Genomic DNA, 92,912 nt, shown 5'->3' with positions numbered 1-92,912 from the left:
GGCTTTCCTTCTGGGACTACCTCGGCGCCCGCCTCGAAATCACCAACGCCCCTCACGTCCCATACCTGCCCAACATCGTCAGCAGCCGCTCCGCAGCCTGACCGCCGCGACTTTTGCCCCTCTTACGGTTCGGCGATTCTATGAATCGCTCAAACGCTCTAACGAGGCAGGACGGTTGACCCCATCAGCGCCTCGTCGATCGAGCGCGCCGCTTGACGCCCCTCGCGGATCGCCCACACCACCAGCGACTGGCCGCGGCGAACGTCACCCGCCGCGTAGAGCCTGTCGACGCTGGTCTTGTAGTCGCGGTCGTTGGCCTCGACGTTCTTCGAGCGGCGGCTGTCGGTGACCACCTTTATCTCGCCGTCGAGCTCCTTCATCATGCTGTCACCCGCCGGACCGGCAAAGCCGATGGCGATGAAGGCGAGATCGGCGCGGATGACGAACTCTGTGCCGGCGATCGGCTTGCGCTTCTCGTCGACCTCGCAGCAGCGGACGCCGGTCAGTTGGCCGTCCTCGCCGATGAACTCAAGCGTCGCCACCTGGAACTCGCGTTCCGCGCCTTCGGCCTGCGAGGACGAGGTGCGCATCTTCGTCGCCCAGTACGGCCAGACGGCAAGCTTGTCTTCCTTCTCCGGCGGCTGCGGGCGGATGTCGAGCTGCGTCACACGCACCGCGCCCTGCCGGAAGGCGGTGCCGATGCAGTCGGAGGCGGTGTCGCCGCCGCCGACCACGACTACATGCTGGCCGCTGGCGATGATCGGATGCGAAGGCCAGGCCACCGATTGGATCGGCTCGCCGCCGACGCGGCGGTTCTGCTGCACCAGATAGGGCATGGCGTCGTAGACGCCACCGAGATCGTCGCCCGGAATGTTGGCCGGACGCGGCGTTTCGGAGCCGCCGCAATAGAGCACCGCGTCGTGTTCGGCGAGCAGTTCCGCAACCTTCTTGTCGACGCCGACATTGACGCCGCAATGGAAGGTCACGCCCTCGCCCTGCATCTGCTCGATACGGCGATCGATGTAATGCTTCTCGATCTTGAAATCGGGAATGCCGTAGCGCATCAGTCCGCCCGGCCGGCTCTCGCGCTCGTAGACATGCACGTCATGGCCGGCACGGCCGAGCTGCTGGGCGGCCGCCATGCCGGCCGGCCCGGAGCCGATTACGGCGACCCGCTTGCCGGTCTTCCTCTCCGGCGGATAGGGCCGGATATGGCCGGTCTCGTAGGCCTTGTCGGCGATCGCCTGCTCGACCGTCTTGATGGCGACCGGAATGTCCTCGAGGTTCAGCGTGCAGGCTTCCTCGCAAGGCGCCGGGCAGATGCGGCCGGTGAACTCGGGGAAATTGTTGGTCGAGTGCAGGTTGCGGATCGCGCTGTCCCAGTCGCCATTGTAGACGAGGTCGTTCCAGTCCGGGATCTGGTTGTGGATTGGGCAGCCGGTCGGCCCATGGCAGAACGGGATGCCGCAATCCATGCAGCGCGCGGCCTGTTTCTCGACTTCCTTGTCCGACATCGGCAGCGTGAACTCGCGGAAATGCCGGATGCGGTCGGAGGCCGGCTGGTACTTGTGCACCTGCCGGTCGATTTCGAGAAACCCTGTTACCTTGCCCATAGTCCAGTCCCTGCTGTCCGAAGGCGCGCTTTTGTCGGCGCACCCGTTAACCCCATAAGGCCGCCATGGCAACCGCAGTCCGGGGTCAGGATTGTTGGTGAGGATGGCGGCCGGAGACCATCTCCCCGGCCGTGCCCGAAGCCTATTCCGCCGCCACGCTCATGCGCATGCGTTCCATCTCGATCAGCGCGCGGCGATACTCGACCGGCATGATTTTCCGGAATTTCGGCCGGAAGCTCTGCCAGTTGTCGAGGATCTCGCGGCCGCGCACCGAACCCGTGTAATGGACGTGGTTCGAGATCAGCTGGTAGAGCCGCTCCTCATCGTGGCTGGTCATGTCGCCGGAGACGTCGACGCGGCCCTTGTGGTCGAGGTCGCCGCCGTGATGAAGCAGCTTCTCCATCAGGTCGTCCTCTTCCGGAACCGGCTCCAGCTCGACCATCGCCATGTTGCAGCGCTCGGCGAAATCGCCCTTCTCGTCCAGCACATAGGCGACGCCGCCCGACATGCCGGCGGCGAAGTTGCGCCCCGTTTTGCCGATGACGACAACGATGCCGCCGGTCATGTATTCGCAGCCATGATCGCCGACGCCTTCGACGACCGCCGCCACGCCGGAATTGCGCACGGCAAAACGCTCGCCGGCGACGCCGGCGAAATAGGCCTCGCCCTCGGTCGCGCCGTAGAGCACCGTGTTGCCGACGATGATCGAGTCGGCAGCGACGATCTTGGCCTCTTCCGGCGGGCGGATGACGATGCGGCCCCCCGACAGACCCTTGCCGACATAGTCGTTGCCGGCACCGACCAGGTCGAACGAGATGCCGCGCGCCAGGAACGCGCCGAACGACTGGCCGGCCGTGCCGGTGAGCTTGACGCTGATCGTGTCCTCGCGCAGCCCCTTGTGCTTGAAGCGCTTGGCCACTTCGCCCGACAGCATCGCGCCGGCCGAGCGATCGACATTGCGGATCGGTAGCTCGATGGTGACCGGCTGCTTGGCTTCGAGCGCCGGCTTCGCCAGCTCGATCAGCTTGCGGTCGAGCACGTCGTCGATCGGATGCTTCTGCCGTTCGGTCCAGTGCAGCGCCTCGTGCGGCGCATCCGGCTTGAAGAACATCTTCGAGAAGTCGAGCCCGCGCGCCTTCCAGTGCTGGATGACGTCGCGCTTTTCCAGCAGGTCAGTATCGCCGATGATCTGATCGAGATGGGTGAAGCCCATCTCGGCGAGCAGCGCGCGCACCTCTTCCGCCACGTAGAAGAAGAAGTTGATGACGTGCTCGGGCGTGCCCTTGAAGCGTTTGCGCAGCACCGGGTCCTGCGTCGCCACGCCGACCGGACAGGTGTTCAGGTGGCACTTGCGCATCATGATGCAGCCGGCCGCGATCAGCGGCGCGGTCGAGAAGCCGAACTCGTCGGCGCCGAGCAGCGCGCCGATGATGACGTCGCGCCCGGTGCGCAGGCCGCCGTCGACCTGCAGCGCAACGCGAGAGCGCAGGCCGTTGAGAACCAGCGTCTGGTGCGTTTCGGCCAAGCCCATTTCCCATGGGCTGCCGGCATGCTTGAGCGAGGTCAGCGGCGAGGCGCCGGTGCCGCCGTCATAGCCGGAGATGGTGATGTGGTCGGCGCGCGCCTTGGCGACGCCCGCCGCGACCGTGCCGACACCGACCTCCGACACCAGCTTAACCGAAACGTCGGCCGCCGGATTGACGTTCTTCAGGTCGTAGATCAGCTGCGCCAGATCCTCGATCGAATAGATGTCGTGATGCGGCGGCGGCGAGATCAGGCCGACGCCAGGGGTCGAGTGCCTGACCTTGGCGATGGTGGCATCGACCTTGTGTCCGGGCAGCTGGCCGCCTTCGCCGGGCTTGGCGCCTTGCGCCACCTTTATCTGCATGACGTCGGAATTGACCAGATATTCCGCCGTGACGCCGAACCGCCCGGAAGCGACCTGCTTGATCGCCGAGCGTTCCGGATTCTTGCCGCCGCCGGGCAGCGGCAGATAGCGGTCGGCCTCTTCGCCGCCCTCACCGGTGTTCGACTTGCCGCCGATCGCGTTCATGGCGCGCGCCAGCGTGGTGTGCGCTTCCCTGGAGATCGAGCCGAACGACATCGCTCCGGTCGAGAAGCGCTTGACGATCTCGGCCGCCGGCATGACGTCGTCGAGCGCGACCTTCTTGCGGCCGGTCTCCTCCGCCAGCTTGATCTTGAACAGGCCGCGGATGGTCTGGGCGCGCGCGGTCGCGCTGTCGATCTGCGCCGAATACTCCTTGAACGTGTCCCAGGAGCCCTGGCGCACGGCATGCTGCAAGGTGGCGACCGCGTCGGGCGACCACATATGCGCCTCGCCGCGCATGCGGAACATGTATTCGCCGCCGACCTCGAGGTTGTTGCGCAGCACCGGGTCGTTGCCGAAGGCGTCGGTGTGGCGGCTGAGCGTCTCGGTAGCGACCTCGTCCAGGCCGACGCCTTCGATTAGCGTCGCGGTGCCGGTGAAGTACTTCTCGACGAAGTCTGACTTCAGCCCGATGGCGTCGAAAATCTGCGCGCCGCAGTAGGACTGATAGGTCGAGATGCCCATCTTGGACATCACCTTGAGAATGCCCTTGCCGATCGACTTGATGTAGCGGGAGACGACTTCGTATGCGTCGACCTCTTCCGGCAGCTCGCCGCGCTTGTGCATGTCGAGCAGCGTGTCGAAGGCAAGATACGGATTGATCGCCTCGGCGCCATAGCCGGCGAGGCAGCAGAAATGGTGCACCTCGCGCGGCTCGCCGGATTCCACGACCAGCCCGACCGCGGTGCGCAGCCCCTTGCGGATCAAGTGATGGTGCACCGCCGCGGTGGCGAGAAGCACGGGAATGGCGATCCGGTCCGGCCCGACCTGGCGGTCGGAAAGGATGATGATGTTGTAGCCGCCGGCGACCGCCGCCTCGGCCCGCTCGCACAGCCGGTCGATGGCGCCCTGCATGCCGGCAGCGCCCTCGTTGGAGCCATAGGTGATGTCGATCGTCTTGGTGTCGAAACGATCCTCCGTATGGCCGATGGAGCGGATCTTCTCGAGATCGCCATTGGTCAGGATCGGCTGGCGCACCTCGAGCCGCTTGCGGCGCGACGTGCCGACCAGGTCGAAGATGTTCGGCCGCGGCCCGATGAAGGACACCAGGCTCATCACCAGTTCCTCGCGGATCGGATCGATCGGCGGGTTGGTGACTTGGGCGAAGTTCTGCTTGAAATAGGTGTAGAGCAGCTTCGACTTGTCCGACATCGCCGAGATCGGCGTGTCTGTACCCATCGAGCCGACCGCTTCCTGGCCGGTGGTGGCCATCGGCGCCATCAGGAGCTTGGTGTCTTCCTGCGTGTAGCCGAAGGCCTGCTGGCGGTCGAGCAGGCTGACATCCTTGCGCAGCGCGCGCGGTTCGACCGGCTTCAGATCTTCCAGGATAAGCTGCGTGTTGGCGAGCCAGGTCTTGTAGGGGTGCCTGGTCGCGATCTCCGACTTGATTTCCTCGTCGGAGATGATGCGGCCCTTGGCAAGGTCGATCAAAAGCATGCGGCCGGGCTGCAGCCGCCACTTCTGCACGATCTTTTCCTCCGGCACCTGCAGCACGCCGGCCTCGGAGGCCATGATCACGCGGTCGTCGTCGGTGACGATGTAGCGCGCTGGGCGCAGGCCGTTGCGGTCGAGCGTCGCGCCGATCTGGCGTCCATCGGTGAAGACGACCGCCGCGGGTCCATCCCACGGCTCCATCAGCGCGGCGTGGTACTCGTAGAAAGCCTTGCGGTCCTGATCCATGAGCTTGTTGCCGGCCCAGGCTTCCGGGATCAGCATCATCATGGCGTGGCTCAGGCTGTAGCCGCCCTGGAACAGGAACTCGAGCGCATTGTCGAAGCACGCGGTGTCGGACTGGCCTTCATAGGAGATCGGCCACAGCTTCGAGATGTTGTTGCCGAACAGTTCGGAATCGACCGAGGCCTGGCGCGCCGCCATCCAGTTGTTGTTGCCGCGCACGGTGTTGATCTCGCCGTTATGCGCGACCATGCGGTAGGGATGGGCCAGCTTCCACGACGGGAAGGTGTTGGTCGAAAAGCGCTGGTGGACCAGGATCAGCGCGGTCTCGAAGCGCGGGTCTGACAGGTCCCTGTAGTAGGCGCCCACCTGATAGGCGAGGAACATGCCCTTGTAGACGATGGTGCGCGCCGACAGCGACACGCAATAGGCGCCGATGTCCTTGTTGTCGTTCTCGGCGTAGATGCGGCCCGAGATCACCTTGCGCAGCAGGTAGAGCCTGGCCTCATACTCCTCGTCATCGGTGATATCGGGCGTGCGGCCGATGAACACCTGGCGGTGGAATGGCTCGGAGGCGACGATGTCGGGCGCCTTCGACAGCGACGAATTGTCGACCGGCACATCGCGGAAGCCGATGAGCGGCAGCCCTTCCGATTGCGCCGATTCGGCGATGATGTCCTCGATATGGGCGCGAAGCGCTGCGTCCTGCGGCATGAACCAGTGGCCGACGCCGTACTGGCCGGCGGGCGGCAGTTCGACGCCCTTGGCCGCCATCTCCTCGCGGAAGAAGCGATCCGGAATCTGCGCCAGCACACCGGCGCCGTCGCCGACCAGCGGGTCGGCGCCGACGGCGCCGCGATGGGTGAGGTTTTCCAGCATCGCCAGGCCGTCCTCGACGATCTGGTGCGACTTCACGCCCTTCATGTTGGCGATGAAGCCGACGCCGCAGGCGTCATGCTCGTTGCGCGGATCGTAGAGCCCTTGGGCGGTCGGACCGGTGGCGGTGCGGGCCAACGTTTTGACGGCTGCCGCTTTCGTCTGCGCGGCCTGGCCGTTGATCGCAGATGGCGTCAGTTCCGTCATCGTCCTGTCCTCCGTTCCGCGCCCTGTCGCTGCTTTGGCTTGGGGCGCTGGTTTGCCTTGGGAAGCACAACGCTTCCCCTTGATCCTTGCTGCACGTCTCGCGAAATTCTTGCCGAACCATGCGGCCATACGCCCGGTTCGCATCCGGTATCGTACAGGCCAGAGCGGAGCCGTCTACCCGCCGCTCGCGACAATGGCCGGAATGGCAGCGATGATACGCCAGTCCAGCCTGTTTTGTGCGACAAAATAAGACAGCACTACTGTCCTAAATTTTATATGACAGAATTCAGGAGCTGGCACAAGACCGATTCACAAAAATCTTGGCCACCCCGCGACACAAAATTTCGTGACGAGATCGAGAAACGTAAGCTTCGGTCGCAGCCAGATATGGCCGCCGACTGGCTTCACCGCTTTGCCAAGGATTGGCCCTTGCGCTTCGGGCGCCGAAGCAGTCAAGTCGCGCCCGCTTTCGGCAATCACCATACGGACCTCTCGATGTTCTTTGCATCCGACAACTGGGCGGGCGTCCATCCCGACATATCGACCAACCTGTCCCGGCACGCGACCGGCATCGCGACCGCCTATGGCGACGGCGACCTGGACCGGGCTGTATACCGCCGCTTCAGCGAGATCTTCGAACGGGACGTTCAAGTCTTCTTCGTCGCGACCGGCACGGCAGCCAACGCGCTCTCGATGGCGGCGCTGAACCGCATCGGGGGCATCGCGCTTTGCCATTCAGAAGCGCATATGAATGTCGATGAATTCGGCGCGGCGGGTTTCTACACCGGCGGCGCGCGCATGGCGCCTGTTCGTGGCCCCCTGGGGCGCATCAACCCGCATGCCCTGGACAAGGCCATCAAACGCTTTTCGCAGGACCTCGCGCCTGCCGGCCAGCCGATGGCCGTGACGATCACGCAGGCAACCGAGGTTGGCACGGTCTACACCGTCGACGACGTCAAGGCGATTGCAGAGGTCAGCCGCGGGCACAAACTGCCGCTGCATATGGACGGCGCGCGCTTCGCCAATGCGATCGCGGCAACTGGCGTCACTCCTGCTGAAATGACCTGGAAGAGCGGCGTCGACCTCATCTCCTTCGGCGCCACCAAGAACGGCTGCTGGATGGCCGACGCGGTAGTGGTCCTGAACCCCGATGTCGGCGGCGACCTGCGCCTGCTTCGCCAGCGCGCCGCGCAGACTTTTTCCAAGGCGCGCTTCATCTCGGCCCAGTTCGAAGCCTATCTCAACGATGACCTGTGGCTGAGGATGGCGCACCATGCCAATGCGATGGCCGCACATCTGGCCGAGACGATCGAGGACGCGCCGGCGGGTAGGCTCGCCTGGCTGCCGCAGGCCAACGAAGTGTTCGCTATCCTTGACCGCGCCGTCGCCGAAAGGCTGCAGGCCGCCGGCGCCAAATTCTATGAATGGGGCGTCCCGCAGGGCTTTGACGGCCACCTCGGCGACAATGAAGCGATTTACCGTTTCGTCGCCAGCTTCGCGACCACGACCGAGGAGATCGATCGCCTCGGCGCCCTGCTCGCCGGACGCTGACAAAAAAGCGGCGCCTCTCGGCGCCGCTTTCGTCTCGGGAGGGAGACGTATCGATTGGAGCCCGCGGGTTACGCGGCAGCCTTGGCCTCGATCTGCCTGGCCTTGTCCGAAGACGAGGTGATCGCGATCTTGCGCGGCTTGAGCTCCTCGGGAATGTTGCGCTTGAGGTCGACGAAGAGCAGGCCGTTCTTCAGCGTGGCGCCCTCGACCTCGACATGGTCGGCGAGCTGGAAGCGGCGCTCAAAAGCTCGCGAGGCAATGCCGCGATAGAGCAGCTCGGAACCCTCGCCATTGCCATCTTCCTTGCGCTCACCCTTGACGGTCAGCACATTGCGGTGCGCCTCGATCGAGATCTCGTCTTCCGAGAAGCCGGCAACCGCCATCGAGATGCGGTAGGCGTTCTCGCCGGTGCGCTCGATATTGTAGGGCGGATAGGTCTGCGCGCTCTCGGGCTGGCCGAGCGTATCGAGCATGGTGAACAGCCGGTCGAAGCCGACGGTCGAACGATAAAGCGGGGAAAAATCAACGTGACGCATGGTGTGTTCTCCTATTGAGCAACATGATTTGCGTATGGCCCGGGTGCGAAACCCTCGAAAGGCGTCCCGGATAGGCCAGCGGCCCCGACATCGGCGGCCGCAACTTCCATTTGGGAAGCGCAACAGGCCATTTCAAGAACTTCCCACCATCAAGTTCGCTTCCCGATGAACGCCAGATGAACCGGAGCTTCGGCATCCGTTCAGCCTGGCCCCGCTAGGCTGCAGCCAAGAATACGGACATGCGGCGCCGATCGGTGCGCCGCGACGAGGCCGAACCGGGTGCAACGTCCCTTCCTCCCGGGTCGACAGAGGCCGGAAGCACGCCGCAGGCGCTTCCGGCCTTCCCCGTTTCAGGAGACCGCGCAATTTCCGGAATGCCTTTGCTTTTGCCAAATGGCCGTCTATCACCTTGGCAACGCCTGGCCCGTTCGGGCAAAAGAACACTCAGCGAAGCGCCGGATGACGGACCTTTTCCACTACACCGAAGGCAATCCGTGGCCTGAGCATGCCGCCGGCGGCTTTTTCACCACCAGCGACGGCAAGAAGATCCGCTACGGCGTCTTCGCCGCGGTCTCCCGCCCGCTGCAGGGTACGGTGGTGCTGCTCACCGGCCGTAACGAGTGCATCGAGAAATATTTCGAGACCATCCGCAATCTCGCCGACCGCGGCTTCGGCGTCGCCACCTTCGACTGGCGCGGCCAGGGCGATTCCAGCCGCCTGCTGCGCAACAGGCAGCGCGGCTATGTCCGCAGCTTCCGCGACTATACCCGCGACCTTGAGCAGTTTTTCGAGGAGATCGTGCTGCCGGATTGCCGCGGCCCCTACTACATCCTCGCCCATTCGACCGGGGCGGTGATCGCACTGCTTTCCTCGCCATCGATGGTCAACCGGGTGCGGCGTATGGTCCTGATAGCGCCCTTCCTGGCCGTGCCCGACCTGCCGGTTTCGATAACCACGGTCCGGCGCGTCTGCGCGGTGTTCTGCGCCTTGGGACTCGGCCGCCTCTATGCGGCCCTGGGGCCGCGGCCGAAATTGCCGACGCCCTTCGAGGCCAACAAGGTGACCTCGGATCCGGAGCGCTACCGGCGCAACACGGACATCTATAAGGCCTGGCCGCAGCTCGCGCTCGGCGGCCCGACCATCCGCTGGCTGAAAGCAGCCGCCGAGGCCTCCGAGGCGGTCAGCGATCCCGACTTCATGGCTGGGATCAAGGTGCCGATGCTGATTGTCGCCGCCGGCGCCGACCAGGTCGTCTCGACCAAGCAGGTGGAGGCTTACGCCAGGCGGCTGCGCGTCGGATCGCTGCTGATGATCGACGGCGCGCATCACGAGATCCTGCAGGAGAAGGACCTCTACCGCGAGCAGTTCCTCGCGGCCTTCGATGCTTTTGTTCCGGGAACCGACGACACTCCCTGATCACGACACCCCCTGACCACAACGACTGTCAGGGCGCTGCGGATCAGCCGCGCAGCGCCGCCATCGCCGCGGCGTGCAGTTCCGGTGTCGCCGCCGCCAGTATGTCGCCGCCCTTTTCCGCCGGACCGCCCTCGAAGGTGGTGACGACACCGCCCGCCTTCTCGATGATCGGAATCAGCGCCACGATGTCGTAGGGCTTCAAGCCGGGATCGGCGACGATGTCGACGCTTCCCGCGGCGACCATCGCGAAGGCGTAGCAGTCGGTGCCGTAGCGGGCGAGCTGTACCTGTTTCTCAAACGCGTCGTAGCGGTTGCGCGCCTCGCCCTTGAACAGCGCCGGCGTGGTGGTGAACAACGTCGCCTGCGAAAGCTCCGTCGTCTTGCGGGTCGTGAGTTTGCGCGGGCCGCCCGGACCTTCGTAATGCGATCCGGAGGCATTGGCGTAGAACAGCTCGCCGGTGAAGGGTTGCGACATCAGGCCGGCGACGGCGTCGCCGTCGACCGTCAGCCCGACCAGCGTTCCCCAGACCGGCAGGCCGGAAATGAAGGCGCGTGTGCCGTCGATCGGGTCGATGACCCAGACATGCCGGCTCGAAATATTCTCGCTGCCATGCTCTTCGCCCAGAATGCCGTGACCGGGGTATTCCGCCGAAATGAGCGCCCGGATCGCCCGCTCGGCCTCACGGTCGGCCTCCGTCACCGGATCGAAGCTTTCCGCCTGCTTGTTGGCCACCGCGCCCTGGCTGCGGAAGCGCGGCAAGGTCTCTGCGGCGGCGGCACGCGCGATGCGCCGCATGAAATCGATGCTGATATCCAAACTCATTCTCCCCATTGCGGCGGCCATCGGCAGCCGCTGTTTTCCGCCGGAACAGAGGCGTGAAGCAGGGTCAGACGCCCCGTTCCTGTTGCCTCAAAGTCACACCGCAGGCTTCGAAACGGAATTTCCACATCATATTGAATTAAAAATCCCCGAAGTCGATTGACATTTGTGCATCGCACAATAGTTTTGTTCTCGGACAGCTTATCCTGTCCATGCCCTCCTTGGGCGTTTCCTCCCTAGACTTCGACCGTGTCGTGAAAGCGATGCGGTCTTTTTTTGGGCCGCGAACCGCAGCGTGGCCGTCATTCCGCGGCGAGCGGCAGATCGACGAAATGATGGTCGGGCATGGACATCAGATCGGCCGAAAACCGCGTCAGGTCATCGGCCAGCGCGTCGAAGCCGGCCGACTTCTGGAACGTCCGTTCGTTCATGTAGAGCCCGCGATTGACCTCGATCTGCAGCGCATGGAGATGGCGCGCCGGCCGCCCGTAATGCTCAGTGATGAAGCCGCCAGCATATGGCTTGTTGTGCGCGACCGCGTAGCCCATGCCCGTTAGCAGGCCGATCGCCGTCTCGGTGAGAGCGGCGGTCGCGGAAATGCCGAAGCGGTCGCCGATGATGAAATCCGGCCGCGTGCCGTTGTCGCCGATACGGATGCTGGCCGGCATCGAATGGCAGTCGATCAGCACGGCATAGCCGAACCTGGCATGGGTCCTGGTCAAGAGCCGCTTCAGCGTCTCGTGATACGGTTTGTAGACGGCTTCTATGCGTCCCACGGCCTCGGAGAGCGGCAGTCGTCCAGGATAGATGTCGAGCCCCTCTCCCACCAGTTTCGGCACGGTCCCAAGCCCGCCCGCGACGCGGGCAGAACGGATGTTGCAGAAGGACGGCACCGGCTCCGCGAACATGCGCGGATCGAGCTCCCACGGCTCGCGGTTGACGTCGAGATAGGCGCGCGGAAAATTCGCCGCCAGCATCGGCGCGCCGAGCGCGACGGCACCGCCAAAAAGCTCGTCGACATAGCAATCCTCGGACCGGCGTATGGCGTTGCGGTCGAGCCGCGCCATGGCCAGGAAGCGCTCGGGATAGTAGCGGCCGCTATGCGGCGAATTGAACAGGAAAGGGACGCGTTGCTCGGCGCCCGATCGGATTTCGAAGGGTGGTACGACCGAAAAATCCTCGGCTGCCGTCTTCAATTTGAACGAACCAGGAAACAGCACTGCATCATGATGCAAAACTGCCATCTTGCGCCCGGCATGTCCAGCATTTCAGCCCCCGTGAAACGGCTGCGCGAAGTGGCAGCCACCAGACCAACGTTCACTTGATGTTTACCGTCTCTTCCTCATATACAGGATGGTTAACGGCTTTGCCCGGCGGCAGGCTTGGGGCGGGTGATTCGGACGGGACAAGATGGCACGCATTCTGCTGGCGGAAGACGACGACGATATGCGCCGGTTCCTCGTCAAGGCGCTGGAACGGGCCGGCTACCAGGTAAGCGATTTCGACAACGGCGCCAGCGCCTATGAGCGGCTGCGCGAGGAGCCTTTCTCGCTGCTTCTGACCGACATCGTCATGCCCGAGATGGACGGCATCGAGCTTGCCCGCCGCGCCACCGAAATTGATCCGGACCTAAAGGTGATGTTCATCACCGGCTTCGCCGCCGTCGCGCTCAATCCCGATTCCAAGGCGCCCAAGGACGCCAAGGTGCTGTCGAAACCGTTCCATCTGCGCGACCTCGTCAACGAGGTCGAGAAGATGCTGCAGGCAGCCTGAGCGGTCTTTCATCCAGGCATCGGCGCATGTCGTCGGTGCGGCAAAACGGAGCTTTCTTTTCTTGTTCCTGCTATTGACGCGTCGGACCAAAAATGGTGTATGCGCGGCTTCGGATGGGCGTGTAGCTCAGCGGGAGAGCACTGCATTGACATTGCAGGGGTCACAAGTTCAATCCTTGTCACGCCCACCATCCTTTCAAATCTAAGGCGATACGGCAGTGGGCACTCGGGCTTCGCTGCCGCGAATCCCCCTACTGCCCCACTCCCTTATTGAATCATTGCGGCGTCGGATCGGGCGAATGACCAGGATTGCCGCCGCCCTTGCCTTGATGGCAGGGCGCACCCGTACCGCAGCACTTGCAGTGATAGGTGACGTTAGGCTTGAGATTGTCGCAATCCCTCGTGGTTGCGGTCTTGCAGCCGGCCAGGGCCGAAACCGCCATTGCCGCGACAAGGACATATCTTGAAATACTGAGCATGAGGCGTTCTCCTTGAACCTCGTTTCTTGACGCAGCGCTTGGTCGCGCCTCGCGCGGAATGGTTCAAAGGGAACGAGAGATTTTTTGCCGGCCGCTCAAGCACCGGCTGCAGGAGTCGCAAGGCGTGTCCAGTCAGACACCTGCGACCGCGCAGAGGGCTTTCATCCTGGCGACGGCGAGTTCGGGGTGGGCCAGCAATCCTGCCTGATCGGCGAGGCGAAATACGTCGGCGTAATGGCAGATGCCGCGCGCCGACTGCATGCCGCCGACCATGGCGAAATGATCCTGGTGGCCGTTCAGCCAGGCCATGAAGACGATGCCGGCCTTGTAATATTCGGTCGGGGCCTCGAAGATCTTGCGCGACAGCGGCACGGTCGGCGTCATCAGCGCGTCATAGCCGGCCCGGTCGCCCACGCCGAGCCTGGCCAGCGCGGCGTTCGCCACCGGCGCGATGGCGTCGAAGATGCCGAGCAGCGCGTGCGAATGCCGCCTGCCGTCGCCGGCGATCAGTTCGGGATAGTTGAAGTCGTCGCCGGTGAACATGATGACGCCCTCGGGTAGGCGGTCGCGCAGCGTGACCTCCTTGCCGGCGTCCAGCAGCGATATCTTTATCCCTTCGACCTTGCTGGCGTGGCGTTCGATGATCGCGACGACCGTGTCGAGCGCCGGCTCGAAATCCCGGCTGCCCCAATAGCCCTTGAGCGCCGGGTCGAACATGTCGCCCAGCCAGTGCAGGATCACCTTGCCGGAGGCCTGCGACAGGATGCGGTCGTAGACGCGGGCATAGTCGTCCGGCCCTTTGGCCACCGCCGCCAGCGCACGGCTCGCCATCATGATCGCCTTGCCGCCCTCGCCTTCGATGAAGGCGAACTGCTCCTCATAGGCATAGATCACGTCGTCCACCGTCCTTGCCGCCGCCGGCGCCAAATGGTCGGTGCCGGCGCCCGAAGCGAGATCGGCACCGTTCACTGTCCGCGCCTCGGCGATCGAGCGGCGGATCAGGTCCCTGGCGCTTGCCCAGTCGAAACCCATGCCGCGTTGCGAGGTGTCCATCGCTTCGGCGATGCGGAAGCCGAGCCGCCACAGATGATGGCGAAACGCCATGGTCTTGTCCCAGTCGACCGCAGCCTGAGACCAGGGATCGGTCATGGCGAAGGGGTTGGCGACGACATGGGCGGCGGCATAGGCGACGCGCGGAAAATCCGCGCCGATGACAGGCTGCACCGGTTGGCCGACCAGCCGATAGCCGACACGCTCGCCATTCTCCGCAGGCAGGATGATGTCCATGGAGCTCTCCTTTTGCGGCAGCCTATAAATGGAACGTTCCAATAAATCAAGGACCTTTATGATTCCGGCACCTGAAGCGATTCAATACCGCACCGCAGCGACAAACCCCTTACAATTTGAGGATCAGCGATCAATTTTTCCTATTCCACGAGAATCCTGGTTGACTCCTGTTTGATGCAATGTTTAGAACGTTCCAATAGATTTGAGCGCCGGACGCGGAGGAAAGCACGGATATGGCCAGCCGGGCCAAGGCAACGATCCTGGACATTGCCCGCGAGGCCGGCGTGTCCAAATCAACGGTATCGCTCGTGCTGCAAGGCAGCGGGCTGATCCGGCCCGAGACCGCGGTCAAGGTGCGCAAGGCGATCGAGGATGTCGGCTATGTCTACAACCGTGGCGCCGCCAACCTGCGCAAGGCGCATTCCAACGTCATCGGCATGGTGATCAACGATCTCACCAATCCCTTCTTCGCGGAACTCGCGGTCGGCATGGAGCGTGTCTTCCAGGCCGCCGGCATCGTCCCCTTCATCGCCAACACGGCAGAAAATCCGGTCCGCCAGGAGGAGGTGCTGAAGTCGCTGATGGAGCAGGGCGTCGCCGGCCTGATCGTCTCGCCGGCGCGCGGCACCACGCCCGGCGCCTTCCGGCGCATCGAAGCAGCGGGCGTGCCGGTGGTCTTCGCCATGCGCCGGCTGCCCGAGAGCCGGATCCCGGCGATCGCCCCCGACAACCATCGTGGCGCGTACCTCGCCACCCAGCATCTGATCGCCAAGGGGCATCGCCGGCTGGCCTTCTTCGGCGGCTCGTCCGACCTGGTGGTCTATCACGACAGGCTGGGCGGCTTCCTTGAAGCCTGCGAAAGCCTTGGCATAGCTGCCGCATACCGGACCATCGTCGAGGGCGAGACCAGTCGCAAGGGCGGTATGGCATGCCTGGAGACGGCCCTCGCCGCCCCCGAACCGCCGACGGCAGCCCTTTGCTTCAACGATGCCGTCGCCTTCGGCGTCATGCTGGCATTGCGCAAGCGCGGTCTCGAGGCGGGATCGGATTTCGCGGTGGTCGGCTTCGACGATGTGGTCGAGGCCGAGCACTACATCCCTGCACTGACCAGCGTCGCCGTCGACACCGCGGGCCTCGGCGAACGCGCCGCCCACGTGATGCTGAAGATGATCCAGTCGCGAACCACGCGCGCCGAGGACCATGTCGGCGCGGTCAGCCTCGTGGTCAGGGAAAGCTGCGGCCCGGATCGCAACAGGCACGGCGCCGGAATGGGAGACGCGGCATGAGCGTGAGATGGGGCCTGATCGGCGCGAGCACGATCGCCAAGCAGTTCATGACCAACGCCATCCGCGCTCAAGGCGACGGCGAGGTCGCCGCCGTGATGAGCTCCAGCGCGGAACGCGCCGAAGCCTATGCCCGGGAAAACGGCATTCCGGCCGGCGTCTCGACGCTCGACGCGCTGCTTAGCGATGACATTGACGCGGTCTACATCTCGACCACCAATGAATTGCACCTCGAACAGGGGCTCGCCGCGATCAAGGCTGGCAAGCATGTGCTGTGCGAGAAGCCGCTGGCGCTGACCAGTGCCGATGCCCGCAAGATGGTTGCGGCGGCCGGCGACGCCGGCATCGTGTTCGGCACCAACCACCATCTGCGCAATGCCGGCGCGCACCGGGCGATGCGGGAGGCGATCGCCGCCGGCCGCATCGGCAAGCCGGTCGCGGCGCGCGTGTTCCATTCCGTCTACCTGCCGGAGAACCTGCAGGGCTGGCGCATCACCAGGCCCGAAGCCGGCGGCGGCGTGGTGCTCGACATCACCGTGCATGACGCCGACACGCTGCGCTTCGTGCTCGGCGACGATCCGGTCGAGATCTCCGCCTTCACGCAGTCGGCCGGTATGGCCGGCGGCGGGCTGGAGGACGGCGCCATGTGCATCTGGCGCTTCAAGTCGGGTGCCATCGCGCAATCGCACGAAGGCTTCACCACCAAATTCGCCGGCACCGGCTTCGAGGTGCATGGAACGGAAGGCTCGCTCATCGCTACCAATGTGATGACGCAGAAGCCGGTCGGGTCCGTGCTGCTGCGCACCGCCGCGGGTGAAGAAGAACTGAGCTTCGACCGAGAGGATCTCTACACCCGCTCGCTGCGCCAGTTCCATGCAGCGATTCGCGGCGAAGGCCGGCCTTCCGCCACCGGCGAGGACGGCATCTGGTCGCTGGCATCTGCCGAGGCCGCGCTGCAATCGTCGAAGACCGGCAGGGCCGTGACCATCGATCCACAACTCGGGAGCCTCGCGTGAGCAAGCTCGTCTCGGCGGCCCATGCCGCCAGCCTGATCAGGGACGGCGTGGTCGTCTCGGTGTCGTCGTCGAGCGGCCTCGGCTGCCCCGACGCCGTGCTTGCCGCGATCGGCGAGCGCTTCGACGCGGAGGGCCATCCGAAGGCGATCACCACGCTGCACCCGATCGCGGCCGGCGACATGTACGGCATCAAGGGCATCGACCATCTGGCGAAGCCGGGCCTGCTGAAGCGCACGCTCTGCGGCTCCTACCCCTCCGGCCCCTCCTCCGCCGAGCCGCCGCAGATCTGGAAGATGATCGGCGACAATTCGGTCGCTGCCTATAACGTGCCCTCCGGCATCCTGTTCGACATGCATCGCGAGGCTGCCGCCAAGCGGCCGGGCGTGCTGACCAAGGTCGGCCTCGACACTTTCGCCGACCCGCGCCACCAGGGCTGCGCCATGAACGCCGCCGCCAGCGAGCCGATCGTTTCGGTTGAGCAGTTCGACGGTGAGGAGTGGCTCTATTTCCGCGCCATCGTGCCCAACATCTCGATCATCCGCGCGACTTCCTCCGACGAGCGCGGCAACCTCACCTACGAGCATGAGGGCGCCTATCTCGGCGGCCTGGAACAGGCCTTGGCTGCCCGCAACAATGGCGGCATCGTTATCGCGCAGGTGAAGCGCGTCGTCGAGAACGGCACGCTGAAGCCGCACGATGTGCGCGTGCCCGGGGTGCTGGTCGACCATATCGTGGTGGCGCCCGACCAGTTGCAGACGACACAGACGCCTTACGACCCGGCGATCTCCGGCGAGATCTTCCGGCCGCTGTCCACCTTCCGCACGCCGGAGATGAACATCCAGAAGGTGATCGCCCGCCGCGTCGCCATGGAATTGCGCGACGGCATGGCCGTCAACATCGGCTTCGGCATCTCGGCCAACGTGCCGCGCATCCTTCTCGAGGAAGGCCAACACGGCAAGGTCACCTGGGTGATCGAGCAGGGCGCGGTCGGCGGTGTGCCGCTGCTCGACTTCAAGTTCGGCTGCGCCTCCAACGCCGAGGCGATCATGCCCTCGCCGCATCAGTTCATCTATTTCCAGGCCGGCGGCTTCGACGCCTCGCTGCTTTCCTTCCTGCAGATCGACCGCCACGGCTCGGTCAACGTCTCGAAGCTTTCGGCGCGGCCGCATGTCACCGCCGGCGCCGGCGGCTTCGTCGACATCACCGCGCGGGCGAAGAAGATCGTCTTCTCCGGCTTCTTCAACGCCGGCGCCAAGCTCTCGCTGGCCGAAGGCGGCATCCGCATCGACCAGGAAGGCAAGGTGAAAAAGGTTGTCGAGGAGGTCGAGCACATCTCCTTCTCGGGCAAGCGCGCCGTCGCGCAGGGCCAGGACATCACCTATGTCACCGAGCGCTGCGTGATGAAGCTGACGCCCGACGGCCTGATGGTCACGGAGTTGGCACCCGGCATCGATCTAGACCGCGACGTGCTGGCGCAGGCCGAGATCCCGCTCGCCGTCGCCAACGACATCAAGGTGACACCGGACGCGCTCTACCACGACAGGCCGATCGGCCTGTCGCTCAACGGCGGCGCCTCACTTGGAGGCGCGCATGGCTGAGCGTCTCGTCACTTTCGAAAAGGACGGCGCGATCGGCGTCGTCACCCTGCGGCGGCCGGAAAAATTCAACGCGCTCGACATCCCGATGCTGCGCGCGCTCGAAGCGGCGCTTGACGAGGCGGAACTGGCCGAGGGCGTTCGCGTCGTGCTCATCCGCGGCGAAGGCAAGGGCTTCTGCGCCGGCGGCGACGTCGAGGCCTGGGCCCAATTGAGCGCCGCCGATTTCCAGGTGCAATGGGTCCGCTACGGCCACCGCGTCTTCGATCGGCTGGCGCGGCTTCGGCAGCCGACCATCGCCGTGCTCTCCGGCCATGCGCTGGGCGGCGGACTGGAACTGGCCGCGGCCTGCGATTTCCGCGTCGCCGAAACCCAGATCAAGCTCGGCTTTCCAGAGACGTCGATCGGTGTCGTGCCCGGCTGGTCCGGCACACAGCGCGCCGTGCGCCGTTTCGGCGCGCAGGCGGTGCGCCGCATGGCCATCGGTGGCGAGGTTTTGCTGGCAGACGACGCGCTTGCTCTCGGCGTGGTCGACCGCGTCGTCGAGACCGGCAAGGCATACGATGAAGCAAGGGCCTGGGGCGAAAAGATCGCCGAGCGGGGCCCGCTCGCGACTGAAACCGCCAAGCTGATGATCGGCATTGCCGAAGGCGAGGAAGACGCCGCCGCGACCGACGCGCTCGCCAGCGGCTTCATTGCGTTGACCGGCGACCTCAAGGCCGGCGTCGACGCCTTCAAGGCCAAGCGGAAGCCGGCCTTTTCGAGATCCTAGAGAAAGCACGATGAACGCACCCCTCAACATTGCCATGCCGGTCGAGGCGTCCCAGGCTCCGAAGAGCTACAAGCTTCTGATCGACGGCAAGCATGTCGATGCCCGCGACGGCCGCACCATCGAGCGCAGCAGCCCCGGTCACGGTTTTGCCGTTTCGCGCTACGCCCAGGCAGGCGCCGCTGAAGTGGAAGCCGCGGTGCAGGCCGCGCACAAGGCCTTCGAGACCGGTCCCTGGCCGCGGATGAAGGCGTCCGAGCGCGCCGCGGTGCTGCTCAAGGCGGCCGACCTGATCGAAACCCGGCTGGAGGAGATCGCCCGGCTCGACGCGCTGGAATCCGGCAAGCCCATCGCCCAGGCGCGCGGCGAGATCGGCGGCGCCGTCGACATCTGGCGCTATGCCGCCTCGCTTGCCCGCACGCTCTGCGGCGAGAGCTACGCCAATCTCGGCGATGCCATGCTTGGCGCAGTGCTGCGCGAGCCGATCGGCGTCGTCTCGATCATCACGCCGTGGAACTTTCCGTTCCTGATCATCAGCCAGAAACTGCCCTTCGCGCTCGCCGCCGGCTGCACGGCGGTGGTCAAGCCGAGCGAGATGACCTCGGCCTCGACCTTCGTGCTCGGCGACATCCTGCTCGAGGCAGGATTGCCGGCCGGCGTCGTCAACATCCTCGCCGGTCTTGGCGCCGATGTCGGCGCGCCGATGGTCAGCCATCCGCTCGTCGAGATGGTGTCCTTCACCGGCTCGACTCGCGTCGGCAAGATGACCATGGCCGCCGCCTCGAATTCCTTGAAGAAGGTCTCGATGGAGCTCGGCGGCAAGAACGGCCAGATCGTCTTCCCCGACGCCGACCTCGAAGCGGCGGCCGATGCCGCGGTGTTCGGCGGCTTCTTTAACGCCGGCGAATGCTGCAACGCCGGCAGCCGTCTGATCGTGCACGAGGCGATCGCCGACGACTTTCTCGGCACGGTCAAGGCGCTGGCCGAGAAGGTCAGGGTTGGCGACCCGCTCGACGACCGCACCAAGGTCGGGGCCATGATCTCGGCCGATCACATGGCAAAGGTAGCCAGCTATGTGACTGCCGCGAAAACCGACGGCGGCAGCGTCTACAGCGGCGGCGGGCAGTTGGCCTCCAACGCCGGCCAGTATCTCGATCCGACCATCGTCCGCAACGTCACCGAGAACATGGCCATTGCCCGCGAGGAAGTGTTCGGGCCGGTGCTGTCCGTGCTCACTTTTGAATCGATTGAAAAGGCATTGCACATCGCCAACGACACGCCCTATGGTCTGTCTGCGGGTGTGTGGAGCGCCAGCATCGACACATGCATGTCGGTGGCGCGTGGTGTGCGTTCGGGGACGGTTTGGGTGAACACGTTCATGGAAGGTTATCCCGAACTGCCTTTCGGCGGCTACAAGCAGTCCGGTCTCGGACGCGAACTCGGCAAACGCGCCGTTGAGGATTATACCGAGGAAAAGACTATCCAGTTTCATCGCGGCCAGCGCACCGGATGGTGGGTCGGCTGAGTTGGGAGACGCCGGCGGACATCCGCCGGTGACGTGAATGCAACAAGGGAGGTAGTACATGTTGCGCAAACTGCTTATCGGAACGGCTCTTGCGACGAGCTTTGCGTTCTCAGCGCATGCCGCGGACGTCAAGGAAGTGCAGATGCTGCATTGGTGGACGTCGGGCGGCGAGGCGGCCGCTCTGAACGTGCTGAAGCAGGATCTGGCCAAGGAAGGCTATGCCTGGAAGGATGTGCCGGTGGCCGGCGGCGGCGGCGATGCCGCGATGACCGCGCTGAAGGCGATGGTCGCGGCCGGCAACTATCCGACCGCCTCGCAGATGCTCGGCTACACCGTGCTCGACTATGCCGCCGCCGGCGTCATGGGCGACCTGACCGAAACCGCCAAGAAGGAAGGCTGGGACAAGTCGGTTCCGGCCGCCCTGCAAAAATTCTCCGTCTATGACGGCAAATGGGTCGCGGCTCCGGTCAACGTCCACTCCGTCAACTGGCTGTGGATCAACAAGGCGGTGATGGACAAGATCGGCGGCACCGAGCCGAAGACCTTCGACGAGTTCATCGCCCTGCTCGACAAGGCCAAGGCCGCTGGCGTCATCCCGCTCGCCCTCGGCGGCCAGAACTGGCAGGAAGCCACCATGTTCGACTCCGTCGTGCTGTCGACCGGCGGACCTGAGTTCTACAAGAAGGCGATGAACGACCTCGATGATGAGTCGCTCAAGTCCGACACGATGAAGAAGTCGTTCGACAACCTCGCCAAGCTCGTCACCTATGTCGACCCGAACTTCTCGGGCCGCGACTGGAATCTCGCCACCGCCATGGTCATCAAGGGCGATGCGCTGGTTCAGGTCATGGGCGACTGGGCCAAGGGCGAATTCCACGCCGCCAACAAGACCCCGGGCACCGACTTCCTGTGCTATCGCTTCCCGGGCACCGACGGCACCGTGGTCTACAACTCCGACATGTTCGGCATGTTCAACGTTCCGGACGATCGCAAGGCCGCCCAGGTTGCACTTGCCACCGCCACGCTTTCGAAGAGCTTCCAGTCGGCCTTCAACGTCGTCAAGGGCTCGGTTCCGGCCCGCACCGACGTGCCGGACACCGACTTCGACGCCTGCGGTAAGAAGGGCATCGCCGACCTGAAGAAAGCCAATGAAGGCGGCACGCTGTTCGGCTCGCTGGCCCAGGGCTATGGCGCGCCTCCGGCTGTCGCCAACGCCTACAAGGACGTCATCTCGAAATTCGTCCACGGTCAGATCAAGACCTCGGACGAAGCCGTGACCGAGCTGGTCAAGGCAATCGACGACGCCAAGTAAGGCGTTTTGCCGTAAACTCGAGTCTCCCCCGCTTCGGCGGGGGAGGTCTCCTGTAGAGACGATATCCGGGATTTGCCTGGCGTGTCCGCGCGCCGGCCGATTCCGCTAACCGGTACTGGATGAGCCGATGAGCACAGTTGCCGAAACCACCGCCAAGCTGACACCGGAGCACGACACCCGTCCTGGCGCGTCCGTCCGCTCGCGATTGCAGGATCTGCTGCCGAAGATCGTTCTAGCGCCGAGTTTCGCGGCGACGATCGTCTTCGTCTACGGCTTCATCCTGTGGACGATCTATCTGTCGTTCACCAACTCCAAGACCTTCCCGTCCTACGACATTACCGGCGCCCGCGCCTATCAGCGGCTGTGGCGCTGGACCTTCGAGAGCGATCCGCCGTCGAGCTGGTACACCTCGATCACCAACATGGGAATTTTCGGCTTCCTCTATATCCTGATCTGCCTGGCGCTCGGCCTGTTCCTGGCCATCCTGCTCGACCAGAAGATCCGCGGCGAAGGCATGTTGCGGCCGATCTACCTTTATCCGATGGCACTGTCCTTCATCGTCACCGGCGTCGCCTGGAAGTGGTTCCTCGACCCCGGCCTCGGCCTCGAGCAGACGCTGCATCAATGGGGCTGGACGAGCTTCCATTTCGACTGGATCAAGAACAAGGATTTCGTCATCTACACGGTGGTGATCGCCGGCGTCTGGCAGGCTTCCGGCTTCATCATGGCGATGTTCCTGGCCGGGTTGCGCGGCATCGACGGCGAGATCATGAAGGCGGCGCAGATCGACGGCGCCACCACCTTCCAGCTCTATCGCCGCATCGTCATTCCGCTGTTGAGGCCGGTGTTCCTGTCGGCCTTCATCGTGCTCGCCCACCTGGCCATCAAGTCCTATGACCTGGTGGTAGCGCTGACCAGCGGCGGGCCGGGCGGCTCTGCCTGGCTGCCGTCGAACTTCATGTACGAGTTCACCTTCAAGCGCAACGAGATGGCGGTCGGCTCGGCCAGCGCGGTGATCATGCTGATGACGCTGACCGCGATCATCGTGCCTTACCTCTATTCCGAGCTCAGGGAGAAGCCGCGATGAGCGCGATCACCTCACCTGCCCGCCAGGCCTCGAGCGGCATCAGCGCGAGGACGATCAACCGCATCGTCATCTACGGGCTGCTTGCGCTGTTCGCGCTGTTCTATCTGATGCCGCTCTTCGTCATGCTGGTCACTTCGTTCAAGACCATGGACGAGATCCAGAACGGCAACATGCTATCGCTGCCGCAGTCGCCGACCATCGCGCCATGGTTCAAGGCCTGGGGCGAAACCTGCGTCGGCCTCACCTGCGCCGGCATCAAGGGCTACTTCTGGAACTCCATCAAGATGGTGGTTCCGGCGGTGCTGATCTCGACGCTGCTCGGAGCGCTGAACGGCTACGTGCTGACCAAATGGCGCTTCCGCGGCCACACGCTGGTCTTCGCGATGATGCTGTTTGCCTGCTTCATCCCGTTCCAGTCGGTGCTGTTGCCGATGGCGACAATCCTCGGCAGCATCGGCCGCTTCGGCGCCACCCTGCAGAACGCGACCGGGTTCAACTTCGGCCTCGGCAACTCGACGGTGAACCTCGTCTTCGTCCACGTGGTCTATGGCCTCGGCTTCACCACGCTGTTCTTCCGCAACTATTACGAGGCCTTCCCGACCGAGCTGATCAAGGCGGCGCAGGTCGACGGCGCATCCTTCTTCCAGATTTTCCGCCGCATCATGCTGCCGAATTCGATGCCGATCTTCGTCGTCACCGTCATCTACCAGTTCACCAACATCTGGAACGACTTCCTGTTCGCTTCCGCCTACGCCGGCACCGGCGACGTGATGCCGATGACGGTCGCGCTGAACAATGTCGTCAACACCTCGACCGGCGTCGTCGAATACAACGTCAACATGGCCGCGGCGATGATTGCCGCGCTCCCCACCCTGATCGTCTACGTCGTCGCCGGCCGCTATTTCGTGCGCGGGCTGATGGCTGGCGCGGTCAAGGGCTGACCCTATTTTCTGAAGGAACGACCATGGCTTTTCTGGAAATTGATGGGCTGAAGAAGCGCTTCGGGAATGTCGAGATCCTGAAGGGCATCAACGTCGAGCTCGAAAAGGGCGGCTTCCTCGTGCTGGTCGGTCCGTCCGGCTGCGGCAAGTCCACGCTGCTCAACACCATCGCCGGGCTGGAGACCATCACCGATGGCGAGATCCGCGTCGACGGCCGCGCGATCAACGATCTGCATCCGTCGAAGCGCGACATCGCCATGGTCTTCCAGAGCTACGCGCTCTACCCGAACATGACGGTGGCCGGAAACATCGCCTTTGGCATGGAGATGCGCGGCGTGCCGGCGGCCGAGCGGCAGGCTGCCATCGACAAGGTGGCCAAGATCCTGCAGATCGGCCACCTCCTGCAGCGCAAGCCCAGCCAGCTCTCCGGCGGCCAGCGCCAGCGTGTCGCCATGGGCCGCGCGCTGGTGCGCGACCCGAAACTGTTCCTGTTCGACGAGCCGCTTTCCAACCTCGACGCCAAATTGCGCGTCGACATGCGCATCGAGATCAAGCGCCTGCATGCCACGACGGGCACGACGATCGTCTATGTCACCCACGACCAGATCGAGGCGATGACGCTGGCGACCAAGATCGCCGTGATGCGCGATGGCGAGGTGCAGCAGTTCGGCACGCCTGCCGAAGTCTACAACAACCCGACCAACGTCTTCGTCGCCGACTTCATGGGCTCGCCCGCGATGAACCTGATCCCGGCCAAGATCGGCGCCAATGGCAGCGGGCTGTCCGTCGTTCTCGATCGCGAAGCGCGCCAGCCGATCACGCTGTCGCTGCCCGGCGCGCCGGCCGGCCTTGCGGCGTTCAAGGACAAGCAGGTCATCTTCGGCGTCCGCCCGGAGGCGCTGACCGATCCGGAAGGCGCGGAGCGCAACGGATCCGAGATCGCCACAGCCGACTGCCACATCGAGGTGGTCGAGCCGGCGGGATCGGACACCTTCGCCGTCACCAATCTCGGTGGCAAGGGTGTGGTGGCGCGGCTGCGCGCCGATGCCAGGATCCAGCCCGGCACCAGCACGCCGCTGGCCTTCAATTTGAGCAAGGCAGTGTTTTTCGACCCGGCGACCGAGAAGCGCATTCTCTGACGGCCATGAACCCGGATATCGTCATCATCGGCTCCGGCATCGGCGGCGCTACGATCGCCTCCGGCTTGGCCGGCAGCGACGCCTCGATCCTGATCCTGGAGCGCGGCGAGGCCTTGCCGGCAACGCCGCATGCGCGCTCGACGCGATCCATCTTCGTCGACGAGCATTACCGGCCGAAGGAGATGTGGCGCGAGGCCGGCGGCCCGGCGTTCAATCCCGGCAACTACTACTATGTCGGCGGCAACTCGAAATTCTTCGGCGCGGTGCTGATCCGCTATCGCAAGGAGGATTTCTCCGAGCTCGAGCATTTCGGCGGCGTCTCGCCGGCCTGGCCGTTCTCCTATGACGACTTCGAGCCCTGGTACTCGAAGGCCGAGCAGCTTTTTCGCGTGCGCGGCAGCCTCGGCGAAGACCCTACCGAGCCGTACCACTCGATCCCTTACGCGTTCAAGCCGGTGCCCGACGAACCTTCGATCGCGCGCGCCCGCGCCGAGTTGAAGGGCCTCGGCCTGCATCCCGCCTCGCTGCCGCTCGGCGTCGACATCGAAGCCTGGCTGAAGGACGGCGAGACGGGCTGGGACGCATTCCCGAATACCGGCCAGGGTAAGGTCGATGCCCAGACCGGGCCGCTGGCGGCCGCGCTCGCTGACAAGAACATCAAGCTCGAAACCGGCGCCCATGTCGACTGGCTCGAGGCCTCGCCGGACGGCAAGTCGATCGCCGCCGTCCATTACACGCGGAACGGCGTGCAGAAGACGCTGTCGCCGAAGCTGGTCATCCTCTCGGCCGGCGCGGTCAACTCGGCCGTCATCCTGCTGCGCTCGCCTTCCGCCAGCAACGGCAAGAAGGGGGGCAAGGGCCTCGCCAACAGCTCCGACCAGGTCGGCCGCAATTTCATGAACCACAATTCGAGCGCAATGCTCGCGATCGACCCGCGCCGCCGCAATGATGCCATCTACCAGAAGACGCTGATGCTCAACGACTACTATCTGTCGGACGGCAAGGGCGGCAAGCCGCTCGGCAACGTGCAGCTGCTCGGCAAGATCGACGGCAACATGCTCAAGGCCAATGTGAAGCTGGCGCCGAAATTCGCGCTCGACTTCATGGCCGGCCACGCCGTCGACTGGTATCTGATGTGCGAGGACCTGCCCGATCCCGAAAGCCGCATCATGGTCGACGGCAAGGAGATCGTCATGCAGTGGCGGCGCTCCAACATGCAGTCGCTGGAAGGCCTGACCAAGGTGATGCGCGAGAACTTCCGCGCCTGCGGCTATCCGATCGTGCTGTCGCGTCCCTTCGACAAGCGCACGCCCTCGCACCAGTGCGGCACCGTGAGGATGGGCAACGATCCCGCAACATCACCGCTCGATCCTTACTGCCGCGCCTATGACCACCAGAACCTGTTCGTTGTCGATGCCGGCTTCCTGCCGACGTCGGCCGCCGTCAACCCGGCGCTGTCGATCGCGGCCCAGGCGCTGCGTGTCGCCGACCACATCCGCAAGACGGAGCTCGCCACATGACCCGCCCGGCGGCCATCATCACCGGCGGCGCGCGCGGCATCGGGCTTGCCTGCGCCGAGGCGCTGGCCGATGCCGGTTTCGACATCCTCGTGGCCGACCTCGCGGAGAAGCCCGCCACTGGGCTTGCCAAGAACATTGCGGCACGCGCCGCGAAATTCGCCTACGCCCGCTGCGATATCGCGGATCTCATCGGCCATGCGGCCCTCGTCGAGGCAGCAATGAACGCCTTCGGCCGCATCGATTGTCTGGTCAACAACGCCGGCGTCGGCGCCGTGGAACGTGGTGACCTTCTGGAGCTGAAACCGGAGAACTTCGATCGCGCGCTGAATATCAATCTGCGCGGCACCGTGTTCCTCAGCCAGGCGGTCGCAAAAGCCATGCTTTCGGCGCTTGCCGCTTCTGCTCGATCGATCATCACCATCACATCGGTCAGCGCGACGATGGCCTCGCCGGAACGCGCCGACTACTGCGTCTCCAAGGCCGGCCTTTCGATGTGGGTGAAGAACCTGGCGTTGCGCCTGGCTGCCGAAAACATCGGCGTGTTCGAGGTGCGGCCAGGCATCATCCGCACCGACATGACCGCGAGCGTTTCCGCCAAATACGACGCGCTGATCGATGGCGGCCTGGTGCCGGCAAAACGCTGGGGCGAGGCAGTCGATATCGGCGCGGTGGTTGCGGCGCTGGCCTCCGGCAAATTCGGCTTCTCGACCGGATCGGTCATCGATGTCGACGGCGCGCTGTCCGTCCCTCGCTTGTGAGTGGGTTGAAACATGGCTGACTACATCATCGTTGGCGCCGGTCCGGCCGGCTGCGTTCTCGCCAACCGGCTGAGCGAAGATCCATCGAACGCGGTGCTGTTGCTGGAAGCTGGCGGCAAGGATTGGCATCCGCTGATCCACATGCCGGCGGGCTTCGCCAAGATGACCAAGGGCATCGCTTCCTGGGGCTGGTCGACCGTGCCGCAGCAGAACATGAAGGATCGCGTCTTCTGGTACACGCAGGCCAAGGTCGTCGGCGGCGGCTCATCGATCAACGCGCAGATCTATACGCGCGGCAATGCCCGCGACTATGACGCCTGGGAGAAGGAAGAGGGTCTCCCCGGCTGGGGCTATCGCGACGTGCTGCCCTATTTCAAGCGCGCCGAGAACAACCAGCGCTTCGCCAACGATTTCCACGGCGACCAGGGCCCGCTCGGCGTCTCCAATCCGATCTCGCCGCTGCCGATCTGCGAGGCCTATTTCCGCGCCGGCCAGGAGATGGGCATCCCCTTCAATCCGGATTTCAACGGCGCTGCCCAAGAGGGCGTCGGCTATTACCAGCTCACCCAGAAGGATGCGCGGCGCTCGTCCGCGTCCGTCGCCTATCTGAAGCCGATCCGCGCCCGCAGGAACCTGACGGTCAGGACCGATGTGCTGGTTACGCGCGTCGTCGTCGAGAAAGGCCGCGCCGTCGGCGTCGAGATCGTCGACAGGCCGGGCGGCGAAAAGTCGATCCTGCGCTCGAACCGCGAGGTGATCGTCTCCTCCGGCGCCATCGGCTCGCCGAAGCTTCTGCTGCAGTCGGGCATCGGCCCGGCCGACCACCTGAAGTCTGTCGGCGTGACACCGGTCCACGACCTTCCCGGTGTCGGTTCCAATATGCAGGACCATCTGGACCTGTTCGTCATCGCCGAATGCACCGGCGACCACACCTACGACAACTACGCCAAGCTGCACCGCACGATGTGGGCCGGCCTGCAGTATCTGCTCTTGAAGAAGGGCCCGGTGGCTTCCAGCCTGTTCGAGACAGGCGGCTTCTGGTACGCAGACCCGACGGCAGCCTCGCCCGACATCCAGTTCCACCTCGGCCTCGGCTCGGGCATCGAGGCCGGCGTCGAGAAGCTGAAGAACCCGGGCGTGACGCTGAACTCCGCCTTCCTGCGCCCACGCTCGCGCGGCACGGTGCGGCTGAAGAGCGCCGATCCGGCCGACCATCCGCTGATCGATCCGAACTACTGGTCCGACCCCTATGACCGCGACATGTCGATCAAGGGCTTGCGCCTGGCGCGCGAGATCATGCGGCAGAAGGCGCTGCAGCCCTATGTGCTGCGCGAGGTGCTGCCCGGTCCTGGCCTGCAAAGCGACGACGACCTCTTCGACTACGCTTGCAGAACCTCCAAGACAGACCACCATCCGGTCGGCACCTGCCGCATGGGCCATGACGCAATGGCGGTGGTGACGCCGGATCTGAGGCTGCGCGGCATCGAGGGCCTGCGCGTCTGCGATGCCTCCGTGATGCCGCGCGTCCCCTCCTCCAACACCAACGCGCCGACCATCATGGTGGGTGAAAAGGGCGCCGACCTGATCCTCGGCCGCGAGCCGCTGCCGCCGGCCGTGTTCAAGGGCAACCAGGCGGCCTGAGGAACGAACAATGATCCGGCACTGCGTCTTCGTCCGGTTTCGCGACGATGTCTCCATCTCCGAGCGCTCGGCGATCCACGCCGATCTCGAAGCATTGCGCTCACTCATCGATGGCATGGGCAAGGTCTATTTCAGCGCCAATGTCAGCCCGGAACCTTTCGCGCGCGGCTTCGGCCACGGCTTCATCATTGATTTCCGCGACGCCGCCGCACGTGACGCCTATCTCGTGCACGAGGCGCATCAGCGCGCCGGCGCCCGGCTGGTCGCAGCGCTCGAAGGCGGCACAGACGGGCTGATGGTGGTCGATCTGGAGATTCTCGGCTGACCGGCCGGGAATCTACCCCAGACGCAATGCGATGACTCCGGCGACGATACCGAGCGCGGAAGCGGCGCGCCAGGCCGTCATCTTTTCGCCCAACGCCAGCACCGAGATCAGCATGGCAAACAGGATCGAGGTCTCGCGCAGCGACGCCACCGAGGCGATCGGCGCCTTGGTCATCGCCCACATCACGATCCAGTAGGCGGCGCCGCTGAGCACGCCGGTGAAGAGCCCTGCCTTCCAGTCGCGCGCCAGGATAGGGAGCGACCGCGGCCCGCGGAAAGCGACGCACAGCACCAGCGCTGAGAGCGCGTCGCAGACGAACACCCAGGCCGAATAGCTTTGCGCGGTTGTCGAAAGCCGCGCGCCGGTGCCATCGGAGAGCGTGTAGCTGGCGATGAAGATCGACGTGCCGAGCGCGAAGCCGACGGCCCGCAGATTGAGCCTTTCCAGATGCGCGCCGCCGCGGAACGACATTACCAGCGTGCCGGCCGACAGCAGCACGATGCCGAAGATGGCGAGCGGCGCCGGAACCTCTCCGAGCAGAACGATGCCGCCGAGCGCCGAGAGCAGCGGCGCCGTGCCGCGCGCCAGCGGATAGGTCTGCGCGAAATCGCCGGCCTTGTAGGCGCCGATCAGGAACGTTCGGTAGCCCATGTGAAAGAAGACCGACGCGAGGATGAAGGGCCACACTTCCGCTTTCGGCACCTCGACGAAAGGAAGCGCGAAGAGCGCCGCAAATCCCGTGCCGAGCGTCATCAGCGTGATCGACAGGAAGCGGTCGAGATGCACCTTGACCAGCGCGTTCCAGATCGCATGCATGGCGGCCGCCGACAGCACCGCGAGGACCACGAAAAGCGTCATGCCCGCCTCACCCGCTCGCAATCCCCGAGGCGATGCCCGGTGTTTCCAGATCGATATCGACCCTAAGTGGGAAATGGTCGGAAGCCATCTCGCCGATGTCGGCTGTTATCGAACGCACGCGCCCGGCCAGCATGCCCCCGACGAAGCAATGGTCGAGCCGGCGTTTCGCCAGCCTGCCGTCGATGATTTTTTCATGCGTGTGGAAATCCGGCCCAGGCTCCCTGGCGACGGCTGCGGCATCGACGAAGCCGTCGATATAGGCGGCGGCGCGATGGTAGGGCGTGTTGCCGACGATGCGCCGGTATTCGGCGCTGTCCGGCTCCATGTTGAAATCGCCGAGCCAGATCGCAGCCAACGGGCTTTCCGGCTCCGGCTGGCCGTTGCTCCAGTTGCGCTGCGGCTCGTCGTCGGCGCCGCTCCACGGGCCGCCGTCGGAGGGCGCGCGGCGATGCTCGGCAAGCAGATAGTCGATCTGCTCCAGCCGCTCCTCAGCCGCGATATGGGCAAGGTGCAGCGAGAACACCCGCACCGGTCCCGCCGGCGTGCGGATCATGCACTCGAGCGCCGCATTGCGGGTGTTGAGCGGCCTGAGCGTGCGACGCAGCGGCAGCGTGTGCAGCCGCGACCAGACGATCGGCAGCTTCGACAGCAGCATCGTGCCGAACTGCCGGCGCCGGTTCACGACGCGGCCGTCGCGCCTTTCGCTGGCGTCCATGTCGAAAGCCGGGCCGTAGACCCAATAATAGTCCGGCAGCAGCCGCGAAAGGATTTCCGGCTGGTCGTCGCCGTTGCTGCGTTGCCAGTGCCGTTCGACCTCCTGCAGGGCGATGATGTCGGCGCCGTCGACGAGGCGTGCAGCGCGCGTCAGATCATAGCGGCCGTCGCTGCCGAACCCGTACTGGATGTTGTAGCTGACCAGCTTCATTGGTTAACCGGCTCAATTCCGGTGACCGCAGTAGCGCCTCACCGATAGCGTTGCAATGGACCGTGGCGGCACGCGGAATGGTCCAGCCGATGACCGCCGGGCCGGCACATCTCTAATAAGTGGTGAGCGGCTGGAACCGTCCGGCCGGCGACGCCGCCAATTCCGCCCAGTCGATCTCTTCTTCCAGCCGGTGATAGGCCTCGTCGCCGATCGTGCCGTTGCGGCGCAGCTCCTCGAGCGTGTCGCGCTGGCGATTGATGGCATAGAGGCGCAGCCGGTCGTATTCGGTCGCCGCCTGCGCGTCCTCCGGGTTTTCCGCGACCAGGCGCTGCGCCTCGTACTGCTCGCGCACGACTGCCGCCGCGGCCGACGTCTTGCGGCTCAACACATCGAGGGCGGCTTGCATGATGGCGACACGCGCCTGCGCCACCTCGCGATCTATCGACGTATCCCGCTCGAAGTTGAGCCGGCGCAGCAGAGGCTTCAGGCTCATGCCCTGCAGCACCAGCGTTCCAAGCACGACCGCGAAGGCGGCAAGCACGATCGGGTCGCGGCCGGGGAAGTTGGCCGGCAAGGCAATGGCCACCACCAGCGTCACCAGCCCGCGCATGCCGCACCAGCCGACGAGCAAGGCGCCGCGAAATGTTGGCCCTTCGCGCCTTTGGTCCTCGGTATCGAAGCGGGCAAACCATCGCATGACCGCGACATAAGCCAGTACCCACACCAGGCGCGCCGCGATGACCACGGCCAGCACCGTTGCGGCGAAGAGGAATGCGTCGCCTTGCCCGTCGCCGGAGAGCCGGCCGACGATCGACCGCGCCTGCAGGCCCATCAGCACGAAAGCCAGCACGTTGAGCACGAACACCGCCGACTCCCACACCGAGTAGGTGCTGACGCGGCGTCTCGCCGACATGCGGCGTGGGCCCTTGCGCGCGATGGTAATGGCATAGACGACGATGGTGATGATGGCCGAAAGGCCGATCTTGTCGGCGATGATCCAGACGGCGAAGGTTCCGGCAAACTGCACCACCGTATTGCTTGCCGCGTCCTCGATGCGGGTGAGCGTCAGCAGCGAGATGCGGCCGAACAGATAGCCGGCGGCAACACTGCCGACCGTGGACAGCAGGATGACCGGCACGGCGTCGCTCAACATGACCGAGCCGATCGCGGCCGAAACCGATATCCGGTAGATCAGCAGCGCCGTGGCGTCGTTGAGCAGGCTCTCGCCCTGCAGGATGGCGGTGAGGCGGTGCGGCACCTTGAACTGACCGAGCACGGCGCTTGCCGCGACCGCATCCGGCGGGGCGACGATGGCGCCGAGCGCTATGGCAGCGGCAATCGGCAGCCCAGCCATCTTCCAGCCGACGAAGGCAACGACCACGGTGGTGAAGACGACGGCGCCGAGCGCCAAGAGCACGAGCGACAGCCTGTAGCGCTTTAGGTCGCGCAGCGAGGTGTCATAGGCGGCATCGAGAAGCACCGGCGCAATGAACAGCGCCAGCGCCAGTTCCGGATCGATCTCGATGGTCGGAGCGCCGGGGACGAACGCGATCCCTGCCCCCGCAAGCGCGAGCAACGACGGATACGGGACCTCCAGCCACCGTGACACCGCCGTCAGTGCGACGGCGGTGAGAAGAAGGATCAGGGTGAGCTCGAAAAGCGCCATGGCTCATCGTAGCGGCGAAGCACGAAGGTTGGCAGTACCCCCGAGCCAGGATGCTGTTGATTATCCAACAGGCTTGGTTTGCCGGACAGCGGCGTCCGCCTTGACCTTATCGAAGGTGCGACGGCCAGGGGCCGTCAGTGCAGCACCAGCATATCGCCCGACGAGAAGGAAATATCTGCCTTCTCGCCGACGGCGGGCGGCGGGGTCGCGGAATTGTTGAAGGTATCGAGCGAAACCGTGTTGCCGCCGATGCCGACGCGCACGCGGATGACAGAGCCGAGGAAATGCACTTCCGCGATCTCGCCCGACAGGCTGGTGTCATGACCGGGCTGCCGTCCGAGCGAGATTGCCTCGGGCCTGAGCGCCAGTGACAGCGTGTCGCCGGACTTCGAGCCGTTGAGCTTGCCTTTGAGCGCGACCTCCTGGCTGTTCACACGCACCTTGCCGGCACCGGCGTCGGTGACCGTGCCTTCCAGCACGTTGAGCGTGCCGACGAAATTGGCGACGAACTTGGTCGCCGGCCGGTTGTAGATCTCGAACGGCGTGCCGACCTGCTCGGCCTTGCCGCCATACATCACAGCGATGCGGTCGGAGATCGACAGCGCCTCTTCCTGGTCATGCGTGACGAAGATGGTGGTGATGCCGAGCTTCTTCTGGATCGAGCGGATTTCCTCGCGCAGCGACACGCGCACCTTGGCGTCCAGCGCCGACAGCGGCTCGTCGAGTAACAGCAGCTTCGGCTTCGGCGCTATCGCGCGCGCCAGCGCGATGCGCTGCTGCTGGCCGCCGGAGAGCTGGTAGGGGTAGCGGTCGCCCATCTGCGGCAGCTTGATGATATCGAGCATCTCTGCGACCCGCCTGTCGGCGTCCGCCTTCGGCATGCCCGCCACCTTGAGACCGAAGGCGATGTTCTGCGCCACCGTCAGATTCGGAAACAGCGCATAGGCCTGGAACACCATGCCGACATTGCGCTGGTTGGGCTTCAGCCGAGTGATGTCCTTGCCCGCCACCACGATCTTCCCGGCCGAAGGCTCCTCGAAGCCGGCGACCATGCGCAGCACCGTCGTCTTGCCGCAACCCGATGGCCCGAGGAAGGAGACGAACTCGCCGGGTTCCACGTCGAGATTGAAATCCTGCACCACTGTCGCGGCACCGAAGGATTTTTGCACGTGTTGGATGGAGAGGAACGGCTCGGCCATGGCTTTTTGCTTTCAGTTCGGTCGGTTCGCCGATTTCGGCGCAAAACGGGACAGGATTTGGATCAGCGACATGCAGCCCCAAGTAATGGCGAAGGCGATGATGGCAAGCGCCGCCGGCTCATAGGCGCGGTTGGCGCCGATATTCTGCAGATAGGGGCCAAAGGCCGGTCGGTTGAGCAGGCTCGCCATGGTGAATTCGCCGATGACGATGGCGAAGGTCAGGAAGGCGCCGGAGAGCACGGCGATCAGCACGTTTGGCAGGATCACCCGGGTAATGATCGTCGACCAGCCCGCCCCGAGGATCTGCGCAGCCTCCGTCAGCGTTCTCACGTCTATGGTGCGAAGGCCGGTATCGACCGCCCTGTACATATAGGGCAGCGACAGCGTCGCATAGCCGATGACCAGGAGTGCGTTGGTGGCCGTATCGTTTGCCAGGAACGGCAGCGGTGAATTCGAGCCATACATCCTGATATAGCCGAAGACGATGACGATGGCTGGGATAACCAGCGGCAACAGCGTGATGAACTCGACGACTGGCCTGATCTGCGGCAACCGAAGCCGTATCCAATAGGCAGCGGGCACCACGACCAGCACACCGAGGATGATGGTGAAGATGGCAGCGACCACCGAATACATGAAGGTCGCCTGGAAGCGGGCGTCGCCCAGCACGATCTGGTAGGCGTCAAAGGAATAGGCCCCGCGACGCATGCGCATGGAGAATTCGACGGTCGCAATCAGCGGGATGAAGAAATAGGCTGCACCGAGAATGAAGACGACCCAGGCCCAGAATCTGCCGGACTTCATTTGAGCCACCTCTCGGAGCGGGTCCGGAACCAGATGTAGAAGACATTGGCCAGGCCGGTGATGACGATCATTCCGAAGGCGATCGCATAGCCGAGATGGGCGTTGTGCAGCACGTCGCCGCGGATCTGCGCATAGAGCAGGATCGGCACGATGTTGAGCGACGAGCCCGTCAAGGCATAGGCGGTGGCAATCGCCCCAAAGGCGTTGGCGAAAAGCAGGATCACGGTGCCGAGGAAGCTCGGCCAGATCACCGGGATGACCACCATGCGCCAGTATTGCGCCGTGGTGGCGCCGAGTGTCGCGGCGGCCTCGCCCCATTCCTTCTTCAGCCCGTCTATCGCCGGCACGATGATCACCACCATCAGTGGAATCTGAAAATAGACGTAGGTCAGCGTCAGGCCCCAGAACGACAGGATGTTGAAGCCGTGCGCATAGATGTTGAGACCGAAAAGCGCGTTCAGCAGCACGGTCGCAAGGCCCAGCCGTCCAAGGGTAGCGAGAAAGGCGAAGGCCAGCGGAACACCGGCGAAATTGGAAGCGACGCCGGAAAAGGTGAGCGTCGCCGAGCGTATCCAGTCCGGCAAGCCGCCGCGCACGATGGCGATGGCTATTGCCAAGCCGGCAAAAGCTCCGATCAGCGCCGAAGCCAGGCTGACCTTGATCGAAATCCAATAGGCGGCAACGATGTTTGGCTCTGACAGAGCGGCGATGTTTTCCAGCGTGAACTCGCCCGCCTCGTTCTGGAACGCGCCCAGCATCAGGTAGAGCGTGGGCAGGATCAGGAACATGACAGCGAAAATGAAGAAAGGCGCAACGCCGAGCCATTGCGTCGGCAGTCGCAAGGCCCGGGCCTCGCTGGGCGGCGCGGTCTTGCCTGCAATGGCCTTGTTTGAAAGAGAGAGATCGGTCATGCACCGGTACCGTCTTCGGTGAGGGTCCGGGCGACCAAGTGGCCGCCCGGACGATTTTCAAGCTTACTTCACGTTGGCGCCGACGACGGCGTCCCAGTTCTTGGTGATCGCTTCCTTCGCCTTGCCCTGCTCGTCGAGCGTTGGGAAGACGGCCGATGCGTAGGCTTCAGCCGGCGGCAGCTTGGCCATCACGTCGGCCGGCAGCTTGCCGTTCTTGGAGAGATCGTTGAAGCGGATCGGGTGGCAATAGCCCTTCAGCCAGGCGATCTGGCCCTCGTCGGAGTAGAGGTACTCGAGCCAGAGCTTGGCGGCATTCGGATGCGGCGCGAAGGCGCTGATCGCCTGCACGTAGACACCGGCGACGACGCCCGTCTTCGGCACCACGACGTCGACCGGCGGATTGCCCTTCAGCGTGTCGCGGCCTGCAAGCGCATTGTAGTCCCAGGTAACCAGGATCGGGGTCTGGCCCTGAGCGAGCGTCGCCGGCTTGCCGATGACCGGCACGAAGTTGCCGGCGGCGTTGAGCTTCTTGAAGAAGTCGAGGCCGGCGGTGCCGGCGGCTTCGCCAGCGGCAGCGCCGCCGGAAAGGCCGGCGGCGTAGACCGCCTGGATGGCCTGGTTCGAGGCGCGTGGATCACCCGCGAGCGCGACGGTGTTGGCATAGTCCGACTTCAAAAGGTCGGCCCAGTCAGCCGGCGCTTCCTTCACGAGATCCTTGTTCACCAGGAAGGACAGCACACCGTAATAGTCGCCGGTCCAATATCCTTCGGCATCCTTGGCGCTGTCCGGGATCGAGTCCCAGGTCGACACCTTGTAAGCCTGGATCAGGCCGTCCTTCTTGGCGGACGGGCCAAAGGACAGGCCGACGTCGATGACGTCGGGCGCCTGCGGGCCTTTGTTGTCCTTGTTGGCCTTGATCGCCTCGACCTCGTCGCCCGAGCCGGCGTCAGGGTTGAGTTCGTTGATTTTGATGTCGGGATACTTGGCCTTGAAGCCGTCGATGACGGCGCCATAGCCGCACCAGTCGTGCGGCAGCGCGATGACCGTGAGTTCGCCCTCCGCCTTCGCGGCCTTGGCGAGATCATCCAGCGAAGCGGCGGACGAAATCACCGTCGACGCGAAGAGCGCCGCGGCCGAAAGGGAAAGCACTTTCCCCGTGAATTTGAACATGTGTTCTCTCCGTTGAACTGACGCCATTGGACGCCTGCGATGCGGTATCGTTTTCGTGTGACAGCCAGATGAAAGCTTTGTGAAACCGGCACCCCGCAGCACGAAAAAGTAAACTCTCTTTAACCGGCTGTAGCAATCGCTCCGCGATCCTTTTTCCGGCTAATTATTCTCCTCCTTGCCCTTTCGCCCTTTTCCCTTTCCTTTCCCCTCGTTTCCAGATCAACTTTCCGCCCGCGAAAATCGCCTCACACTGAACCTGCAATGGCGTTTTCGAGCAGCGTCAGCGCCGCCTTCTTGGTGAGCTTGACCGGGTTGCCGCCGGCGGTCGGATCGACCACCGCCATGTCGGCGATCAGGCCCTTGCGCTTCTTGTCCATGTCGAGGCCTTTGATCAGGCCAGGCAGCGCGTGCGGCACCTTGAGTTCCTTGCGCAGCTTGATGACAGCCTTGGCGAAACCGTCGAAGCCGCCCCTGATGCCGCAATAGGCGGCGAGCCGCGCGATGCGGTCCTCGATCGCCTCGCGGTTGAAGGCGAGCACATAGGGCATGAACACCGCATTGGTCATGCCGTGATGGGTGTCGTAGAGCGCGCCGATCGGATGCGACAGCGAGTGGATGGCCCCGAGCCCCTTCTGGAAGGCTGCGGCGCCCATAGCGGCGGCGCTCATCATGTGGGCACGGGCGACCAGATCCTTGCCGTTGGCGAAGGCCTTGGGCAGGTTCTCGAACACCAGCCGGATGCCTTCCACCGCGATGCCGTCGGCCATCGGGTGATAGCCCGGCGCGCAATAGGCTTCGAGGCAATGGGCGAGCGCGTCCATGCCGGTGCCGGCGGTGATGAAGGGCGGCATGCCGACCGACAGCTCCGGATCGGCAATCACGATCGCCGGCAGGAGCTTCGGATGGAAGATGACCTTCTTGGTGTGGGTCGCCTCGTTGGTGATGACGCCGGCGCGCCCCACTTCCGACCCGGTGCCGGCCGTGGTCGGAACCGCGATGATCGGCGCGATCGCGTCCGAATTGGCTCTGGTCCACCAATCGCCGATGTCCTCGAAATCCCATACGGGCCGAGTCTGTCCGGCCTGGAAGGCGATCAGCTTGCCGAGGTCGAGCGCCGAGCCGCCACCGAAGGCAATGACGCCGTCATGCTTGCCCTTCTTGAACACCGCGATGCCGGCGGTGAGGTTGGACTCGACCGGGTTCGGCTTCACCTCGGAGAACACGCCATAGGGCACCTTGGCCGCGTCGAGGACTCTTAGTGTCGAAGCGACGACCGGCAGTTTTGCGAGGCCCGGATCGGTCACGAAGAGTGGCCGCTTGATGCCGGTGGCCGCCAGCACGTCCGGCAGTTCCTTGATGCGGCTGGCGCCGAAGCGGACGGTGGTGGGGTAGTTCCATTTGGAGATGAGTTTGGACATTTTCTGTCTTTCGAAAAATCAGATGGCTTCACGCAAGTGATAGGATTTCGGCCGGGTCAGATTGTCGTAGCCGATGGCGGAGAGTGCGGCGCCCTTGCCGGTGTCCTTGACGCCGGTCCAGACCAGCGCGGGGTCGAGATAGTCGCAGCGGTTCATGAACACGGTGCCGGTCTCGACGCGGTCGCCAATCGCCATCGCGCGCTCGGTGTCGCGCGTCCAGATCGAGGCGGTCAGCCCATAAGGGCTGTCGTTCATCAGCGCGATCGCCTCCTCGTCGTCGCGCACCTTCATGATGCCTACGATTGGCCCGAAGCTCTCCTCGCGCATGACGCTCATCTGGTGGTCGACGCCGGTCAGCACTTCGGGCGCGAGATAGGGCGAGCCCGGCCGATCGTTCTCGACCTTCATGTTGATATGCGCGGTGGCGCCCTTGCGCAGCGCCTCGGCCTTCTGCTCGCGGATCAGGTCGGCGAAGCGCGCCTGCGCCATCGGCCCCATGGTGGTGGCCTGCTCCAGCGGATTGCCGACGACATAGTTCTTGGTCTCGGCGACAAAGCCTTCCACGAACTCGTCATAGACCCTCTCGTGCACATAGACGCGCTCGATGCCGCAGCAGCACTGGCCGGAATTGTAGAAGGCGCCGTCGACCAGATTGGCCACCGCATGGTCCATCTTGGCGTCGGGCAGCACATAGGCAGGGTCCTTGCCGCCGAGCTCGAGGCCGAGCGTCATGAAGGTGCCTGCAGCCGCCTTCTCAATGGCGCGGCCGCCGGCGACCGAGCCGGTGAAGTTGACATGGTCGATCTTGCCGGAGCCGAGCAGTCTTTCCGTCTGGCCATGGTTCATGACCAGGTTCTGGAACAGACCCTTGGGCAGGCCCGCCTTGTCGAAGGCCTGCTGAAAACGCTCGCCGACAAGCAGCGTCTGCGCCGCATGCTTGAGGATGACGGCGCTGCCGGCCATCAGCGCCGGCACGATGGTGTTGACCGCGGTGAGATAAGGATAGTTCCAGGGCGCGATCACCAGGACGACGCCAAGCGGCACTTTCTTCACATAACGGCGAAAGCCCTCCTTCGGATTGGAGGCCATGACCGGCTTCAGCGCCTGTTCGGCGATCTCGACCATGTAATTGGTGCGTTCCTTGACGCCACCGAACTCGCCGCCATAACGCACCGGACGGCCCATCTGCCAGGCAATCTCCGGCACGATCTCGTCGCTCACGCCGACCAGCGCTTCCAGCATCGAAAGCATGTACTTGCCGCGCTCGACGATCGGCGTCTCGGCCCATTTTTCCTGCGCCGCCTTAGCGCGCTCCACCGCCGCGTTGATCGTCTGGTCTGTCGCGACCGGCCGCTCGGCATAGATCGAGCCGTCGATGGGTGATTTGAGTTTGACCGTTTCGGTCATTTCTTCCTCGCAGTTTTACAACAATCGAAAATGATATGGCCTGGCGCTACCCCTCGCCCGCCCACACCTTCTCCCGCCTGTGGCGGGGAGAAGGAAGAGAGTCCGGCCCCCGTCCCCATTCCCGGAGAGGGCAAAGGGCGGCGCCGACGCCATAGGCTAGTACCGCTCGAACCCCCGGTGCAGTTCCCAATCGGTGATGCGGCGGTCGTATTCGAACTGCTCCCAGCGGGCGGTGTGCACGTAGTGTTCGACCACATCCTCGCCGAAGGCCTGCTGAAGCATGGTGGAGTTCGCCAGCGTCTCAGTGGCATCGCGCAGCGTCTTCGGGATCTCCGGCAGCTGCGACGCTTGATAAGCATCGCCGACAAAAGGCTTCTGCAGCTCCAGCTTCTCGTCGATGCCGGCGAGCCCCGAGGCGATCAGCGCCGCAAAGGCGAGGTAAGGGTTCAAGTCAGCGCCGCCAATGCGGCATTCCATGCGGATGCCCTTGGTGCCCTCGCCGCAGAGCCGGAAGCCTGCGGTACGGTTGTCCTCGCTCCACATGATCTTGGTCGGCGCGAAGGTGCCGGCCTGGAAGCGCTTGTAGGAGTTGATGTAGGGCGCCAGGAACCAGGTGAACTCCTTGGCGTATTTGAGCTGGCCGGCCGCCCATTGCTGGCCGAGCATCGACAAGGTCCATTCAGCGTTTTTGTCGAAGAACAGCGGCGTCTTTCCGTCGGCGCTCCACAGCGAATTGTGGATGTGGCTGGAATTGCCGGCGAGCCCGTAATTGTATTTGGCCATGAAGGAGACGGCCTTGCCTTCGGAATCGGCGATCTCCTTGGCGCCGTTTTTCAGGATGACGTGGCGGTCGGCCATCTCGAGCGCCTCGGCATAGCGCACATTGATCTCTTCCTGGCCAGGACCCCACTCGCCCTTGGAATTCTCGATCGGGATGCCGGCAGCCTCCATCTCGTTGCGAAGCCGGCGCATGATGCCTTCTTCCTTGCTGGTGATGCCGATCTGGTAGTCGCCGATATAGGGCGACGCCGAGTCGAGGCCCTGCCAGTGCTTCTTGCGGGCGGAATCGTAAGTCTCGTTGAACAGGTAGAATTCGAGCTCGGAGGCGAAGTAGCCGATATAGCCGCGCTCGCTCAGCCGCTTGACCTGCTTCTTCAGGATCGCGCGCGGCGAGTGCGCGAGGTCTTCATGATCGTGGTGGTCGAGCACGTCGCAGATGACCAGCGCCGTCTTTTCGAGCCAGGGGATGCGCCGCAGCGTCGAAAGGTCGGGCTTCATGACGAAGTCGCCATAGCCCTTCGACCAGCTCGCCGCCTTGTAGCCAGGCACCGGCTCCATATCGATGTCGCAGGCGAGCAGATAGTTGCAGCCATGCGTCTCGCCATGCGCGGAATCGACGAAATACTGGGCCAGGAAGCGCTTTCCCGCGAGCCGTCCCTGCATATCGACGATGCAGGCCAGAACCGTGTCGATCTCGTCATTCGAGACCGCTTTCTTCAACTGATCGAACGAGAAATTCCCGGCCATTCTTGTGGCGCTCCAGTGCTGGTCGATTGAGAGGGAGAAACGAAACCATGGCCGGCGCGATGTCGGCCATGGTCATGAAGCGAATTGTCAGTGGCCGGTTTCGCCCACTGCCTGCTCGGCCGCCTTGATCGCAGCCTGGCGCGCCGCGATGATGTCGCCGAGCGGCGGACCCTGGAAGCGGTTGCGCTCGAAGGCGAACCAGACGATCGCCGTCAGGATGAAGAAGCTGACGGTGATGTAGAGCGCCCAGTCGTTCGGCGGCTGGATGCCGATGACGAAGATCAGGATCATCGACACAATCGACAGGAAGGCGAACAGCATGAAGATGCCGCGGCCCATATTCCACGGCCCCATCTTGTCCCACTTCGGCGTTCCCCAGGCCATCATGCCGAGCACGATCGGCACGGTGAAGGAGAGGAACAGGAAGATGACGGTGCAGGACACCACGATCGTGTAGGCCGAAGTGCCGGCGACCGAGACCACCGACGAGCCCCACACGAACAGCACCGACAGGATCGACGCTGTCCAGATCGCCGCCACCGGCGTGCGGTGGGTCGGGCTGACCTTGGCGAGCGCCGAGGAGCCTGGCAGGCCGCCGTCACGCGAGAAGGCGAAGATCATGCGCGAGGCCGAGGTGACGGTGGCAAGACCGCACAAGAGCTGAGCCAGGAACACCACGAGGTAGACGAACTCCTTGATGCCAGGGCTGACGCGCTGGTCGAAGGCCCAGAAGAACACGTTCCAGCCCTGCTTGGCGGCGTCGTCCATGTTCGGGATCATCAGCACGAAGGCGGCCAGGAACAGGTAGCCGAACAGTGCCGACCAGATGACCGACATCACCATCGCGCGCGGCACCGAGGAAGCGGCCTTGATGGTCTCTTCCGACGTATGCGCCGAAGCATCATAACCGGTGATCGTGTAGATCGGCAGCAAGAGGCCGAGCGCGAACACCCAGGCATTCGATACCGACGGCCAAACACCTGCGCCCGCGTCGCCGGAATAGTTGTGGAAGGTAAAGAGGCGGCTGAAATCCCAGGTTTCGGCGGCAGCCAGGCAGACGATCGCGATCAGAATTGACCCGAAGAAGATCAGGTAGCCCGAGAAGTCGGTGAGTTTCGCCGTCAGCTTGATGCCGAGGTGGTTGATCAGGGCCTGGGCGCCGGTGATGATGACCAGGAAGATCATCTGGTTGGTGAGCGTTCCCTCGATCCCGAGCGCCGGTCCGAAGGCGCCGAGGAAAAACGTCCAGGTGCCGACATTGATGGCGCCGAGCACGGTGATCAGGCCGAGCAGGTTGAGCCAGGCCGTCACCCAGCCGGTGCCGCGGTTGCCGAGGATCGAGCCCCAGTGATAGAGGCCGCCGGCCGTCGGATAGGCCGAGCTGATCTGCGACATGGCGACAGCGAACGTGAGCGACACGAAGCAGCCGACCAGCCAGCCGATGCCTATGCCGATGCCACCGGCGCCGGATGTGGCCTGCGCCAGCGAGTTGATGCCGCCGGACAAGATGCAGATGATGGAGAAGGAAACTGCGAAATTCGAAAAGCGGCTGAGGCGCCGCTCCAGTTCCTGGGCGTAGCCCATATTGTGGAGAACCTTCATGTCCTCCGCTTTGTCGACTTCGGTATAACCCGGTGATGCCATTTGAAGTCCCCTATTTGATTCTTAGCTGGCCGATTGAATTGACTTTCCCATTGCGCGTTGTCGGGAGCCCCTGGCCTCCTCGGGCTCCAGATTAGAAAATATGCCGGTGAGCAGATCCGCCCATTTCCGCTGCCCGGTCTCGCCGGAGATTTCGTCGTTGCGGATTTCGATCATCGCGCAGGCAAGGCCGCGCGAGCGCGCATGCCGTTCCAGCGTGAAATACACGCGGTCGGCCGGCGAATAGGGTTCGTTGACGCCGACGGTGACTCCGGCAAGCCGTTGCAATGCCGCTATCAGCGGCGCCGCCAGCCGGCGGTCGTCGTCATGGATGATGCCGATATGCCAGGGCCGGCTCCTGCCCTTGTAGACCGGCGTGAAGGAGTGCACCGACACCAGACGCGTTTCCTGGCCGCGCGCCAGCCGCTGTTCGATGATCCCAGCGATCGTGTCGTGGAACGGACGCCAGGCCAGGTCGATCCGCGCGGCACGCTGCTTGTCCGAAAGATCGGTATTGCCCGGGATGGCCGTCGTCTCGCTGACTGGCGGCACGAGGTCCGGCGCGTCGAGCGGCCGGTTGCAGTCGATCACCAGGCGCGAGATCCGGGTCTCGACCAGCGTGGCATCAAGCGCATCGGCCATGCGGCTGGCGACGGGCAACGCGCCCGGATCCCAGGCGATATGGCGGAAAAGATCCTCGACGGGCAGGCCGAGCGTGCCGAATTCGGCGGGCAGGAAGTTCGAAGCGTGGTCGCAGGTGAGGATGAAAGGGCTCGAGCCGCCGGGGTTGGTCACCCTTACGGTCTCCGACGGTGCAAGGCTGGCCGGCCGTGCTTTCTCCATACTGCCGTCCCCTGGGGAGCGCTGTATCGTATGTTACGTATTTTGCCTCATTGCGTCCCTGTGGATGATTTCATACACTTTATCCGACTTTGTCAAACGCCGAATTCCGAAAACGGCGGCGACCGGGTCAAAGGGTGGGGAAAACGATGATCTCCAGCATTGCCGAACTGATCTCGGACCGCATCGGCACCATGCCAGCGGGCGAGCGCCGCGCCGCGCAGACGCTGATTGCCAACTATCCGCTGACCGGGCTGAAGACGGTGGCCGAATTCTCGGCCGCGGCGGGAGTTTCGTCACCGACGATCCTGCGTTTCGTCGCCAGGCTCGGCTTCCAGAACTATCCCGAATTCCAGTCGGCGCTGCAGGATGAGCTGGCCGCGCAGCTGCAGTCGCCAGCATCGCGCACGCTCAACCCGGCGTCGCCTGTCGGCGGCGGGGCCGTTTCGCCGATGCTGGAGGCGACGCTGCAAAACATGCGCGAGACGTTCCGGCACCTCTCCGACAAACAACTGGCAGACATCGCCACAAGGCTTGCCGAACGGCGCGGCAAGACCTTCCTGATCGGCGGCCGCTTCACCGACCCGCTGGCCCGCTACATGGCCGCCCATCTCGCCATCATCCAGCCGGATGTCTACCACCTCGCCGGTCAGGAGAGCATCTGGCGCGACCGGCTGATCGATATGGGCAAGCGCGACGTGCTGGTGATCTTCGACATCAGGCGCTACCAGGAAAGCCTGGTCCGTTTCGCCGAGAAGGCACACCAGCGCGGCGTGCAGATCGTGCTCTTCACCGACCAGTGGCTGTCACCGATCGCCCGCTTCGCCCGCCACGTGATCGCCGGCCGCACCGCGGTGCCCTCGGCCTGGGATTCGTCGGCCGCCCTCTTCGTCGTCGCCGAGACGCTGATCGGCGCCGTCACGCGGCAGCTCGAAGCCGCCGGCGCCAAGCGCATCCGCGACCTGGAGAGCTTGCGCTGAGCGGTCGCCAATCTGAGTAGCCGCTACGGCTTGATGAACACCTTGCCGTTCGGCTTGCCCAACTCGGCCGGCAGCCGCGCCATCGCCTCGTCCATCGCCACCACCGCCGTCACATCGGTCGACCACCGCCCGTCGGAAAAACGCTTCTGAGCCTCCAGCACCGCCGGGCCGAGCCGGTCGCGGAACTGCCGCATCCATTCGGCGAGCCAGAAGCCTTCGATGCGCTTGTGCTGGAAGATCAGCTGGCCGGGCTCGCGGACGACGGTCGGCTCGGCATCGAGCCTTCCATAAACGATCCAGCGCGAGCGCTTCGGCATGGCATTGAAGATGGCCGAGGCTAGCGGCCCGGTGACCGCGTCCAGGAAGACGCGCGGCTGCTCGGCCTTCATCACCTCGCGCAGCGCCGGCTCGAAATCCGCTGCCTTCTCGTTGAGCACATGGGAGGCACCAAGTTCCCTCAGCAAAGGAATCTGCTCATCACGGCGCACGGTGACGATCGGCCGAAAGCCCTCCTCCTTCGCCAGGCCGATGATCAGCTTGCAAAGCTGGCTGGCGCCGGCGGTCATGATGAAGGCCTTGTCGCCTTCCTGCTTGACGATATCGAACATGGCTAAAGCGGTCAGCGGATTGACGATCATCGCCGCGGCGTCCTCGTCACGCACCGTGTCGAGCAGCGGAATGCAGGACGCCGCCTCCGCCAGCGCGTAATCGGCCCATGAACCCCAGTTCGACACGCCGGTGGCGAAGGCGACACGTTTGCCCGCAAGGCTTTTCGCGTAGGGGTCGTCGCCGGTCGCGACGACAATACCGACGCCTTCGAAGCCTGCTGGCTGCCCCTTTACCCGCGGCTGGCCGTATTGCCCTTTGATGAAGGCGATATCGGACGGGTTGATCGAGGCGAGGCTGACCTTGATCAGCGCTTGCGTCGGCCCCGGGGTCGGCACTCCGATGCTCCCCGGTTGGAGATAAGGCTCCATCGCCTCCAGCGCGCCGGCGGAAGGTGTCTTGGTGTAACCGTCGCCGACCAGCAACAAGCCTCGCATTTCCGATGGATGCGTCATGGCGATCAGACCTTCTCCTGGGTGTATTTCCTGAGTTCCGTGCGCGCCACTTGCCGCCGGTGCACGGCGTCGGGCCCGTCGGCGAGCCGCAGGGTTCGCAGATGCGTCCACGAGCGGGCGAGCGGCGTGTCCTGGCTGATGCCTTGCGCGCCGAACATCTGCACCGCCTCATCGGTGACCTTGAGCGCAACGCGCGGCGCGACGACCTTGATCTGGCTGATCCAGGGCGCGGCGGCGCGCGCATCGCCCTGGTCGATCATCCATGCCGCCTTGAGGCACAAGAGCCTCGCCATCTCGATCTCCATGCGGCACTCGGCGATGATGTCGAAATTGGCGCCGAGCCGGGCCAGCGACTGGCCGAAGGCCTCGCGCCGCACGGAGCGCTGGCACAGCATCTCCAGCGCCATCTCGGCCTGCCCGATGGCGCGCATGCAGTGATGGATGCGGCCCGGCCCCAGCCTTCCTTGCGCGATCTCGAACCCCCTGCCCTCGCCGAGGATCAGGTTCGCCGCCGGAACCCGCACATCCTCGAACCTCAGATGCATATGACCGTGCGGCGCGTCGTCGTCGCCATAGACCTGCATGGGCCGCAACCTGGTGATGCCCTTGCTGTCGGAAGGCACCAGGATCATCGAATGCCGGCGATGCTGCGGTTCCTCGTCGGACCCGGTCCGGACCATGACGATGTAGATGGCGCAGCGCGGATCGCCGGCGCCCGATGCCCACCATTTCTCGCCGTTGAGCACATAGTCGCCGCCGCTCCGCTCGCAGCGCATGGAGATGTTGGTGGCGTCCGACGATGCGACGTCCGGCTCGGTCATCAGATAAGCCGAGCGGATTTTCCCCTCGAGCAGCGGCTCCAGCCATTCTTGCTTGTGCTCGACGGAGCCGTAGCGTTCCAGCACCTCCATGTTGCCGGTGTCGGGCGCCGAGCAGTTGAAGGTCTCGGCGCCGAGATGCGCCTTGCCCATCTCCTCGGCCAGATAGGCGTATTCGACCGTCGAAAGGCCATATCCGCGCTTGGAATCGGTGAGCCAGAAGTTCCACAACCCGCGCTCCCGCGCCGTCTTCTTCAGCCCTTCGAGGATCTCGGTCTGCCTGGCCGTGTAGGCCCAGCGGTCGCCATTCCGGCCGACCTCGGCCAGAAACTCCTCGCCGAGCGGCGCGATCTCGTCGCGCACCATCGCGGCCACGCGCTGATGGATGGGCTTCAGCCGCTCGGTCATGCCGAGATTCATGTCCGCCATCGGTTCTGGCCCTTTCCAAGCTGCGTCTTTACCCGTGGCAAGGATGACCGTACTTCGGCTAGCCTTGTCAACGCGAGTCCTTTGGCTCCGGCCGGGACGAGGCGCGTGGGAGGAATTGGGATGAGCTATCTGGACATGCTGTTCTCGGTCACCGGCAAGACAGCGCTGGTGACCGGCGCCGCGACCGGCATCGGCCGCATGGTCGCAACCGGACTGGTGCGGGCCGGCGCCACCGTGATGATCGCCTCGCGCAAAGGCGAGGACTGCGTGCGCGTCGCCAGCGAGCTCAACGCGCTCGGCGGCTCCGGCCGGGCCGAGGGCTTTGCCGGCGACGTTTCCAGCGAAGCGGGCATCGCCGCTCTGGTCGCCGAAGTGAAGGTGCGCACGGACAGGTTGCATATCCTGGTCAACAATGCCGGCATTTCGTGGGGCGCGCCGCTGGAGGAGTTTCCCTATCACGCCTGGGCCAAGGTGTTCGGCGTCAACGTCACCGCCGTCTTCCACCTGACGCGCGAGCTTTTACCGCTGCTCGATGCCGCAGCAAGCGACGAGGATCCTGCCCGCGTCATCAACCTGGGCTCGGTGATGGGCAGCCAGCCGCTGGCCGACGACGCCTATTCCTACACCGCGTCGAAGGCCGCGGTGCATCATTTGACGCGCACGCTGGCGATCGAGTTCGCCGCCCGCCGTATCACCGTCAACGCCTTTGCCCCCGGCCCCTTCCAGAGCCGGATGACGGCCTTTGCCACCGCCACCGAGGAGCAGGCGAAACATGTCGGTAACCATGTTCCGCTGGGCCGCATCGGCGTGGCGGATGACATTGCCGGCGCAACGCTCTATTTGTGCAGCCGTGCCGGAAGCTATGTCACCGGCGCCATCCTGCCGATCGACGGCGGCCAGTCGGTGCAGCACGGGATGACATTGTTCAAGGAATAAAACGCTCGCGATCCGGGCGGAGGTGCGGAGGACATTCGCGTGGAACCGATCAGTCTCGATACGCTTCTGGCCAGCGTCGGCAAGGAGGTCGGTGTGTCGCCCTGGCGCACGGTGACGCAGCGCATGATCGACCAGTTCGCCGACGCCACCGACGACCACCAGTTCATCCATTGCGACCCGGAGCGCGCCGCGCGCGAGACGCCGTTCGGCGGCACCATCGCGCATGGCTTCCTGTCGCTGTCGCTTCTGTCGGCCATGACCTTCGAGACCATGCCGCCGATCGAGAACACCAAGATGGGCGTCAACCACGGTTTCGACACGCTGCGCTTCCTGGCGCCGGTCAAGACCGGCTCGCGCATCCGCACCCATTTCGTGCTGGCCGACGTCAAGGTGCGGCCTTCGGGCTGGGTGCAGACGGCGCATGACGTGACTATCGAGATCGAGGGATCGAAGAAGCCGGCGCTGACCGCGCGCTGGCTGACCCTGACGCTGATCGAGCGCCAGCCAGAGACCGCATGAGCGGCGACGCCAACGCCTTGGGTAAGGCGGCGCTCGCGCCTTACCTCGAGGCGCATATCCCGGGCTTTGCCGGGCTGTCCGCGATCGAGAAATTCAAGTCCGGACAGTCGAATCCCACCTACCTTTTGACAGCCGCAAGCGGCCGCTACGTGCTGCGCGCCAAGCCGCCGGGACAACTGCTGAAATCGGCGCATCAGGTCGATCGCGAGTTCCGGGTCATGCAGGCGCTTGGCTCGACCGCCGTGCCGGTACCGCGCATGTTGCACCTATCCGGCGAAGACTCGCCGATCGGCCGCATGTTCTATGTGATGGAGTTCCTCGAAGGGCGCATCTTCTGGGATCCGTCCTTGCCGGACGCATCCGGCGATGCCGAGCGGAGCGCGATCTACGACGCCATGAATGCAACGCTTGCCGCCTTGCACGATGTCGATGTCGAGGCCGTGGGCTTGAGCGATTTCGGCAAGCCCGGCAGCTATTTCGAGCGCCAGTTCGCCCGCTGGACCAGCCAGTACCGCGCCTCCGAAACCGGAACCATCGCCAACATGGATCGGCTGATCGCCTGGCTGGAGACGCACATGCCGGCCAATGACGGCCGGGTCTCGCTGGTGCATGGCGACTACCGGCTGGACAACATGATTTTTGCCAAGGATGGGCCCAGGGTCATCGCCGTGCTCGACTGGGAACTGTCGACGCTCGGCCATCCCTTTGCCGACCTCGCCTATCAATGTATGCAGTGGCGGCTGCCGCACGCCTCCGGCTTTCGCGGCCTTGGCGGCGTCGACCGCGCAGCAGCCGGCTTGCCCTCCGAGGAAGCCTATGTCGCCACCTATTGCCGCCGGCGTGGGATCGACGGCATCGGCAACTGGACCTTTTTCCTTGCCTTCTCCTTCTTCCGCCTGGCGGCGATCTGCCAGGGCGTCTACCGCCGCGCGCTGGACGGCAACGCCTCCAACCCGGAGAAGGCCAAGACGTATGGTGAGGCGGTGAAGCTGCTTGCCGCGCTCGCGGTGGACCTGATCAACAGGAAGAGTTGAACAAGGAGAACCGAGCCATGGGTCGTTTCGATGGAGCGACAGTGCTGATCACCGGTGCGACCGGCGGGCTCGGCAGCGGCGCCGCCAAAGCCTTCGCCGCCGAGGGCGCGCGGCTGGTTCTTTCCGATCTCGATGAAGCGCACTTGGCGATTTCGCGGCAACACTCGGCACCGAGACCGCGCTCCTTGCCGGCAATGTTGCCGACGAGACGCTCTCGGAGAATCTGGTGAAGCTTGCCGTCGAGAAATTCGGCCGGCTGGACATCGCCATCAACAATGCAGGCATCGTGCACGCATTCGTGCGCCTGCCGCAGGTGACATCGGAGGAAGCGCGCCGCGTGCTCGAGGTCGACCTGCTAGGCGTTTTCTACGCCATGAAGCACCAAATCCCGCAGATGGAGCGCCAGTTCAGGGACAGCGGCAAGGGCGGCGCCATCGTCAATGTCGCCTCGGTCGCCGGTCTCTCCGGCGCGCCGAAGCTGTCGGTCTATGCCGCCGCCAAGCATGCGTGATGGGACTGACACGGTCGGCCGCCGTCGAATATGCCAGCAAGGGCATACGCATCAACGCGGTCTGTCCGGCTCATACCAGGACGGCGATGGTCGACGGCTTCGTCCGCTCCACCGGCGCGCCCGAAGCCGAGGCGCTTGCCGAACTCACCCGCGGCGTGCCGATGAAGCGCGTTGGCAAGGTCGGCGAGATCGTAGCCGGCATCGTTTATCTCGCCGACCCCGTCAATTCCTTCATGACCGGCCATGCGCTGGCGCTGGACGGCGGCATCGGCGCGATCTAACGCATCGAAGAAAAGCCGGAATCGGTTTTCGGTCCGAAATTGTGTTGGAACAATGCGTTAGGGCGTACCTTGGGGAACCAAGCCGCTCCCTTGTTCGTTTCCGTACAGCGTATATAATTTCGCCAGGCAACCAACCACAAAAGGCAGGCGGACATTGGCGCTGAGCGTTCAGAAACGCCGCGAGAAACAGAAAGCCGAGCTTCGGTCCGAACTGGTCGACGCAGCCCACAAGCTCGTCCAGGAAGAGGGCTACGAAGGGCTTACCATCCGCAAGCTGGCCAAGCGGGTCGGCTACGCGCCGATGTCGGTCTATTCCTATTTCGCCGACAAGCAGGACATACTGTTCGCGCTGGCCGAGGACGCCTTCGAGACGCTTGCTCGGCGCATCGAGGACCATTCCGCCGACGATCCCGTTGAGGCGCTGCGGGCGGTGATGACCGAATATGCCGCCTTCGGGCTCGGCAATCCCAACGAATATCGCACCGTCTTCATGACCGAGAAGACCAAGCTGCCGGAGGGCCGCAGCTACGAGGAGATGGAAGAGGGCAACCCGGCGATGAAGGTGCTGATCAAAAGGGTCGAGGCCTGCGTGGCCGCCGGCAAGCTCAAGGGCGACCCGCGCGCCATCGCCACCATGCTGTGGACCGTCGGCCACGGCACGATCTCGCTTTTGATCACCTTCCCCTTCTATCCGTTTGGCGACCCCCAGGCCTATGTGAGGCGCATGTGCGACTTCATGCTGGCCTCGCTGTCGGCGCAGGACGTCCCCCCGCTCACCGAAACACCCGTCAACTGCTGACCGGCTCGTGCCGGTTTCAGTGACGCCGACCGCTTGATCCGCCGCGGCGAATTCCTACGTACAAGAAAATTTGTCGTACACGTACAAATCCCCCCTTGAATTCAACTTCCGTTAACCGTATATGTACGGCGTATCGTACACGTACGGCAAGATTACTGGAGACGGAAGATGAAAAAGACGATCCTCGCTCTCGCCGCCGTGCTGGCCTTCTCGGGCGCCGCTTTCGCCGGCGCGAGCCAGCCGGCCAAGCAAACCCCCGCGGCCTGCGCCCAGAGCAACGCCAGCGTGAAGCTTGACTGCACCGCGACCGGTTCGGTCGAAAAGGCCGACGCCAGCAAGACCCAGACCACCAAGGGCCCGCGGCTCGGCATCGATGTGAATCCGTGGTTCGTGCCCGGCCTCTAGAGCAATTCCAGGAAGAGCGTGTAACGGTTTTCCGTCCGGAATTGCGTAAGAACAAATATTTGGAGCGGTTCGGCGATTCCATGAATCGCTGAAACGCTCTAAGCGACGTAGAAACGGAAACGAAAACGGGCGGCATTGGCCGCCCTTTTTCGTTTCGCCTGAAGTCCGACTGCCTGCCGCGACGGCGTTACTTGTCGCGCGACTTCATTCCAGGGATGGTCTTGGCCTTGCCAGGCTTTGCCGGCCCGCCGGTGATGGAAGGACTGGTAATCGATACCGGATCGCTGGCCGGAAAGGTGTCCTCGAGACCTTCTTCGAGTTCTTCTTCCTCGATCTCGTGGTGCCGCTCCCGCTCCAGCGAGCGGACGGCCGCAGTCTTCTTGGACGACATCGGCGCGGATTTGGACGGCATCGCGCTTCTCCCTCGCTGGAGCAATTCCGGGAAAGTGCGCAGCGGTTTTCCGCCCGGAATTGCATTGACCTAGTCGCAAACAACGGGCCGGGGCGACGATGGTTCCTGCGAGGCCTCTTCGGGCAAACAGCGGCTGGAAAAATCAGTTCGCCGCGTCGCTCGCCGCTTCCGACAGGAAAGTAAAGACATAGTCCGAGAAGGAACGCCAGCACTCCACCCGGAACGCATCCGCCGCGGTGCGCAACAGCACGATCTCGGACTTGCCGAGAATGGTGCGCGAGGCCGCCTCGACCGGGAATGCTTCGAGCGACAGGTCTTGCGGGCAGCCGGAATTGACCGTCACCGCGGCCGCCGGTCCGTTGACCGAGATCGCGACATTGCGATGCGAGATGCCTACCGCCGAATGCAGCGCCGAGACCTTGGCGCAATCGGCCAGCGGATCGTTGCCGGACTCGTCGATGATCAGCCACTCGTCCGGCCCGAGCCACAAAGCGGTGCGCCCGCCCTTCGTGGCCGAGCTTTTCGGCTTCGTCGGCAGCGTCACCCCGAGCCCCTTGGAAAGCGCGGCGAGCGAAGCTTCCGGCGCGCGCAGCGAGATGCGCTCGGCCGGCGGCAGAATCTCGACCTTGACGCCAGGCGCGGACAGCGCGCGGCCGGCAAGCGCGGGCCGCCGCTCGACGGAGGCCGAAGCAGCGTTTGTCTTGGCGGCAGCCTTAGCCATTGAGGCGTTCTCCCTTCTCGTCGACAAACACCATGCCGGTGACTTCCACCTCGATCGTGCCGTTCGGCATCGGCACGTAGAGCGTCTTGCCCATCTTGTCGCGGCCGCCGGCGACCAGCGCCAGCGCGATCGAGCGTCCGCAATTCTCCGACCAGTAGCTGGAGGTGACGTGGCCGATCATCTTCATCGGGATCGCCTGTTTCGGATCCTCGACGATCTGCGCGCCCTCTTCCAGCACGACCTTCGCGTCCTTGGTCTTCAGGCCGACGAGTTGCTTGCGGCCCTTGGCGACGAGGTCCGCACGCGCCATGCCGCGGATGCCGACGAAGTCGGTCTTCTTCTTGCCGACCGCCCAGTCGAGCCCGGCATCGTTCGGCGTCACCGTGCCGTCGGTGTCCTGGCCGACGATGATGTAGCCCTTCTCGGCGCGCAGCACGTGCATGGACTCCGTGCCGTAGGCGGTCGCGCCATGCTTCTGGCCTTCGGCCCACAGCGCCTCCCAGACAGCCTCGCCATAGTCGGCCGGCACGTTGACCTCGAAGCCACGCTCGCCGGTGAAGGACATGCGGAACAGCCTGGTCGGCACGCCGCAGATCTTGCCCTCGCGCACCGACATATGCGGCAGCGCCTCGTCCGACATGTCGATGCCTTCAACCAGCGGCGCGATGATCTCGCGCGATTTCGGCCCCTGCACCGCGATCACAGCCCATTGCTCGGTGATCGAGGTCAGCCAGACGTTGAGATGCGGGAACTCGGTCTGGAGGTAGTCCTCCATGTGATGCATGACGCGCGGCGCGCCGCCGGTCGTCGTCGTCACATGGAAGCGGTCCGGCGCCAGCCTGCCGACGACGCCGTCGTCATAGATGAAGCCGTCCTCGCGCAGCATGATGCCGTAGCGGCAGCGGCCGGGCTCCAGCTTCTCCCACGGATTGGTGTAGAGCAGCTCCATGAACTTGGCAGCATCCGGCCCGACCACCTCGATCTTGCCGAGCGTCGATGCGTCGAACAGGCCGGCCGTTTTGCGCACCGTCACGCATTCGCGGTTGACGGCGGCGTGCATGTCCTCCCCGGCCTTCGGGAAATACCAGGCGCGCTTCCACTGGCCGACATCCTCGAACACGGCACCTTGGGCTGCTGCCCAGCCATGGGTGGCCGTCCGCCGGGTCGGGTCGAACAGCGGCCCCCGCGCGTGTCCGACGATCGAGCCGAACGTCACCGGCGTATAGGGGGCGCGGAACGTGGTGAGGCCGACCTGCGGGATCGGCTTGTCCAACGTCTCGGCGGCGATCGCCAGGCCGTGCATGTTCGACGTCTTGCCCTGGTCGGTCGCCATGCCGTTGGTGGTGAAGCGCTTGACGTGCTCGATCGAATGCATGCCCTCGTGCACCGCCTGGCGGATGTCTTTGGCGGTGACGTCGTTCTGGAAATCGACAAAGGCCTTGACCGTCGTGCCCGCTCCGGCGCCGGGCGCCGCACCCAGCATGCCGCGCGACCAGCTCTCGCCGGCATCGACCGTCGGCTTGGTGCCCTTGCCCGCCTTGATGCCGGAATCCTTGCCGCCTGCGTCCTTTGCCGCCTTGGCGCCGGCCGCATAGGCCTCTTCGACCGTGGCGTCCAGCCCGTCGGTGCCGTTGCAGGCGCCGACCGACACGCAGTCCTGCGCGTAGGTGCCCGGCACGAAGCGCCGCGTCTCCTCGTTGAAGGCGACCTTGCCGCGCGACTGCGAAAAGAGATGCACCGACGGCGTCCAGCCGGCCGACATCAGGATCGCATCGACGGGAACCGTGCGCTCGCCGCCGCCATTCTTCGGCTGCACGGTCATCGACGACACCCGCAGCTTGCCGCCGGCGCGGACCACAGCGCGGCCGAAATTGATCTCGATGCCGAGACCTCTCGCCTCGTCGATCACCGATCCGGACGGGTTGTCGCGCAGGTCGACGATGGCTGCGATATTGACGCCGGCCTTCTTCAGGTCGATCGCTGCGGCGTAAGCCGAGTCGTTCGCGGTGTAGACGCCGACATTCCTGCCGACCGCGACGCCGTAGTGGTTGAGATAGGTGCGCGCCGCGGAGGCGAGCATGATGCCTGGACGGTCGTTGTCGGCGAACACCATGTGGCGCTCGATGGCGCCGGTCGCCAGCACGACGCGCCCGGCGCGCACCTGCCACAGGCGCTCGCGCGCCAGTTCGCGGCCGGGGGTCTTGAGATGGTCGCTGACCCGCTCGACCAGGCCGACAAAATTCTGCGCGTAATAGCCAAAGGCAGTCGTGCGCGGCAGCACCCGGACATTGTCCATCGCCTTGAGCTTCGCGATCGCGCCCTGCGCCCAGGCAAAGCCATTCTCGCCGTCGATCCTGGCGCCGCTCTCGAAGCGCAGGCTGCCGCCGAATTCCGCCTGCTCGTCGGCGATGATCACCCGCACACCGGTTTCGGCGGCGGCGAGCGCCGCGGCGATGCCGGCAGCACCGCCGCCCAGCACCAGCACCTCGCAATGCGCATAGCGCGCGGCATAGTGGTCGGGGTCCGGCCGGTCCGGCGAAACGCCGAGGCCGGCGGCCGCGCGGATCTTCGGCTCGTAGAGGCTCTTCCAGGCCGACTTCGGCCACATGAAGGTCTTGTAGTAGAAACCGGCCGAGAACAACGGCGAGGCGATGTCGTTGACCGCGCCGACGTCGAAGGCGAGCGAGGGCCAGCGGTTCTGCGAATTTGCCGTCAGTCCGTCATATAGTTCCTGTACGGTCGCCCGCACATTCGGCGTCTTGCGCGCATCGTCGCGCACGATCTGCACCAGCGCGTTGGGCTCCTCCGCGCCGGCCGACAGGAAGCCGCGCGGCCGGTGGTACTTGAAGGAACGGCCGACCAGGTGGACGCCGTTGGCGAGCAGCGCCGAGGCGAGTGTGTCGCCCTCGATGCCGGTATAGGACTTGTCGTCGAAGCTGAACGACGCGGTCTTCGCCTGGCTGAGGCGCCCGGCGCCGGGAATGCGGAAGGCGGCGTTCATTTCGAGGCTCCAGGCAGCTTCGCGGGCTTCGGCTCGCCGGCCTTGTAGGTCATGACGAACTTGTCGGTGACGGTGTCGCGCACGGCGTTGAAGAAGCGCGCGCAGCCATGAATATGCCGCCAGCGCTCATAGATGACGCCTTTCGGGTTCGCGCGGATGAAGAAGTATTTCTCGAAATCGTCTTCGCTCTCGCCGGCAATGTTGGCCGAGCGCACGATATGCGCCTCGCCGGCATTGCGGAACTCGAGTTCCGGACGCTCTTCCTCGCAATAGGGGCAGCGGATGAGAAGCATTTTCGGTCGATCCTACAATTCGCCATGACCGACGCGGGCGCCGGCCGGTTGATCGCAAAGCCTCTGGGCAAACGTCACCATCAGTGCGCCACCGCCGCCGCCGCTGCCTCGTCGATGAGACGTCCGGTGCGGAAGCGCTCGAGGGTGAAGGGCGCGTTGATCGGATGCGGGTCGTCCCTGGCGATGGTGTGGGCAAAGACGTTGCCCGAGCCCGGTGTCGCCTTGAAGCCGCCCGTGCCCCAGCCGCAGTTGACATACAGGCCCTTGACCGGCGTCTTGGCCAAGATCGGCGAGCGGTCGGGCGTGACATCGACGATGCCGCCCCAGGAACGCAGCATCTTCATGCGGGTGAAGATCGGGAACATCTCGCAGATGGCGTCGAGCGTGTGCTGCAGGATGTGCAGGCCGCCGGTCTGCGAATAGGAGACATACTGGTCGGTGCCGGCGCCGATGACCAACTCGCCCTTGTCGGACTGCGAGATGTAGGCATGCACTGTGTTCGACATCACCACGCAGGGCACCACCGGCTTGACCGGCTCCGACACCAACGCCTGCAGCGGATAGCTTTCGAGCGGCATGCGCACGCCGGCCATGTTCATGATCACCGAGGAATGGCCGGCGGCGACGACGCCGATCTTCTTGGCGCCGATAAAGCTGCGCGACGTCTCGACGCCGGCGACCGCGCCATTGGCCGCGCGCTTGATGCCGGTGACCTCGCAGTTCTGGATGATATGCACGCCGCGCGCCGACGCGCCGCGGGCATAACCCCAAGCAACCGCATCGTGGCGCGCCGTGCCGCCGCGCCTCTGGAGCGCTGCGCCCATCACCGGATAGCGCGCCTCCTTGGCGATGTTGAGCGGCGGGCAGAATTCCTTCGCCTGCTCCGGCGTCAGCCATTCATTGTCGATGCCGTTGAGCCGGTTGGCATGGATGTGGCGCTTGAACACCTGGACGTCGTGGACGTTGTGCGCGAGCATCATGACGCCGCGCGCCGAATACATGACGTTGTAGTTGAGCTCCTGGCTGAGCCCGTCCCACAGCTTCAGTGCATGGTCGTAGATGCCGGCGCTCTCGTCATAGAGATAGTTGGAGCGGATGATCGTGGTGTTGCGGCCGGTGTTGCCGCCGCCGAGCCACCCCTTTTCCAGCACAGCGACATTGGTGATGCCGTGCTCGGTCGCCAGATAATAGGCGGTGGCCAGGCCGTGGCCACCGGCGCCGACGATGATGACGTCGTATTCCTTCTTCGGCTCCGGCGAGGTCCACTGCTCTTCCCAGCCCTTGTGGCCGCGCATGGCCTCGCGGGCAATGGCGAATACCGAGTATTTCTTCACGTTCCAGCCTCGCCCAAAAAATCGCGGATATCGGCCGGGGCCTTCCCGGCGCGCGAGGTGTATCACTAGCGAAACCGCGCCGCCATCCTTGCACTGTTTGCGACGGCGCTTGCCGTTTTGCGCCGTCGCGAAAAAGAGGTACCCGGGCTGGTTGATGGGGCTGTCTTCGACCACTATCGCTGACGTCCAACAATTCGGGGGACGATGTTGGGTAACGCCGGGTGGAATCTGACATTGCGATTTTTTCTTGAGCTTGCCGCCTTGCTTGGCCTCGGCATAGCCGGCTGGGGTCTTTCTGGCGAAGTTTGGCGCTGGGTCGCCGCGCCGGCCGTGCCACTCGTCGCGGCGACACTGTGGGGACCCTTCGCGGTTCCAAACGATCCCAGCCGGTCGGGGCGTGCGCCGGTTCCGATCCCTGGCGCGGTGCGGCTGGTGCTGGAACTGGTGATCCTGTTCGGTGGCGCGGTCGGGTTCCATGCGGCCGGATACAAGACCACGGCCATCGTCGTCGCCCTCTTGATCGTCGTGAGCTACGCATTTTCGCTCGATCGCCTCGGTTGGCTTCTAAAACAGTAGTTGAGCCCTTGCGCCTTGCGCAGCTTTCGGGTGGTCGCAACCATGAGCATTTGCGACCACCGCCGGCAAGCCCGGTACAGAGGAAGGATGACGAAAATGTTCGCACTCACAGCCAAGATTGCCATCGTCACCGGCGCCAGTTCCGGCATCGGCCGCGCCACCGCCAAGCTGTTCGCCGAGCACGGTGCCAGCCTCGTCGTCGCGGCGCGCCGCCAGGCTGAACTCGACGCCCTCGTCACCGAAATCGAGGCGGCCGGCGGCACCGCGGCGGCACTTGCCGGCGATGTCAGGGACGAAGCCTATGCCAAGGCCCTGGTCGAGCTCGCCGTCGCGAGGTTCGGCGGCCTAGACATCGCCTTCAACAATGCCGGCGCCGTCGGCTTCATGGCGCCTCTGCCCGAGATGGCGCCGGCGACTTGGCACGAGACGATGGACACCAACCTGACCAGCGCCTATCTCGCCGCCAGGCACCAGATACCCGCAATGCTCAAGCGCGGCGGCGGGTCGCTGATCTTCACCTCGAGCTTCGTCGGCTACACCGCCGGGATGCCGGGCATGGCGGCCTATGCCGCGGCCAAGGCGGGCCTGATCGGGCTGACGCAGGTGCTGGCAGCCGAGTACGGTCCGAAGGGACTGCGTGTCAACGCGCTGCTGCCCGGCGGCACCGACACGCCTGGCGCTACGACCACCACGCCAGAGGCTCGCGCCTTCGTCGAGGGCATCCACGCGCTGAAGCGCATGGCGCAGCCGGAGGAGATCGCCCGCTCGGCGCTCTACCTGGCCTCCGACGCCTCGAGCTTCACCACCGGCACGGCGCTGTTTGCCGACGGTGGCGTCTCGATCAATCGGACGTGATCCGTCCGACGGACGGGAAACATGCCAATCCGGTGAAATCTTTCACCACGACCTTGCTTTCGGGTTCGATTTGGCGATTTTGGTTTTCCCGTCGGAGACGGACCGGAACCATGCTGCTGATCAGAACCTATGTCGCCCAGAGCGCTATCGAAGGCGTTGGCGTATTCGCCGCCGAGCCGATCAGGAAGGGTGCGTCGATCTGGCGGCTCGACCCGGATTTCGACCGGCTGATCCCGATGGAGAAATACGAGGCGGCGCCGCCGCATCTCAAGGAATTGCTCGACCGCTATGCCTATCCGAGCCCGGACAAGCCCGGCTTCATGGTCTATGAGGTCGACAATGGCCGCTTCATGAACCATGCCGAGCGGCCGAACACGGATTTCTCCCAATATGGCGGTGCCACCGCGACCCGGGACATCGCCGCCGGCGAGGAAATCACCTGCGACTACGGCGAGTTCTTTGAGGATTTCGCCCGTCTCCATCTGGCGACGGCCTAAAGCCCGGGCAGGCGAGACCCGGCGCTTCGGTTTTTGATCGCGGTTTCCTGCAATCAACGGTGGACAGGACGGCCTGATTCTGCTATCAGCCGCCACAATTCGCGGTGCAACCCGCCGCGGAGGCATAGCGGCTATGGTCGTTAGCCTGTTGATTTCAAACCCGAAGACAGGATTGCACGTGCAGGTACTCGTCCGCGACAACAATGTTGATCAGGCGCTTCGCGCGCTGAAGAAGAAGATGCAGCGCGAAGGCATTTTCCGTGAAATGAAGATGCGCGGTCACTACGAGAAGCCGTCCGAGAAGCGCGCCCGCGAGAAGGCGGAAGCCGTTCGCCGCGCCCGCAAGCTGGCCCGCAAGCGCGCCCAGCGTGAAGGCCTGCTGCCGATGACCCCGCGCCCGGCTCCGGCTGGCGCCGCTGGCGCTGCGCGTTCGCCGCGCTGATTACGCCAATTTTTCGTCCTTTTCGAAGGATACCGAGGGTGGCGCGATGTGGAATCGCCGCCACCTTTTTGTTTATGCATGGGAGCCGGTTCGGAGAGGGAACGGACTGACGGCGCTGCGGCAGTGAGGACAAAAATGAACGCAATTTCCGTGGAGCGCAGAACCGCTTTTCGCGGCTTCGCCCTGACGGCGGCCCTGCTTTCGGGCCTGACGCTTGCAGCATGCCAGACGGCGCCGACGGGCGAGTTCAACAACGTCGACAAGGCGCAAGGCTCGAGCGAGAACATCTCCTCGCTGTCGGCGGTCATCCAGCGCAATCCCCAGGACCCCGAGGGCTACAATGTGCGCGGTTCGGCCTATGGCCGCGGCGGCCAGTACCAGGCGGCGCTCAAGGATTTCGACACCGCCATCCAGCTCAATCCGAACTTCTACCAGGCCTATTCGAACCGGGCGCTGATCCAGCGTTTTCTCGGCGACCAGCAGGCGGCGCTTGCCGACTACAACCGCTCGATCCAGATCAACGCCAATTACGACGCCGCCTATATCGGCCGCGGCAATCTGTACCGCAAGGCGGGCCGCACCCAGGATGCCTTCAACGATTTCCAGAAGGCGATCCAGCTCGACACGACCGACGCCCGCGCCTACCACAATCGCGGCCTGATCTATCAGAGCCAGGGCCAGCACAAATTCGCCATCGAGGACTTCTCGACCGCGATCTCGCTGGCGCCGGACGCCGCTGAGCCCTACAACGGCCGCGGCCTCTCCTATCTGGCGACGGGCGACGAGGACAACGCCTTCGCCGACTTCAACATGGCCATCAAGCTCGATGGCAAGAATGCCGAGGCCTGGGCCAATCAGGCGCTCATCTATGAGCGCCGCGGCGACAAGGTGAGGGCGGCCAAGTCCTACCGCGAGGCGATCCACCTCAATCCGAACTACCAGCCGGCCAAGGACGGCCTATCCCGCACCTCCACCGGCGCCAGCTGATCGGCGCTGGCGCCCCCGCGCGTTGCGCGACTTTCGCTTGGTGATACCACTGCCGGGTAGCGTTGCCGTTCTGGCACGCCGATAGCGGTCCGTTAACCGCGGGGCGCAATGCGCCTGCGATTGCCATGTTCGCGCCAAGTTTTGGGCGGAACGCTCCGCGCACCTCGATCGTTAAATCGAGGCTAGTTTTCGAATTTTGCGAAAGGGACCTCCCCGATGATCAACAAGCTTGTTTGTGCCGCGGCGCTTGCCACCACGGTCCTCGCCTCCCCCGTCAGCGCCGGCGTGCTCCGACTCGGTACGCTGGACTGCACCATCGACGGCGGCGTCGGCTATGTCATAGCCTCAAACAAGGGCGTGTCCTGCACCTTCCGTCCCTATCATCATGGGCCGTCCGAGCAGTACACCGGGATGATCTCCAAGCTCGGCGTCGATGTCGGCCAGACGCACCAGGGCCAGCTGGTCTGGGCGGTGCTTGCCGCCACGCGCAGCCATGATGCGGGCGATCTTGCCGGCAGCTACTACGGCGTCAACGCCGAGGCGAGCGTCGTGACCGGCGGCGGCGCCAATCTCCTGGTCGGCGGCCTGAACGGCGCCTTCATGCTCGAGCCGCTCAGCGTCCAGGCACAGACCGGCGTCAATCTGGCCGTCGCGGTGGCCTCGCTGGATCTCGTCCACTCCTACAAGTGAAGCCTTTCAATCAGTCGTTCTAAGTAGACCGATGCGGCCCGGGACACTCGTTCCGGGCCGCATTCCTTTTGGCGCCCTGACCGCCTGTGTGCATTCGCGCCTCTGCCCAGTCGGAGATCGCTGAAGAAAGCCTCTTGAGCTCAACTGCCCTTGAGGTTCTACAAGCCCTGCCGAACTGGATCTGGCGCTTCGTTCGAAAAGCGGATGAGGCTGCGAATGGCATCAGGGAGATCGACGTGACGGCAGCAGGCAGCAACAAGGTCAGCAACAAAGTGGACTGGCGGGCGCTATGGGCGAGCGGCGATCTGGCGCGCTTCTGCTTTATCAGCCTCGGCATCCTGCTGCATGCCACCAACGAGACGATGGTGGCGACGGTGATGCCGGCCATGGTCGGCGAGCTGGCGGGCGTGCAGCTGGTTGGCTGGTCGCTGGCGGTCTACGAGCTCGGCGCCATTGTCGCGGGTGCCGCGGCCGGCCGGCTGGTCAGCTATGTCGCGCTGCGCTCCAACATGATGGTCGCCGCCCTGCTCTACGCGGCGGGCGCGCTGATCTGCGCCACGGCCCCTGCCATGCCGCTGTTCCTTGTCGGGCGCCTAGTCGAGGGACTTGGCGGCGGCGCGCTCGTGTCGCTCGCCTTCGTCTCGGTCGAGCGCCTGTTTCAACGCAACATCTGGCCGCTGCTCTTCGGCATCATGTCGGCGATCTGGGGCGTCGCCGCCTTCAGCGGGCCGATGCTCGGCGCGCTCATGACCGAGTTCCTGTCGTGGCGCTGGGCCTTCGGCGCCTTCACGTTCGGCGGCGCGGCGATGGCGTTGGCGAGCTTCATCGTACTCGACACGCCCGAGGCAACGAAGCCGCAGGCAGTCGGCGGCACGGCGCCGCCCTTTCCCTATCCAGCGCTCGCCTGCCTCGCCGTCAGCGTCGTGCTGATCGCCGCTGCCGGCATCAATGTTGCCCTGTTGCGTTCGTCGCTGCTCCTGGCCCTCGGCCTGATCGGCCTGGCGCTGTTCTTCCGCATCGACGCTCTCAGGCCCCGCTCGCGCCTCTTCCCGTCGCCATTGTTCTCATGGCGCTCGCCGCTTGGCAGCGGCATGACCATGGTCGCGGCGTTCTCGGTGGCCACCTGCACCTTCACCATCTACGGGCCACTGCTCCTGACCGAGCTGCACGACATTCCGATACTGACCACTGGCTACATCATCGCCGCCGAATCGATCGCCTGGTCGATCCTGTCGATCCTCATCGCCAATGCGCCGTTGGAGCGTGAACGCATGATCATCGTCATTGGCGCGCTGATGATCGCCTCCGGTCTCGCCGGCTTTGCCTATGCGATTCCTGTGGGATCGATCCCGCTGATCCTGCTCTGCGCCCTGCTGCAGGGCGGCGGCTTCGGCGTTTGCTGGCCGTTCCTCACGCGCGTCATCGTCGCTTCGGCCCGCGACGGCGAGCAGACGATCGCCTCGGCCGCCGTGCCGACCATGCAGCGCATCGGGTACGCGGTGGGCGCGGCGCTTGCCGGCATCGTGGCCAACGCCAGCGGCTTCTCGGAAGGTCTCAACCGCGAAGCCGCCGCGGATGTCGCCGGCTGGCTGTTCCTCGCCTTCGTGCCGCTCGGGATTGTCGGTTGTATCGGGGCTTTGAGGATCTGGGGGCCGGCTGATCGCCCCCTCGAAGCAATCGGCTGACATCGGCACGGTCAGGCTGCTTCGCTTCGAACACATCCGGTATAGTGTCGAAAGCGATCCCGCAGCCGAGCAAGGAGGGCCGATGTCCGCCGTAAGGTACTTTGTCCGAGACGTTCAGGAAGCGATCGAATTCTACAGGGACGTCCTCGCATTCGAGCTGATAACGCAATATGGGCCGGCAATGGCCATCGTCAGGCGCGGCGAGCTGACGCTCTGGCTTGCCGGTCCACGTTCATCGGCCGCACAACCGACAGTCGAGGGCGAGACGCCTTCGCCGGGGGGCTGGAACAGAATAGTCGTCCTCACCGAAGACTTGAGATCCAAGCTGGCGGATATCGAAGCAGCAGGTTGCAAGATACGGGTCCCGCTCAGGACCGGTCCCGGCGGCTCCCAGCTCGTGATCCAGGACCCTTCCGGAAACTGCATCGAACTCTTTGAGGAAGCCTGAGCCGCAACGATCAGACGACAATTGTCTGCAGCCGCTCGGCGATCAGGGCGGCGAGACGCGCCGCCACCTCGTCCTTGCCCATCTCAGGCCATTCCTCGACGCCGGTCCTGGAGACGATGCGGACCTTGTTGCGGTCGCCGCCCATCACGCCCGACGGGCCGATGCCGCTCTCATGCGAGACGTCGTTGGCGACGATGAAGTCGGCGCCCTTTTTCTTCAGCTTCGCCTCGGCATTGCTGATGAGATCCTGTGTCTCGGCGGCGAAGCCGACGACGAGACCCGGCCGCTTCAAATGATGGCCGACGCCGGCCAGGATGTCAGGATTCTCGACCATCTTGAGCGAGGGCGGCCCCTCACCCGCCACCTTCTTGATCTTCTCGCCGGCCGCGTTCGCGGTCCGCCAGTCGGCGACCGCGGCCACGAACACCGCCGCGTCCGCCGGCAAGAGGTTTTCGACCGCATCCTTCATCTCGGCCGCGGTTTCGACATGCGTGGTCGTGACCCCGGCCGGGTCGGCGATGTTGACCGGGCCGGACACGAGCCGGACATCGGCGCCGAGTTTCGCCAGTGCGGCCGCGATCGCATGGCCCTGCTTGCCGGAGGAGCGGTTGGCGATGTAGCGCACAGGATCGATCGGCTCATGCGTCGGCCCCGAGGTGACGATGATCCTGCGGCCCGAAAGCGGCTTCGGCTTCTCGTCCAGCATGGCCTCGATGGCCGCGACGATCTCCAGCGGCTCGGCCATGCGGCCCTCGCCGGTCTCGTTGCTTTCCGCCATCTCGCCCCTGGCTGGACCGACAAAGGCGATGCCGTCCTTCTGCAGCGTCGCCCGGTTGCGGCGCGTCGCCGGATGCGACCACATTTTCGGATTCATCGCCGGCGCCATCAGCACCTTCTTGTCGGTGGCCAAAAGCACAGTCGAGGCGAGGTCGTTGGCGTGGCCGTTGGCGAGCTTGGCCATCAGGTCGGCTGTGGCCGGTGCCACGACCAGCAGGTCGGCCTCGCGCGATAGCCGGATATGACCGACATCGTGCTCGTCGCTGCGGTCGAACAGGTCGGTGAAGACGTGGTCGGCGGAGAGCGCGCCGGCCGACAGCGTGGTGACGAATTCCTGCGCGGCAGCGGTCATCACGACCCGCACCGAAGCACCCCGCTCGCGCAGGCGCCGTATCAGGTCGAGCGACTTGTAGGCGGCGATGCCGCCGCCGATGATGAGCAGGACGCGCTTGCCCGAGAGCGTTCCTCGAATTGCCGGCTTGCTCGATCCGGCAGAGGCGGGCGCCGCTTGCGTGGCGGGGCCGGTCAGCGCGCGCAGCGTCCTCTCGATCTGACCGATGCGGTCGAACTGGCTGGCCCGGCCTTCAACCGCCGCACGGATCATTATCCGCGCCTGCTCCTCCATCGAGCAGCCGTTTTCGGCCGCCAGTTGCCGGAGCAGATCCTTGACCTCGTCGCCAAGGTTACGAATCGTGATGCTGGCCATCTGATTGCATCCGCTTCAAAATTGCGCCAGCAATGATAGCAATGCAATCAAACAGCGACAAGGCGGGAAGCAGTCAGAAGGTCCGCCACGCGATGTAGACAAGCGTCAGCGCGATCACCCAAAGCGCAATGCGGCCGGAGCGGGTGTGGCGGGCTTCGGCCTTGCCGATGGCGCGCGCGGTCGCCTCGTCGAAGCGCAGGCCATGTTCGGCCATCAGGTCGATCTCACGCGACAATCGCTCGGTGCGGGTGGCAATATCCGGCGCCTGCCTTGCCAGCGCCACCAGCGCCCTGCTGGCATCGCGTGCGTCGGAGAGCAGGCCGCGCGGCCCGAGATTGCCGGCGATCCACTCGCTCACCACAGGCTCGGAGGTCTTCCACATGTTGAAGGCGGGATCGAGCGTGCGGGCAACCCCTTCGACCACGACCATGGTCTTCTGCAACAGGATCAGTTCCGGCCGCGTCGCCATGTCGAAAAGCTCGGTGACCTCGAACAGCAGCGTCAAAAGCTTCGCCATCGAGATGGTCTCGGCCGACTGGCCGTGGATCGGCTCGCCGATGGCGCGGATCGCCTGCGCGAAAGCCGAGACATTGTGCTGGCGCGGCACGTAGCCGGCCTCGAAATGCACCTCGGCGACGCGCCGATAGTCGCGCACGATGAAGCCGTAGAGGATCTCGGCCAGGAAGCGCCGCTCCTTCTTGCCGAGCCGCCCGGCGATGCCGAGATCGACGGCAACGATCGTGCCGTCCGCTTCGACGAACAGATTGCCCGGATGCATGTCGGCATGGAAGAACCCGTCGCGCAGCGTGTGTCTGAGGAACGACTGGATCAGATTGGCGGCAATGGCCTTGAGGTCTTGGCCGGCGGCGGCAAGGCCGGCCAGATCGTTCATCTTGATGCCGTCGATCCACTCCATGGTGATGACGTCACGGCCGGTTCGTTCCCAGTCGACCGCGGGCACCCGAAAGCCCGGATCGTCCTTGGTATTCTCGCCGAGTTCGGAAAACGCGGCCGCCTCGAGCCGCATATCCATCTCGATCCTGGTTGTCTGCGCCAGCGTCTCGGTCACCTCGATCGGCCGCAGGCGGCGCGACGAGGGGATGTATTTCTCCTGCAGGCGGGCGGCGAGGAAATAGCTCTCGAGGTCGTGGAAGAAGTGGCGGCGTACACCGGGGCGGATCACCTTGACGGCCACCCGTGACACTATCCCTTCGCGAATGACTTCGGCGGTGTGCACCTGGGCGATCGAGGCGGCGGCCACGGGCTCGCCAAGGCTGGCATAGAGATCGTCGATCTTGCGCCCGAGCGAGGCCTCGATCGCCGCGATCGCCTCGGCCTTCGGGAAGGTGTGCATCTTGTCCTGCAGCAGGGCGAGGTCGAGCGCCATGTCGTTGCCGACGACGTCGGGTCGCGTCGCCAGGAACTGGCCGAGCTTGACGTAGGACGGCCCCAGCCGCACCACGGCCTGCGCCAGCCGGTCGCCGCGTTGATGGCTCCTTGCGCGGCGGCGGGTAAGCACGCGCGCCAGCCTCCAGCCGAGCTTCGGCATGCCGGAAAGCTCTTCGCCGGGCAGCGCCGCGACCACGCCCTCCCGGACCAGCACCCAGCCGGCCCTGGCGAGCCGGAAGGCGGCGCCGACGCTGGTCATCGCCCGCCCTGCTTCAAAGCTTCCTGCTTCAAGGTTTCCGGCCTCAAAGCTTCCAGCCCGAATGAAGTGCCGCGATACCGCCGGAGTAGTTGCGGAAAGTGACGCGATCGAAGCCCGCGCGGGTGATCATGGAAGCGAAATTCTGCTGGTTGGGGAATTTGCGGATCGATTCGACCAGGTAGGAATAGGGTTCGCCGTCGCCTGTCACCGCCTTGCCGATTTTGGGGATGGCGTTGAAGGACCAGGCCTCGTAGACCCTGTCGAGCAGCGGCATGTCGACCTCGGAGAATTCGAGGCACAGGAAGCGCCCGCCGCGCTTCAGCACGCGAAAAGCCTCGCTCAGCGCCACATCGATGCGCGGCACGTTGCGGATGCCGAACGCGATCGTATAGGCGTCGAAACTGTCGTCTTCGAAGGGCAGCGCCTCGGCATTGGCCTCGACGAAAACGGTGTTTTCCGAGAGGCCTTTCTTATCGGCCCTGTCGCGGCCGACTTCGAGCATCGAGCCGTTGATGTCGAGCACGGTTGCGTGCGCGTGGCGGTGGCTTGCCTCGATGATGCGGAAGGCGATGTCGCCCGTGCCGCCGGCGACGTCGAGCACCTTCCAGCCGGGCCGCTTCGGTGGGTTGAGCCATGCGACCATCGCGTCCTTCCACAGCCGGTGCAACCCGCCCGACATCAGATCGTTCATGAGATCGTACCGATTGGCCACCTTGTGGAAGACGTCGTTGACGAGGGACTGCTTGTCGCCTGCCCCCACCTTCCTGAAACCATAGGAGGTTTCCATGCCGCCCGCAGCCGTGGTTCTCTCAACTGACATTATTTTGATCCGCCATAAAACCGGCGGGACCATAGCCGATCGATGGGGCCGGCGCTATTGTCCAGGGCGCGGTTTTCGGCCGCGCCTTGGAGACGGGTTCGGGCAGGCTCTCGCATGATTTTCCGCCCGCAATCGGCGCAAGGACAAAATACCGGACGGGATGCCCGCATGATTTTGAAAGCCGAACTGCACTGCCACATTGAAGGGGCAGCGGCGCCCGACCTTGTCGTCAGCCAGGCCCGCAAATATGGCATGGACCCCTCGCCCTATATCCAGAACGGCTCCTTCGTCTGGCACGATTTCACCTCTTTCCTCGCTGCCTACGACTTCGCCTCCGATCTGTTTCGCACCGAGGAGGACTATGCCCGCCTGACCGATCACTACCTGACCAGTCTCGCCCGCGATGGCGCCATCTATTCCGAGATCTTCACCTCGCCGGATCATGCCAAGAAGGCCGGCCTCTCGCCCAAGGCCTATACGGATGCGCTGGGCGAAGGCATGGCCCGCGCCAAGGCCAGGACCGGCATCGAGGGGCGCATGATCGTCACCGGCGTGCGTCATGTCGGCGTCGAGGCGATCGAGCAGGCGGCGCGCTTCGCGGCGCGCTGCGGCCATCCGCTTGTGACCGGCTTCGGCGTTGCCGGCGACGAGCGCGTCGGCGATTTCGAGGATTATGTGCGGGCCTTCGAGATCGCGCGCGAGGCGGGCCTTGGCATCACCATCCATGCCGGCGAGCTGATGGGCTGGGAAAGTGTGAAGGCAGCGCTCGACCATATCCGCCCCTCCCGCATCGGCCACGGCGTGCGCGCCATCGAGAACCCCGACCTCGTTCGCCGCATCGCCGCCGAGGGCGTGGTGCTGGAATGCTGCCCCGGCTCCAACATCGCCCTCAAAGTGTTCGACAGCTTCGCCGACCATCCCTTTCCGGCGCTGCGCGCGGCCGGCTGCAAGGTGACGCTCAACTCCGACGATCCGCCCTATTTCTGGACCTCGCTGAAGCGCGAATACGACATCGCCGCCGAGCATTTCGCGATGGACGACAAGGCGCTCACGGCCGTCACCAGAACGGCCATCGAGGCGGCCTTCGTGGACCGGAAGACCAGGGCGGCGCTTCTTGCCCGCCTCAACGGCGGCGGGCGCTGATTTCTTCGTCTGGATTTCTTTCGCTGGATTCCTGGCAAAAGCTGTGGTGGATGGCGGCGGGCGGTTCCTTGGCCGGCGCAATGCCGCTAGGGTCGCTTCAGCAAGCCGGAACCACAGGAGAAAACGATGCAGGGCGTCACCGTCGTCGACCACCCCCTCGTCCAGCACAAGCTGACCATCATGCGCAAGAAGGAGACTTCGACAGCCGGCTTCCGGCGGCTGCTGCGCGAGATCTCGCTGCTTTTGGGCTACGAGGTCACCCGCAATCTCGAACTGACCACCACCACCATCGAGACGCCGATCGAGGAGATGGAAGCGCCGACGCTGGAAGGCAAGAAGCTGGTCTTCGCTTCCGTGCTGCGTGCCGGCAACGGCCTGCTCGAAGGCCTGCTCGACCTGGTGCCGGCGGCGCGCGTGGCGCATATCGGCCTCTACCGCGACCACGAGACGCTCGAGGCGATCGAGTATTTCTTCAAGGCCCCGAGCGACCTTGCCGACCGTCTGGTGATCGTCGTCGACCCGATGCTGGCGACCGCCAATTCCGCGATCGCGGCGATCGACAAGCTGAAAGGGCGCGGCGCCACCAACATCCGCTTCCTGTGTCTGCTGGCGGCGCCCGAAGGCATCGAACGCTTCACCAAGGCGCATCCGGATGTCCCGATCTTCACCGCCTCGATCGACCGCCAGCTGAACGACAAGGGCTATATCATGCCCGGCCTCGGTGACGCCGGCGACCGCATGTACGGGACCAAGTGAGCGCCTTCTTTACCGATCGTTTACGCAAAGACCACGGGGCCGGCGCCCGTTAAAGCTGAAAACACCATGTCGGCGTAGGGATTGGACCTTCACGAAGGTCGATCCATGCTGCGCAAGCTTCTCCTCCTTGGCGTCTTTGTCGGAAGCTCGGCATCGATCCCGATCGTCTATCAGTCGAACCCGCAGATGGTCGAAAGCCTTCTGAAATCGGCCGTTGCTGCCAAGCCGGCGGCGCCGGAGGCGCGACCGGACGTCAACCTCGCCTCGGTTCAGGCCAAGCCGGCAGCGCCGATGCCGCTTGGCCGCCAGGTGTTGGTCAATGCCGACGAACGCGGCCATTTCACCTCCGCCTTCAAGCTCAACGGCCGCCAGATCGACGGCATGATCGACACCGGCGCGACGCTGGTCGCCATCAACACGTCGACCGCGCGACGGATCGGCATCTCGCTCAACCAGTCGGATTTCAATCGTCAGGTGAACACCGCGAACGGCGCCATCAAGGCCGCGGTGGTGACGGTCGAGCGCCTGCAGATCGGCAAGATCTCGGTCGACAACGTCCAGGCTGTGGTGCTCGACGACCGGTCGCTGCAAACCAATCTGATCGGCATGAGCTTCCTGCAGCGGCTGCAGAAATACGAGGTCCAGAACGGCGCGCTGCTGCTCGTGCAGTAGGTTGGACCTGGAGCATGATGCCGAAAAGTGTGAAGCGGTTTTCGGACGACGTCATGCTCTATTTCTTTGATCTAGGGGTCAGGACAAGAGCAGTCCAAAATCCTGCGCTAAGATCGAACAGAACGTGAACTTTCATCTCGCACGCGCATGACGGCCTGGCGACTGGTTGCGAATTTCCTCGCGATGGCCGAGATGCTCATTCCCCCTAGCAAGATCCTCGTGCACATCACCGCTGTCATACCTTTGGAGCTGATTGGGATCGAAAGTGCCGGCAGCTGGGTCTAAGGTTCGTATCCCTTCAACCCCAAAATTAATGCAAGCTAACCGCCACGTCATGCTTTCTCTTCAAAAAGGCATACCTTTGTCTTAGAAGGTATCTCGCAATCCGGTCGCAGCCCACCCGGTCAAAACAAGGGATCTCATAGTATGAAAACCATCGTCATCTGCTCCGGCGGATTGGACTCCGTTTCGCTCGCCCATAAGGTGGCAGCGGAACATCAACTCGTCGGCCTTCTTTCCTTCGATTACGGACAGCGGCATCGCAAGGAGCTGGATTTCGCCGCAGCCTGCGCCAGGCGGCTCGGCGTTGCCCACCAGATCATCGACATCAGGAATATCGGCGCCCATCTCGCCGGCTCGGCCCTGACCGACGATATCGCCGTTCCGGACGGGCACTATGCCGAGGAGACGATGAAAACCACAATTGTCCCCAACCGCAACGCGATCATGCTAGCCATCGCCTTCGGGCTTGCCGCCGCGCAGCAAGCCGAGGCCGTTGGAGTTGCCGTGCATGGCGGCGATCATTTCATCTATCCCGATTGTCGCCCCGGCTTCATCGATGCATTTCAGGCAATGCAGGACCAGGCGCTCGACGGCTATGCCAGCGTTTCGCTTTATGCGCCCTACGTTCAAATATCGAAGGCTGGTATCGTGGCCGACGGTGCGCAAAACGGTACTCCCTTTGCGGAGACCTGGTCGTGCTACAAGGGCGGCGTGCGCCATTGCGGTCGTTGCGGAACGTGCGTGGAGCGGCGCGAGGCGTTTCACCTTGCCGGGATCGACGATCCGACCGACTACGAGGATCCGAACTTCTGGGTGGCAGCCACCGCTGGCTTTTCCGCTGAGGAGGTGAAGTAATGTTCCGCATCACCAAGGAATTTCACTTCTCAGCTTCGCATCAGTTGGCGCGCCTGCCGGCCGAACACCAATGCGCTCGCCTGCACGGGCACAACTACGTCGTCGAGGTCGAGCTTTCGGCCGCCACGCTTAACAGCGACGGCTTCGTCCGCGACTACCACGAGCTTGCGCCGCTCAAGCGCTATATCGATGAGGCCTTCGATCATCGTCACCTGAACGATGTTCTTGGGCATGATGGGGTCACGGCGGAATATCTGGCAAAACATTTTTACGACTGGTGCAAGGAGAGACTGCCGGAAACGTCAGCGGTGCGCGTCAGCGAAACGCCGAAGACCTGGGCGGAATACCGGCCATGAGCGCCGGCGAGACACAGATCCGCATCAGCGAGATCTTCGGACCGACGATCCAGGGGGAGGGCATACTGATCGGCCTTCCCACCGTCTTCGTCCGGACCGGCGGCTGCGACTATCGCTGTTCATGGTGCGATACGCTCCATGCGGTCGCGAGCGAATATCGAGATCAATGGCTCCCGATGTCGGTAGACGAGATCTGGCGGGAGGTGACCCGGCTCTCCGGTTCCAGGCCGCTGATGGTTTCGCTCTCCGGCGGCAATCCGGCGATCCAGCCGCTGGGCGCGCTCATGGAGCGCGGTCATCGTGAGGGCTATCGTTTCGCCCTAGAAACCCAGGGCAGCGTTGCAAGGGACTGGTTCGCCAATCTCGACGTTCTGGTGCTGAGCCCAAAGCCCCCGTCAAGCGGCATGGAAACGGATTGGGACGCGTTTGACGCTTGTCTGCGCATGGCCGCGGAAGCACCGCAGATCGCGCTGAAAATCGTTGTTTTTGACGACGGCGATTACGCCTATGCCCGCGCCGCCGCCGCCCGCTACCCAACTCTTTCGGTTTATCTCCAGCCCGGTAACCACACACCGCCGCCGCCCGATGACGACTCAGCAACGGTGGATATCGACGGCATCATGGACCGGACGCTTTGGCTGGTCGGCAAAGTGACGGACGATCAATGGTTCGAGGCACGCGTGTTGCCGCAGCTACACGTCCTGCTCTGGGGCAACAGGCGAGGCGTCTGAGTCTGCCCGCGTCTTGCCAGAGGCCGGTCTCAACAAGGGTGAAGCGGCCCATAAGCTCAAGCGCGCCGTCTTCTTCCATGAGCGCGGTGAAATCCGCGACCGGTCCTATGACAGCCAGGCCTTCCGGGCGTCCGGGCTTAATCTGGTCGTCAGCGCCATCGTTTACTGGAACACCGTCTATCTCAGTCGGGCCACGGCCCATCTGCGCCAGCAAGGCCGAAATATTCCCGACGAACTGCTCAAGCACGTCTCGCCGCTCAGCTGGGAGCACATCAACCTCACCGGCATCTATTCCTGGGACACCGAGCAGCAAATGCCCGAAGGCTTCAGACTCTTGAGGCTTCCCGGACGTCTTTTCCGGGCCGCATGATGTCCATCGTACGTTCGATCTTAGCGCAGGATTTTGAACTGCTCTTGTCCTGACCCCATTTAGAGACGGATTCAGATTTCAGGTCGATTCGACCTGAAATCATCCGGCTCTAAAGCGGCAGTATCCGCCTGAGCACGGTCTTCTCGGCGGATGGCTTGGAGGATCCGACCGTATAAGCGGAGCGCACCGCTGCGGCGGCGGCCTCGGCATCCGCCCTGGTCCGGGCATGGACCAGCGCCAGCGCCTCACCTGCCCGCACCTCGGCGCCGACCGGCAGCAGCCTAGTGATACCGACGGCGTGATCGATCCTGTCGTCCGGACGCGTGCGTCCGCCGCCGAGGCCAACGACGGCAAGGCCGATGTCGCGCGTCGCGATGCCGGTGACGAAGCCGTCGTCGGACGCTTCCACGGCCAATTCCACCGGCGCATTCGGCAGGTATTTTTCCGGCTTCTCGATAAAATCAACGGGACCGCCGAGCGCCGTCACCATGCGCGCGAAGACAGCCGCCGCGCGGCCACCGGCAAGCGTCTCGGCGGCGCGCCTGATCCCGTCCTGGTTGGACGAGACGATCCCCGCCGACTGCAGCATTTCGGCGGCGAGCGCCAGCGTCACATCCTCAAGCCGGCGGTCCCGGAAACGGCCGGTCAGGAAATCGACCGCATTCCTCACCTCGACCGCATTGCCGGCGGCCGAGGCGAGCGGCTCGTTCATGCCGGTCACCAGGGCCGAAGCCTTGAGGCCCGCTCCGTTGGCGACCTCGACCAGGCTGTTCGCCAGGGCGACCGCGTCGCGCGACTTCTCCATGAAGGCGCCGTTGCCGACCTTGACGTCGAGCACCAGCGAGCCCAGACCGGCGGCGAGCTTCTTTGACAGGATCGAGGCCGTGATCAGCGGCACCGATTCGACAGTGCCGGTCACGTCGCGGATCGCATAGAGCCGGCGGTCGGCGGGCGCCAGATCGGCGGTCTGGCCGATGATGGCGCAGCCGGTCTCGAGCACCGTCTTGCGGAAGCGCGCCACATCCGGCTGGCTGACGTAGCCGGGGATGGCGTCCATCTTGTCGAGCGTGCCGCCGGTGTGGCCGAGCCCGCGGCCGGAGATCATCGGCACGTAGGCGCCGCAGGCGGCGACGATCGGCGCCAGCATCAGCGAGACATTGTCACCGACGCCGCCCGTCGAATGCTTGTCGGTGACCGGCCCCGGCAGGTCGGACCAGTCGAGCACATCGCCGGAATCGCGCATGGCGAGCGTAAGCGCCACCGCCTCCTCGCGGCTCATGCCTTTGAGGAACACCGCCATGGCGAAAGCGCCGATCTGGCCCTCTGAGAGCGTGCCGGCCGTTATCCCCTCGATGAAGGCCGCGATCTCGGACGCCGAGAGCTTGTGGCCATCGCGTTTGCGTCGGATGATTTCCTGGGGGAGCATCAGCTTTCCGGCAAGCCTTGCTCGAAGACGCGCCGCAGGATCGTCGCCAGCCGCGCGCCGCCGACCGGCGCCATGTCCTTGGTTTCCTGATGCGAAAGCTCAGCCCCGGTCATGCCCGCGGCCAGATTGGTGATGACCGAGCACGCGGCGACCTTGAGGCCGAGGAAGCGGGCGAGGATGACCTCCGGCACCGTCGACATGCCGACCGCGTTGGCGCCCATGACGCGCGCCATGCGGATTTCGGCCGGCGTCTCGAAGCATGGTCCCGAGAACCACATATAGACGCCCTTGTGGAGCGCGGTTCCGGTGGCCTGGGCCGCCTTCTCGATCGCCTTGCGCAAGCCGGCATCATAAGCCTCGGTAAGGCCGACGAAGCGGCGGTCGCTCGGCTCGCCGATCAGCGGATTGGAGCCGGAGAAATTGATGTGGTCGGTGATCAGCATAACCGAGCCCGGCCCCATATCCGGCTCGACCGATCCGGCGGCGTTGGTGAGGATGAGATGCGAGATGCCGATGCCGGCAAGCACCTCCAACGCCGGGCGCATCGCGGCGGCGTTGCCGTGCTCGTAGTAATGCGCGCGGCCGGACAGCATCAGCACCGGCGTGCCTGCGAAATGCCCCGCCACCACTTCTCCGGCATGGCCGGACACACCGCTTCGCGGGAACCCCGCCAGTTCGGCATAGGAAATGCGGCGGGCATCCTCGACCTGGTCGACCAGACCGCCGAGGCCGGAGCCCAGCACAAGCGCCGCAGTCGGTGCCAGCCCGTCGAGTTTCTCGACCAGATGATCCAGCGCTTCCTTCATTTCAGAATATCGCCGCTGAAGCCGTAAGGCAGCATCTCGCCCATGGTCACGGTCTCGACCACGCCGGTATTGTCGCAGAGATAAAGCTTGGTCTCCGGCCGGCAAAACTCCGCCAGCCGCTGCCGGCAGCCGCCGCAGGGTGTGCATTTCGCCATGCGCTCGGCAATCACGGCGACCTCGGTGATCCTGCCGCCGCCGCCCATGATGTAATGGCCAAGCGCCGTCGTCTCGGCGCACCAGCCTTCGGGATAGGACGCCACCTCGATATTGGCGCCGGCAAAGACGCGCCCGTCCTCGGTGCGCAGCGCCGCGCCCACGGGGAACTTGGAATAGGGCGCATAGGCTTTCGCCATCGCAGCCTTCGCCGCCTCGAACAGATCATGCGACATTCAGTTCTTCTCTCCCACGATCTTGTTCAAAAGCCGATTGCGTCGAGGCCGAGCGGTTCCTGTCGTCCCGATCTCAGCGTTCCTTGACGTAGGGCACGCCGCCGGCGCGCGGCGGGATTGCCTTGCCGATGAAGCCGGCGAGCAGGATGACGGTGAGCACATAGGGCAGCGCCTGCATGAACTGCACCGGCACCTTGCCGACGATCGGCAGCGGCGTGCCTTGCAGGCGGATCGACAGAGCATCGAGGAAACCGAAGAGCAGACAGGCGAACATGGCATTGACCGGCTTCCATTTGGCGAAGATCAGCGCGGCGAGCGCGATGTAGCCCTTGCCCGCGGTCATGTCCTTCACGAAGCCGCCATTCTGCACCATCGACAGATAGGCGCCGGCGACGCCGGTGAGCACGCCGGTGCAGATCAGCGCCCGGTAGCGCAGCCAAGCGACCGAAATGCCGGCGGTGTCGACGGCGGCCGGGTTCTCGCCGACTGCGCGCATCCTGAGGCCGAAGCGGGTGCGGAACAGCACCCACCAGGTGAACGGCACCATCGCGAAGGCGAAATAGACCAGTATGGAATGGCCGGAGATCAGCTCCGAATAGATCGGGCCGAGGATCGGCACGCCCCTCACCGCGTCGGCACCGGGCCAGACGATCGCCTCGAACCGTTCGCCGGGCTGCAGCGCCGGCGTGCGACCGCCCTGCTGGAACCAGGCCTGACCCAGAATGATGGTCGACCCTGCGGCGACGAAGTTGATGGCGACGCCGGAAACGATCTGGTTGCCGCGGTGCGTGATCGAGGCGAAGCCGTGCACCATGGCGAAGGCGACCGAGATCAGGATCGCCATGCCGAGGCCGATGAAGGCCGAGTGGAAGACGGAGGCCGCGGCGGCGCCGGCGAAGGCGCCGACCAGCATCTTGCCTTCGAGACCGATGTCGAAGATGCCGGCCCGCTCGGAATAGAGGCCGGCGAGGCAGGCAAGCAGCAGCGGCACCGACAGGCGGATTGTCGAGTCCAGCACCTGGACGATGGCAACGAAACTATCCATGTCAGGCCCCCTTCCCCTTGACTGCTCCGATGCCGACAGACGTCGGGCTGAGCGAGGCGAACAGCGCCTGGATATAGGGCCTGAACATGTGCTCCAGCGCGCCGGCGAACAGGATTACCAGGCCCTGGATGATGACGATCATGTCACGGCTGATCGCCGGCATTTCGAAGGCGAGCTCGGCACCTCCTTGATAAAGCATGCCGAACAGCATTGCCGCGAGCACGATGCCCACGGGGTGCGAGCGTCCCATCAGCGCCACCGCGATGCCGACGAAGCCTGCCCCGGAAACGAAATCGAGCGCGACATTGTGCTGGTCGCCCATCACCGGATTGAGCGCCATCATGCCGGCCAGCGCGCCGGAGATGACCATTGCGATCAGGATGATGCGGGTTTCCGAAATGCCGGCATAGCGCGCCGCCTTCGGGCTGTGGCCATAGGTGCGCATCTCGTAGCCGAGCTTGGTGCGCCAGATCAGCAGCCAGACCAGGAAGGCCATGATCAGCGCGAGCAGGAAGCAGATGTTGAGCGGCGCCGAGCGGATCTTGGCGCCGAAGAGCTCTATTATCCAGTTGAGCTTCGGCAGCTCCGCACCGGGCAGGAAGTTGCGCGTCTGCGGCGCCATCGAGCCGGCCGGCTTCAAGATGTCGACCAGCGCGTAGACCATGACGCTGGCGGCGATAAAGTTGAACATGATGGTTGTGATGACGATGTGCGAGCCGCGCTTGGCCTGCAGATAAGCCGGGATCAGTGCCCACAGCGCGCCCATGCCGGCCGCGGCGATGATTGCCAGCGGGAAGGTCAGCCACCATGGCAAAATGCTGTCGAAGGCGAGGCAGACGACGCCGATGCCGAGCCCGGCTATATAGCCCTGCCCCTCGCCGCCAATATTGAACAACCCGCAATGGACGGCGACCGCCACCGAAAGCCCGCTGAAAATGAAGGTCGTGGCGTAGTAGAGGGTAAACGCGATACCCGTGCCCCGGCCGAAGGCGCCCTGCACCAGGATCACGGCGGCGCGGAACGGATTCTCGCCGACCAGCATGACGACGAAGCCGGCGACGATGAAGGCGACCGACAGGTTGATCAGCGGGATCAGCCCATAGTCGGCCCAGGCCGGCAGCTTTGCGTAAGGCGTGCTCATTCGGCGGCCTCCTGGTGCTCGACACCGGCCATCAAGAGACCAAGCTCGCCTTCCGTCGCCTCCGGCCCGTGCTCGCCGACGATGCGGCCGGCGAACATCACCAGGATGCGGTCCGACAGCGAGCGGATCTCGTCGAGCTCCACCGACACCACCAGCACCGCCTTGCCCTGGTCGCGCATGGCGATCAGCCGCTTGTGGATGAATTCGATGGCGCCGACATCGACGCCGCGCGTCGGCTGGCCGACGATCAGCACGCCTGGATCCTGCTCCATCTCCCGCGCCAGCACGATCTTCTGCTGGTTGCCGCCCGAGAAATTGGCTGTCCTCAGCCGCGGATTGCCGGGACGGATGTCGTATTTTTCGATCTTGTCCTTCGCGTCGGCCATGATGGCATCGACGTTGAGGAAAGGTCCCTTCAAATAGCGCTCGTCGTCGTGATAGCCGAGGATCGAGTTCTCGTTCTCCTCGAAGGCGAGCACCAGCCCGACATGATGCCGGTCCTCCGGCACGTGGGCGAGACCGCGGTCGCGCAATTCGCCCGGGTCGGCCTTGCCGGTGAGGTCGACCGGCCTGCCCTCGAGCATGACCTCGCCGGAGACGGCGTGCCTTATGCCGGAGATCGCCTCGAGCAGTTCCGACTGGCCGTTGCCGGCCACGCCGGCGATGCCGACGATCTCGCCGCCGCGCACGTCGAACGAGACGTCGTCGACCATGGTGACGCCGCGGGAATCCTTGACCGTCAGGTTCTTGACCGAGAGTTTTATCGCGCCGGCTTCCGACTGGCCCTTCTCGACCCGCAAGAGCACGCGCCGCCCGACCATCAGTTCGGCCAATTCGCCGACCGTGGTTTCCTTCGTCGCCCTGGTGGCCACCATGGTCCCCTGGCGCATGACCGAGACGGTGTCGGTGATGGCCATGATCTCGCGCAGCTTGTGCGTGATCAGCACCACCGTTTTTCCCTGCTCCTTCAATTGCTTGAGGATGCGGAACAGGTGATCGGCCTCGGCCGGCGTCAAAACCCCGGTCGGCTCGTCGAGGATCAGGATCTCGGCGCCGCGATAGAGCGCCTTGAGGATCTCGACGCGCTGCTGCAGGCCGACCGGCAGTTCCTCGATGATGGCGTCGGGATCGACCTCGAGGCCGTATTCGCGCTCCAGCCGCTCGAGCTCGGAGCGCGCCTTGGCGATGCTGCTCTTCAGGAGCGCATCGTTCTCGGCGCCGAGGATGACGTTTTCGAGCACCGTGAAATTGTCGACCAGCATGAAGTGCTGGTGCACCATGCCGATGCCGAGCGCGATCGCGTCGTTGGAGGTGTTGATCGACACCGGCTTGCCGCCGACGTGGATCTCGCCGCTGTCGGCCTGGTAGAAGCCGTAGAGGATCGACATCAGCGTCGACTTGCCGGCGCCGTTCTCGCCGACAATGCCGTGGATGGTGCCGCGCGCGACTTCCAGGTTGATGTCGCGGTTGGCGCGCACGGCGCCAAAACTCTTGTTGATGCCTATGAGCTCGATTGCGGCTTGCGCCATGCAGCCTGTTCCCACTCGTTTTTTTATCGCTTGGTCAAAATGCCTAGCATGATGCCCCGCCCGTGCCAATTGGCCGGAACGCCATTCACTCTCGACAAATCCCCGCGCGCTTGTCAATTTCGAAGGTGGCCGGGAGTTACACATTCACAGAGCCCGGGTTTTGAATGAGCAAGCCTGACGACCGGCTGACGACGCTGGAAATCCGCGCCGCCGAGCAGGACAAGACGATCGAGGAACTGTCCGGCCAGATCGCCGAGCAGTGGAAGGTGATCGAGCGCATGGAACGCAAGCTCGCCGCCCTCACCGACCGGTTCCTGGCTTTGGAGGAGCAGGCTGCGCCCGACGTGCCGGTGACCAAGCCGCCACACTGGTAAGCGGGCATTTGGGAGAGAAACGGTCATGGCCAGTGAAGGAGACCGCATCGCAAGGGCCGGCGACTACGTCTTCGGCCTGATGGACGACAGGGAGCGTGCCCGCGCCGAGCGCGACCTTCAGATCGATCCCGCCTTTCGCGACGCGGTGCTGCGGCTTGCCGAACGCATGCGTGCGCTGGTCTCTGCGGGGCCATCGAATGCGACGTCGGACGAACGCTGGAAGCTTGTCCAGAGGCGACTTGGCGAGATGCCGCAAATGCGGCTTGCCGGCCTGCGCAATGGCGAGGCAAAGCCGCAGCCGGTCATGGTCCACAGGCTCGAGCGCAAGCCCTATGGCGTCGGCCTACATTCGCTCGGCCGCCGGCTCGGATTTGTCATCGCGATGGCGCTGCTGGCGGCGTTCGCGCTGGGCTATCTCGCGGGCACGCTATAGCTCGCGCGACATCAGGAGCATCGGCTCGCCATCCTGCTCGAAGGGCTCGACCGATGTCCAGCCGAGCGCCTCGTAAAAGCGTCGCGCCTGCCAAGTGTAGAGATGGAGCATGCCGACGCCGGCCGATACCGCATGGGCTTCGACGGCTCGCACCAGCGCGGTGCCAATGCCCCGCCTTCGACAAGCCTCGTCAACGACAAGCCCGGCAAGCCAGGGCGTCAGATCATGTGCCGGATCGATCTCGTTGCGGACGAACAGGCAGCTGCCGATCGGCGAACCGCCGAGGCGAACGACGAAGGCCACCTCGAACCCGTCGCCCGCGATCAGCCCACGAAGCCCGGCCATGTCCTCTTCGAGCGTGCGGCCGGTGCCCTCGAAGAAGGCGGCCAGACGCAGCCTCGCGACGGCCTCGACGTCGCGGTCCGTCATGGCTTCGATTGTCGGTTGCATGATGCCTGCCCAAAAAGGAAACCGCCGAGCCTTCGCCCGGCGGTCGACATTTCTCGCTTCAGTTGCCGATCAATACGGGCACTTGTTGTCGGCAGTATAGTCGTGCACCTGGACCGTGCCTGCGATGATATCGGCCTTGGCCTTTTCGACCGCCGCCTTCATCTCGTCGGTCACCAGCGCCTTGTTATTGTCGTCCATGGCGTAGTCGACGCCGCCTTCCTTGAGGCCGAGATTCTCGACGCCGCCCTTGAACGTGCCGTTCTTGCCGTCCATGAAGGCGTTGTAGACGGCAACGTCGACGCGCTTCAGCATCGAGGTCAGCACCTTGCCGGGCTGCAGGCCGTTCTGGTTGGAATCGACGCCGATGCCGAGTTTGCCGGCATCCGCAGCCGCCTGCAGCACGCCGACGCCGGTGCCGCCGGCGGCGGCGTAGACGACGTCCGCGCCCTGGTCGATCTGCGTCTTGGCGATCTCGCCGCCCTTGGCCGGGTCGTTCCAGGCGGCCGGCGTGTCGCCGGTCATGTTCTGGATGACTTCGGTCGCGCCGGCCGACTTGGCGCCGCCGACATAGCCACATTCAAACTTGCGGATCAGCGGGATGTCCATGCCGCCGACGAAGCCGACCTTCTTCGACTTCGACGCCATCGCCGCCATGATGCCGACGAGATAGGAGCCTTCGTTCTCCTTGAAGACCAGCGAGCGGACATTGGGCAGGTCGACGGCATCGTCGATGATGGCGAAGTTGAGGTCGGTATATTCGGCCGCGACCTTCTTCAGCGCATCTTCCCAGGCAAAGCCGGCCATCACGATCGGGTTGCGGCCGTCCTCGGCGAAGCGGCGCAGTGCCTGCTCGCGCTGCGAGGCGTTGGAAACTTCGAATTCGACGTAAGCCACGCCGGTTTCTTGCTTGAACTTCTCGGCGCCGTGGTAGGCGGCCTCGTTGAAGGATTTGTCGAACTTGCCGCCGAGATCGTAGAGGATGGCCGGCTGGACATCCGCGGCGAAAGCCGGAAGAACCATTGCAGTTGCGGCCAGGAGGCCGAGAACGATACGTTTCATGTGATCCACACCCTGTCGGTTATTTTCCGTTTGCACCGCCTGCCTGCCCGGTTCTCCGGCAGGCCTGCGACGTCAGGCAGGAAGTGTATATGCCCCTCCCGCTCGCGGCCAATCTGGCACGGCCCGAAACAAAATTCACGTGGAATTTTGACCTGTTGGAAAAAGTGGCCGGACCGACCGTTTCGAGCAGAGCGAACGTCCGCGTCAGTTGGTCGGGGCGAATTCGTGACGTCGCCGCCGATAGCCGACGGCGTAGAGCAGGAACGCCAGCACCGTGAACACCGCGAAGCCTGGTTGGCTGAGCACCCAGGCGATGGCGACGTCCCAGACCAGCGGACCGGCTTTGGCGCGCACATAGGTTTCGAAGGCCGCGCGGGTGTCGGGCGATACCGCCAGCCAGCTGGCGTTGAGCGGTGTCATGACGAGCGCCGACGCCGCCACCGAGCGCGTCGTGTCGATCACCGCCATGATGACGGAAATCGACAATGCAACCATGGCCGCCAGCCGAAAGATGAAACGCAACATCCCAACGCACTCCCCGGGAAACTCCCGTGCCCGCAACCGACATAGAGCGTGCGCAACCGCCAGGCAATCGCGACACGTGATTTTGAGCCGATCTTGTTTGACGCAATTGCGGACGGAAAACCGCTACGCACTTTTCCTGTAATTGCTTCAGGCCGGTCTCACTGGCTTCCGCCTGTTGACCCGCCAGATTGCGAAGATGCCGCCGGCGATCGCCCCGACGATCAGGCCTGCGAGGCCTATGAAGGCGGCAAAGAACCCGCAGGCGCCCTCGAAGCAGCTCATATGGGTGGCGTCGGCGATGAGCGATCCGGCGAGAAATCCGGCGCCGGCACCGATGGCGCCGCCAAGGATGATGCCGAGCAGGGCGGCGACCAGCGAGACCAGCAGCGGTGGGCGCCCGGTCTCTGGATTGGCGTAGACCGTCTCGGCGCCGGCGCCGTGCCGCAGCAGGTAGATGCAGAGCAGGCTGATCGCGATCTCGGCGAGCGTGAAACCCAGTGCTTCGGCCGAGAAGACGAAGTCGGGCACCAGAAGCGTATAGGCCTGGCGCACGATGAGCCACAGGATGATCGCCGCTTGCCAGATCGTATAGTGCCGCGGGAAACGCGCCGACCGGTTGAAGGCAAGACCGAGCAGGTAAAGCCCCCACAAAATGGTGACGACGCCGCCGGCAAGCCCGCCATAGATCAGGAAGAACACGCTTTGCGGCAGGTTGAAGTCGCCGATCAGCCGCCAGTTCGAGATGAGGCCGTAGGCCGACAGGCCCATGACGATGATCAGCCACGCCACCGGGATGAAAGAGAGCCCGCTGTCCGGCCGGCCCGCAGGTCGCTGGTTGATCGACGCCATGTCAGGACGCTGCCCCTCGCAAAGCCCAAAGCAATTCCAGGTGCAGTCGACAGGCAGGCAAGGCCGAAGTCAAGCGTGGACGGTCTTGCAAGACCGCGACGGCATCAAGGCGGCAGCTGCCTTTGCTCCTCGATCACCTTCAACCGGACGACCGACACCGAGCAAAGGGCTCGCGCCACGACCTTGGTCGAGACACTGCCGAGGTGCCGCCGAATTGCCGAGGACGATCGGGCTCCGACAACGATGTGCCCGACGTCATTGTGCTCGGCGTAGTTGAGGATCGCGTCGGCCGGACTGACGGCTTCCAGCACGTGATAGCTTATGCGGTCTTCCGGCAGATGCAGCGAACGCGCCCAGTCCTTCAGCGCGACCAGCCGCTGCAGATAGACCAGGCGCCCTGATTCGTCGACGCTCGGCGTGTTGCCGACGATCTCGGTCTTCAACACCGTCACGCAGGCCAGCCAGGAATCCTCGCGCGCCGCAAGGACCCGCGCGGTTTCGTTGAGGACCTCGCCTGCCAGCGCATCGCTGCCGTTGGCGAGGTCGACCGCGGCCAGAACGATCGGCGGCCCGGCGCGTGCCGCGGAGCCGGCCGGCTTGCCCACTAGCGATTTCTCATCCGTCCTGCGGAAAAGGTTCCTGATCCCGTCCCAGGCCCGTTTGTTCGCCGGCACGCGCTTCAGGGCAACCACGACCTGGTCGGGGTTTCTGAGATCCGAGAGAACATGCGCCGCCTCGCCATACCGCCTGGACCTGTCGACTTCCATGCATCGGAGGATGATGGCTTCCAGCCACCGCGGAATGGCCTTGTCGAAGTCCCGTGGCGGCTTGGGCGCATGATAGAGCCTGCGCTTCATTCCTGCGAAGGTGGCGGGACGCCCGAATGGCTCCTCGCCGGTGGCGAGCTGATAGAGGATGCAGCCCAGCGCGAACAGGTCGCTCGCAGGATCGGACCTTTCGCCCAGCACCTGTTCCGGCGAAATATAGGCTGCGGTGCCCATCGGCACGGAGCTCTCCTCGCCGAGAAGGTCCGGAAGCTCGGCGTGGCGGGCGAGACCGAAATCCAGAAGCACGGCGCCGCGTTCCGCCAGAATGATGTTCTCGGGCTTGAGATCGAGGTGAACGACCTTCTGGCGATGCAAGGCGGCGAGCGCCTTCGCGATTTCGCCGCCGATCCTTGCCACCTCGTCCGGCGGCAGCGGCGCGCGGCCCGTCATTTCCGCCAGGCCGATACCGGTGACGAATTCCATTGCTATGTACGGGACCGTCGCCAGGTTTCCGGATGCGGCGTAGCGCGGCACGTGCGCACCCGACAGGCGTTTGAGGATCAGCTCCTCGGCCTCGAAGCCAAGTATGACTGAGACGTCCCCACCCGGGTCGAGAAAGGGGATCTTCAACAGAAGCGGGAAATCGAACTTCGGATTTTTCGCGCGCCAGAGTGACGCCATGCCGCCGGACGGGAGCCTTTCGACGAGTTCGAAACCGTCGATGCTTGCCCCTGTTTCGTACCTCTCCATCGATCCTCTCCGGGAAGCTAGCGGCCGATCTTCAAGCGCATGCCAAGCCAGGTGGGCAGGCCGGACGCCTGAACCTTGCGGGCGGTTTCTTCGTAATCATAGGGAACGCGAACCATCGTCACCTCATGCCGGCTGGTATCGAGAAGCGCGAAGCAGGCTGCCGGGTTGCGATCGCGCGGTTGGCCGACGGCTCCAACGACGATCAGATGCCGTCGCAGCGCCGACAAAGGCGCAGCCACGTTGTCCAGCGGCGAAAAATGGATCGGCCGGCTGCCCGGCAAGGCGTAATAGATGGCCGGAATGTGGGTATGGCCGCAGAAGATGAAGCGGGCATCGCTTGCTGACAGGCAGCGTTCCGCCGCGTCCATGTCGCGTATATACAACCATTTCTCCGGCCGTTCCGCGCTGGCGTGAACATAGAGCCGGTCTTCGGACCGGAGCGAGAGCGGCAGCCGTGCCAGGAAATCGAAATGCTTCGCCGCGAGGCGTTCGCGGGTCCATTCGATGGCGGTCCGCGCGTTTTCGGTCATGCCGTTCGGGCTGACCGCCACCGCTTCGTCGTGGTTGCCCTTGATGCAGAATGCGCCGCCCTCGACCAGATCGGCAGCCTTCTCGACGACATAGACAGGGTCGGGCCCATAGCCGACCAGATCGCCAAGCAGCACCAACTGGTCCGGGGCCTGTTTGCCGACAGCCTCCAGGACTGCGTCGAACGCCTCGCGGTTGGCATGAATGTCAGACAGGATCGCGACGCGCATTCAACCTTGTCCCGGGAACAGCACGGCATAGCAAGGGAACAGCTGCAAAGGAATTGATCCGGCTCAAGGGCTGTGCGCCAACCCACAGCAGGGTCGGGCGGGATGGCGGCTGCCAGGGCGGTCTCGGCGACAGACCGCAAATGCATTTGCAGCGCCATTATGGCTTGGCATTCGCCTTCGGATCGACTAGATGAGCCCCGCGCCTGTTTTGCCTGGACGGCTAGAGGTGCTGGGAATGGGTTGCCCGCCGGTTGAAGGCATCCCGAATGGTCCGACAAGGACTTCCCGAGGGAGCTGCATCTCCCCAACCCGCGCGGCGAAACCGGCCGGCGCGAGAATGCAAGGACGGAGAGGTGGCCGAGTGGTTGAAGGCGCACGCCTGGAAAGTGTGTTTACGGGAAACCGTAACGCGGGTTCGAATCCCGCTCTCTCCGCCAGAATTTTTTCTAATAAGTAAATTATTTCAAATAGTTAGTTAAATCATAGAAGCGCTTCAAGGTCGAAGCGTCGTAGTCTGTGTAACAAACGGCCAGGAATCCGCACAGTCCGCCATGGCGTCGCTCAATATCGAGGAGATCAGCGTCCTATTTGGGGCCGGAAGCGGACCGGCTGGTCTTCAGAGAAACCTGGGGTTTGACGCCAAGGTCGCCAAGGTTCTGAGTGGGCTTCTTACCACCGACATGAGTCAACCTATCATGCGTCGACTAAGTGATGTCGGCTCTCGGGAGACGGGGAAGGTAGCTTATATGGCCGCCGTGGGGCGCTCAGCGGTCGTTCGATATGATGCTTCGCGTCCTCAAGAGGCGGGCACTTTGACCCGGCCGCCCCCCAGTCAATATGTCGCGAACATCCTCTTCAACTCGCCATGGTCCTGGGTCCTTGCAAGGCCGAGACCGAGCAAGATTCGCGCCTTCTGCGGCGACAGGTTATCGGCAGCGAATATGCCGATGGCGCGGTGGCGGGCGCTGTCGAGTGCCGCCCCGCTTCCCACCTTGGACGATTGCAGGGCCACGATGCCTGTCGCGATCGCCTCTTCAAGCGCAGCGACTTCGGCCGGCGTGCCCATGCCAGGCGCAAAGCCGGCAAGCACGATACCCTTGGCGCCGGCCGCCGCGAAAGCGCGTATGGCTGTTCCGTCAGAGCCTGCATAACTGTAAGCAACATCGACGCGCGGCATGGCCGCGATGTCGGCAATCGAAAACTCACTCTCCAGGGTGTGCCGCCGCTCGGTCCGGCGATAGTACCGGACCGTCTCGCCGTCGACCTGACCGAGCACGCCGAAATCCGGCGACTGGAAGGCATGCAGCCGGAACGTGGAGCGTTTGCTCACGTCACGCGCCGCATGGACTTCGTCATTCAGGACGACCAGGACGCCGCGACCGATTGAATCGGGCGACACCGCAACCCTGATCGCGGCGACCAGATTCGCCTGAGCATCCGAGGAAATGCCGTTCAACGGCCGCTGCGACCCCACGAAAACCACGGGAATCGTGAGTTTCAGCGTCAGCGAGAGGCAGTAGGCGGTCTCCTCCAGCGTGGCGGTGCCGTGACCAATGACAATGCCCGCGAGCTCCGGGTTGTCCGCGGCAAGCCTGGTGCAAAGCAGCGCCAGATCCCGCCAGTCGCCGGCGGTGACCGCGGTGCTTTCGATATTGTTGAAACGGACAGGCGTTACGCGCGCCAGATAGTCCAGTGGCGGCAGCTTCGCGATGATCTCTTCAGCGTGAAGCCTGTTGTCGGTATTTCCATAGTCCAGGACATCGAACGCGTCCTTGCCGATCGAGGCGATCGTGCCGCCGGTTCCGATGAACGCCACTTCAGGCACTGCTTTGGTCATATGCTGCGGTCATTCCGTCGCGGCGCCGCCGAGCACACCTTGTTGCGCCAGAAGGCGATATTTCTGGATCACCGTTTGATAGCGCAAAGGATCGGCGAAAAGCGAGACCTCGAAGAGCTCTTCGGCCTCCTGCCGCGACAGAAGCGACATTTCGACGGCCGCATCCTTGACCAGCATGCCCCGCTCGGCGGCGAAACGCGCCACCGATCCGGCTTTCGGATAGTCGAAGACCGCCGCAATCGCCGTGGACAATGCCAGCGACCCCTCCGCCGCCCTGCGGCACGCGGTCTCGTTGGCGGTGAGCCCGACGATGCACTTCGAAACGAGCAAAGGGATCGTGCGGTCGAGTAGGACGATCGATTCGGTCACGGCGTTGAGGATGATCGATTCCCAGACATTGAGGTCGAGCTCGCCCTCGCAGGCCCGGGCGACGGTAGCGTCGTTGCCGAGGACGCGGAAATAGACTTGGATAGCCATCTCGGGAATGACCGGATTGATCTTGCCGGGCATGATCGACGAGCCCGGCTGCACGGCTGGCAGCGTGATCTCGGAAAGGCCGGCGCGCGGGCCCGACGACATGAGCCTGAGATCGGCGCACATCTTGGCCACCGACAGCGCCAGGGCTTTCAGCACGCCGGAGATCGATATCCATTGGTCGGCATTCTGCAATCCGTCGAAGAAGTTCTCGTCCGGTTCCAGCTCGAGCCCGGTGATGCGGCGGAGCTCGGCGTAGATCTCGGCCTTGTAGCCGGCCAGCGCACCGAATTCGGTGCCGATCGCAGTGGCGCCGAGAGGCAGGTGCAGGCATTTGTCCTTCGCGGCGGCGAGCTCGCGCAGGATGCGCTGGAAGCCATGCCTGTAGCCCGACAATTGCTGGCCAAGCGTGATCGGCAGCGCGTCCTGGAAACAGGTGCGCGAGAGCTTTATCACGCCGGCGAATTCGGCCTCCCTGGCGGCCAAGGCCTCGACCAGCGTCGACCCCGAGCCCTGAAGCCGCGCCAGCAAGCCATGCACGGCAAGCTTCATCGCCGACGGGATGACGTCGTTGGTCGACTGCCCCATGTTCACATGCGTATTGGGATGGACGCAGTCGTAGCCCTTATGGCCGGTCAGCGCTTCGTTGGCGCGGTTCGCCAGAACCTCGTTGACGTTCATGTTGGCGGCGGTACCGCCGCCGCCATGATAGATGTCGACGCAGAACTGCGACGGCTCGAAGTCTTCCAGACAAAACTTGCCGGCCGCGACAATCGCCTCGGCGATTTCCTTGGGCAGGCCTCCGGCCGCCAAATTGGCCAGCGCCGCGGCCTGCTTGATGCGGATGACGCTTGCAACGAAGCCCGGGACATCGGCGATCGTCTTGCCCGAGATGGAGAAATTCTCGTGCGCGCGAACCGTCTGGATGCCGTAGTAATGGGCGTCGTCGATGCGACGGCTGCCAAGCGCGTCCGTCTCGGTGCGCTCGCCATCGCTGGCTGGCGAGCCTGGCATGATCTCGTTCATGTTGGATTCCCTGGTTTGGGTGGAGCGATCAGAGGACCTTGTCGAGGAACTCCTTGGTCCGCGGATCCTGAGGGTTGGCGAAGAATGCCTTCGGCTCGCCCTGTTCGACGATCACGCCCTTGTCGGTGAAGAAGACGCGGTTGGCCGCCTCGCGCGCGAAGCGCATCTCGTGGGTCACCAGGATGCAGGTCATGCCATCTTCGGCGACCTTCCTCACCGCGCTCAGCACTTCCTTGACCATTTCCGGATCGAGCGCCGCCGTCACCTCGTCGAAGAGGATCACTTCCGGCTGCATGCAGAGCGCACGGGCGATCGCCACGCGCTGCTGTTGCCCGCCCGACAATTCGCCCGGATAGGCAAGCGCCTTTTCGGTAAGGCGCATCCCGGCAAGCAGGTTGCGCGCCCTCTCCTCGACGTCCTTGCGCGGTTCCTTCAAAACCTGGATCGGCGCCATGGCGACGTTTTCCAGCACGGTCTTATGCGGGAACAGATTGTACTGCTGAAACACCATGCCGACGCGATGGCGCAGCGCCACCTTGTCGACCTTCGGATCGGTGACCGTGATGTCGCCCAATTGGATCACGCCGTGATCGACCGGGGTCAGGCCGTTGATGGTTCTGAGGATCGTCGACTTGCCGGAACCCGACGGGCCGATGATGGCCGCGACCTCGCCCTTGGCGACGCCGAGCTCGACGCCGCGCAGCACCTCAAAGCTTCCGAACGCCTTGTGCACGCCTTTGAGCGAGACCAGGTCTCGACCTTCAATCTCGGTTCGCATGAGAACTCCTCAGACGGTTCGGAAGCGGCGCTCGAGCGCATTGCTGATGCGGGAAATCGGGTAGGTGTAGAGAAAGAACATCACGAGCAGCGTGGCATACATCGGGATCAGGAAGCTGGCTTGCGCCTCGGACTGCACCGCCGCCTGGGTGCGGGCCAGCGCTTCCTCGACGCCGACGATCGAGGCGAGCGGCGTCGCAGTGATGAGCAGCGCGTAAAGGTTCATCCAGGGCGGCAGCATGCGCGTGATGCACTGAGGCAGGATGATGCGGAACAGCGTGACAGACCTGGAATAGCCAAGCGCCTCGGCGGCCTCCCACTGCCCCTTCGGGATGGACCCTATCGCGCCGCGCACGATCTCCGAAAAATTCGCCGCCACCGGCAAGCTGAAACCCAGTGTCGCGCGCAACCAGCTCGGGACGTTGTAGGTCGCGCCGGAGATCACGATCGAATAGGGCATCAGGAAGATGCAGTAGAACAAGAGCACCAGCCAGGGTGCGTTGCGGAACAGCTGGGTGGCAAGGCGGGAGACGCCACCGACCAGGCGGATATGCGAGGTCTGGCCAAGGCCCAGGAACACGCCTGCGCCGGTGCCGAGCACGATCGCCAGCACGCTCATCAGCACGTTGAGGCCGAAACCCCAGAGCACGAAGGGCAGCCATCGAAGAACATCGGCGAAGATCGAGGTTTCCGACATGGTGCGCTCCGCTCAGTTCACACCGAAACCGGGCAGGCGCATCGCCCGCTGCGCACGGCCGATGATCCAAACCACGATCCCCGTCAAAAGCAGGTAGATGGCCAGCATGACGTTCATCATCTCGAAGGTGTTGAGGGAGTCCGACCAGATCTGATTCGACACGTAGAGCAATTCCGCCACGCCGATCGCATAGGCGACGGTGGTCGCCTTGGTGAGATCGACCAGGTTGTTGGCCAAAGAGGCGAAGGAAAAGCGTAGTCCCAGCGGCGCCACGACATAGCGGAAAGCCTTGAAGCGCGAATAGCCGAGCGCCAGCGCCGCTTCCTCGTAGGAGCCGTGCACGGCACCGATGCCGGAGCGAAAGGTTTCGACGTTGAAGGCGCCTGCATAGAGCGAAAGCGCGATCACCGCCCAGGTGAAGTTGCCGATCATCGGCACCGGCAGGCCGATGGCATTCTGTCCGACCGGCATCAGGCTGCCGACGGCGAAGTAGAAGAAATACATCTGCACGAGCAGCGGCGTGTTGCGGATGAGCGCCACGTAAGCGCACACCAGCATCGCCGCCGGCCCCCTGGACAGACCGAGCACGGTCGCACCGGCGGCGCCGATCAGGATGCTGAAGAACGTGCAGAGGACGACCAGCGCGCAGGTAGTGGCGAGCCCCGACACGAAGCGCTCGAAATCGAAGGCGTCGTAGAGGATCGTCAGGTTGATGCCGGATGCCTTCAGCTCCAGCGCGAATTGACGAAAGAGTTCGAGCATTGCCCACTCCCGTGATGAGGTGGCCGATCCCCGGAGGAACCGGCGCGATCAGAGCATGATCGATGAGATTGACGTGACTCGCGGGCGCGTCATTCCCGGCCTGAAAACCCTTTCGCTCACTGCGTGGCAAGGTGATCCTTCAGCGCCTCGTGCATCTTGCGCAGATAGGCGGACTCGGCGATGCCGTTGGCCTTCTCCAGCTCAAGCAGCTTGCCAGAGCGGTGCCAATTGGCGATCGCGCCGGCGACCAGCACACCCCATGGCTTGTCGAGATCGGCCTTGCGGACGGCAATGCCCCATGGCGCATCATCCTGGGTCGGCAGCGGCATGTAATAGTCCGCCCATTTCGGATCCGCGAGTTGCACATTGATCAGATTGTCATCGGACAGCACGCCGATGCAGCGGCCCTGCTGCAAGGCGCTTTCGACCTCCGCGGTGCCGGCAAAGGCCAGTAGCTCGAGCTTGAACTTCTCCTGCGCGGGCTTGTTGTACCAGGCGCCCTGAATGGCGCAGATGGTCTGGCCGGTCATTTCGTCCCACTTGGTCGCCTTCACTTTCTTCGGCAGCAGGATGTTGTAGCCAGACGAATAGTAGTTCGGATGGACGAAGCCGACGACCTGGCGGCGTTCGGCCGTATCGGTGGCCGATGCGATCATGATGTCGATCTGCCCCTGGGCGAGGAATTCGAAGCGGTTGGCCGAGTTGACCTTGACGATCTCGACCTTGGCGCCGAGGAGTTGGCCGAGCGCATTGGCAAGGTCCACTTCCATGCCGGCGAAGCTGCCGTCCGCGGCCCGGTAGGACCACGGCTTGTAGTCGTCCTTGGTGCCGACCTTCAACACTTTCGTCGCCTCGATCTTGCACAAGGTGTCGTCGCCGCAGTCGAGTGTCTCGGCACGCGCGACGGCCGCGCCAAGCCCGAGGGCCAACCCGAATGCGAAGGTTTTCAAAGCTTTCATCGTCATCTCCGTGCGTGAGTGTTCAATATCCCTCGCCTCCGCGAAGCGATGGCTTCGCAGGCGCTTTTCTTCTTTTTGTCGGCTGTTTCCCGAAGGCCCCTTCCCGTTGCGGCCTTCACGGACATGAATGACGCCACAGACCGTTGGCCGCAACGGTTTTTCAGCATATGTACTTGTCTTAATGGAAAGTATGATCTCAATTACTGATGTAAGGGAATTCCCATGAAGGACGGCATCGACCTCAGGATGCTTGAAATCGCGGCGGTGGCGATTGAAAGCGGCAGTATGAGCGCTGCCGGATCGCGCCTCGGCCTGACCCAATCGGCGGTATCACAAGCCGTACGGCGTCTGGAGAAGGAGATCGGCGCCAAGCTTTTGCACCGCGAGCGCCGGCCGCTGACCCCGACCGAAGCGGGAAGGGTGCTGGCGGCCCAGGTCCAGGAGGTGGTCCAGCGGGTCGGCCGGGCAGTCGACGCGGTGCGGTCCGCGGCGGCGATGCCGGAGCGGCTGGACCTGCGGCTCGGCCTGGTCGATTCCTTTGCCGGCACCATCGGCGCCTACCTCGTCAAGGAATTGGTGGACGGGGCACTCGCGCTGCGGCTCACCGCATGGTCGGGCCTTGCCTATTCCCATACCGAGGCGCTGATGCGCCACGCAATCGACGCGGCAGTCACCTCGGACCCGATGGAAGGCCTGGACGATATCGAGCGCTATCCGTTGTTTCGCGAGCCCTATCTGCTGCTGGTGCCGAAGAATCTCGGCGCAGATTGCAGGGACCAGGATCTGCGCGAAATTCTATCCCGCCGCCATCTGATACGACTTAGCGCGCGCTCGCACAGCGGCTCGCAAATCGAGCGGCATTTGCGTCGGCTTGGCCTGGATCCTCCGCGCATGCTCGAATTCGACACGTCCGACGCGCTGGTCGCCATGGTGGCGACCGGCGTGGGCGTTGCCATCACGACCCCGCTCTGCCTGCTACAGGGCGCCGCCTTTGTCGACGGCGTCGAGGTGATGCCGCTTCCGGGACCGGGATTTTCGCGCCAATTGACCTTTCTCACCCGCCGCCAGGAGTTCGTCACGCTCGGGCCGCGCGTTGCTGAACTCGCCCGCAATATGGTCAGAGCAAGAGCTTTGCCACGGTTCCTTGAGCTTGCCCCGTGGCTCGAACCCAAGATGGAATGGATGATGCTAAATCCCGACACCAACCTCTGAACCAATCAGTTACGCTTAGTCTCTCTAGGCGCGCGAAATTTGCTGCGAAACATTCGGCCAGTGCGAAAGTCCGCTTCAAACGCACCAACGACCGCGGCTCTAGTTGTCGGCTATGTCTGCTTTCAGGCGATGACGGTGCTACGGCTCACATTGGGCGCAGTGCGGCCATTCGTGTCTTAGCTCATTCTGAGTCTTTTTGATCAGAGCGACCCTGTACCGACGTGACCAACGGTCAGGAATCCGCATAGTCCGCCATGGCGTCGCTCAACATCGAGGAGGTCAGCGTCCTGCCGCTGAACGAAACCCGCTGCGCGGGAGGGCGCGAACGGTTGAGGTAGAGGTCAAGAACCGGACGTCGCGCTCGCATTGAGGGTGGTTCGGCAGCGGCAGAGCATCACGGGCTTCTTCAACAAGGAGCCCGA

The 92,912-nt window shown here is 64.2% G+C and carries 89 protein-coding genes, 2 tRNA genes and 2 pseudogenes; 46 read left to right on the top strand and 47 right to left on the bottom strand.

Annotated elements, in window-relative coordinates:
- Nucleotides 1-158 precede the first annotated feature (158 nt).
- Nucleotides 159-1,613 (bottom strand): glutamate synthase subunit beta, encoded by a 1,455-nt coding sequence (locus tag EN853_RS25705; protein WP_127859230.1) that lies wholly within the window; start codon nt 1,611-1,613, stop codon nt 159-161.
- A gap of 142 nt (nt 1,614-1,755) precedes the next feature.
- Nucleotides 1,756-6,477, bottom strand: a complete 4,722-nt coding sequence (gene gltB / locus EN853_RS25700) for a glutamate synthase large subunit (RefSeq protein WP_127859231.1) — start codon at nt 6,475-6,477, stop codon at nt 1,756-1,758.
- Between the two features lie 495 nt (nt 6,478-6,972).
- On the opposite strand from gltB, the gene EN853_RS25695 reads away from it, so the two are divergent.
- Entirely contained in the window at nt 6,973-8,028 is a 1,056-nt protein-coding gene (locus EN853_RS25695) for a low specificity L-threonine aldolase (RefSeq protein ID WP_127859232.1), read from the top strand.
- 68 nt (nt 8,029-8,096) lie between these two features.
- Here EN853_RS25695 and EN853_RS25690 read toward each other — a convergent pair whose 3' ends face one another.
- Nucleotides 8,097-8,564 carry an Hsp20 family protein gene (locus EN853_RS25690; protein WP_127859233.1) on the bottom strand — a complete coding sequence of 156 codons (468 nt, stop codon included), beginning with the start codon at nt 8,562-8,564 and terminating at the stop codon, nt 8,097-8,099.
- A gap of 459 nt (nt 8,565-9,023) precedes the next feature.
- On the opposite strand from EN853_RS25690, the gene EN853_RS25685 reads away from it, so the two are divergent.
- The gene (locus tag EN853_RS25685) at nt 9,024-9,980 is read left to right on the top strand and encodes an alpha/beta hydrolase (RefSeq protein WP_127859234.1); all 957 of its coding nucleotides are present in this window, start codon (nt 9,024-9,026) and stop codon (nt 9,978-9,980) included.
- Between the two features lie 43 nt (nt 9,981-10,023).
- On the opposite strand, the gene hisN is transcribed toward EN853_RS25685, so the two are convergent.
- Entirely contained in the window at nt 10,024-10,797 is a 774-nt protein-coding gene (gene hisN, locus EN853_RS25680; protein WP_127859235.1) for a histidinol-phosphatase, read from the bottom strand.
- Between hisN and EN853_RS25675 the strand changes: the two genes are divergently transcribed.
- Complete coding sequence (locus EN853_RS25675) at nt 10,775-10,963, top strand: hypothetical protein (protein ID WP_127859236.1); 189 nt, start codon at nt 10,775-10,777, stop codon at nt 10,961-10,963. The two genes, hisN and EN853_RS25675, sit on opposite strands and share 23 nt — an antisense overlap.
- A gap of 139 nt (nt 10,964-11,102) precedes the next feature.
- On the opposite strand, the gene EN853_RS25670 is transcribed toward EN853_RS25675, so the two are convergent.
- On the bottom strand, nt 11,103-12,044 hold the full coding sequence (locus tag EN853_RS25670) for an N-formylglutamate amidohydrolase (protein WP_127859237.1): 942 nt from the start codon (nt 12,042-12,044) through the stop codon (nt 11,103-11,105).
- Between the two features lie 166 nt (nt 12,045-12,210).
- On the opposite strand from EN853_RS25670, the gene EN853_RS25665 reads away from it, so the two are divergent.
- Both EN853_RS25665 and EN853_RS25660 read left to right on the top strand, forming a co-directional pair.
- Nucleotides 12,211-12,573, top strand: coding sequence for a response regulator (locus EN853_RS25665; protein ID WP_006199474.1), 363 nt, complete (start codon nt 12,211-12,213; stop codon nt 12,571-12,573).
- A gap of 115 nt (nt 12,574-12,688) precedes the next feature.
- Nucleotides 12,689-12,763 (top strand) — tRNA-Val (locus EN853_RS25660).
- Nucleotides 12,764-12,847: 84 nt separating this feature from the next.
- On the opposite strand, the gene EN853_RS25655 is transcribed toward EN853_RS25660, so the two are convergent.
- A complete protein-coding gene (locus tag EN853_RS25655) occupies nt 12,848-13,051 on the bottom strand; it encodes a hypothetical protein (RefSeq protein ID WP_127859238.1) in 204 nt (67 codons plus the stop codon).
- Between the two features lie 132 nt (nt 13,052-13,183).
- Nucleotides 13,184-14,338, bottom strand: coding sequence for a dihydrodipicolinate synthase family protein (locus EN853_RS25650; RefSeq protein ID WP_127859239.1), 1,155 nt, complete (start codon nt 14,336-14,338; stop codon nt 13,184-13,186).
- A 233-nt stretch (nt 14,339-14,571) separates the two neighbouring features.
- On the opposite strand from EN853_RS25650, the gene EN853_RS25645 reads away from it, so the two are divergent.
- The 13 genes from EN853_RS25645 to EN853_RS25585 all read left to right on the top strand — a co-directional run bounded on the left by EN853_RS25645 (nt 14,572) and on the right by EN853_RS25585 (nt 29,249).
- On the top strand, nt 14,572-15,624 hold the full coding sequence (locus tag EN853_RS25645; RefSeq protein WP_127859240.1) for a LacI family DNA-binding transcriptional regulator: 1,053 nt from the start codon (nt 14,572-14,574) through the stop codon (nt 15,622-15,624).
- Nucleotides 15,621-16,637, top strand: coding sequence for a Gfo/Idh/MocA family oxidoreductase (locus EN853_RS25640; RefSeq protein ID WP_127859241.1), 1,017 nt, complete (start codon nt 15,621-15,623; stop codon nt 16,635-16,637). The genes EN853_RS25645 and EN853_RS25640 overlap by 4 nt, the downstream gene beginning before the upstream one ends.
- Nucleotides 16,634-18,235 (top strand): acyl CoA:acetate/3-ketoacid CoA transferase, encoded by a 1,602-nt coding sequence (locus EN853_RS25635; protein ID WP_127859242.1) that lies wholly within the window; start codon nt 16,634-16,636, stop codon nt 18,233-18,235. Before EN853_RS25640 ends, EN853_RS25635 begins: the two co-directional genes overlap by 4 nt.
- A complete protein-coding gene (locus EN853_RS25630; RefSeq protein ID WP_127859243.1) occupies nt 18,228-19,004 on the top strand; it encodes an enoyl-CoA hydratase/isomerase family protein in 777 nt (258 codons plus the stop codon). The genes EN853_RS25635 and EN853_RS25630 overlap by 8 nt, the downstream gene beginning before the upstream one ends.
- Nucleotides 19,005-19,014: 10 nt before the next feature.
- The gene (locus tag EN853_RS25625) at nt 19,015-20,526 is read left to right on the top strand and encodes an aldehyde dehydrogenase family protein (RefSeq protein WP_127859244.1); all 1,512 of its coding nucleotides are present in this window, start codon (nt 19,015-19,017) and stop codon (nt 20,524-20,526) included.
- 58 nt (nt 20,527-20,584) lie between these two features.
- Complete coding sequence (locus EN853_RS25620) at nt 20,585-21,838, top strand: ABC transporter substrate-binding protein (protein WP_127859245.1); 1,254 nt, start codon at nt 20,585-20,587, stop codon at nt 21,836-21,838.
- Nucleotides 21,839-21,965: 127 nt separating this feature from the next.
- Nucleotides 21,966-22,925 (top strand): sugar ABC transporter permease, encoded by a 960-nt coding sequence (locus tag EN853_RS25615; protein ID WP_127859246.1) that lies wholly within the window; start codon nt 21,966-21,968, stop codon nt 22,923-22,925.
- On the top strand, nt 22,922-23,866 hold the full coding sequence (locus EN853_RS25610; protein ID WP_127859247.1) for a carbohydrate ABC transporter permease: 945 nt from the start codon (nt 22,922-22,924) through the stop codon (nt 23,864-23,866). Before EN853_RS25615 ends, EN853_RS25610 begins: the two co-directional genes overlap by 4 nt.
- A gap of 23 nt (nt 23,867-23,889) precedes the next feature.
- Complete coding sequence (locus tag EN853_RS25605; RefSeq protein WP_127859248.1) at nt 23,890-25,005, top strand: ABC transporter ATP-binding protein; 1,116 nt, start codon at nt 23,890-23,892, stop codon at nt 25,003-25,005.
- Nucleotides 25,006-25,010: 5 nt separating this feature from the next.
- Entirely contained in the window at nt 25,011-26,525 is a 1,515-nt protein-coding gene (locus tag EN853_RS25600; RefSeq protein ID WP_127859249.1) for a GMC family oxidoreductase, read from the top strand.
- Entirely contained in the window at nt 26,522-27,283 is a 762-nt protein-coding gene (locus tag EN853_RS25595) for a 3-ketoacyl-ACP reductase (RefSeq protein WP_127859250.1), read from the top strand. Before EN853_RS25600 ends, EN853_RS25595 begins: the two co-directional genes overlap by 4 nt.
- Nucleotides 27,284-27,295: 12 nt before the next feature.
- Nucleotides 27,296-28,924, top strand: a complete 1,629-nt coding sequence (locus tag EN853_RS25590) for a GMC family oxidoreductase N-terminal domain-containing protein (RefSeq protein WP_127859251.1) — start codon at nt 27,296-27,298, stop codon at nt 28,922-28,924.
- Nucleotides 28,925-28,934: 10 nt separating this feature from the next.
- Nucleotides 28,935-29,249, top strand: a complete 315-nt coding sequence (locus EN853_RS25585; RefSeq protein WP_127859252.1) for a Dabb family protein — start codon at nt 28,935-28,937, stop codon at nt 29,247-29,249.
- A 12-nt stretch (nt 29,250-29,261) separates the two neighbouring features.
- Here EN853_RS25585 and EN853_RS25580 read toward each other — a convergent pair whose 3' ends face one another.
- The 12 genes from EN853_RS25580 to EN853_RS25525 all read right to left on the bottom strand — a co-directional run bounded on the left by EN853_RS25580 (nt 29,262) and on the right by EN853_RS25525 (nt 43,618).
- Complete coding sequence (locus EN853_RS25580; protein WP_127859253.1) at nt 29,262-30,107, bottom strand: EamA family transporter; 846 nt, start codon at nt 30,105-30,107, stop codon at nt 29,262-29,264.
- Nucleotides 30,108-30,114: 7 nt separating this feature from the next.
- Nucleotides 30,115-31,032: an endonuclease/exonuclease/phosphatase family protein gene (locus EN853_RS25575; protein ID WP_127859254.1), complete on the bottom strand. Its 918-nt coding sequence runs from the start codon at nt 31,030-31,032 to the stop codon at nt 30,115-30,117.
- Nucleotides 31,033-31,144: 112 nt separating this feature from the next.
- Nucleotides 31,145-32,698, bottom strand: coding sequence for a sodium:proton antiporter (locus EN853_RS25570; RefSeq protein WP_127859255.1), 1,554 nt, complete (start codon nt 32,696-32,698; stop codon nt 31,145-31,147).
- A 134-nt stretch (nt 32,699-32,832) separates the two neighbouring features.
- Nucleotides 32,833-33,897, bottom strand: coding sequence for an ABC transporter ATP-binding protein (locus EN853_RS25565; protein ID WP_127859256.1), 1,065 nt, complete (start codon nt 33,895-33,897; stop codon nt 32,833-32,835).
- A gap of 12 nt (nt 33,898-33,909) precedes the next feature.
- Entirely contained in the window at nt 33,910-34,701 is a 792-nt protein-coding gene (locus EN853_RS25560) for an ABC transporter permease (protein ID WP_127859257.1), read from the bottom strand.
- Complete coding sequence (locus EN853_RS25555) at nt 34,698-35,612, bottom strand: ABC transporter permease subunit (protein WP_127859258.1); 915 nt, start codon at nt 35,610-35,612, stop codon at nt 34,698-34,700. The genes EN853_RS25560 and EN853_RS25555 overlap by 4 nt, the downstream gene beginning before the upstream one ends.
- A 63-nt stretch (nt 35,613-35,675) precedes the next feature.
- On the bottom strand, nt 35,676-36,782 hold the full coding sequence (locus EN853_RS25550) for an ABC transporter substrate-binding protein (RefSeq protein WP_127859259.1): 1,107 nt from the start codon (nt 36,780-36,782) through the stop codon (nt 35,676-35,678).
- A 245-nt stretch (nt 36,783-37,027) separates the two neighbouring features.
- Nucleotides 37,028-38,200 (bottom strand): iron-containing alcohol dehydrogenase, encoded by a 1,173-nt coding sequence (locus EN853_RS25545; RefSeq protein WP_127859260.1) that lies wholly within the window; start codon nt 38,198-38,200, stop codon nt 37,028-37,030.
- Between the two features lie 18 nt (nt 38,201-38,218).
- Nucleotides 38,219-39,607 (bottom strand): aldehyde dehydrogenase family protein, encoded by a 1,389-nt coding sequence (locus EN853_RS25540; RefSeq protein ID WP_127859261.1) that lies wholly within the window; start codon nt 39,605-39,607, stop codon nt 38,219-38,221.
- Nucleotides 39,608-39,763: 156 nt separating this feature from the next.
- Nucleotides 39,764-41,134 carry a glutamine synthetase family protein gene (locus EN853_RS25535; RefSeq protein ID WP_127859262.1) on the bottom strand — a complete coding sequence of 457 codons (1,371 nt, stop codon included), beginning with the start codon at nt 41,132-41,134 and terminating at the stop codon, nt 39,764-39,766.
- 87 nt (nt 41,135-41,221) lie between these two features.
- Nucleotides 41,222-42,778: an amino acid permease gene (locus EN853_RS25530; protein WP_127859263.1), complete on the bottom strand. Its 1,557-nt coding sequence runs from the start codon at nt 42,776-42,778 to the stop codon at nt 41,222-41,224.
- 21 nt (nt 42,779-42,799) lie between these two features.
- Nucleotides 42,800-43,618: an N-formylglutamate amidohydrolase gene (locus EN853_RS25525; protein ID WP_127859264.1), complete on the bottom strand. Its 819-nt coding sequence runs from the start codon at nt 43,616-43,618 to the stop codon at nt 42,800-42,802.
- A 146-nt stretch (nt 43,619-43,764) separates the two neighbouring features.
- Between EN853_RS25525 and EN853_RS25520 the strand changes: the two genes are divergently transcribed.
- Complete coding sequence (locus EN853_RS25520) at nt 43,765-44,595, top strand: MurR/RpiR family transcriptional regulator (RefSeq protein ID WP_127859265.1); 831 nt, start codon at nt 43,765-43,767, stop codon at nt 44,593-44,595.
- Between the two features lie 23 nt (nt 44,596-44,618).
- Here EN853_RS25520 and EN853_RS25515 read toward each other — a convergent pair whose 3' ends face one another.
- A complete protein-coding gene (locus EN853_RS25515) occupies nt 44,619-45,656 on the bottom strand; it encodes a zinc-binding dehydrogenase (RefSeq protein ID WP_127859266.1) in 1,038 nt (345 codons plus the stop codon).
- 5 nt (nt 45,657-45,661) lie between these two features.
- Complete coding sequence (locus EN853_RS25510; protein ID WP_127859267.1) at nt 45,662-46,903, bottom strand: acyl-CoA dehydrogenase family protein; 1,242 nt, start codon at nt 46,901-46,903, stop codon at nt 45,662-45,664.
- Between the two features lie 120 nt (nt 46,904-47,023).
- Here EN853_RS25510 and EN853_RS25505 point away from each other — a divergent pair, with 120 nt between their 5' ends.
- From EN853_RS25505 to EN853_RS25480, 8 genes and pseudogenes are all read left to right on the top strand, one after another.
- The gene (locus tag EN853_RS25505; RefSeq protein ID WP_127859268.1) at nt 47,024-47,839 is read left to right on the top strand and encodes an SDR family oxidoreductase; all 816 of its coding nucleotides are present in this window, start codon (nt 47,024-47,026) and stop codon (nt 47,837-47,839) included.
- A 39-nt stretch (nt 47,840-47,878) separates the two neighbouring features.
- Nucleotides 47,879-48,358 (top strand): MaoC family dehydratase, encoded by a 480-nt coding sequence (locus EN853_RS25500; RefSeq protein WP_059184497.1) that lies wholly within the window; start codon nt 47,879-47,881, stop codon nt 48,356-48,358.
- Complete coding sequence (locus EN853_RS25495; RefSeq protein WP_127859269.1) at nt 48,355-49,392, top strand: phosphotransferase; 1,038 nt, start codon at nt 48,355-48,357, stop codon at nt 49,390-49,392. Before EN853_RS25500 ends, EN853_RS25495 begins: the two co-directional genes overlap by 4 nt.
- Nucleotides 49,393-49,409: 17 nt before the next feature.
- Complete coding sequence (locus tag EN853_RS35145) at nt 49,410-49,622, top strand: SDR family NAD(P)-dependent oxidoreductase (protein WP_348631607.1); 213 nt, start codon at nt 49,410-49,412, stop codon at nt 49,620-49,622.
- A pseudogene (locus tag EN853_RS35140) lies at nt 49,601-49,903 on the top strand (SDR family NAD(P)-dependent oxidoreductase); the annotation flags it as partial. The gene EN853_RS35145 and the pseudogene EN853_RS35140, both read left to right, overlap by 22 nt.
- Nucleotides 49,903-50,184 (top strand): SDR family oxidoreductase, encoded by a 282-nt coding sequence (locus EN853_RS34780; RefSeq protein WP_245517185.1) that lies wholly within the window; start codon nt 49,903-49,905, stop codon nt 50,182-50,184. The pseudogene EN853_RS35140 and the gene EN853_RS34780, both read left to right, overlap by 1 nt.
- A gap of 154 nt (nt 50,185-50,338) precedes the next feature.
- A complete protein-coding gene (locus EN853_RS25485; protein ID WP_127859270.1) occupies nt 50,339-50,983 on the top strand; it encodes a TetR/AcrR family transcriptional regulator in 645 nt (214 codons plus the stop codon).
- A gap of 168 nt (nt 50,984-51,151) precedes the next feature.
- A complete protein-coding gene (locus EN853_RS25480; RefSeq protein ID WP_127859271.1) occupies nt 51,152-51,388 on the top strand; it encodes a DUF680 domain-containing protein in 237 nt (78 codons plus the stop codon).
- 187 nt (nt 51,389-51,575) lie between these two features.
- Here the strand turns inward: EN853_RS25480 and EN853_RS25475 are convergent, their stop codons facing one another.
- The 5 genes from EN853_RS25475 to EN853_RS25455 form a co-directional block, all read right to left on the bottom strand.
- Nucleotides 51,576-51,800: a hypothetical protein gene (locus EN853_RS25475; RefSeq protein WP_127859272.1), complete on the bottom strand. Its 225-nt coding sequence runs from the start codon at nt 51,798-51,800 to the stop codon at nt 51,576-51,578.
- A 142-nt stretch (nt 51,801-51,942) separates the two neighbouring features.
- Nucleotides 51,943-52,521 carry a sarcosine oxidase subunit gamma gene (locus EN853_RS25470; RefSeq protein WP_127859273.1) on the bottom strand — a complete coding sequence of 193 codons (579 nt, stop codon included), beginning with the start codon at nt 52,519-52,521 and terminating at the stop codon, nt 51,943-51,945.
- Nucleotides 52,514-55,522, bottom strand: coding sequence for a sarcosine oxidase subunit alpha (locus EN853_RS25465; protein ID WP_127859274.1), 3,009 nt, complete (start codon nt 55,520-55,522; stop codon nt 52,514-52,516). Before EN853_RS25465 ends, EN853_RS25470 begins: the two co-directional genes overlap by 8 nt.
- A complete protein-coding gene (locus tag EN853_RS25460) occupies nt 55,519-55,815 on the bottom strand; it encodes a sarcosine oxidase subunit delta (protein ID WP_127859275.1) in 297 nt (98 codons plus the stop codon). Before EN853_RS25460 ends, EN853_RS25465 begins: the two co-directional genes overlap by 4 nt.
- 80 nt (nt 55,816-55,895) lie before the next feature.
- Nucleotides 55,896-57,149 carry a sarcosine oxidase subunit beta gene (locus EN853_RS25455; protein WP_127859276.1) on the bottom strand — a complete coding sequence of 418 codons (1,254 nt, stop codon included), beginning with the start codon at nt 57,147-57,149 and terminating at the stop codon, nt 55,896-55,898.
- 204 nt (nt 57,150-57,353) lie between these two features.
- Between EN853_RS25455 and EN853_RS25450 the strand changes: the two genes are divergently transcribed.
- From EN853_RS25450 to EN853_RS25415, 8 genes are all read left to right on the top strand, one after another.
- The gene (locus EN853_RS25450) at nt 57,354-57,725 is read left to right on the top strand and encodes a DUF2568 domain-containing protein (protein WP_245517184.1); all 372 of its coding nucleotides are present in this window, start codon (nt 57,354-57,356) and stop codon (nt 57,723-57,725) included.
- Nucleotides 57,726-57,821: 96 nt separating this feature from the next.
- Nucleotides 57,822-58,580, top strand: a complete 759-nt coding sequence (locus tag EN853_RS25445) for an SDR family oxidoreductase (RefSeq protein ID WP_127859277.1) — start codon at nt 57,822-57,824, stop codon at nt 58,578-58,580.
- 110 nt (nt 58,581-58,690) lie between these two features.
- A complete protein-coding gene (locus tag EN853_RS25440) occupies nt 58,691-59,077 on the top strand; it encodes an SET domain-containing protein-lysine N-methyltransferase (protein ID WP_127859278.1) in 387 nt (128 codons plus the stop codon).
- A 178-nt stretch (nt 59,078-59,255) separates the two neighbouring features.
- A complete protein-coding gene (gene rpsU / locus EN853_RS25435) occupies nt 59,256-59,519 on the top strand; it encodes a 30S ribosomal protein S21 (RefSeq protein WP_126058367.1) in 264 nt (87 codons plus the stop codon).
- A 135-nt stretch (nt 59,520-59,654) separates the two neighbouring features.
- Nucleotides 59,655-60,506, top strand: coding sequence for a tetratricopeptide repeat protein (locus EN853_RS25430; RefSeq protein WP_127859279.1), 852 nt, complete (start codon nt 59,655-59,657; stop codon nt 60,504-60,506).
- Nucleotides 60,507-60,722: 216 nt separating this feature from the next.
- A complete protein-coding gene (locus EN853_RS25425) occupies nt 60,723-61,196 on the top strand; it encodes a DUF992 domain-containing protein (protein WP_127859280.1) in 474 nt (157 codons plus the stop codon).
- A gap of 236 nt (nt 61,197-61,432) precedes the next feature.
- Nucleotides 61,433-62,881 carry an MFS transporter gene (locus tag EN853_RS25420; RefSeq protein WP_127859281.1) on the top strand — a complete coding sequence of 483 codons (1,449 nt, stop codon included), beginning with the start codon at nt 61,433-61,435 and terminating at the stop codon, nt 62,879-62,881.
- Nucleotides 62,882-62,963: 82 nt separating this feature from the next.
- The gene (locus EN853_RS25415) at nt 62,964-63,329 is read left to right on the top strand and encodes a VOC family protein (RefSeq protein ID WP_127859282.1); all 366 of its coding nucleotides are present in this window, start codon (nt 62,964-62,966) and stop codon (nt 63,327-63,329) included.
- A 10-nt stretch (nt 63,330-63,339) separates the two neighbouring features.
- Here EN853_RS25415 and coaBC read toward each other — a convergent pair whose 3' ends face one another.
- The 3 genes from coaBC to ubiE form a co-directional block, all read right to left on the bottom strand.
- Entirely contained in the window at nt 63,340-64,812 is a 1,473-nt protein-coding gene (gene coaBC, locus EN853_RS25410) for a bifunctional phosphopantothenoylcysteine decarboxylase/phosphopantothenate--cysteine ligase CoaBC (protein ID WP_210234810.1), read from the bottom strand.
- 73 nt (nt 64,813-64,885) lie between these two features.
- A complete protein-coding gene (gene ubiB / locus EN853_RS25405) occupies nt 64,886-66,460 on the bottom strand; it encodes a 2-polyprenylphenol 6-hydroxylase (RefSeq protein WP_127859283.1) in 1,575 nt (524 codons plus the stop codon).
- A gap of 43 nt (nt 66,461-66,503) precedes the next feature.
- Nucleotides 66,504-67,280 carry a bifunctional demethylmenaquinone methyltransferase/2-methoxy-6-polyprenyl-1,4-benzoquinol methylase UbiE gene (gene ubiE, locus EN853_RS25400; RefSeq protein WP_127859284.1) on the bottom strand — a complete coding sequence of 259 codons (777 nt, stop codon included), beginning with the start codon at nt 67,278-67,280 and terminating at the stop codon, nt 66,504-66,506.
- A gap of 168 nt (nt 67,281-67,448) precedes the next feature.
- Here ubiE and EN853_RS25395 point away from each other — a divergent pair, with 168 nt between their 5' ends.
- The 7 genes and pseudogenes from EN853_RS25395 to EN853_RS25360 form a co-directional block, all read left to right on the top strand.
- Nucleotides 67,449-68,423 carry an adenosine deaminase gene (locus tag EN853_RS25395; protein WP_127859285.1) on the top strand — a complete coding sequence of 325 codons (975 nt, stop codon included), beginning with the start codon at nt 67,449-67,451 and terminating at the stop codon, nt 68,421-68,423.
- Nucleotides 68,424-68,549: 126 nt separating this feature from the next.
- A complete protein-coding gene (upp, locus tag EN853_RS25390) occupies nt 68,550-69,179 on the top strand; it encodes a uracil phosphoribosyltransferase (protein WP_067002624.1) in 630 nt (209 codons plus the stop codon).
- A 105-nt stretch (nt 69,180-69,284) separates the two neighbouring features.
- Nucleotides 69,285-69,851: a TIGR02281 family clan AA aspartic protease gene (locus tag EN853_RS25385; protein WP_127859286.1), complete on the top strand. Its 567-nt coding sequence runs from the start codon at nt 69,285-69,287 to the stop codon at nt 69,849-69,851.
- Nucleotides 69,852-70,277: 426 nt separating this feature from the next.
- Nucleotides 70,278-70,988 (top strand): 7-cyano-7-deazaguanine synthase QueC, encoded by a 711-nt coding sequence (gene queC / locus EN853_RS25375; protein ID WP_127859287.1) that lies wholly within the window; start codon nt 70,278-70,280, stop codon nt 70,986-70,988.
- A complete protein-coding gene (gene queD / locus EN853_RS25370; protein WP_127859288.1) occupies nt 70,988-71,344 on the top strand; it encodes a 6-carboxytetrahydropterin synthase QueD in 357 nt (118 codons plus the stop codon). Before queC ends, queD begins: the two co-directional genes overlap by 1 nt.
- A complete protein-coding gene (gene queE, locus EN853_RS25365; protein WP_127859289.1) occupies nt 71,341-72,075 on the top strand; it encodes a 7-carboxy-7-deazaguanine synthase QueE in 735 nt (244 codons plus the stop codon). The genes queD and queE overlap by 4 nt, the downstream gene beginning before the upstream one ends.
- 22 nt (nt 72,076-72,097) lie before the next feature.
- Nucleotides 72,098-72,445: pseudogene (locus EN853_RS25360) on the top strand (Tn3 family transposase); the annotation flags it as partial.
- 109 nt (nt 72,446-72,554) lie between these two features.
- Here EN853_RS25360 and deoA read toward each other — a convergent pair.
- The 6 genes from deoA to EN853_RS25330 form a co-directional block, all read right to left on the bottom strand.
- Nucleotides 72,555-73,871 carry a thymidine phosphorylase gene (gene deoA / locus EN853_RS25355; RefSeq protein WP_127859290.1) on the bottom strand — a complete coding sequence of 439 codons (1,317 nt, stop codon included), beginning with the start codon at nt 73,869-73,871 and terminating at the stop codon, nt 72,555-72,557.
- The gene (locus tag EN853_RS25350; protein ID WP_127859291.1) at nt 73,871-74,677 is read right to left on the bottom strand and encodes a purine-nucleoside phosphorylase; all 807 of its coding nucleotides are present in this window, start codon (nt 74,675-74,677) and stop codon (nt 73,871-73,873) included. Before EN853_RS25350 ends, deoA begins: the two co-directional genes overlap by 1 nt.
- Nucleotides 74,674-75,066 (bottom strand): cytidine deaminase, encoded by a 393-nt coding sequence (cdd, locus tag EN853_RS25345; protein WP_127859292.1) that lies wholly within the window; start codon nt 75,064-75,066, stop codon nt 74,674-74,676. Before cdd ends, EN853_RS25350 begins: the two co-directional genes overlap by 4 nt.
- Nucleotides 75,067-75,139: 73 nt before the next feature.
- Entirely contained in the window at nt 75,140-76,111 is a 972-nt protein-coding gene (locus EN853_RS25340; RefSeq protein WP_127859293.1) for an ABC transporter permease, read from the bottom strand.
- Between the two features lies 1 nt (nt 76,112).
- Nucleotides 76,113-77,252, bottom strand: coding sequence for an ABC transporter permease (locus EN853_RS25335; RefSeq protein ID WP_127859294.1), 1,140 nt, complete (start codon nt 77,250-77,252; stop codon nt 76,113-76,115).
- Complete coding sequence (locus tag EN853_RS25330) at nt 77,249-78,781, bottom strand: ABC transporter ATP-binding protein (RefSeq protein ID WP_127859295.1); 1,533 nt, start codon at nt 78,779-78,781, stop codon at nt 77,249-77,251. Before EN853_RS25330 ends, EN853_RS25335 begins: the two co-directional genes overlap by 4 nt.
- Nucleotides 78,782-78,945: 164 nt before the next feature.
- On the opposite strand from EN853_RS25330, the gene EN853_RS25325 reads away from it, so the two are divergent.
- Both EN853_RS25325 and EN853_RS25320 read left to right on the top strand, forming a co-directional pair.
- Nucleotides 78,946-79,155 carry a SlyX family protein gene (locus EN853_RS25325; protein ID WP_127859296.1) on the top strand — a complete coding sequence of 70 codons (210 nt, stop codon included), beginning with the start codon at nt 78,946-78,948 and terminating at the stop codon, nt 79,153-79,155.
- Between the two features lie 25 nt (nt 79,156-79,180).
- On the top strand, nt 79,181-79,588 hold the full coding sequence (locus EN853_RS25320) for a hypothetical protein (protein ID WP_127859297.1): 408 nt from the start codon (nt 79,181-79,183) through the stop codon (nt 79,586-79,588).
- Here EN853_RS25320 and EN853_RS25315 read toward each other — a convergent pair.
- The 6 genes from EN853_RS25315 to EN853_RS25290 all read right to left on the bottom strand — a co-directional run bounded on the left by EN853_RS25315 (nt 79,583) and on the right by EN853_RS25290 (nt 84,746).
- Entirely contained in the window at nt 79,583-80,038 is a 456-nt protein-coding gene (locus EN853_RS25315) for a GNAT family N-acetyltransferase (RefSeq protein WP_127859298.1), read from the bottom strand. The two genes, EN853_RS25320 and EN853_RS25315, sit on opposite strands and share 6 nt — an antisense overlap.
- Nucleotides 80,039-80,107: 69 nt before the next feature.
- Complete coding sequence (locus EN853_RS25310) at nt 80,108-81,097, bottom strand: BMP family ABC transporter substrate-binding protein (RefSeq protein WP_127859299.1); 990 nt, start codon at nt 81,095-81,097, stop codon at nt 80,108-80,110.
- A 204-nt stretch (nt 81,098-81,301) separates the two neighbouring features.
- On the bottom strand, nt 81,302-81,622 hold the full coding sequence (locus EN853_RS25305) for a hypothetical protein (RefSeq protein ID WP_127859300.1): 321 nt from the start codon (nt 81,620-81,622) through the stop codon (nt 81,302-81,304).
- 147 nt (nt 81,623-81,769) lie between these two features.
- Entirely contained in the window at nt 81,770-82,471 is a 702-nt protein-coding gene (locus tag EN853_RS25300) for a hypothetical protein (RefSeq protein ID WP_127859301.1), read from the bottom strand.
- A 104-nt stretch (nt 82,472-82,575) separates the two neighbouring features.
- Entirely contained in the window at nt 82,576-83,988 is a 1,413-nt protein-coding gene (locus EN853_RS25295; RefSeq protein ID WP_127859302.1) for a bifunctional serine/threonine-protein kinase/universal stress protein, read from the bottom strand.
- 17 nt (nt 83,989-84,005) lie between these two features.
- On the bottom strand, nt 84,006-84,746 hold the full coding sequence (locus EN853_RS25290) for a metallophosphoesterase (RefSeq protein WP_127859303.1): 741 nt from the start codon (nt 84,744-84,746) through the stop codon (nt 84,006-84,008).
- 347 nt (nt 84,747-85,093) lie between these two features.
- On the opposite strand from EN853_RS25290, the gene EN853_RS25285 reads away from it, so the two are divergent.
- Nucleotides 85,094-85,183, top strand: a tRNA-Ser gene (locus EN853_RS25285).
- 395 nt (nt 85,184-85,578) lie between these two features.
- On the opposite strand, the gene EN853_RS25280 is transcribed toward EN853_RS25285, so the two are convergent.
- From EN853_RS25280 to EN853_RS25255, 6 genes are all read right to left on the bottom strand, one after another.
- Entirely contained in the window at nt 85,579-86,583 is a 1,005-nt protein-coding gene (locus EN853_RS25280; protein ID WP_127859304.1) for an asparaginase, read from the bottom strand.
- Between the two features lie 9 nt (nt 86,584-86,592).
- Nucleotides 86,593-88,083, bottom strand: coding sequence for an aspartate ammonia-lyase (locus EN853_RS25275; protein WP_245517183.1), 1,491 nt, complete (start codon nt 88,081-88,083; stop codon nt 86,593-86,595).
- 28 nt (nt 88,084-88,111) lie between these two features.
- Nucleotides 88,112-88,861, bottom strand: a complete 750-nt coding sequence (locus EN853_RS25270) for an amino acid ABC transporter ATP-binding protein (protein WP_127859305.1) — start codon at nt 88,859-88,861, stop codon at nt 88,112-88,114.
- Nucleotides 88,862-88,870: 9 nt separating this feature from the next.
- A complete protein-coding gene (locus EN853_RS25265) occupies nt 88,871-89,557 on the bottom strand; it encodes an amino acid ABC transporter permease (protein ID WP_127859306.1) in 687 nt (228 codons plus the stop codon).
- Nucleotides 89,558-89,569: 12 nt separating this feature from the next.
- Nucleotides 89,570-90,319, bottom strand: coding sequence for an amino acid ABC transporter permease (locus tag EN853_RS25260; protein WP_127859307.1), 750 nt, complete (start codon nt 90,317-90,319; stop codon nt 89,570-89,572).
- Nucleotides 90,320-90,435: 116 nt separating this feature from the next.
- Nucleotides 90,436-91,278 (bottom strand): transporter substrate-binding domain-containing protein, encoded by an 843-nt coding sequence (locus EN853_RS25255; protein WP_210234809.1) that lies wholly within the window; start codon nt 91,276-91,278, stop codon nt 90,436-90,438.
- Nucleotides 91,279-91,500: 222 nt separating this feature from the next.
- Here EN853_RS25255 and EN853_RS25250 point away from each other — a divergent pair, with 222 nt between their 5' ends.
- Nucleotides 91,501-92,490, top strand: a complete 990-nt coding sequence (locus EN853_RS25250) for a LysR family transcriptional regulator (RefSeq protein WP_127859309.1) — start codon at nt 91,501-91,503, stop codon at nt 92,488-92,490.
- Nucleotides 92,491-92,912 lie beyond the last annotated feature (422 nt).

Origin of the sequence: Mesorhizobium sp. M1C.F.Ca.ET.210.01.1.1 (assembly GCF_004791585.1) — a bacterium.
Lineage (GTDB): Bacteria > Pseudomonadota > Alphaproteobacteria > Rhizobiales > Rhizobiaceae > Mesorhizobium.
The sequence above is the reverse complement of the archived record's forward strand: the minus strand, read 5'-3'. Positions and strand labels throughout refer to the sequence as shown.

What these genes read in the sequence shown, in the direction of transcription:
- EN853_RS25705 (WP_127859230.1), bottom strand. Translation starts at nt 1,613, where the DNA reads ATGGGCAAGGTAACAGGGTTTCTCGAAATCGACCGGCAGGTGCACAAG.
- gltB (WP_127859231.1), bottom strand. Translation starts at nt 6,477, where the DNA reads ATGACGGAACTGACGCCATCTGCGATCAACGGCCAGGCCGCGCAGACG.
- EN853_RS25695 (WP_127859232.1), top strand. Translation starts at nt 6,973, where the DNA reads ATGTTCTTTGCATCCGACAACTGGGCGGGCGTCCATCCCGACATATCG.
- EN853_RS25690 (WP_127859233.1), bottom strand. Translation starts at nt 8,564, where the DNA reads ATGCGTCACGTTGATTTTTCCCCGCTTTATCGTTCGACCGTCGGCTTC.
- EN853_RS25685 (WP_127859234.1), top strand. Translation starts at nt 9,024, where the DNA reads ATGACGGACCTTTTCCACTACACCGAAGGCAATCCGTGGCCTGAGCAT.
- EN853_RS25675 (WP_127859236.1), top strand. Translation starts at nt 10,775, where the DNA reads ATGAAATCGATGCTGATATCCAAACTCATTCTCCCCATTGCGGCGGCC.
- EN853_RS25670 (WP_127859237.1), bottom strand. Translation starts at nt 12,044, where the DNA reads ATGGCAGTTTTGCATCATGATGCAGTGCTGTTTCCTGGTTCGTTCAAA.
- EN853_RS25665 (WP_006199474.1), top strand. Translation starts at nt 12,211, where the DNA reads ATGGCACGCATTCTGCTGGCGGAAGACGACGACGATATGCGCCGGTTC.
- EN853_RS25655 (WP_127859238.1), bottom strand. Translation starts at nt 13,051, where the DNA reads ATGCTCAGTATTTCAAGATATGTCCTTGTCGCGGCAATGGCGGTTTCG.
- EN853_RS25650 (WP_127859239.1), bottom strand. Translation starts at nt 14,338, where the DNA reads ATGGACATCATCCTGCCTGCGGAGAATGGCGAGCGTGTCGGCTATCGG.
- EN853_RS25645 (WP_127859240.1), top strand. Translation starts at nt 14,572, where the DNA reads ATGGCCAGCCGGGCCAAGGCAACGATCCTGGACATTGCCCGCGAGGCC.
- EN853_RS25640 (WP_127859241.1), top strand. Translation starts at nt 15,621, where the DNA reads ATGAGCGTGAGATGGGGCCTGATCGGCGCGAGCACGATCGCCAAGCAG.
- EN853_RS25630 (WP_127859243.1), top strand. Translation starts at nt 18,228, where the DNA reads ATGGCTGAGCGTCTCGTCACTTTCGAAAAGGACGGCGCGATCGGCGTC.
- EN853_RS25625 (WP_127859244.1), top strand. Translation starts at nt 19,015, where the DNA reads ATGAACGCACCCCTCAACATTGCCATGCCGGTCGAGGCGTCCCAGGCT.
- EN853_RS25620 (WP_127859245.1), top strand. Translation starts at nt 20,585, where the DNA reads ATGTTGCGCAAACTGCTTATCGGAACGGCTCTTGCGACGAGCTTTGCG.
- EN853_RS25615 (WP_127859246.1), top strand. Translation starts at nt 21,966, where the DNA reads ATGAGCACAGTTGCCGAAACCACCGCCAAGCTGACACCGGAGCACGAC.
- EN853_RS25610 (WP_127859247.1), top strand. Translation starts at nt 22,922, where the DNA reads ATGAGCGCGATCACCTCACCTGCCCGCCAGGCCTCGAGCGGCATCAGC.
- EN853_RS25605 (WP_127859248.1), top strand. Translation starts at nt 23,890, where the DNA reads ATGGCTTTTCTGGAAATTGATGGGCTGAAGAAGCGCTTCGGGAATGTC.
- EN853_RS25600 (WP_127859249.1), top strand. Translation starts at nt 25,011, where the DNA reads ATGAACCCGGATATCGTCATCATCGGCTCCGGCATCGGCGGCGCTACG.
- EN853_RS25595 (WP_127859250.1), top strand. Translation starts at nt 26,522, where the DNA reads ATGACCCGCCCGGCGGCCATCATCACCGGCGGCGCGCGCGGCATCGGG.
- EN853_RS25590 (WP_127859251.1), top strand. Translation starts at nt 27,296, where the DNA reads ATGGCTGACTACATCATCGTTGGCGCCGGTCCGGCCGGCTGCGTTCTC.
- EN853_RS25585 (WP_127859252.1), top strand. Translation starts at nt 28,935, where the DNA reads ATGATCCGGCACTGCGTCTTCGTCCGGTTTCGCGACGATGTCTCCATC.
- EN853_RS25580 (WP_127859253.1), bottom strand. Translation starts at nt 30,107, where the DNA reads ATGACGCTTTTCGTGGTCCTCGCGGTGCTGTCGGCGGCCGCCATGCAT.
- EN853_RS25575 (WP_127859254.1), bottom strand. Translation starts at nt 31,032, where the DNA reads ATGAAGCTGGTCAGCTACAACATCCAGTACGGGTTCGGCAGCGACGGC.
- EN853_RS25570 (WP_127859255.1), bottom strand. Translation starts at nt 32,698, where the DNA reads ATGGCGCTTTTCGAGCTCACCCTGATCCTTCTTCTCACCGCCGTCGCA.
- EN853_RS25565 (WP_127859256.1), bottom strand. Translation starts at nt 33,897, where the DNA reads ATGGCCGAGCCGTTCCTCTCCATCCAACACGTGCAAAAATCCTTCGGT.
- EN853_RS25560 (WP_127859257.1), bottom strand. Translation starts at nt 34,701, where the DNA reads ATGAAGTCCGGCAGATTCTGGGCCTGGGTCGTCTTCATTCTCGGTGCA.
- EN853_RS25555 (WP_127859258.1), bottom strand. Translation starts at nt 35,612, where the DNA reads ATGACCGATCTCTCTCTTTCAAACAAGGCCATTGCAGGCAAGACCGCG.
- EN853_RS25550 (WP_127859259.1), bottom strand. Translation starts at nt 36,782, where the DNA reads ATGTTCAAATTCACGGGGAAAGTGCTTTCCCTTTCGGCCGCGGCGCTC.
- EN853_RS25545 (WP_127859260.1), bottom strand. Translation starts at nt 38,200, where the DNA reads ATGTCCAAACTCATCTCCAAATGGAACTACCCCACCACCGTCCGCTTC.
- EN853_RS25540 (WP_127859261.1), bottom strand. Translation starts at nt 39,607, where the DNA reads ATGACCGAAACGGTCAAACTCAAATCACCCATCGACGGCTCGATCTAT.
- EN853_RS25535 (WP_127859262.1), bottom strand. Translation starts at nt 41,134, where the DNA reads ATGGCCGGGAATTTCTCGTTCGATCAGTTGAAGAAAGCGGTCTCGAAT.
- EN853_RS25530 (WP_127859263.1), bottom strand. Translation starts at nt 42,778, where the DNA reads ATGGCATCACCGGGTTATACCGAAGTCGACAAAGCGGAGGACATGAAG.
- EN853_RS25525 (WP_127859264.1), bottom strand. Translation starts at nt 43,618, where the DNA reads ATGGAGAAAGCACGGCCGGCCAGCCTTGCACCGTCGGAGACCGTAAGG.
- EN853_RS25520 (WP_127859265.1), top strand. Translation starts at nt 43,765, where the DNA reads ATGATCTCCAGCATTGCCGAACTGATCTCGGACCGCATCGGCACCATG.
- EN853_RS25515 (WP_127859266.1), bottom strand. Translation starts at nt 45,656, where the DNA reads ATGACGCATCCATCGGAAATGCGAGGCTTGTTGCTGGTCGGCGACGGT.
- EN853_RS25510 (WP_127859267.1), bottom strand. Translation starts at nt 46,903, where the DNA reads ATGGCGGACATGAATCTCGGCATGACCGAGCGGCTGAAGCCCATCCAT.
- EN853_RS25505 (WP_127859268.1), top strand. Translation starts at nt 47,024, where the DNA reads ATGAGCTATCTGGACATGCTGTTCTCGGTCACCGGCAAGACAGCGCTG.
- EN853_RS25495 (WP_127859269.1), top strand. Translation starts at nt 48,355, where the DNA reads ATGAGCGGCGACGCCAACGCCTTGGGTAAGGCGGCGCTCGCGCCTTAC.
- EN853_RS35145 (WP_348631607.1), top strand. Translation starts at nt 49,410, where the DNA reads ATGGGTCGTTTCGATGGAGCGACAGTGCTGATCACCGGTGCGACCGGC.
- EN853_RS34780 (WP_245517185.1), top strand. Translation starts at nt 49,903, where the DNA reads ATGGGACTGACACGGTCGGCCGCCGTCGAATATGCCAGCAAGGGCATA.
- EN853_RS25480 (WP_127859271.1), top strand. Translation starts at nt 51,152, where the DNA reads ATGAAAAAGACGATCCTCGCTCTCGCCGCCGTGCTGGCCTTCTCGGGC.
- EN853_RS25475 (WP_127859272.1), bottom strand. Translation starts at nt 51,800, where the DNA reads ATGCCGTCCAAATCCGCGCCGATGTCGTCCAAGAAGACTGCGGCCGTC.
- EN853_RS25470 (WP_127859273.1), bottom strand. Translation starts at nt 52,521, where the DNA reads ATGGCTAAGGCTGCCGCCAAGACAAACGCTGCTTCGGCCTCCGTCGAG.
- EN853_RS25465 (WP_127859274.1), bottom strand. Translation starts at nt 55,522, where the DNA reads ATGAACGCCGCCTTCCGCATTCCCGGCGCCGGGCGCCTCAGCCAGGCG.
- EN853_RS25460 (WP_127859275.1), bottom strand. Translation starts at nt 55,815, where the DNA reads ATGCTTCTCATCCGCTGCCCCTATTGCGAGGAAGAGCGTCCGGAACTC.
- EN853_RS25450 (WP_245517184.1), top strand. Translation starts at nt 57,354, where the DNA reads ATGTTGGGTAACGCCGGGTGGAATCTGACATTGCGATTTTTTCTTGAG.
- EN853_RS25445 (WP_127859277.1), top strand. Translation starts at nt 57,822, where the DNA reads ATGTTCGCACTCACAGCCAAGATTGCCATCGTCACCGGCGCCAGTTCC.
- EN853_RS25440 (WP_127859278.1), top strand. Translation starts at nt 58,691, where the DNA reads ATGCTGCTGATCAGAACCTATGTCGCCCAGAGCGCTATCGAAGGCGTT.
- EN853_RS25430 (WP_127859279.1), top strand. Translation starts at nt 59,655, where the DNA reads ATGAACGCAATTTCCGTGGAGCGCAGAACCGCTTTTCGCGGCTTCGCC.
- EN853_RS25425 (WP_127859280.1), top strand. Translation starts at nt 60,723, where the DNA reads ATGATCAACAAGCTTGTTTGTGCCGCGGCGCTTGCCACCACGGTCCTC.
- EN853_RS25415 (WP_127859282.1), top strand. Translation starts at nt 62,964, where the DNA reads ATGTCCGCCGTAAGGTACTTTGTCCGAGACGTTCAGGAAGCGATCGAA.
- coaBC (WP_210234810.1), bottom strand. Translation starts at nt 64,812, where the DNA reads ATGGCCAGCATCACGATTCGTAACCTTGGCGACGAGGTCAAGGATCTG.
- ubiB (WP_127859283.1), bottom strand. Translation starts at nt 66,460, where the DNA reads ATGACCAGCGTCGGCGCCGCCTTCCGGCTCGCCAGGGCCGGCTGGGTG.
- ubiE (WP_127859284.1), bottom strand. Translation starts at nt 67,280, where the DNA reads ATGTCAGTTGAGAGAACCACGGCTGCGGGCGGCATGGAAACCTCCTAT.
- EN853_RS25395 (WP_127859285.1), top strand. Translation starts at nt 67,449, where the DNA reads ATGATTTTGAAAGCCGAACTGCACTGCCACATTGAAGGGGCAGCGGCG.
- upp (WP_067002624.1), top strand. Translation starts at nt 68,550, where the DNA reads ATGCAGGGCGTCACCGTCGTCGACCACCCCCTCGTCCAGCACAAGCTG.
- EN853_RS25385 (WP_127859286.1), top strand. Translation starts at nt 69,285, where the DNA reads ATGCTGCGCAAGCTTCTCCTCCTTGGCGTCTTTGTCGGAAGCTCGGCA.
- queC (WP_127859287.1), top strand. Translation starts at nt 70,278, where the DNA reads ATGAAAACCATCGTCATCTGCTCCGGCGGATTGGACTCCGTTTCGCTC.
- queD (WP_127859288.1), top strand. Translation starts at nt 70,988, where the DNA reads ATGTTCCGCATCACCAAGGAATTTCACTTCTCAGCTTCGCATCAGTTG.
- queE (WP_127859289.1), top strand. Translation starts at nt 71,341, where the DNA reads ATGAGCGCCGGCGAGACACAGATCCGCATCAGCGAGATCTTCGGACCG.
- deoA (WP_127859290.1), bottom strand. Translation starts at nt 73,871, where the DNA reads ATGCTCCCCCAGGAAATCATCCGACGCAAACGCGATGGCCACAAGCTC.
- EN853_RS25350 (WP_127859291.1), bottom strand. Translation starts at nt 74,677, where the DNA reads ATGAAGGAAGCGCTGGATCATCTGGTCGAGAAACTCGACGGGCTGGCA.
- cdd (WP_127859292.1), bottom strand. Translation starts at nt 75,066, where the DNA reads ATGTCGCATGATCTGTTCGAGGCGGCGAAGGCTGCGATGGCGAAAGCC.
- EN853_RS25340 (WP_127859293.1), bottom strand. Translation starts at nt 76,111, where the DNA reads ATGGATAGTTTCGTTGCCATCGTCCAGGTGCTGGACTCGACAATCCGC.
- EN853_RS25335 (WP_127859294.1), bottom strand. Translation starts at nt 77,252, where the DNA reads ATGAGCACGCCTTACGCAAAGCTGCCGGCCTGGGCCGACTATGGGCTG.
- EN853_RS25330 (WP_127859295.1), bottom strand. Translation starts at nt 78,781, where the DNA reads ATGGCGCAAGCCGCAATCGAGCTCATAGGCATCAACAAGAGTTTTGGC.
- EN853_RS25325 (WP_127859296.1), top strand. Translation starts at nt 78,946, where the DNA reads ATGAGCAAGCCTGACGACCGGCTGACGACGCTGGAAATCCGCGCCGCC.
- EN853_RS25320 (WP_127859297.1), top strand. Translation starts at nt 79,181, where the DNA reads ATGGCCAGTGAAGGAGACCGCATCGCAAGGGCCGGCGACTACGTCTTC.
- EN853_RS25315 (WP_127859298.1), bottom strand. Translation starts at nt 80,038, where the DNA reads ATGCAACCGACAATCGAAGCCATGACGGACCGCGACGTCGAGGCCGTC.
- EN853_RS25310 (WP_127859299.1), bottom strand. Translation starts at nt 81,097, where the DNA reads ATGAAACGTATCGTTCTCGGCCTCCTGGCCGCAACTGCAATGGTTCTT.
- EN853_RS25305 (WP_127859300.1), bottom strand. Translation starts at nt 81,622, where the DNA reads ATGTTGCGTTTCATCTTTCGGCTGGCGGCCATGGTTGCATTGTCGATT.
- EN853_RS25300 (WP_127859301.1), bottom strand. Translation starts at nt 82,471, where the DNA reads ATGGCGTCGATCAACCAGCGACCTGCGGGCCGGCCGGACAGCGGGCTC.
- EN853_RS25295 (WP_127859302.1), bottom strand. Translation starts at nt 83,988, where the DNA reads ATGGAGAGGTACGAAACAGGGGCAAGCATCGACGGTTTCGAACTCGTC.
- EN853_RS25290 (WP_127859303.1), bottom strand. Translation starts at nt 84,746, where the DNA reads ATGCGCGTCGCGATCCTGTCTGACATTCATGCCAACCGCGAGGCGTTC.
- EN853_RS25280 (WP_127859304.1), bottom strand. Translation starts at nt 86,583, where the DNA reads ATGACCAAAGCAGTGCCTGAAGTGGCGTTCATCGGAACCGGCGGCACG.
- EN853_RS25275 (WP_245517183.1), bottom strand. Translation starts at nt 88,083, where the DNA reads ATGAACGAGATCATGCCAGGCTCGCCAGCCAGCGATGGCGAGCGCACC.
- EN853_RS25270 (WP_127859305.1), bottom strand. Translation starts at nt 88,861, where the DNA reads ATGCGAACCGAGATTGAAGGTCGAGACCTGGTCTCGCTCAAAGGCGTG.
- EN853_RS25265 (WP_127859306.1), bottom strand. Translation starts at nt 89,557, where the DNA reads ATGTCGGAAACCTCGATCTTCGCCGATGTTCTTCGATGGCTGCCCTTC.
- EN853_RS25260 (WP_127859307.1), bottom strand. Translation starts at nt 90,319, where the DNA reads ATGCTCGAACTCTTTCGTCAATTCGCGCTGGAGCTGAAGGCATCCGGC.
- EN853_RS25255 (WP_210234809.1), bottom strand. Translation starts at nt 91,278, where the DNA reads ATGAAAGCTTTGAAAACCTTCGCATTCGGGTTGGCCCTCGGGCTTGGC.
- EN853_RS25250 (WP_127859309.1), top strand. Translation starts at nt 91,501, where the DNA reads ATGAAGGACGGCATCGACCTCAGGATGCTTGAAATCGCGGCGGTGGCG.